The sequence below is a fragment of the Tabrizicola caldifontis genome (genome assembly GCF_004762095.1).
Taxonomy (GTDB): Bacteria; Pseudomonadota; Alphaproteobacteria; order Rhodobacterales; family Rhodobacteraceae; genus Tabrizicola; species Tabrizicola caldifontis.
This window is the reverse complement of the sequence record NZ_SIJH01000015.1, coordinates 1-112,409: the sequence shown is the minus strand read 5'-3', so window position 1 is coordinate 112,409 and position 112,409 is coordinate 1. Positions and strand designations below refer to the sequence as shown.

Here is a 112,409-nt window from a genome sequence, read left to right as displayed (position 1 = left end):
GCAAACAGCGCGCCAGAGATCACGCCGGGCAGGATCAACGGCATGATGACCTTGAAGAAGGTCGTGCGCGGGTTCGCCCCCAGCGAATGAGCCGCCCGGATGAGCGACTGGTCGAAGCCGGAAAGCGTCGCGGTGACGGTGATGATGACGAAGGGAATGCCAAGCACCGCATGGGCCATGATCACGCCCAGATGCGAATTGGCCAAGCAGCCTTTTTCCGACAGGAACATCCCGAAGATCGCGCCCATTGCGCTGTCAGGCGCCACGCAGGCCTTGGCGAAGAAGAAGCTCATCCCCACGGCGATGATGATGATCGGCACGATCATCGGACTGATCAGCAGTGCCATGATCAGCCGGCGATAGGGCATTTCCGGTCGCGACAGACCCAGCGCCGCGATCGTGCCCAGCGTGGTCGCCAGGATCGTGGCCCAGATCCCGATCCAGAACGAGTTCTTCGCCGCCCTGATCCAGGTCGCACGCTCCCAGGCCGTGCTCCACCATGCGGCGTCGCGGGGTGCGTCTGCCGTCGGATGGCCCAGGGTCAGAAGCGCGTCATACCACCGCAGCGAATAGCCTTCGGGGTCGAAGGTCAGCATCTTTTCGGTGAAGGTGAAATAGGGCTCGGCGTTGAACGACAGCGGCAGGATCACCAGGATCGGCGCAATCAGGAAAAGAAAGATCAGCGCGCAGATCACCAGGTAGGTGTAATACCAGACGCGTTCCAGCGGAGAGGCATAGGTGGGCAGGGCCATGGTCGTTTCCCTCAGCCGAATTTCAGCCGGTCGATGCCGATCAGCCGGTCATACAACCAGTAAAGCAACAGGATCGATACCAGAAGCATCGCCGCGATCGCCGCAGCCAGCGACCAGTTCGACTTGGACATGTGGAATGCGATGAGATTGCTGATCAGCTGCCCGTCCGCACCGCCGACCAGAGCCGGCGTGATGTAGTAGCCAACCGCCAGAATGAAGACCAGAAGCGAGCCCGCCGCGATTCCCGGCAGGGTCTGCGGCAGATAGACCCTGCGGAAGGTCGTCCAGCTGGTGGCACCCAGGCTGCGTGCGGCACGGGCATAGCTGGGCGGGATGACCCGCATCACCGAATAGAGCGGCAGGATCATGAACGGCAACAGAACATGGGTCATGGCGACCACCGTGCCGGTCATGTTGTACATCATCGCCAGCCTGCCGGAATTGTCGATCAGCCCCAGCGCCACCAGCACGTTGTTGACCACGCCCTGTTCCTGCAACAGCACGATCCACGAGGTCGTTCGCACCAGAAGCGAGGTCCAGAATGGCAGAAGCACCAGGATCATAAGAAGCGAGGACTTTGCCAGCGGCAGAGTGGCCAGCAGATGTGCGACAGGAAAGGCCAGAGCCAGGCAGATCAAGGTGATCAGCGCCGAAACCAGGAAAGTCTTGCCGAAGAGGTATAGGTAGATCCGTTCGTTTTCCGCCCCCCTTGCCCAGCCGGCATCAGTCAGCTTGTGGTCCGAGGCGACCAGGTAGAACTCCGGGGTGTAGACATGGCTGGCCGACTCCATCCCACGCCACAGCGCGGGCCGCCCCCAGGCCGGATCGACAGCCAGCAGCGCCTCCTTGTACGGCGGCTGAAGGTCGGCGGCGACGCGGGCGCCGCCCTTGAACAGGCTGATCGTACCCGGCACGGAATAATTGATGCGGGTTCCTGCCACACCGGTTGTCTTTTCGACCTGCATGCGGGCAAGGTCGGACACCAGGGCGGCAAAAGCCTCTTCCGGCGGGTTGGCGGGATCGAAGTCCGGGTTTTCGGCGAACCAGGCAACCAGTGCCGGAGCCGAAGAAGCAAATCCGTCATGCTCGAACGAGCGCTTCAGCATGTAGCCGATCGGAACGAGGAAGGTCAGAAGCACGAAAAGCAGCAGCGGCAGGACCAGAAGAAAAGCCCTGCGCCGTGCACGCGCCTGCGCCGCCTGAAGCGCAGCCTTCAGCGGACGCCCGTCCGCAGTCGTCAGAAGTTCGCCAGCCACTTCGGCCATGCCTGCCCTCGTCAGGTAGAGAACCGGGCGCGGCATGCACCGCGCCCGGCAGGTCGGATCAGCGGGTGAGCCAGGCCTGGAAGCGCTCGTTCAGTTCCGCGTCGTAGTCGACCCAGAAGTCTGCCGAGGTTTCCAGCGCGTTACCCATGTTTTCCGGCGCGGTCGGCAGGTGCGGCGCCATGACCGTCTTGCCATCCTTGAAGATCAGCTCTTCCTTCATCGAGGATCTGCGGGCCGGACCGTAGGAAATGTGCTGCGCCTGGGCGCGCAGCCCTTCGGTCGAGGTGGCGTAGCGGATGAAGTCCATCGCCAGATCCTTGTTCGGGGCCCCCTTCGGAACGACATACATCTCGTTCTCATAGATCTGGCCGTCCCAGACGATCTGGAAGGGTTTGCCCTCATTCACCACAGCGGCGAAGATCCGGCCGTTGTAGGCAGTGGTCATCGCCACCTCGCCGTCGGCCAGAAGCTGTGGCGCCTGGCTGCCGGCTTCCCACCAGACAACCTGGCTCTTGATCGTGTCGAGCTTGGCGAAGGCGCGGTCCACGCCCTCGGGGGTGCGCAGCAGATCATAGACTTCGGCCGCAGGCACGCCGTCGCCCAGCAGCGCGAATTCCAGAACCGCCTTGGCGCCCTTGCGCAGGCCGCGCTTGCCGGGGAACTTCTCCAGGTCGAAGAAATCGGCAGCCGTCTTCGGGCCTTCGGGGAACTTGGTCGTGTCGTAGGCGAACACGTTCGACCAGATGTCGGTCGAAACGCCGCACTCGGTGATCGCACCGGGCAGGAAATCCTCGGTCGCGGGGGTGCCGTCGGGCGCGGGCGGCAGGCTGGCCGCGTCGATCGGCTCCAGGATACCTTCGTCGCACAGGCGGATCGCGTCGGCATATTCGACCGAGGCAACATCGACCGTGACGTTGCCCGCCTCGACCATGGCCTTGATCGCGGGCGCGGGGTTGTCGCTGTCCACCATGATGGCGGCATGGCCGGTCGCTGCCGACCAGGGCTTCACGTGGGCTTCGTTCTGGGCCTCGCCATAGGCACCGCCCCAGGACATCACCGTCACGTCGGCCTGCGCCGCGAAGGCAAAGCCTGCGAGGGCTGTAGAGAGGATGAGGGTCTTCTTCATGTCTTGCTCCCTGTTTGTTTCACTGGCTACCGACCGGTTATTCCCGGCCCTTCATCAAGGGTCCAGCGCGCGGGCATCCTGCGGATGCCAGCCCACCTTGATCTTCTGGCCGGGTTCCAGACGGGTCTGGCCCAGCGTGTTGCGCATCTTCATCACGAAGTCGTCCGAGCCGGCGACTTTCAGAACGACGCGCAAGATGTCGCCCATGTAGATGACCTCGACCACCTCGGCATCCAGCGTATGGGCGCCAGGCGGCATCATCTCGGGTTTGAACTCCACCCGTTCCGGGCGGATCGAGACCAGCGTCTGCTGCCCCTTTTCCTTGATGTTTACCGCAGTTGCGTCGATCAGTTCGCCCGTCCGCAGCCGCACCAGCGCCTTGTCGCCCGAAAGCTCCTCGATCGTTCCCGGCAGCTTGTTGTTCTCGCCGATGAACTGGGCGACGAAGCTGTTCTCGGGACGTTCATAGAGTTCGGCCGGCGGTGCAAGCTGCTGGATCCTGCCGTCATTGAACACGGCCACTCGGTCGGACATCGTCAGCGCCTCGCCCTGGTCATGCGTGACGTAGACCACCGTGATGCCAAGGTTTTCATGCAGATGCTTGATCTCGAACTGCATGTGCTCGCGCAGCTGCTTGTCCAGCGCGCCCAGCGGTTCGTCCATCAGCACAAGCTTGGGGTCGAAGACCAGCGCCCGTGCCAGGGCGATGCGCTGCTGCTGTCCGCCCGACAGCTGCGCCGGGCGGCGGTTGGCATAGGCGCCCATCTGCACCATGTCGAGTGCCCGCTTGATCTTGCCTTCGCGTTCCGTCTTGCCCATGCCGCGCACTTCGAGCGGAAACGCAAGGTTTTCGGCCACCGTCATGTGGGGGAACAGCGCATAGTTCTGGAACACCATGCCGATCCCGCGCTTGTGCGGGGGCACCGAGTTGATGTTCACGCCGTCCAGCCGAATTTCGCCATGGGTTGCGGTCTCGAACCCGGCAAGCATCATCAGGCAGGTCGTCTTGCCAGACCCCGAGGGCCCGAGCATCGTCAGAAATTCGCCCTTGCCGATCGTGAGGTTCAAGTCCTTCACGACCAGCGTCACGCCGTCATAGCTTTTCTGGACATGCTCAAACAGGACGAAAGCGTCGTTGCGGGACTCAAGCGTCAACCGTGTCTCCCTGGTCTTCCGGGCGCTCTGCGCCTTCTATTGTTTCCCGACTAAAGCGAAAGGTCAGCCCCATTGCAACGCAGATTCAGCGGCCCGAGGGGCGATTCCGAAACTGCGGGAAATTCGGGCAGGAAAGCCGTCGATCGCCGGTCATTTGGACGCGAATCTGCTCGCTGACGGGAAAAATTCCGACATGATCAGACAAGAAAACGTCATGCACCGCCATCCACGGCAAGAAGTGCGCAGAAAGAAAAAGGACGCAGGGGGCATAGTCCCTTGCGTCCTTTGCTCTGCCTCCGGCTGGGTTGGTGCGGATGAAAAGACTCGAACTTTCACTCCGGTTAAGGAACAGCGACCTCAACGCTGCGCGTCTACCAATTCCGCCACATCCGCACATGCCCCATCGGGACGCCCGCTATCTAGCGGCAGTTGCGGGCGAAGAAAAGGGGGATTCGCATGTGCCGCGCCCCCCTTGGCTGGCCGCGCGCATTTGACCGCGCGGGCAGACCGGGCACCGTCACCCTTCAGAAGCTGGAAAAGATCAACAGCGGCAGACGCGCCGCCGTGATCGCGGCCTGGGCGCCGACTGCCAGGATCCCGGCCTCGTCCGACGCCGCTGCACTGGGCTCGGGCCGTGCCGCAGGCGTGCCGATCCCCGGATCAGGGACCTTCGGCGCCACAAACACCGGCGACCCGGCCGGAGCCACAGACGACGGTTCCGGCAGGACCACGGGATCTGGCGGAAAGGTCGCTCCCCCTGCCGATGCAAGATCGGCAGCCGGCGCGACCGGCTCCGGCTCGGGCGCAACCACGGCCTCTTCGACCACGAGGGCGGGCTCGGGGACAATGTCGAACACGGGCAGAGCGGCCTCCTGCACGTTCGGGGCGGGCATCGCAGGCTGCAGTTCCGCGGCACGGCCGTTGATCGTGTAGGCCGCCTTGCGGATCAGGGCGTCACGTCCGCCAATACCCGGCGCCACGACCATCTGCCCCTGTCCCATGGCATCCAGCGACAGCTGATACCAGTCCATGGCCAGATCGGGCCGCCGGGTTGCGCCGAAGCCCTGGCTCAGATGATGGCCCAGGTATTCCGAGTAACCCCGCTCACCCATCGCTGCCAGCAGCAGTGCCGAACCGATGGCGACATCCATTTCGTCACGCGCATATCCCATGCCGAGACAGACCCTGGCCGTGCCCACCAACTGCGCCGGCGTCATTCCCGAAGAAAGGACGAAGGTCTCGACGCCCTTAAGCACCTCATCCGCGGGCTTCAGCGAAACGGCGGCGACATGTTCCTTCAGCACTGGCCCGAAGGCCGCGCACTGTTGCGCGATCTGGTCAGAGGTGAAGCCGGCAATCTGCGCGGCAAGCTCGTCGCTTGTGGCCATGGCATAGCCCCGGGCCAGGCAGAACTGTTCGGCCAGCGCGAAATTTGCATCTTGCATGCCCTCGACCGTGGTCATCCCGCCGTTCGAGGCGGTCTTCAGGCTGATCGCGCCGCATTCCGCTGCCAGCGAGCCCTTTGCCGCCGCAGATCCCATGAACGAAGGCAGCTCTGGCGCCGCCTCGGCCACGAGGGCCCCGGGCTCGGGCTTTGTGGCGACCTCGACCGCCACCTCCTCTGCTGGTGGCGCCTCTGGCACAAGCTTCGGCAGGGCGGCAGCCGCGGCGGCGGCCACGCTGCCCTGCACCGGATCGCCCGGCGCCGCCGGCATGATCCCGCCCGGTGGCAGGCCCGCCATCTCGTCCTGCTGGGCAATCAGCACGGCCTTGAGGCCATGCATGCTGCCGGCAACTGCCTGCGCTACCAGCGGCCCCCCGGCCACGGCGCGATGATAGGCGGTGATCAGGATCGTGCGCTCGTGCTCGGTCAGCTCGCCGGTGGCCGGATATCCCAGGAAGGCCTGGTATTCCTTGATGGCAGCCCGCGACTTCGGCCCGATTGCGCCATCGGGGGTGCCTACAGGGTAGCCGAAATAGTTCAGCGCGACCTGCACCTCCTTGTTCGCGGCGCGCTGCTCGGCGCTGATCGAGGGCGCCTTTGCCTTGGCCGTTCCAGCCTTGGTCGATTTCGCTGACTTCATCTTGTTGTTCTCGTTCGTCACCGCGCTGCCAATGATGCCCCCGATGATCGCGCCGGCGATGAAATCGGCGCTGTCGGCGCGGGCCGGGGCCGAAACGGGCGACAACGGCGACATGGCCAACGAGGCCATCAGCGCAGAGGTTGCAATTGCCCTGATCTTCATAGCATGACTCCTGGAAATAAAGGGATTCTATGGCTGTGTTCGTAGCACGGCTTTGCCCTTGCGTAAGGCTGGAATCCGCGGCCGCATCGGGGATTGGAGCGCAGCTTGGTCGAATGGCGCCACATGCCGGGGCTTTCGCCCTACGAGGAAACCGTCGCCGCGATGGAGGCGCATGTCGCCGCAATGCACGAAGGTCGCGCAGGGGAATCGATCTGGCTGCTGGAACATCCGCCGCTCTACACTGCCGGAACATCGGCGCGTGCCGAGGATCTGGTCGATCCGCACCGCTTCCCAGTCCATTCTGTCGGGCGTGGCGGGCAATATACGTATCACGGGCCAGGCCAGCGGGTGATCTATGCCATGCTTGACGTAAAGGCCCGGGGCCAGGATGTCCGATGCTTCGTGCGAGAACTGGAACAATGGGTCATCGACACACTGGCCGAGTTCAACGTCAGAGGCGAAATCCGCCCCGGCAGGGTCGGCGTATGGGTTCAGCGTCCCGACAGGCCAGGCCCGGATGGGCGCCCGACCGAGGACAAGATCGCCGCCATTGGCATCAGGCTGCGCCGATGGATCAGCTTCCACGGCATCGCGATCAATGTGGAACCCGATCTGACGCACTTCGATGGAATCGTCCCCTGCGGCATCCGAGAGCATGGCGTCACCAGCCTTGTCGACCTTGGCCTGCCGGTCACGATGTCCGACCTCGACGCCGCCCTGATCGCCACTTTCCCGCGCCGGTTCCGGGGGGCGGCCTGCGGGACGTGATGCCGCATAACACAAGGTTGCTATTGCATATCAAGGCCTCGTGCCCCCATGTTCGACGTCGTGAGGCGTCTGCCGGCCTCCGCTGATCGTGAGGACAACATGAGCAAGTTCATCCTTCTGGCCATTGCCGCCGCCGCGCTTGCGGCCCCCGCCTTGGCGGGCGATCCGGCTGCGGGCGAGGAGGCGTTCAAGAAATGCAAGGCCTGCCATTCGGTCGTGGCCCCCGACGGAACCGAAATCCAGAAAGGCGGCCGCACCGGGCCGAACCTCTGGGGCGTGATCGGGCGTCGCGTCGCGTCCGACCCCGACTTCCGCTACGGCGAATCGATTGCCGCCCTGGGTGCGACCGGCGCGGTCTGGGACGCGGCGAGCTTTGCGGCCTATGCGGCCGACCCGGCGGGCTATCTGAAAGAGGCACTGGGCGATCCGGCCGCAAAATCGAAGATGTCCTTCAAGCTGCCCGCGGGTGGCGAGGATATCGCGGCCTACCTTCAGTCGGTTTCGCAGTAGGCGCTAGCGGAAAGGTCATGGGGCGCGGTCCGGCAGGGCCGCGCCCTTGCCATTTCAAGACGCATTTTCAGGCAAGATTTCTTCCCCCTGCGGCAAAGTCGGACATTGCGACATCGACCGGGCGCGGCTAAAGACGGAAGCACAAGGGAACCGGGCGGACCCAGGCTTTGGGGCCGTCAACCGGCAGGACAGAGAATACCAAAGCGGGAGAAGCCAATGGCGGACGCAGCCATTCACGGCCACGAACATGAACGACCTGGGTTCTTCACCCGGTGGTTCATGTCAACCAACCACAAGGACATCGGCATCCTCTACCTCTTCGCAGGTGGGATCGTCGGTCTGATTTCGGTCATCTTCACCGTCTACATGCGGATGGAGCTGATGGAGCCGGGCGTTCAATACATGTGCCAGGAAGGCATGCGCCTGGTGGCTGATGCGGGCGCGACCTGCACCCCGAACGGGCACGTCTGGAACGTGACCGTCACGGCGCACGGCATCCTGATGATGTTCTTCGTGGTCATTCCTGCGCTCTTCGGCGGCTTCGGCAACTATTTCATGCCGCTTCAGATCGGCGCGCCGGACATGGCCTTCCCGCGGATGAACAACCTGTCGTTCTGGCTGTACATCGCGGGCACCTCGCTGGCCGTGGCCTCGCTATTTGCCCCGGGCGGCGGCGGCGACCTTGGCACCGGTGCAGGTGTCGGCTGGGTGCTTTACCCGCCGCTCTCGACCACGGCCGAAGGCGGCTATGCGATGGACCTGGCGATCTTCGCCGTTCACCTGTCGGGCGCTTCGTCGATCCTGGGCGCGATCAACATGATCACGACCTTCCTGAACATGCGCGCGCCGGGCATGACCCTGCACAAGGTGCCGCTGTTCGCGTGGTCGATCTTCGTCACCGCGTGGCTGATCCTGCTGGCGCTGCCCGTGCTGGCCGGCGCGATCACCATGCTGCTGACCGACCGCAACTTCGGCACCACTTTCTTCACGCCCTCGGGCGGCGGTGACCCGGTGCTCTACCAGCACATCCTGTGGTTCTTCGGCCACCCGGAAGTCTACATCATCATCCTGCCGGCCTTCGGCATCATCAGCCAGGTCATCGCGACCTTCTCGAAAAAGCCGATCTTCGGCTATCTGCCGATGGTCTATGCGATGGTGGCAATCGGGGTGCTGGGCTTCGTCGTCTGGGCGCACCACATGTACACCGCCGGGATGAGCCTGACGCAGCAGTCCTACTTCATGCTCGCGACCATGGTCATCGCGGTGCCGACCGGCATCAAGATCTTCTCGTGGATCGCGACGATGTGGGGCGGCTCGGTGGAATTCAAGACGCCGATGCTCTGGGCCTTCGGCTTCCTGTTCCTCTTCACGGTTGGCGGAGTGACCGGGATCGTGCTGAGCCAGGCGCCGGTGGACCGCGCCTACCACGATACCTACTATGTCGTGGCGCACTTCCACTATGTGATGTCGCTGGGCGCCGTGTTCGGCATCTTCGCGGGCATCTACTACTGGATGGGCAAGATGTCGGGCCGGCAGTATCCGGAATGGGCAGGCAAGCTGCACTTCTGGATGATGTTCATCGGCTCGAACCTGACCTTCTTCCCGCAGCACTTCCTGGGCCGTCAGGGCATGCCGCGCCGTTACATCGACTATCCCGAGGCCTTCGCCTACTGGAACTGGTTCTCGTCGATCGGCGCATTCATCTCGTTCGCGTCCTTCGTGTTCTTCATCGGCATCGTGGTCTACACCCTGACCGCCGGGCGCCGCGTGACCGAGAAGAACTACTGGAACGAATACGCCGACACGCTGGAATGGACCCTGCCCTCGCCTCCGCCCGAACACACGTTCGAGCAGCTGCCGAAGCGAGAGGACTGGGACAAGTCCCACGCACACTGAGGCGGACAGCCTGACAAGGGGGCCCCGGGAAGAAAGACCCGGGGCCCTTTGCTTTCTTCACACCGGAGACGACGGATGCGCCTTGTTCTGATGTTCGTCTTCATCTTTGCCCTGGCCGCGGTCGGCTATGTCGCCGCCACCGGTCATTTCCTGGCCAAGGACGCAACGGACCTTTTGAAGGTCGGCAACATCTCTTCGCTCATAGCCACCGCCACGCCGCCCGAGGATCCCATGTCGCCTGGTTATCGCGGCGATCCGATGCAGGCCCTCTCGCTGCCATTCCAGGTCGTGCGGATCGCGACACCCCTCGGCCCGGCCGAGGCCTGGAAGGTGCCGGCTGCAGGGCGCGAACGGGGCCGGGCGATCTATGTTCATGGAATCGCCGGTGCGCGCGAGGATGGCTATCGGCACCTTTCCCTGTTGCACGAGGCCGGCTGGTCCGTCCTGCTGATCACCTACCGCAACGACCCTTCGGCGCCGGGCGGGGCGGACCACCGCTATGGCTTCGGCCTGACAGAGTGGCCGGACCTGGAGGCGGCGGTCGCGCACCTGTCGCCCGGACCGGACGGCCCCAGGGTTCTGGTGGTGGCTGAATCGATGGGCGGGGCGATACTCGGCCAGTTCCTGGCGCAAAGCCCGCTGGCCAACCGCGTATCGGCCGTGGCGCTGGACAGCCCGGCCCTCAGCTTCCGGGCGGTGATCGGGCAGCTGGCCTCTCAGAGCGGCAAACCTCTTCCCGGGCCGATGGCATGGGCTGCGGGCCTGATGCTGCCCTACATGTCGGAGCTGCCGCTTGAACGTGCCGAAGTCGCCGACACCATCGCGGCCTTCCCCGGCCCTCTGTTCATCGCCCACGGCAGCGGCGACAGAATCGTGCCGGTCGGCCCCTCGCAGGCTCTGGCCGCTGCACACCCGGGGAAGACGACAGCGTTGTGGACCGGCGCGGATCACCTGGGCTCGTACACGGCGGACCCGGCCGCCTATCGCAGCGCGTTCCTCGCCTTTCTGGAAACCCTGGAAGACTAGCCCCCTTCCAGGCTTGACGCTCTTTCCATTTCCGACGGCACGACTAATCTTGCGCCATGCCCTACGAATGGCTTTCCACCCCTGACACAGAGGCAAGGCTGCATGTCTGGCCGCACCGTTCGCTATCGCAGCGGGGGTTTGTCTGGTTTCTGGGACTTACCGCCGCGCTGATCGCCCTGCCACTTCTCGGCATTCTCGGCAGTCCGGTGGTCTGGGCACTGCTGCCCTTCCTTCTGGCCGCGATCTGGGCGATCTGGTTCGCGCTCCGCAAGAACGGCCGCGACCGCGACATCGTCGAAGATCTCAGCCTTACGCGCGACAGGGTGCACCTTGTCCGCCACGGGCCACGCGGGCAGCGCCGGGAATGGGATGCAAACACCTATTGGCTGCGCGTCACCCTGCACAAGACTGGTGGACCGGTGCCGAACTATCTGACGCTCAAGGGCGAAGGGCGCGAGGTCGAGCTGGGCGCCTTCCTGTCGGAAGAGGAACGCATCGCGCTGAAGGACGAACTCGCAGAGCGCCTTGCCCGTTTGCGCTGAAGCGCCCTAGCGTCAGATGCCCCGGCGACGGGTTCAGGGTGATCCGGCCAGGTTCTACCCCAGCCGCGCCTTCACCAAGCCGCCGACAGCACCGAAGTCCATCTGGCCGGTGTATTTCGCCTTTAGGGCGGCCATGACCTTGCCGACATCGCGGATGCTGGCCGCGCCGGTTTCCGCCACCGCCGCATCCACGGCCGCCGCGACCTCTGCCTCGGACAACTGCCGGGGCAGGAACTCCTGGATCACCGCGATCTCGGCAAGTTCCTTTTCTGCCAGCTCCAGCCGTCCGCCCTCTTCATAGGCCTTGGCTGATTCCTGACGCTGCTTCACCATCTTGCCCATGATCTGCAGGATCTCCGCCTCGCCGACTTCGCCGGCCTCGCCCTCGCCGCGGACGGCGATCTCGCGGTCCTTGATGGCGGCGTTGATCAGGCGCAGCGTGGACAGCCGGTCGGCATCCTTGGCCTTCATGGCCTCTTTCAAAGCCGCCTGCAAACGGTCGCGCAAGAGCATGGTTGCACCTTCCCCATGGTTCCCCAAGTCTGGCAACATACCCCTTACCGCCTGGAACCGCAACCGTGGCCTTGTTCTGCAAGGCATTGAATTATATTGATAATCCATTTCCCATCCGGTCTTGACCCAGACACCCGCAGCCCTTAGGTTCCGGCCAATTTGCCCTTAAGGAGAGTCGCCATGCCCGCCCCGCGCGATGCCACCGCCTGCCTGGCCCTGGCCGATGGCACGATCTTCTATGGCAGGGGCTTCGGCGCCACCGGGGAAACGGTCGCTGAACTGGTTTTCAACACCGCAATGACCGGCTACCAGGAAATCATGACTGATCCCTCCTACGCGGGCCAGGTCGTGACCTTCACCTTTCCCCACATCGGCAACGTCGGCGTCACGCCCGAGGACAACGAGACCGGCACCCCGGCCGCAGCCGGGATGGTGGTGAAATGGGATCCGACCGAACCCTCGAACTGGCGTGCGACCGGTGAACTTACCCAGTGGATGACGAAGATCGGCCGCATCGGGATCGGCGGTGTGGATACCCGGCGCCTGACGCGCGCGATCCGCCAGCAGGGCGCGCCGCATGTTGCGCTTGCCCATGACCCCGAGGGGCGGTTCGACATCGAGGATCTGGTGGCGAAGGCGCGGGGATGGAAGGGTCTTGTCGGCCTCGACCTGGCGAAAGAGGTTACCTGCGCGCAAAGCTATCGCTGGGACGAAATGCGCTGGGCGTGGCCGCAGGGCTATCAGCGGCGCGAAGGGCCGGGCCTGCGGGTTGTCGCGGTCGACTACGGCGCGAAACGCAACATCCTGCGCTGCCTTGCATCGGTCGGCTGCGAGGTCACCGTGCTGCCCGCCACCGCCACTGCCGAGGACGTTCTGGCACTGAACCCGGAGGGGGTGTTCCTGTCGAACGGCCCAGGTGACCCCGCTGCCACGGGAAGCTATGCCGTGCCGATGATCCAGGGGGTTCTGGAAAAGGATCTGCCGCTGTTCGGCATCTGCCTTGGCCATCAGATGCTGGCGCTTGCGCTGGGGGCAAAGACCCGCAAGATGAACCACGGCCATCACGGTGCCAACCACCCGGTCAAAGACCTTACCACCGGCAAGGTCGAAATCACCAGCATGAACCACGGGTTCACGGTCGATGCCGACACCCTGCCGAAGGGCGTCAGCCAGACGCATATCAGCCTGTTCGACGGCACGAATTGCGGCATCGCGGTGGATGGAAGGCCGGTGTTTTCAGTCCAGTATCACCCCGAGGCGTCGCCGGGCCCACAGGACAGCTTCTACCTTTTCGAGCGCTTCGCGAACGCCATGCAAAGCCGCAGGACCGGCTGAACGGCATTAACGGGCCGTTAACCCGTTTGCCGCAGGATGCCTTCCGCATGACGGGGGCCGGATGGGGCAGAGCGCGGTTCAGATGGACGGTCTGGTGGCACCGGCATCGCCGCGGCGCTCGATCGCGGCCCGGCTTCTTCGGGATGGCGTAGTCTCTGCCGACGACATTCTCGGCGCGCTGACCTGCAGGGGGCGGGAAGGTGCGCGTCTGCCCGATGTGCTGCGTGCGCGCGGACTGGTGGCAGAGCGCGACCTTCTCGAGGCCGAGGCAAAGACCTGGGGCATCGGCCTGCTTGACCCGTCGCGGCACCTGCCTGACCCGCGCCTGATCGACGCGATTGGCGCTGCCGACTGTCTACGATATGGCCTGGTGCCGTGGCGGCGGGTAGGCGATGTGACCGTCATCGCCCTTTCGCATCCAGAGGAGTTCCGTCGCCTTCGCCCGATGCTCGAGGCGAGCCTCGGCCCGGTCTGTGCCGCCCTGGCTTCCAGCCGGGCGGTGACGGCTGCGGTGCACGCGTGGCGCGGGCCACAACTGGCCCACTCGGCGGAAAACCGGGTGCCCGCCGCCGAAAGCTGCCGCGATTGGCCACGACTGCACCTGCTGGCCACCCTGGCCATCGCCATCGCAGTTGTCATGACGGCACCGATGGCGAGTGGCCTTGCCCTGCTCTGGCTTGCAGTCCTGTCGCTTGCCGGAAGTGTCGTGCTTAAGTTTGTCGCCATGATCGCCGCGCTTCGCCAGCCCCCGCAGCCCACGCTGTCAAACGGCAATGACATTGCGCCAATCGTCACGGTCATCGTGGCTCTTTACCGCGAAGGCGACATTGCCGGCCGCCTCATTCGCCGGCTCGCCCGTCTTGATTACCCCGAAGAGCTTCTGGATGTCATTCTCGCGGTCGAGGCCGGGGACAGCATGACGAAGGAAGCCCTGGACAAGGCCGAACTGCCCCCCTGGGTCCGCATCCTCATCGTTCCCGAGGGCACGGTGAAAACCAAGCCAAGGGCGTTGAATCATGCGCTGGTCTGCGCGCGGGGCACCATTGTCGGCGTCTACGATGCCGAAGATGCCCCCGCCCCAGACCAGATCCGCAAGGTGGTGGCCCACTTCCAGCGCTGTGGGCCCGACGTCGCCTGCCTGCAGGGTGTGCTTGATTATTACAACCCTTGCACCAACTGGCTTTCCCGTTGCTTCACCATCGAATACGCGGGCTGGTTCCGGCTGATCCTGCCCGGCATCGCGCGGCTTGGACTTGCCGTTCCGCTGGGCGGGACAACACTGTTCTTCCGCCGCGAAGTGCTGGAAAAGCTTGGCGGGTGGGATGCGCACAACGTGACCGAGGATGCGGATCTGGGCATCCGGCTTGCCCGCCACGGCTACCGGACCGAGCTGATCGATACCGTAACCGAGGAAGAAGCCAACTGCCGCGCCCTGCCCTGGATCAAACAGCGTTCGCGCTGGATCAAGGGCTACATGCTGACTTGGGCCGTCCACATACGTGACCCGCTGCTTCTATGGCGCCAACTCGGGCCACGCGCATTTCTCGGCTTTCAGATCATGTTCCTGGGGACCATTGCGCAGTTCCTGCTGGCGCCGCTGTTGTGGTCCTTCCTGTGCATCCCGTTCGGCATCCGGCACCCGCTGCTGGGCCTGCTGTCCCCGCCAGTGGTATGGGTGATGCTTGCCACCTTCATCCTGTCCGAAGTGGTGAACCTCAGTGTCGGCATCATCGGCCTCGGCCGCACGCGGCACCGGATCAGCGCCTGGTGGGTTCCGACACTGAAAGTCTACTTTCCCCTGGCTTCACTTGCGGCCTACAAGGCGCTGCTGGAACTGGTCACGCGCCCCTTCTACTGGGACAAGACCGCGCATGGCCTGTTCGACCATGCCGCAGGAAACCGGGGATAACGACATGGGCGCATTGGGTGGGGCTGCCTGCGGTCGAATGGCTGCACCGCCAAATTGGGCGTCAACGCATCTTCAGTTCACCGGCGTCCACCCGAAGACGGGTCTCGAAGGCCTGGCTGATGTGGGATTTCAGGGCCTGATAGGCAGCCTCGCCGTCGCCCGCCTCGATTGCCGCCACGATCCGGGCATGTTCCTCCAGCGCCACCTCGTCCCGCCCTTCCGCGGCAAACGAGGTATTGGCCATCAGCGCCATCGACCGGTGCACCAGGTCCAGCTGCTGCACCAGGAACCGGTTGTGGCTGGCAAGATGGATCTGCTTGTGGAACCTTTTGTTGGCCCGGCTCAATGCCTTCGGATCGCCCCCTAGAAGCGCGCGGTCGTCCTCCACCATGCTTTTCAGCACCCGCACCTCTTCCGGGGTCGCATGCCGGGCCGCCAGCCGGGCCGCCAAACCCTCCAGTTCGGTGCGCACGGCGTAAAGTTCGGCCAGCTGGTTGTGGTCCAGGCTGGCCACGATCAGGCTGCGCCCGTCGCGGGTCAGCATGGCCTGGGTCTCAAGCCGTTGCAGAGCCTCGCGCACCGGCGTGCGGCTGACACCCAGACGCTCGGCCAGTTCGCTTTCGACCAGGCGATCGCCGGGCTTGTAGATCCCCGCCTCGATCGCCTCCATGATCAATGTATAGGCGTCTTTCTGCACCGCTTCAGCCTTTCGCAACATCGCCGGACCCTAGCGCGCCGCCCGCCCCGCAATCAACCCTTCCCAAGGGCGCAGCTTGGCACTAGACCCGGCCCATGCCGGCTGCCGATTTCACTCATGTCACAACCTGGGTCTTCGACCTGGACAACACGCTTTATCCGCCGCACATGCGTCTGTTCGACCAGATCGAGGTGCGGATGACGAACTGGGTGATGCGCGCCCTGAACGTCGACCGGGCGCGGGCGGACCACCTGCGCGCCCACTACTGGCAAACCTACGGCACCACCCTGGCCGGCCTGATGACCGAGCACGGCATCGATCCAGGGCCCTATCTGACCGAAGTGCATGACATCGACTTTTCGGTTCTGTCCCCCGATCCCCGCCTGGCCGAGGCCATTGCGGCGCTGTCCGGACGGCGAATCGTCTACACCAACGCCTGTGCCCCCTATGCCGAAAAGGTTCTGCAAGCCCGCGGCCTGGCTGGCCTGTTCGATGCAATCTATGGGGTAGAGCATGCCGGCTTCCACCCCAAGCCCGATGCCCGGGCCTTCGCCGCGGTCTTCGACAAGGACGGACTGGTGCCGGACGCCGCCGCGATGTTCGAAGATGACCCCCGCAACCTCGCCGTTCCGCACAGCCTGGGGATGCGAACTGTCCATGTCGCCGCGGAACCCAGGCCGGCGCCGCATATCCACCACCACACCGACGACCTCGCCGCCTTTCTGGCCCGGCTGCAGGGGTGACGAAACGTCACAACCCCTGACCCTTTCCCAGCCCTGTCCTATCTTTTAGGCACCAACCAAGGAAAGGACGCCATGACCGCCCAAAGCTTCGAAACCCTCACACCCGCCCGTAGCCCGCTTTCGCGTTTTTTCCGTGCCTTGCCTGTCGTCGGACGAGTGATCCGCGAGATCGAACGCGAGATCGACACGATCTACTACCTGATCGTCATCCTGCTTACCGCGCTTGTCCTGGCGGTGCAGGCCTGGGGGCTGGCGGCGCTGGTCGTGACGGCGGTCAGTCTGGTCCCGGTGATCTTCGTGCTTCTGATCTGGATCACCCTGCCCTGACGCAGCCCTTGGGACAACCTGCCCTCTGGCCGCCAGCGCTGCCGCGACCTATGGTCCAATGCGGAGGCCCAAGATGCGCGAGACGACCGATATTCTGATTTCCGGCGGCGGTGTTGCCGGGCTGACCGCGGCATGTGCCCTTGGATCGGCGGGCTTTCGGGTCATCTGCGTTGATCCAGCGCCGCCCGTGACCTCGGATGAGGCAGACGGTGCCGACCTGCGCACCACAGCCTTCCTGCAACCATCGATCCCGGTGCTTCAGGGCGCAGGCCTCTGGCCGCGCCTTGAACCTCATGCCGCCGCCCTCCAGGTCATGCGTATCATCGACGCGGGGGGAGCCGAACCCATCGCGCGGCTGACAAGGGATTTCGACGCCCGCGACATTTCCGACCAGCCCTTCGGCTGGAACCTGCCGAATTGGCTGCTGCGGCGCGAAATGGTGGCACGACTGGAAGAGCTGGCGAATGTCAGCTTTTGCCCCGGCATCGGGTTTTCCCGGATGCTGGTCCGCGAAAGCGAGGCGCTGGTCACGCTGACTGACGGAACCCGGATCGCCGCCCATCTGGTGATTGGCGCGGATGGAAGGCAGTCGCCGGTGCGCGAAGCGCTAGGGATCGGGGCGAAGACCTGCCGTTACGGCCAGAAGGCCCTGGCCTTTGCGGTGGCCCATGACCTGCCGCATGGCAATGTCTCGACCGAAGTGCATCGCAAGGGCGGCCCGTTCACGCTGGTGCCGCTGCCCGATCGCGACGGCCGACCCGCCTCGGCCGTCGTCTGGATGGAGTCGGGCCCCGAGGTCGCCCTTCTGGTTGCCTTGCCGGTGTCGGACTTCGAAGCCGAGATGACGGCTCGCTCCTCCGGCATTCTGGGGCAGCTTCGGTTGATCAGCCGGCGGTCGGTCTGGCCGATCATCAGCCAGATTGCGGACCGGATGTCCGGCCAGCGCAGCGTGCTGCTGGCCGAGGCCGCCCATGTCGTTCCGCCCATAGGAGCGCAGGGCCTTAACATGAGCCTTGCCGACCTGGCCTGCCTGTTGTCCCTTGTCGAAAAGCACCGCGATGACCCGGGCGTGGCAGCGGTGACGGACGCCTATCATCGGCGCCGGCACTGGGAGGTAAGGGCCCGCGTGACCGGCATCGACCTTCTGAACCGTGCCTCGATGGCCGAGGCGCGGCCCTTGCGCGATCTGCGGGCAAGGGCGCTGGATCTGCTTTATTCGACAAAACCCGTGCGCCAGACCCTGATGCGCGCAGGCCTCGGCTTGGGTGCCGTCGGCGCCGGGACAGACCCCTCCTGAGGTTTCGTGCAATTGCGCAAATGAATGCTGCACCTCCACCAGGTGCGCTGAAGCCGTAGCTTGATGTGAACTGCGGCTCGCCTGCCACGCCGAAAGTGCTGGGAAAACCCCGATATCCGCGCGGCAAGAGGCACGGACCATCACATTGGGGGCGACCCGCGGCGATCAAGGCGTGATTTCCCTCTTGCGGTTTCAGAACCCATCCCTGCCGCACCGCCCCATGGTTGGGCAGGAAGAAACCAGCGAAGGATTACAACATGAAGCGCATCGTTCTTGCATCCGCCTTGGTCACAACAACGGCTTCGGCGCCCTCGCTCAGGAAGCTCCGGTCACCCTATCTTCGGAGATCACCTCGCAAATCCTGACCCTTGTTCCGAACGCAGATCTGTCTAACCTGACCAATACCCAATACGCCCAGATGGTCACCTTCTTTGGTGACAGCGGGAACCTGCGCACGCCTGCCGGTGCTGCTCAGGGCGTCTTTGTCATACTCGGCGCGCAGTAATCCGCAGGCCAGACAACAGAAACGCACAGGCCGGATGCTCCCTTCCGGCCTGTGTGTCGCTAAAGGACCGCGTCCACCGCCCGCTTCAACCGCGCGACCGTCGCGTCCACATCCTTCAGCTTGTCCAGACCGAAGAGACCCAGGCGGAAGGTCCTGAACTCCGGCCCCTCGCCCACCTGAAGGGGCACACCCGCGGCGATCTGCAGCCCCTCGGCCCGGAACTTCGCCCCGTTCTGGATGTCCGGGTCGGCAGTGTAGCTGACGACCACCCCTGGCGCCTGGAAGCCTTCGGCCGCGACCGACGCTACCCCCTTCTCCGCCAGCATGGCCCGGACCGCCCGCCCCAGTGCCCATTGTGCGGCCTTGGCGGCCTCGAAGCCCATCGCCTTGGTCTCGACCATCGCGTTGCGGAAGCCGACAATCGCGTCCGTCGGCATCGTCGCGTGATAGGCGTGCCCGCCCTTCTCGTAGGCCTCCATGATCGCGCGCCACTTCTTCAGGTCCAGCGCGAAGGAGTTCGACGTGGTCTCGGCCAGCCGCGCCTCGCCCGCCGGCGACAGCACCACGACACCTGCACTGGGAGAGGCCGACCACCCCTTCTGCGGGGCCGAGATCAGCACATCCACCCCCGTCGCGGCCATATCCACCCAGACAGCGCCGCTTGCGATGCAGTCCAGCACCATCAGCGCGCCCACCTCATGCGCGGCCGCCGCCATCTGCGCGATGTAGTCGTCGGGCAGGATGATGCCCGCGCTCGTCTCGACATGCGGGGCGAACACCGCCTCGGGGCGAACCTCGCGGATCTTCGCCACCACCTCTTCGATCGGCGGCGGGGCGTATGGCGCGCGCGCGTCATTCCCGGTCTGCCGCGCCATCACCACCGTCGTCTCGGCGGCGAACCCGCCCGCCTCGAAGATCTGCGTCCAGCGATAGCTGAACCAGCCGTTGCGGACGATCAGGACGCGCCCTTGGCCGAACTGCCGCGCCACGGCCTCCATCGCATAGGTGCCGCCGCCCGGCACCAGCGCCACGGCGGTTCCCTTGTAGACCTCCTTCAGCATGCCCGAGACATCGCGCATCACCTGCTGGAACCGCGCCGACATGTGATTGAGCGAGCGGTCGGTGAAGACGACCGAAAACTCCTCCAGCCCCTCGGGGTCGATGTGCGCGTGCAGTCCGGGCATCTCAGGTCCTTTCCGAAACCTTGTGGCGGGCGCGGGCCAGCCAGTCGGGGTTGATCTCCACCCCCCAGCCGGGGGCCTCTGTCACCGTGGCATGGCCGTCCTCGATCCGGTAGGGATCGTTCAGGAACAGGCCGTGCTGCCACGGATAGTAGTCCAGCCCCTCGATGGAAAACTCAAGGTATTTGCCAGGGTTCGGGATCGCGCGCAAAAGGTGCATCGTGCAAAGCGTCACGAGGCCCAGGTTCGCCGCATGGGGGGTGATCGGCAGGCCCGCCGCCTGACCCATCCGGCAGACCTCCAGCGTGCGATACATCCCGCCGAGGTAAAGGATGTCCGGTTGCAGGATGTCCACCGCCTTGTGCTCGATCGCCAGCTGCCAGGCGGTAAATTCGCAATCCTGTTCGCCGCCCGCGACATCGAGGTCCAGCGCGGCGCGGACCTCGGCCGTCTGGTCCACCTCCCAATAGGGACAGGGTTCCTCGAAATGGCCGATGCCGTGATCTTCCAGCATGCGGCCGACTTCAATGGCGCGGGCCGGGGAATAGCAGGAATTCCCATCAACCAGTTTCTCGACATCGTCGCCGAGTGCCTTGGAAACAATGGGAATTACCGCCTCGGTGCGCCCCGGCCATTCGTCCTCGTCGCGCCCCACTTCCGCGCCCACGCGCCACTTGAAGGCGGTGAAGCCATGCGCGTCGCGCAGACGCAGGAAACGCTCTGCCTCGGCCTCGGGCGTGATGTCGCGCTTCATCGACGACGCATAGGCCCGCACCCGGCCGGGCGTGCCGCCCAGCAGCTCCACCACCGGTTTGCCCAGGGCCTTGCCGCGCAGGTCCCAGACTGCGGTGTCCAGGCCCGCCTGCGCTCGGCGCAGGTAGCTGCCGGGGAACTTGTGCTCGCGCTCGAAGATCCGCCGCAGCGTGTCCTCCAGGTCCTCGACACGGGTGCCCAGCGCATGGGGCGCGACCTGGCGGTGGAAGATTTCCGCGGTGATGTCCGCCTGATAGGTCGAACACTGGCCCCAGCCGGTATCGCCCGTGTCGGCTGTGACCTTCACGAAGCAGACGTAGGGCGTGTCGAAGGTTTCCAGTTTCGCGATCCTCATGGCCCCTCCTGCGGCGGCTCGTCGTACGATTAAGGCATCCCCTCTAGACGAGGGGGCAGGCCCAACCCTAGATGCGGCGGATCACCCTTTCACGACCGTTTCCGCCAGAGCCGGGCACCGCCAGCGTCATTCCGCGCCAGCCCATTGGGCAAGGGACGCCTCGCTGCAACGCGCAAGGATCGCCTCGATCAACCGGCGGGCCGAGGGCGTTGGCTGCGATCCGGCACGGGTCACAAGGCTGAACGGGGCAACTGCAAGCCCGAGATCGACCGGCAGCGAAACGAAGGGAATCGACGGGTTCCCGGCAAAGCTGTCGACAACCGGCGTCGCCATCGGCGCGATGCAGTCGGTCTGCGTGATCAGGGCCAGCGTGAACAGGAAAGACGAGGTCGAAATGCGCCGTTGCGGCATCGGCAAGCGCAGTTCGGCAAGACGCGCCTTCACCGACTGGGTCAGCAGCGTTTCGTCGTCGCCCATAACCCAGTCGTGGCACATCAGGTCGGCTGGCTTGATCCGGGGCAGGACCAGAAGTGGATGGCCACGACGCACCACCAGCGACACTGGTTCGCCCGCGATCAGCCGCGCGTCAAGTTCACCGTCCTCGGGACCGGGCCGGGCCAGGGCAAAGTCCAGCCGGCCCGCACGAAGCTGGTCGCAAAGGGCGACAGACGTGGTCACCGTCACCTCTGACCGCAGGTGGGGATGGCTCTGCTGAAGTTCCTTCAGAGCCGGCAGCACAAGGTTCAGCGCCGGACCGGTCACCGCCCCGACGCGCACCACACCCGCACGGCCTGTCGCCGCCTCGGCCAGGTCGCGGGCGGCATCGGCGATCTCGATCTGGATGCGCCGCGCCCGCAACGCCAGTGCCGCACCGGCCGGGGTCAGGCGCAGGCCACGTCCCTGGCGTTCGTGCAGGGCAATGCCGAGATTCGCCTCCATCTCGGCCAGAAGGCGCGAAGCGGCGGGCTGCGCAATTCCCATGCGCGCCGCAGCCACACCCAGCGCGCCGCTGTCGGACAGTTCCACCAGCAACCGCAGATGCTGCTGACGCAGTTGCCGCAACTGGCTGGAAAGGCCTGCGATGGACGAATTCATGACGCAACCGTTATGTTTTCTTTCGATAACGTCATTTGACAGATATGCAACTTCCACGCAATCTGCGCTGCGTCCGTGAGCAGGGGCCTGTTCGGCATGCTCATAGCGGATGCAAACAAGGTATCATCGGGAGGAAACAGATGATCTTGACCCGCCGCGGCCTCATGGCCCTTGCAGGCTCCACTGCTGCGCTTTCGGCCCTGCCCGTCTTTGCCCAGGACAAGGGCACCATCGGCATCGCCATGCCGACCAAATCCTCGTCGCGCTGGATCTCGGACGGCGAGTCGATGGTGAAGGCCTTCCAGGAGGCCGGTTATGCCACCGACCTGCAATATGCCGAGGACGACATCCCGACGCAGCTGAACCAGATCGAGAACATGATCACCTCGGGCGTCAAGGCGCTGGTGATCGCTGCCATCGACGGCACCACCCTGTCGAACGCGCTGGAAAACGCCGCCGCCATGGGGATCAAGGTCATCGCCTACGACCGCCTGATCCGCGACAGCGCGAACGTGGACTATTACGCGACCTTCGACAATTTCAAGGTCGGCGTCCAGCAGGCCGAAAGTCTGGTGAAGGGCCTGAAGGAACGCTTCCCCGACGTGAAACCGTGGAACGTGGAACTGTTCGGCGGCAGCCCGGACGACAACAACGCCTTCTTCTTCTACAACGGCGCGATGTCGATCCTGCAGCCGATGATTGATGCGGGCGACATCGTGATCCCGTCGGGCCAGATGGGCATGGATGTGGTCGGCACCCTGCGCTGGGATGGCGCGGTGGCCCAGGCACGGATGGACAACCTTCTGACCTCGAATTACGGCGACAAGCAGCTGCACGGCGTGCTTTCGCCCTATGACGGGCTGTCGATCGGGATCCTGTCGTCGGTCAAGGGCGTGGGCTACGGCTCGGGCGATCTGCCGATGCCGATCGTCACCGGCCAGGACGCCGAAATCCCCAGTGTCAAGTCGATGATCGCGGGCGAGCAGTATTCGACGATCTTCAAGGACACCCGCGAACTGGCGAAAGTCACCGTGAAGATGGTCGATGCCGTGCTTGGCGGTGGCGAGCCCGAAATCAACGACACCTCGACCTACGACAACGGCGTCAAGGTCGTGCCGTCCTACCTGCTGGAGCCGGTCTCGGTGGACATCTCGAACTACGAGGAAGTCCTGATCGGTTCGGGTTACTATACGGCCGATCAGCTGAAATAGGCTGATCACAGGGTTGCCCGCCTGCGCTTGCTCTCACCGGCAGGCGGGCGACCCTTGCGGAGGGCACATGACCACACTTCTGGAAATGCGGGAGATCACCAAGGTCTTCCCCGGCGTGAAGGCGCTTGACCGGGTCAGCCTGACTGTAGAGGCGGGCGAGATCCACGCGATCTGCGGCGAGAACGGCGCGGGCAAATCCACCCTGATGAAGGTGCTGTCGGGTGTGTATCCGCACGGCAGTTTCGAGGGCGAGATCCTTTACGACGGCGCCCCTCTGCGCAACCGTTCGATCCGAGACAGCGAGGACAAGGGCATCATCATCATCCACCAGGAACTTGCGCTGATCCCGCTGCTGTCGATCGCCGAGAACCTGTTCATGGGCAACGAGGTCGCCTCGAGGGGCGTCATCTCCTGGCCCGCGGCCTTCAAGAGAACCGAGGAACTGCTGCGCCAGGTCGGGTTGAACGAACCCCCGGGCGCGATCGTCGGCAAGCTGGGCGTGGGCAAGCAGCAGCTGATCGAGATCGCAAAGGCGCTGTCGAAGAACGTCCGCCTGCTGATCCTGGACGAGCCCACCGCCGCGCTGCAGGAGGCCGACGCCGACCGGCTGCTTGACCTGATGCTGGAACTGAAGGCCCGCGGCGTGACCCAGATCATCATCAGCCACAAGCTGAACGAGATTTCCCGCGTCGCCGACCGGATCACCGTGATCCGCGACGGCACCACCGTCTCCACGCTGTCGAAGGATGAAATCTCCGAGGACCGCATCATCAAGGACATGGTGGGCCGCGACATGGCGCACCGCTACCCCGAACGCGAAAGCCACCCGGGCGAGGTGCTGTTCGAGGTGGAAAACTGGTCCTGCTGGCACCCTGAACAGGCCGGACGGCAGATGATCAAGGATGTCAGCCTGAACGTCCGCAAGGGCGAGATCGTGGGCATCGCCGGGCTGATGGGCACGGGGCGCACGGAACTTGCCATGTCGATCTTCGGTCGCAGCTACGGCAAGGGACATCAGGGAACCGTGCGGATGCATGGCAAGCCCGTCGATGTCTCGACCGTCAGCAAGGCCATCGCGGCCGGCATTTCCTATGTGACCGAGGACAGGAAGGCACTGGGCCTGATCCTGGACGAACCGATCGTCAAGAACATCAGCCTGGCGAACCTTGCCGGCGTGGCGCAACGCTGGGTGCTGGACAAGCGGCGCGAGATGCAGGTGGCCGAAAGCTACCGCAAGCAGCTGGCGATCCGTACCCCCGGGGTGCAGCAGAAGGTGGTGAATCTGTCCGGCGGCAACCAGCAGAAGGTGGTGCTGTCGAAATGGCTGTTCACCGACCCCGAACTTCTGATCCTGGACGAACCGACCCGCGGCATCGACGTGGGCGCGAAGTTCGAGATCTACACGATCATGAAGGACCTGGCCGATCAGGGCCGCGGCATCCTGATGATCTCAAGCGAGATGCCCGAGCTCCTGGGCATGTGCGACCGCATATATGTGATGAACGAGGGCCGGATCGTCGGTGAACTGGCGCGCGGCGAGGCAAGCCAGGAACGGATCATGGCACTGATCGTGACGGACAACGGCAAGACCACGGGAAAGGTGGCGTGAATGGCTGACGTGAAGACAAATCCTCTGGGCAGCCACCTGCGCGAGAACGGGATGCTTCTGGCGCTGGTGGCGATCGTGGTGCTGTTCTCGATCCTGGTGGCGATGCAGGGCAAGCCGATGTTCCTGCAGGCGCCGAACATCACCAACATCTTCCTGCAGAACGGCCATGTCATCATCCTGGCGCTGGGGATGCTCTTGATCATCGTCTCGGGCCACATCGACCTTTCGGTGGGCTCGGTCGCGGCCTTCACCGGGGCGGTCGCCGCCTGGCTGACGGTAACGCACAAGCTGCCGGTATATGCGGTCATCCCGCTGACGCTGATCGTCGGCGGGCTGATCGGGGCTGCACAGGGCTACTGGGTGGCCTACTGGCGCATCCCCAGCTTCATTGTCACGCTGGCGGGGATGCTGGTGTTCCGCGGGGCAACGCTGTGGCTCCTGGGCGGGCAGAACATCGGCCCCTTCCCACGCGAGTTCCAGGCCATGTCCTCGGGTTTCATCCCCGACCTGACCGGCCTGATGAAGCCGCACGGCCTGACGCTGATCATCACCGCGCTGGCCATCGGTGTCGTCATCTGGATCGGCCTCAGATCCCGCGCGCGGGATGCGGAATTCGGCATCACCCCGGAACCCGCCGGCCTGTTCTGGGGCCGAACGCTGATCATCGCGGCGGCAACCGCCTTTGTCGGCTGGCAGCTCGCCAGCTTCCGCGGGCTGCCGAACGTGCTGATCGTGCTGGCGGTTCTGACCGTCCTTTATGCCTTCTTCACCGAAAACACCGTTCAGGGGCGGCGCATCTATGCTGTAGGCGGCAACGAGAAGGCAGCCAAGCTGTCGGGTATCCGCACCGAACGGCTGGTGTTCTTCTGCTTCGTCAACATGGGGATGCTGGCGGCGCTTGCCGGCATGATGGTGACGGCACGGCTCAACAGCGCCACGCCCAAGGCCGGCACCGGCTTCGAACTCGATGCCATCGCCGCAGTGTTCATCGGCGGGGCCTCGATGGCCGGCGGCTCGGGCAAGATCGTTGGCGTTGTGATCGGAGCGCTTATCATGGGCGTGATGAACATGGGCATGTCGATCCTGGGCGTCGGCATCGACTATCAGCAGATGATCAAGGGGTTGGTGCTTCTGGCCGCCGTCATCTTCGACGTCTACAACAAGACCAAGTGAGGCCTGTCATGCATCTGTCCACCGTCCGGGGTGTCGGCGTCGTCGTCCGCGAGGGCACCGAGGCCAGGGTTCTGCGCAACACGGGCTCGGTCTACGAACTGGCACAGGCGGCCATCAAGGCAGGCCACGGGCTGGCAGCCGAGGTCGCCCGGCGCGACCTGGGGGAAGGCGTGGACCTGACCCGCGCCACATTCGATCTGCCCGTCAGCCACCCCGACCCGGCGCATCTTCACCTGACCGGGACGGGCCTGACCCATCTTGGCAGCGCCGCCGCACGCGATGCGATGCATGCCAAGCTGGACGGAGGGGAAAACCTGACCGACAGCATGAAGATGTTCCGCATGGGCCTGGAAGGCGGCCGCCCGGCGCCGGGTGAGGTGGGAGCACAGCCCGAATGGTTCTACAAGGGCAACGGCCATGCCGCAGTCGCCCCCGGCGCGGCGCTCGAAGCCCCGGGTTTCGCCGAAGATGGCGGCGAGGAACCGGAAATCGCCGGCATCTACCTGATCGGCCCGGATGGCACGCCGCACCGCATAGGCTGGGCGCTGGGCAACGAGTTTTCCGACCATGTGACCGAACGGGTCAACTATCTGTGGCTTGCGCATTCAAAGCTGCGCGTCGCGTCCTACGGCCCGGAAATCCTGGTGGGGGATCTGCCGGCCGACATCAGGGGCACCAGCCGCATCCTGCGGGGGGGACAAGTGATCTGGGAAAAGCCGTTCCTCTCGGGCGAGGCGAACATGTCGCATACCATCGCCAACCTGGAACACCACCACTTCAAGTATGGCATCTTCCGCCAGCCTGGCGATCTGCATGTGCATTTCTTCGGCACGGCCACGCTGTCCTTTGCCGACGGCATAAAGACGGAGCCAGGCGACACCTTTGAAATCGAGGCGGCCGATTTCGGCCAGCCCCTGCGCAACACCCTCAGCTTCGAACCCCGAATGAAGGGCGCCGTCCGCGTCCATCCGCTTTAAGGAACCGACCATGACCACGTTCAAACCCGCCCCCTGGCCGCGCAAGCTGCGTTCGCAGGAATGGTTCGCGGGCAGCTCCAAGGACGCCATCTACCACCGCAGCTGGATGAAGAACCAGGGCCTGCCGGCCGACCTGTTCGACGGCCGCCCGGTGATCGGCATCCTGAACACCTTCAGCGAGGCCAACCCCTGCAACGCACACCTGAACGACCTGGCCGAGCGGGTAAAGCACGGGGTTTACGAGGCCGGCGGCTTTCCGATCATCGTCCCGGTATTCTCGGTCAGTGAAAGCGCCTTCCGCCCCACCGCGATGATGTTCCGCAACCTGGCCGCCATGGCGGTCGAGGAGACGATCCGCGGCCAGATGATGGATGGCGTGGTCTGCCTTGTCGGCTGCGACAAGACCACGCCCAGCCTGCTGATGGGCGCGGCCTCGGTCGATCTGCCGACGATCATGGTCTCGGGCGGGCCGATGCTGAACGGATACTATCGCGGCGAGCGGGTCGGCTCTGGCACCCATCTGTGGAAATTCTCCGAAGCGGTGAAGGCCGGCGAGATGACGGCCGAGGAATTCGTCGAGGCCGAAGCCTCGATGTCGCGGTCGCCCGGATCGTGCAACACGATGGGTACTGCCAGCACCATGGCCAGCATGGCCGAGGCCCTGGGGATGACGCTGTCGGGCAACGCCGCAATCCCGGCGGTGGACAGCCGCCGCCGGGTCATGGCGCAACTGACCGGACGGCGCATCGTGCAGATGGTGAAGGACGACCTGCGCCCCTCCCACATTCTGACCCGCGAGGCCTTCCAGAATGCGATCCGCACCAATGCGGCCATCGGCGGCTCGACCAACGCGGTGATCCACCTTCTGGCCATCGCGGGCCGCTGCGGCATCGACCTGACGCTGAACGACTGGGACGCCTGGGGCAAGGATGTGCCGACCATCGTGAACCTCATGCCCTCGGGCAAGTATCTGATGGAAGAATTCTTCTATGCCGGCGGTCTTCCGGCGGTGATCAGGCGGCTGGGCGAGGCGGGGCTTCTGAACAAGGATGCGCTGACCGTCTCGGGCGGGCCGATCTGGGACGAGGTGAAGGATGCCCGCATCCACAACGACGATGTGATCCTGCCGGCGGAAAGGGCGCTGACGCAATCGGGCGGCATCGTGGTGCTGCGCGGCAACCTCGCCCCGGACGGGGCCGTCCTGAAGCCTTCGGCCGCCAGTCCTCATCTGATGAAGCACCGGGGCCGCGCGGTCGTCTTCGAGGACATCGACGACTACAAGGCGAAGATCGAGGATGAAAGCCTGGACATCGACGAGACCTGCGTCATGGTGCTGAAGAACTGCGGCCCCCGCGGCTATCCCGGCATGGCCGAGGTCGGCAACATGGGCCTGCCGCCCAAGGTGCTGCGCAAGGGGATCACCGACATGGTGCGCATTTCGGACGCGCGCATGTCGGGCACGGCCTATGGCACGGTCGTGCTGCACACCAGCCCCGAGGCCGCACGCGGAGGTCCGCTGGCCGTTGTCCGCAACGGCGACATGATCGAGCTGGACGTGGAAAACCGCCGCATCCATCTGGACATTTCCGACGAAGAGCTGAAGGCCCGCCTTGCCGCCTGGAAACCGCCCGTGGACCCCCCGTCCTCGGGCTATGCCAAGCTTTACCACGATCATGTGCAGGGCGCGGACAAGGGCGCGGACATGGACTTTCTGGTCGGGTGCCGCGGCAACGCCGTCGCGCGGGAGAGCCACTGATGCCGAAGATGAAGGTCGCTCTGGTCGGCATCGGCAAGATCGCGCTGGATCAACACGTCCCGGCGATCGCTGCCAGCCCCGACTGGGAACTTGCCGCCACCGTCAGCCGCAAGGGCAGCGTTCCGGGTGTGCCCGCCTTCACCGGCTTTGCGGCCTTCCTGGCCGAGCGGCCGGATGTGCAGGTGGTCTCGCTGTGCCTGCCCCCCGTTCCGCGCTTCGACTATGCCGAGGCCGCGCTTCTGGCCGGGCGGCATGTGATGCTCGAGAAACCCCCCGGCGCCACCCTGGCCGAGGTGCACGAACTTGAACGGCTCGCCCGCGACCGGGGCCTGACACTCTATGCCACCTGGCACAGCCGCATGGCCCATGCCGTCGCGCCGGCGAAGGCCTGGCTTGCCGACAAGGCGGTGCACGAGGCCCACATCACCTGGCGCGAGGACGTGCGCAAATGGCACCCCGGCCAGGATTGGGTGTTCGAGCCCGGCGGGATGGGCGTCTTCGATCCCGGCATCAACGCCCTTTCAATCCTGACCGAGATCCTGCCGCAGCCCATCCACCTGACAAAGGCTCGGCTGGAATTTCCTGCCAACCGCCAGACCCCGATCGCCGCGCAGCTTGCCTTCACCGGTAACGTGACCGCCGATTTCGACTGGCGGCAGGAAGGCCCGCAGACCTGGGACATCATCGTCCAGACCGACCGGGGCGAACTTGCACTGCGTATGGGCGGCAACGTGCTGGAGATCGACGGCAAACCGATGGCCGGAGAGAACTCGATCATGGGGGAATACCCCGCGCTTTACGCCCGCATGGCAGAACTGGTGCGCAAGGGCGAAAGCGAGGTTGACCTTGCCCCGATGGTCCATGTGGCCGATGCGCTTACGCTGGGCGAGCGGGTGACGACCGCCGCCTTCGAATTCTGAAAGGACACCTTCCATGCTGACCGGAAAACACCTGATCGCGGGCGACTGGGTCGGAAGCGACCAGACCTTTGCCTCTTCTCCCGCCCATGGCCCGGCGCATGACTTTGCCGTGGGAACACCAGCCCATGTCGATGCCGCCTGCCAGGCCGCCGAAGCCGCCTTCCTGCCCTACGCCGCCCGCTCGCGCGCCGATCGCGCGGCCTTCCTGAACCGCATCGCCGACGAGATCGAGGCGCGCGGCACCGCGATCACCGAGATCGGGACCCAGGAAACCGGCCTGCCCGCCGCCCGGCTGGAAGGTGAACGCGGCCGCACCACGATGCAGCTCCGCCTGTTTGCCAGCCATATCCTCAAGGACGACTGGCTGGACCGCCGCCACGACCCGGCCCTGCCCGACCGCCAGCCGCTACCGCGCCCCGACATCAAGATGATCCAGCGCCCGATCGGCCCGGTGGCGGTCTTTGGGGCATCGAACTTCCCGCTGGCCTTCTCGGTTGCTGGGGGGGACACTGCCTCGGCATTGGCGGCGGGCTGTCCGGTGGTGGTCAAGGGCCATTCCGCCCATCCCGGAACCGGAGAGATCGTGGCGCAGGCGATCCTGGCCGCCGTTCAGGCCTGCGGCATGCCGAAGGGGGTGTTCAGCCTGGTGCAGGGCGGCAAGCGCGACGTGGGCGAGGCGCTGGTCCAGCATCCCTTCATCAAGGCGGTGGGCTTCACCGGCAGCCTTGCCGGAGGACGGGCGCTTTTCAACCTTTGTGCCGCCCGGCCCGAGCCGATCCCGTTCTTCGGCGAACTTGGCAGCGTGAACCCGATGTTCCTCTTGCCTGCCGCGCTTGCCGCCAGGGGTGAGACGATCGCAAAGGGCTGGGCCGGGTCGCTGACGCTGGGCGCGGGCCAGTTCTGCACCAACCCGGGCATCGCGGTGGTGATCGACGGGCCTGACGCCGACGCCTTCGTGGCCACCGCGAAAGAGGCGGTGGGTGCAGTCGGCCCCCAGACGATGCTGACCGATGGCATCGCCCAGGCCTACCGTCAGGGCCGCGACCGGGTGGCCGCAGGCACCGGGGTCCGGGCCGTCCTGACCACGATGTGCGATCAGCGCGACGCCACGCCATACCTCTTCGAGGTTTCGGGCGCCGACTGGCTGGTAGATCACATGCTGGCGGAAGAGGTGTTCGGGCCCCTGGGCCTGATCGTCCGCGCCCGCCACGCCGCCGAGATGCAGGAAATCGCCCGCAGCCTGCAGGGCCAGCTGACCTGCACGCTACATCTCGACGAAGCCGACATGGACCTGGCGCGCACACTGATGCCGGTGCTGGAACGCAAGGCGGGACGCATCCTTGCGAACGGCTTCCCGACGGGGGTCGAGGTGGTCGATGCCCAGGTCCACGGCGGCCCCTACCCCGCCAGCACCAACTTTGGGCATACCTCGGTCGGAACGCTGTCGATCCGCCGCTGGCTGCGGCCGGTGGCTTACCAGAACATGCCCGACGCTCTGCTGCCGCAGGACTGGGCTCACTAGCCGGGAGGCACACCGTTGGCTGAGATAGAAAGCGTCGGGCAGGTTGAGGGACATGACATCCACGCCGTCACCCTGCGCGGCCCCGGTGGCCTGCGGGCGCGGCTGCTGACCTGGGGCGCCCGCCTCGCCGAGCTGTGGGTGCCCGACCGGCACGGCGCCTTCGCCGACATCGTGCTGGGCTGCGACCGGCCGGAAGACTGGCTGGTCCATGGCGCCTACATGGGCGCCACCTGCGGTCGCTACGCAAACCGGATCGCGCAGGGACGCTTCATGATCGACGGCCATGCGGTGCAGGTCGACCGCAACGAGGGGGAAAATCACCTGCACGGCGGCCGCGCAGGCCTCGACCTCAAGCATTGGCATATCGAAAGCCATTCGGAAACCCATGTCACCTTCACCACCACATCGCCCGATGGCGACATGGGCTATCCCGGTCGTCTTGATGTGCGCACGACCTACAGGATTGACGGCGGCCTCTGGATAGAGATGGAGGCCGAGACCGATGCCCCGACTGTGGTGAACCTGGTGAATCACGCCTATTTCAACCTCGCTGGGCAAGGCACGGGCGACGTGCTTGGCCAGGAATTGCGCGTTGAAGCGGAATATTATCTGCCGGTTGATGACCACCTCATTCCCACCGGAGAGGTGCTTTCCGTCACCGGAACACCCTTCGACTTCCGCCAGCTCCGCCCGATCGGCGCGGTGCTGCCCAGCCCCGGCGGGTTCGACCACAACCTTTGTCTTTCGACGCCAACCGGACCCGATGGCCTGCGCCCCTGTCTCGAAGCGACCGATCCGGCCTCGGGCCGGCGAATGCGGCTTTGGACCACCGAACCCGGCGTCCAGCTTTATACCGGCGCGCACTTCGCAGACACGCCCGGGAAATCTGGCGCGCGCTACCCGCGTTTTGCGGGCTTTGCGGCCGAAACCCAGCGTTTCCCCGACACGCCGAACCGCCCACACTTCCCCTCGGCGCGACTGGACCCCGTCCAGACCTGTCGCCACATCATGCGCTTCGACTTCACGCCGGCCCACTGATAGCCACCGCAGCCCGGCACATCCCGCAAGGACGCGGATTCCGCCACGGACCTGCAAGCCACAATACCCGAGCATCCGCCATCAAGGCGGCACACAGGCGCCGGCAGCGACAGAGCGCCGCCTGGCCGGTTCTGCCTGACCTGACCGCCCCTTGCTGCCACCTCCGCAACCGGGCGGCTTTGTGCTTGCATTCCTCAGCTTAAAAGCTTTATATATGACAAACCATCATTGAGGACCCGAGTCGCATGTCCCGTCCTTTCCACGCGCTGCTTTTCGTCACCCTTCTGGCCGGCCCTGCTCTGGCCAATCCCTTCACCGTGTCCCCCGTGCCGGTCACCGACTGGAAGGCCGTTTATGGCACGGTCGAGGCGCGCGACCGGATCCCGGCCCGCGCGCGGCTGGGGGGAACCCTGGTCGAGCTGTCGGTCGCCGAAGGTGACGAAGTCACCGCCGGACAGGAACTGGCCCGCATCGTCGATGACAAGCTCGACTTCCAGCTGCAGGCCATCGCCGCCCAGCGCGAGGCCGTGTCGGCCCAGCTGGCCAATGCCGAGACCGACCTGAAGCGGGGCGAGGATCTTCTGGCCCAGGGTGTCACCACCACCCAGCGGGTTGAAGCGCTGCGAACCCAGGTAGATGTGCTGAAGGGTCAGATCGCAGCTCTGGATGCCCAGGCCGAAGTCGTCACCCAGCAGTCGCGCGAGGGCGTAGTGCTGGCCCCGGTGGCGGGCCGGGTGCTGGATGTGCCAGTGACCAAGGGCGCTGTCATCATGCCCGGCGAGGTTGTCGCGGTCGTCGGCGGCGGCGGCACCTTCCTGCGCATCTCGGTGCCCGAACGCCATGCCGCCGCCCTGGATGCGGGCGACACGATCCGGCTTGCCGGTGCCGAGGGGGACCAGACCGGCACTCTGGCCAGGGTCTATCCGCTGATCGAGGGCGGCCGCGTCACGGCCGATGTTGAAATCGAGGGCCTGTCCGATGCCTTCGTCGGCGCACGGCTTCTTGTCCGCCTCCCGGTGGCGGAACGCACTGCCCTCATGGTGCCGAAGGACAGCATCGTGACACGCGCAGGCCTTGATTTCGTCGCCCTGCAAACCCCTGACGGCGTGGCCCTGCGGTCGATCGTGCCCGGCGAGGTTCACGAGATCGACGGCGTGGCGATGGTCGAGGTGATCACGGGCCTCGTCGCAGGTGACATCGTGGTTCCTGCCACCGAGGTGGCCCATGACTGAGCGCGCGAAACACCCTCTGGGCATCGCCGGGGGCCTGACGAAAGCCTTCATCAATTCGGCGCTGACCCCCCTCTTCATCCTTGCCGCCCTTGCCGCCGGGATTGTTGCGCTGGTCTCGCTTCCACGCGAGGAAGAGCCGCAGATCTCTGTTCCGCTGGTGGACATTCATGTGCAGGCCCAAGGCCTGAAGGCGGCGGATGCGGTCAAGCTGGTGACCGAACCGCTCGAAGTTCTGGTCAAGGGGATCAACGACGTCGAACACGTCTATTCCTCGACCCGCGACGACGGCGCCATGGTGACCGCGCGCTTCATGGTCGGCACCAGGTCGGAAGACGCGATCCTGCGCGTCCATGACAAGATCCGCGCCAACATGGACACGATTCCGGTCGGCATCCCCGAACCGCTGATCGTCGGCCGCGGCATCGACGACGTGGCGATCCTGACCCTGACCCTTTCTTCGGAAACGGCAACAGCGAACGATCTGACCCGCATTGCCCGCACACTTCAGACCGAAGTCGCCAAGACCGAAAACGTTGGTCTGACCTATCTGGTGGGCGACGCCCAGGACGCAATCCGCATCGAACCCGACCCTGACCGTCTGGCGCTTTATGGCGTCACGCTGCAGCAGCTGGCCGGAAAGGTGGCCCAGGCCAACCGCACGCTGAACACCGGAAAGCTGCGCGATAAGGGCCAGATGGTGGATCTCGTTGCGGGTGAGACGCTGACTGCGCCGGCCGAGGTGGCAAACCTGCTGCTTACCACCCGCGACGGGCGGCCGGTCTATGTCTCGGACGTGGCCAGGGTGCGGTATGTCGAAAACACGAAGGATGCCATCGTCTCGCATCTGGCAAAGGCCGAGGAAGGCAGTGTGACGACCGGTCCGGCGGTGACACTGGCCATCGCCAAGCGCGCCGGGTCCAATGCAGTTGTCGTTGCCGAAGAGGTGCTGCATCGCGTCCACTCGCTGGAAGACAAGCTGATCCCCGACGGGGTGCACGTCACGATCACCCGCGACTACGGCGAGACGGCGAACGAGAAGGCCAACGAACTGCTGTTCCACCTGGGCCTCGCCACGGTGTCGATCATCGCGCTGGTCCTGTTCGCGATCGGCTGGCGCGAGTCGATGGTGGTTGCCATCGTGATCCCGGTCACGATCCTGCTGACGCTCTTTGCCGCCTGGATCATGGGCTACACGCTGAATCGGGTGTCGCTGTTCGCGCTGATCTTCTCGATCGGGATCCTGGTCGATGACGCGATCGTGGTGATCGAAAACATCGACCGCCACTGGGGCATGGATCGCCGCAAACCCCGCCTGCAAGCTGCCATCGAGGCGGTGGCCGAGGTCGGCAACCCAACGATCGTCGCCACGCTGACCGTGGTCGCGGCGCTGCTGCCGATGCTCTTCGTCTCCGGCCTGATGGGCCCCTACATGTCGCCGATCCCGGCCAATGCCTCGGCCGCGATGATCTTTTCCTTCTTCGTCGCGGTCATCATCACGCCCTGGCTGATGGTCAAGATCGCCGGCCGCACCGACATGAAGGAGCACGCCCAGGACGACATCCACGGCGGCCACCACGGCGGCTGGCTGGCAACGGCCTATACGGCGGTGGCCCGGCCGGTGCTGAAGTCGAAGGGCGGTAGCCTGGCCTTCCTTCTGGTCACGGCCGCCTTGTCCTTCGGCTCTCTGGCTGCGCTGTACACCCGCGACGTGACGGTGAAACTGCTGCCCTTCGACAACAAGTCCGAGCTTTCCGTGGTCATCGACCTGCCGGAAGGCTCCTCGGTCGAGGCGACGGACCGCGTGGCCCGCGATGTGGCCGACGTGGTGTTGGGCCTGCCGGAAGTGACCAGCGTTCAGACCTATGCCGGCACGCCCGCGCCCTTCAACTTCAACGGCCTGGTCCGCCACTACTACCTGCGGTCAGAGCCGCAACTGGGTGAGGTGGCGATCAACCTGACGCCAAAGACCGAACGCGACCGCGCCAGCCACGACATCGCGCTGGACCTGCGGCAGCGGCTGGCCAGCCTGCCCGTTCCCGAAGGCACAAGCCTGAAGGTCGTGGAACCCCCGCCGGGTCCGCCGGTGATCTCGACCCTGCTGGCCGAGGTCTATGGTCCCGATGCCGAAACCCGCCGTGAAGCCGCCCGGCTGATCCGCCAGGCCTTCGAATCGGTTCCCTTCATCGTTGATGTCGACGACAGCTTCGGGGAACAGACCCGCCGCCTGCGCGCGACGATCTCGACCGACGACCTGGATTTCTACAGGGTCCAGGAACAGGATGTGTTCGACACGCTCGTCTTGTTGAACAGCGGGCAGACCGTGGGCTATTCGCACCGCGGCGAAGGCCGCCTGCCGATCCCTCTGGTCGTGGGGCGCGACAAGTCGGACCGGGTTCTGGACGAACGCTTCCTGACCACGCCCATTCCGGCGAACGCCCTTCCCGGTGCGCGCGGGGTGGTCGAACTGGGCGACGTGGTCCGCGTCAGCGAAGAGGCCGCCAGCTACCCGATCTTCCGCCACAACGGCCGCAATGCAGAAATGGTGACGGCCGAACTGGCCGGCGATTTCGAGGCGCCGCTCTACGGCATGCTGGCCGTGGCCGACCAGATCGAGAAGATGGACTGGCCCGAAGGGATGAAACCCGAAATCGCCCTGCATGGCCAGCCCGAGGACGAAAGCAAGGTCACGCTTCTGTGGGACGGCGAATGGGAGGTGACCTTCATCACCTTCCGCGACATGGGGGCCGCCTTCGGCGTGGCGCTTCTGGGCATCTACATCCTGGTCGTGGCGCAGTTCGGTTCGTTCAAGCTGCCGCTGGTGATCCTGACACCGATCCCGCTGACCTTCCTGGGCATCATGTTCGGCCACTGGCTGTTCGGCGCGCCCTTCTCGGCCACCTCGATGATCGGCTTCATCGCGCTGGCGGGGATCATTGTGCGGAACTCGATCCTGCTGGTAGACTTCATCCGCCACGCCACACCCGAGGGCCAGCGACCTGTCGTCGCCACCCTGATCGAGGCCGGCGCGATCCGCTTCAAGCCGATCCTGCTGACCGCCATCGCCGCAATGATCGGCGCGGTGGTGATCCTGGCCGACCCGATCTTCCAGGGCCTCGCCATATCGCTACTGTTCGGTCTGCTGACATCCACGCTGCTGACCGTCCTTGTCATCCCGGCCATCTACCGCGTGTTCCGCACATGACCGGCACCCCCCGCCATATCGGAAGAGGAGACTGAAATGGCACATGTCGTCGTTCTTGGCGCCGGACTTGGCGGTGCCATCATGGCCTACGAACTGAAGGACCAGCTTCGGCCGGAAGACAGGATCACTGTCATCACCAAGGATCCGAAGTATCACTTCGTGCCGTCGAACCCCTGGATCGCCGTCGGCTGGCGCGACCGGGAGGACATCACCGTGGACCTCGCCCCCACGATGGCAAAGAAGGGGATCCACTTCATCCCGGTGGCGGCCGAAAAACTGTTGCCCGACGAAAACCGCATCGTGCTGGTGGATGGCGAATCCGTGTCCTACGACTACCTCGTGATCGCGACGGGGCCGGAGCTGGCCTTCGACGAGATCGAGGGGCTGGGGCCGCATGGGGGCTTCACCCAGTCGGTCTGCCACATCGACCATGCCGAGGCGGCGAAATCCGTCTACGAGAAGCTTCTCGCGAACCCCGGGCCGGTGATCATCGGGGCGGCGCAGGGGGCCAGCTGCTTCGGCCCGGCCTATGAATTCCTGTTCATCCTGGAAACGGCGCTGCGCCGGGCCAAGGTGCGCGACCGTGTGCCGATGACCTTCGTCACGCCCGAGCCCTATATCGGCCACCTTGGTCTGGATGGGGTGGGCGACACCAAGGGGCTTCTGGAATCAGCCATGCGCGAGAAGCACATCAAGTGGATGACCAACACCCGGATCAAGCGGGTCGAGGAAGGCCACATGTTCGTTGAGGAAATCAACGAGGACGGTACGGTGAAGGCAGAGAAGGACCTGCCTTTCGCCTTCTCGATGATGCTGCCCGCCTTCCGCGGCATCAAGGCCGTCTCGGGGATCGAGGGCCTGTCGAACCCGCGCGGGTTCACCATCGTGGACAAGCACCAGCAGAACCCGAAGTACCGCAATATCTTCGCGGTGGGCGTCTGCGTGGCGATCCCGCCGATGGGTCCGACGCCCGTGCCCTGCGGCGTGCCCAAGACCGGCTTCATGATCGAAAGCATGGTGACGGCGACCGCCCACAACATCGGCAACCTCGTGCGCGGCAAGGAGCCCGACAGCGTCGGCACCTGGAATGCCGTCTGCCTTGCCGATTTCGGCGACGGGGGCATCGCCTTCGTCGCCCAGCCCCAGATCCCGCCGCGCAACGTCAACTGGTCGTCGTCGGGCAAATGGGTTCATCTTGCAAAGGCAGGGTTCGAGAAATACTTCATCCGCAAGCTGCGGAAGGGAACCTCTGAACCCTTCTATGAAAGCCTGGCACTGAAGGTGCTGGGCATCGACAAACTCAAGGAAACCACGAAAGGATGAGGTCTGACATGACACTTGATGCTGCTGTTCTGCGTTTCGCCGGGGTGATGGTCCTGCTCAGCGTCGTGCTGACGGTCTACGTCTCGCCGTATTTCGTCTGGTTCACTGTCTTCATCGGCCTGAACCTGATCCAGTCTTCCTTCACCGGCTTCTGCCCGGCCGCCGCGGTGTTCCGCGCCATGGGCGTGAAGAAGGGCTGCGCTTTCGAATAGGTGGGGGTGATGGCAGAGATACTGGAAGGCTTCGGCGGCACGCCGGAACAGGCCAGCCGTGCGGTTGCGCTGCTGAAATCGCTGTCGCACGAAGGGCGATTGCAGATTCTCTGCCTGCTGATCGAGAATGAGATGAGCGTGACCCAGCTGGCCGAAGCCTTGGGAACGAACCCGGTAAACGTCTCGCAGCAGCTTATGCGGCTGCGGGCCGAAGGGATCGTCCAGACTCGGCGCGAGGGCAAGTCGGTCATCTACAGCCTCGCGCGCGAAGAGGTGGCAGCCATTGTCGCCGCACTGCGCGACACTTTCTGCATGCGGCACTGACAGCGAACCACATGTTGCTGAAACCGCCACTCCTCGTCGGGGCCAGCCCCGGCGAGGGACAGCAGGCGGTTCCGAAGGGGAGTTCAGCAGGCCTAGGCCGATCGCCTGCCGCCAGGGGTCATCCTGCCCGATCGGCCAGCGGAACCACAGCGGTGCCATCGGTGATCAGATCGCTGGGATGCAGTATCACGCGGTCCCCTGCGGCAAGGCCGGTCAGGACCTGGGCATAGGTGTCGTTGCGTTCACCCAGCGTGATCCGCACAAGACGGGCCCTGCCGTCCCGCACCACGTAGGCCGCCCAGTCCGGCCCGTCGCGGAAAAGTGCCCCGACCGGGATCGACAGCACATCATCGCCCCGCCAGATCGTGATCCGCGCCACGATGCGGAAGCCATGGCCCAGCGCCCTCCATTGGGCCGGATCCCCCTCAAGCGCCAGGATCACCTCGACCCGCTGCTCGTCGATGCCTAGTGCCGAGACACGCGTACGCGCCGTGGGCTCGATCCGTTCCACCCGGGCCGAGAGTGGCGGCCCGCCCCAGCCGGTGATCTCGGCCCTGGCCCCCTCGGTCACCCGCACCGCATCGCGCGACAGAAGCTCGACCCGCACCTCCAACCCTGCCGGATCGCCGATCTCCAGCAGGGGGGTGCCCGGCTGGACAACCTGCTCGCTTTCCGTCAGCACCCGCAGCACCTGGCCAGAGACCGGAGCCACGATTTCCACGCAGCAGGTATCATTTGCTCCGCCGCCGTCTGTCCGCAGCACCGCCAGCGCGCTTTCAAGTTCCTTTTCGCGCACCGCAAGGTTCGCCTTTGCACTCGCAACCGCAGCCTCTGCCGTCTTCTGCTCGCGGATTGCGCTATCGTAGGCCCGTTGCGAGATCGCGCCACGATTGAACAGCGCAATCGCCCGGTTCGCCTCGCTGGTGGTGAACTCCAGCGTCGCCTCTGCCTGGGCCAGTTGGGCACGGGCCAGATCGGTCGCGGCCTGTGCGGCGGCGGCCGTTGCCTCGGCCACGGCGCGCGAACGGCTGTCCAGCAGCACGGGCGCCGCCGGGCCGATCACCGCGACCACCGTTTCGTTCGCCACGACCGGATCACCCGGATGCAACCCGATCCGTTGCAACTTGCCGGCAATGGTGGCCGAAATGGTGAAGACATCGCGGATCCTTGCCTGCCCTTCCTCTTCGACGTGAACCTCGATGGTCCGCGGGGCGACCTCGGCAAGATCAACCTCGACCGGGCGGGGCAGGAAGGTCCAGACCAGAAGCCCGGCAAAGGCCAACACGACAATGGCATAGATCAGACGGCGCATGTCATTCCCTGTTCATTCCCTGGTCTTCAGGACCTCGACCATGTCGAGATTGTTGATGCGGTTCCGGACCGCGAGGGCCGAAACGACCGCGGCGAGGCAGACCACCAGGCTTGCGGTGCCCAAGACCTCGCGCCCGATGACGAAGGGCACACGGTAGAGGTCAGATGAAAAGGCCGCCACCATTCCCAGCCCGATCAGATAGCCGATGGCCCAGCCCAGCGGCTGTGCCAGAAGCACGATCACCAGCAGTTCCCCGAACAGGATGCCCGACACCTCGCCCCTGGTGAAGCCCAGAACACGCAGGCTTGCCAGTTCCCGCCCCTGTTCGGACAGCGCGATGCGGGCGAAATTGTAGATGACGCCGACCGCGATGATCGAGGCAAGGGCCACGTAAACGGTGACCATGACGATGATGTTCTCGGCGATCGTGTCGCGGAAGCGTTGCACCGTGCGGCCCAGGACGATCACGAACGAAGTTTCGGGCGTGGCCTTGGCCGCGGTGAAGAACTCGGTGTCCTGCAGGGGATCGATGCGCAGGTTCACGCCAGAAATCAGCGCGCCTTCCCCCATCACCCAGTTCAGTGCACTGATCTCCATCGCCGCGCCAAGCCCCACATAGCCCAGCGACAGCCCGCTGACCGGGAGTGTCACCGTGCGGCGGCGGCCTTCCAGAAATTCGACCGTCACCAGGTCGCCGGGACGCACGTCCAGCGCCTCGGCCAGGGCCTCGGACAGGATCAACCCGGCCTCGGGCATGGTCATCGGGCGTTCCTGCGGCGACAGCACCCGCGACAGGTCGGTAACCGCAGGCCGCCCGGTGATCGCCAGCTTGCGCGACTGGTTACGGTGACTGATCCTTGCGGCCACGCTGCGGAAGGGCTCGGCCACCATCACACCGGGCATCTGGCGCGCGGCAAACAGCGCACGTTCCGGTTCGGCGCCGGCAAAGGCCACCATCACGTCCTGCCGTTCCGCCCGGAAGAAGGTCAGGTCGATCATCCGGTCGATCGACCCGAAGGACCACAGCGACGCCACCAGAATGGCCACCGCCATTGCCACGCCCAGGATGCCGGATGCGGTGCGCAAAGGCCAGCGGATCAGGTGTCGCACCGTCATCACCGAAGTCTGGCGCAAGGCCACCATCCGCAGCGCGCGCCCCATCCGCGACCGGTAGTCTGGCGGGGCGGGCGGCGTCATCGCCACCGCAGGCGGCAGGGCCAGAACCGAGCGGACCGCGAACAGCGCCCCCGCCACCGCCGCCCCCGCGGTGATCAGCGCGGCAAGCCCGTAGATCTGCGGATCGCGGGCAAAGACGAGGAAGGGAAAGGAGAAGAACCGCGCATACATCTGCGCCAGTTCGCTTCCCAGCCACGCCCCGGCCGCAAAGCCGATACCTATGCCGACGACCGCGATGGCCAGAACGAATTCGACGTAATGCTGCGCGATCGCCCTGCCGGAATAGCCGATCGCCTTCAGAAGCCCGATCTGCTCCCGCTCCAGCGTAACCAGGCGCGACAGCGTCATGTTCACCAGCATCGCCGCGACCAGCAGGAAGATCGGCGGCAGCACCTTGACCATGGCGCTCATCTGTTTCAGTTCGGCGTCCAGAAAGGCATGCGAGATCTGATCCTTCCGCGCCGTTGCCCCCGCCCCGCCATATGGCGCGGTCAGCCGGTCGAGCGTCTCGATCACCCGGTCCTGATCGACGCCGGGGGCCAGCTTCAGAACCAGGTTGGAGAAGGCGCCCTTCAGGTCATAGGCGGCCTCGAGGCTGGGACGCGGCAGCCAGGCGATGCCAAAGCGGCTGGGGTCAGGCATCATTTCGCCCGGGCCCAGCGCATAGATGAACTCGGGCGACAGGGCGATGCCGGTCACGCGAAGCTCGCGCCGCTGTCCGTTCATCACTACCGCGAAAGTCGCCCCCGGGGTCAGCCGGTGCGCGACGGCAAAGCCCTCTGACACCACGGCTTCGTGCGGGGATTGCGGGTCGGGCAGCCGGCCCTGCCGCAGATGCAGCCGGTTCAGCGCCCCCTCGTCCCCCTCGGGCAGCGACACCAGCATGATTGCCCCCGGTTCCACCATGCCCGGCATGTCAAGGAGGCCCAGCTTGACGATCCGCGCCTCGGCGGCCAGCACGCCGTCGATCTCTTCGACCTCGGCCATGAGCGCCCTGGGTGCCCGTGTCACGTCGGCAAAGACATCGGCAAACCGGTAATCCTCGTAATACCGCGCGCGGGTTTCATAAAGCGAGGCATAGGCCCCGTTGCCCAGGATGAGCGTCGCCACCCCGGCCGCCAACACCAGCGCAATGGCCAAGGCCTGTGGCCATAGCCGCACCAGGTCGCGCAGAACCTTGCGCCGAAGGGGGGCGATCACCATGACACCTCTGCCGGGCGCTTCTTGGCGGCATTGACTGTCTCCTCGACGATGCGCCCGTCGGCAAATCGCACCACACGGTCGCCGATTTCGCGGATGGCAACGTTGTGGGTAATGACCAGCGTCGTGGCGCCAACAGTGCGGTTCACCTCGCTCAGGGCCTCGAGCACCTTTATGCCGGTCGCACTGTCCAGGGCACCCGTGGGTTCGTCGCACAGAAGAACCTCGGGATTCTTGGCGATGGCGCGGGCGATGGCCACCCGCTGCTGCTCGCCCCCCGATAGTTGCGCGGGGAAATTGTCGCGCCGGTCTGCCAACCCTACCAGCGCCAGCGCGTCGTCGGGCGACATGGGGCGACGGGCAATCTCGGTCACCAGGGCTACGTTTTCCCGCGCGGTCAGGCTGGGAACAAGATTGTAGAACTGGAAGACGAAGCCGACATGATCGCGCCGGTATTGGGTGAGTTCACGCTCGTTCATCACGGTCAACTGGTGTTCCTGGAACCAGGCCTCGCCACCCGAGGCCATGTCCAGCCCGCCCACGATGTTCAGGAAGGTCGACTTGCCAGACCCCGACGGTCCGAGGATGATGACGAACTCGCCCTTCCGCGCCGCGAAGTCCACCCCGCGCAGGGCATGCACCTCCTGCGCGCCGCTGCGGTAGACCTTGGTCAGGCCGCGCGTGCGAAAGACGGTCTCGTCTGGGCTGGTCATCGTGTCGCCACTCCTTTGTTTGATACTCTAGCAGGATTGCGCGACCTTTTGGTGATCTGGATCAAGGGCCCCGCTGCATTGCCACAAAAAGGCAGCCCGACCGTGGCCTGCCGTCGCCAGGCGCGGCCTTTTTCCTGCGCCAAGCGGTGATACCCCATGTGACGGCCTTTTCGCCCTTCCGCACCCGGGAACGACGGACGTCCTTTCCGCGTAGCCTTCGGGTTGATCCAGCCCATCCTTCAAGATTCCATCCAAGCGCCCCATTTTCGCCGTCATCCACAACCAACGATCCAACAGTGGATTGGTGCGTTCGTGTGGACGATGCCGGCAAGTTTGCAGGGCCCTCGATCTTTCGCCCGGCAGCCGGAAACGCTGACAGGGGCATCGAACGGGAATTCTTGCTGGAAGGAAGGGCGAGATGGCTCAGCAAACGGCTATCGAGGCTCCGGCCGAAGAACTTGAAGATCTGGTCGATGAACTGCAGCCCGGGACCAAGCTGCTGAAGGGCCAGTATACGATCACCCGCTTCCTAAACAGCGGCGGGTTCGGGATCACCTACCTTGCCAAGGACAGCCTGGATCGCGACGTGGTGATCAAGGAATGCTTCCCATCGTCCTTCTGCCGCCGTTCGCAGACCATGGTGACCGCACGCTCGCGCGCCCATTCGGCCGAGCTGCGGTCGGTCGTGCAGCTCTTTGTGCGCGAGGCGCGCAACCTGGCCAAGATCGTGCATCCGAACATCGTCGCCGTGCACCAGGTGTTCGAGGACAACGGCACCGCCTACATGGCCATCGACTATGTCGACGGGCTGGACCTTCAGCAGATCATCGACGGCCAGGGCACCATGCCCGGCCCGGATGGGATCGTTCGGATCACGGAAAAGCTGCTGGAAGCGGTTGGTTTCATCCACGCCAACGACATGCTGCACCGCGACATCTCGCCCGACAACGTCCTGATCGACCGCGCGGGTGAGCCGATCCTGATCGACTTCGGCGCTGCGCGGGAACAGGCCAGCCAGAAAAGCCGCGCCATGTCGGCACTGCGGGTGGTCAAGGACGGCTACTCGCCGCAGGAATTCTACATCGCCGGTTCTGAACAGGGCCCCTGGAGCGATCTTTATGCCCTGGGCGCCACCCTTTATCACCTGATCTCCGGCCAGGCTCCGGTCAACGGGCAGGCGCGCCTGGCCGCCCTGGCAGAGGACCGCCCCGATCCCTATCTGCCGCTCGAGGGTCGCTTTCCGGGCTATCCGCCGGGCTTCCTGCGCGCCATCGACACTGCGCTGAACACCCTTCCGAAGCAGCGCCTGCAATCGGCGCAGGAATGGCTGTCCTTCTTCAAGTCGGGCCCGGCGGCGGCACGAACGCTGCGTCCGGTTGATCCCGTCGCGGCTGCCGTGCATCAGATGGTTCAGTCCTCCCTCAGGGATCCCGCAAAGGCCGCGGATGCGCCGGCCACGGCATCGCCTGCTGCGGACAAGCCGACCCCAACAGCACCAGAGGCGACGCCCCCGCTGACAGCCGCACAGACGCAACCGCAGGCAGAGGCCACCTCCGAGAAGGGCGGCGGCGTCGGACTGGTCCAGGTAGCTGCGGGGATTGTTGTCGTCCTGGCCCTGGTGGGCGGCGGGATGGTGCTGCTGCGCGGCACCGAGGCACCGCCCGCGTCCGAACCGACCCTTGCCTCGGCTACCCCAACCGCTCCTGCGCCCGCTGCCTCTGCCCCGCCCGAGACGGCACCCGCAGCTGCACCAGCACCGGCGACCGAGGGCAAGCCGATTCCCGAAGTTGCACCGGTGTCAGATGAAACCGCCGCGGCGGCAGCACCAGAGACACCCAAGGCCGAAGACCCTGTCGCCACGGCCCAAACCTTGGTGCCTGCCGCGCCTGTTGCCGTAACGGGAACGGACCTTGCAGTCGAGGCACAGCAGGCAGCACCTGAACCGACAGCCGCAGCGCCGGAAACGGCAGGCGCTGCACCGGAAAGGGCAGACGCTGCGCCGGAACCGGCCGTCCCGACAACCGAGCTTCTGGAAAACCAGATCAGCTTTGCGGCCTGGGATGTGGAAATGCCCTTCATCGAAGGCAACCGACTTGTCGCCAATCGCCGGGTCGCCGTCATCGAACGGCTTCTGCCGACTGCCGACCTCGCCGAGGCCGGTACATGGCTGGCTCCGGGCCTGGTGATCCATTCCGTCAACGGCACGGATGTCCAGCAAAGCGGCAGCATTGCGGCGGCCATCCTGAATGCGCTGAACGTCGACCCCGACGGGCGGGCACGCGTGGTGGTGGAATATTCGCTGGCGTCCGGGCAGGATCGGCAGACCGGGTTGCTTACAGTCAAGGCCAAGCGGATCGTCAGCCTTGCCAACGGGTTGACCGTCTCGATCGCTAGCACCGATGGCGAATGGCGCACCGTGGTGGACAGCGTGCCACAGGCATCGCCGGCCGCCCTGCAACCTGGCGACGTTCTGTTCCGCGACAAGACGACTGGCACCGCCCTGGACGGACCACAGTCACTGGAAACGATCATGAATGATCTGGTCGGGCTCGGCGCGCGCGAGACGGAGTTCTCGATCATTCGCAACAACCGCGTGACAGTCGCCGCGATGCAGCTTGTCGCGCGGTAAGGAGGCACCAGATGGCACAGGCAGCGACAAGACCGCGCGGCGAGCGCCGGCACGAACGATCGCCGGCTCCTGACGACCCCTCGCGGGAACAGGGCACACCCTATGCGCCGGGTCACGAGCTGGACATCCTGATCGACCTGCTCGACCAGGCCGTCGCCAGGCGGGAGACATGGAGCGCCGGCACTCCGGACTCCTGAGCGCAGGTACCGGAAGTGGTTTCCAATCCCGCCGCGGCGACGCGGCCGGGTCGATGCAATGCCCGCTGGGCTGCCTATGGCGCCCGGGCAGAGGAGCGGATGGATGACGATGACGGCTAGGACATTGTGGATCGGCTGCGCAGCGGCGCTGCTGTCCGGTGGAGCGGTTCAGGCGCAAGAGGCCTGCACGACCTACACGATCGCCCCCGGCGACAACCTGCGCCGCATCGCCCGCAAGGCCTATGGCGACCCCGACCTCTTCCGCGTGATCTATGAAGCCAATATTGCCGTCATCGGTGCCAAGGCAGACCTGATCGCCGTGGGTTCACGGCTGGTCATTCCCTGCGATCCGAACGCCCCGGTGGAGATGGGTGCGGCTGGCCCAGGCGGGTCTGCCGTAGTCGGCGATGCCATGAACCCCGCCGCAGACCAGACGGAAGTCGTGACCGCGCTTCCGGCCGAAAGATCTGTCGAGAACACCGAAGCCGAGCCGCCCGTGACCTCAGCCGCGGCACCTGCGGCCGATGCCGGCGCGCCCGTGCCGCAAACGGCCCCGCCCGTGCGCATCGTTACCGGGAACGGCTATGCCCCCTTCGCCGACAAGACCCTGCCTGGCGGCGGCATGTTCACCCAGCTTGTGGAAATGGCGATTTTTCGCGCCGATCCCGCCATCACCTACAACCTGACCTTCATCAGCGACTGGCAGGCGCATATCGACGCGCTGCTGCCGTCGCAAGCCTATGATCTCAGCTTCCCCTGGCTCAAGCCCGACTGCGAAGGGACGACGATCCTTTCTCCGGGTGATCAGGCGCGGTGCGACAATTTCGTCTTCTCAGCGCCCTATTACGAAATTGTCGATGGCTTCTTTGCGCGCAGCGACAGCGATCTGGTGGATGCAACCAGCTATGCGGCCTTCGAGGGAAAGCGCATCTGCCGCCCCGAAGGCTTCACCACCGGGGTTCTGGATGCTGTCGGCCTGTCGGTCCCCGTGGTCGAACTGATGCGCCCGATCGAGGCGGTGGACTGTTTCGAAGCCCTCGAGGCGGGCAAGGTCGATCTGGTTTCGATCGACGTCGAAGTGGGCGATTCCACCATTGCGAGGTTGGGTCTTTCGAAACGGTTCGCCCAGAACCCGCATCTCTTCACGCTGCAAAGCCTGCATGTCATCGCGCACAAGTCCAACCCAGCCGCAGTTGCCATGATCGGCGTGATGGACGAAGGGCTGATCGAGATGTACGAGTCGGGCGAGTGGTACGACATTGTATCGACCGCGCTCAGCCAGAACGCGCAGCTTCAGCAATAGGCCGGGCGTGATCGGCACAGATGCTGCCCTTTCCGCCCGCACGGCAGGCCCAGCGCGCAAGATCGCGGGATTTGTTTCCTGAACGATCAGAAGTTGGCCGCGCCCATGCGTTGGATGCGCGGGTCAAATGCAACCCCAAGACAGCTATGCGGCGCCCTTTTCACACCGCAACTCACCCCGAAGGCGAATTGCTCGTTTGAATCCACCGAATTGCCTTAATCGTGCCACTTCAGGAAGGCTTGCTAGCACCATTCATGGATTGTTTCGGAAACGTCACCGCGAACACCAAGGCACCAGTCGTCAGAAGGACGTGACAAAGATGAAGACTGCATCTCACAATTACCGGTCGACTGCGCTGGCTGCGGTCCTGATCCTGGCCCCTGCGATTGCCTCGGCCCAGCAGGCCTGCACGACTTATACGGTCAAGGATGGGGATACCCTCGGCTCGATCGCCCAGGCCGCTTACGGTTCCTATGACTACCAGATGATCTTCAACGCCAACCGCGACGCACTTGCGCAGAATCCGAACAGTCTGCCGGCCGGGCTGCAACTGATCCTGCCCTGCGAGGACGGGCGTCTGACGCCGGATTCGGAACTGAGCGCGGTCATCGAACGCGAAAGCGCGCGGCAGGAAGCAAACCGGAAGAAAAGCAATGTCTATGAACCGCCGCTGAAGTTCGTCACTTCGAACGACTGGGCGCCATTCACCGACGAATCCCTGACCGGCGGCGGCATCTTCGTACGGATGGCAACCACCGCCATGCAGCGCGGCGGGAACGACCGCGACTATACCGTGGCCTATGTAGACCACTGGATGTCGCACATCGAGACACTCTTGCCATCGGGTGCCTTCGACGTGTCGATCGCCTGGGAAGCGCCAGACTGTTCGAAGCTTGACATGCTTGGCGAATTCTCGGTTCGCATGTGCACCGAATTCGACTTCTCGCTGCCGATCTACGAGACCGCCTATGCGTTCAATACGCTGGCCGACAGCAAGTATGCCAACGCCCGCAGCTTCAGCGACTATGCCGGCGCAAGGATCTGCCGTCCCGACGCATGGCCGATCAGCGATCTCGAGGTGCAGGGCCTGGTCGAACCGCTGGTGTCCTACGTTCACCCCAAGTCGCCCCTCGACTGTGCGCGGATGCTGCTGGACGGCGAGGTCGACCTCTACTCGATCGAGGCAGAAACCTCGGCTTCGAACTTCAAGGAACTGAATGCCGGCGACCGCGTGTCCACCAACCCGGCGCTGGCAACCTTCATCAGCTATCACTTCATCACTGCGAAAAGCAATCCGCGCGGCCGCGTCTATATTGCCATGCTGAACCGCGGCATCACCGAAATGCGCGAATCCGGCGAATGGTACGATATCCTGGCCACCGGCCTGGCTGAATACAACAAGCTCAGCCAGTAGCGCCTTTTGCGGCCCGACTTCCGGCCCTCGCGCTGCAAGGCGTGGGGGCCTTTGCCTTTAGGCCAGGGCAGACAGAGATGACCGTACCCCCGGCCCCTGCGACAGGGTTGCCAGCACCTGCGTTGCAGCCTGCCCAGCCGACCATGGCGCCACCAGGTGCCGGCGCCCTGGCTGACCGCTGCGAATAATCTTGGAACATTCATTCCATATGTTATGCTCGCAGTTCAGTCAGCCCGAGCCAGCCATGACCGACAGCCCGCCTGCCACCATCCCCGCACTGCTGGACCGGATGGCGCGGATGTCCGGCAACTTGCCGCGCCGCCTGCAACAATGTGCGGATCATATTGCCGCTCATCCCGACAGCATTGCGCTATCGACCGTCGCGCAGGTTGCGGCGGCGGCAGGTGTGCCGCCATCTGCCGTGATGCGGTTCTGCCAACTGCTCGGCTTCTCGGGTTATGCGGAAATGCAGCGCCTCTTTCGCGCTGCCCTGATTGGCCCGGCACCGGATTATGCCACCCGTCTGTCCAGATTGAAGGCCGGGGGCGCCGACCGCCCCTCCGCCCTTGTGGCCGAATTTGTCGAGGCGGGACGACAGTCAATGGAACGTCTGGCGCAGGATCTAGACGAAACAAAGCTGGATCAATGCGTTACTCTGCTTTCCGGGGCTGACGCGATCCACCTGGCCGGCTTCCGCCGGTCCTTTCCCGTTGCCGCCTATCTTGCCTATGTCTTTGACAAGCTTGGGGTTCCGACGGTTCTGCATGACAGGGTGGCGGGGCTTGGGCAGCTTTCGGCGCTGCGGCCGGGCGATGCGCTTCTGGCCATCACCTTCGCCCCCTATTCCGAAGAAACCCTGACCATTGCACGCGAGGCCCGCGCGCGGGGGCTGCCAGTGGTCATCCTGACCGATCCGCCCGCGACCAGGCTTGCCCCGACGGCCGATGCCATCCTGACCGTGACCGAGGTCGATTTCGGTGCCTTCCGCTCGCTCTCGGCGGCCATCGCCCTGGCCCTTGCGCTTGCCCTGGCCGTGGCCGCCCGGCGCGAAGTTTAGGGCTTCCCCGCTTCATCAGAATGGAATATTCATTCCATTATCCCGACTCAGGCCCGGAACCCGCCATGCCTCAGCCTGCAAAGACCCTTGATGTCATCACGATCGGCCGGTCCTCGGTCGATCTTTACGGCGCGCAGATCGGCGGCCGGCTGGAGGACATGGGCTCGTTCCAGAAATACATCGGCGGCAGCCCCACCAACATGGCTGCCGGCACCGCGCGCCTGGGCCTTAAATCCGCCCTCATAACGCGGGTCGGAGACGAACATATGGGCCGTTTCATCCGGGAAGAGCTTGCCCGCGAAGGCGTGGACGTGCGCGGCGTCAAGACCGACCCTGAACGGCTGACCGCGCTTGTCCTTCTGGGTATCCGCGACGACAGGCAGTTTCCGCTGATCTTCTATCGGGAGAACTGCGCCGACATGGCGCTTTGCGAGGACGACATCGACGAAGCCTTCATCGCCGAGGCGCGTTCGGTCGTGGCCACCGGAACCCACCTCAGCCACCCGCGCACCGAAGCTGCCGTTCTGAAGGCCCTTGCCCTTGCACGGAAGCACGGGGCGCAAACCGCGCTGGACATCGACTACAGGCCGAACCTCTGGGGCCTGGCTGGCCATGGCGACGGCGAAAGCCGGTTTATCGAAAGCGCTCAGGTCACGGCAAAGCTGCAATCCACCCTTCACCTGTTCGACCTGATCGTCGGCACCGAAGAGGAATTCCACATCGCCGGTGGCAGCACCGACACGATCGCCGCGCTGCGCGCCGTTCGGGCCGTCAGTGCGGCGACCCTAGTTTGCAAGCGCGGCCCAATGGGCGCAGTCGCCTTCACCGGTGCCATCCCCGACAGCCTGGACGACGGCGAAACCGGCCCCGGCTTTCCGATAGAGGTGTTCAACGTCCTTGGCGCGGGGGACGGGTTCATGTCGGGCCTGCTGAAAGGCTGGCTGGACGGCGAGCCCTGGCCAGTCGCCCTGAAATACGCCAATGCCTGCGGCGCCTTCGCCGTTTCCCGCCACGGCTGCACCCCGGCCTACCCAAGCTGGCAGGAGTTGCAGTTCTTCCTGCACCGCGGGATCGTCACGCCAGCACTTCGCAAGGACGCCGAACTGGAACAGATCCACTGGTCCACCAACCGGCACGGCGACTGGCCCACGATGCGGGTCTTTGCCTTTGATCATCGCCTGCAACTTGAGACGATGGAAGGCGCAACGCCCGCCAGAATCGGTCAGTTTAAGGAACTTTGCCTGCAAGCAGCCCTGGCCACAGCCAATGGACAGCCAGGCTACGGCATCCTGTGCGACAGCCGCCTGGGGCGCGACGCCCTGTATCGTGCAGCAGGAACCGGCCTTTGGATCGGCCGGCCCGTGGAATGGCCAGGATCACGCCCACTGACGCTAGAGCCCGAGCTTGGCCCGGATTTCGGCGGCCTGCAGGAATGGCCGCTGGCCCATGTGGTCAAGGTGCTGTGCTTCTATCACCCCGAGGACGACGCCGCGACGAAGGCCGCGCAGGAAGAGACCGTCCGCCGCCTTTTCCACGCGGCGCGCCGCAATCGGCTTGAGCTGCTGTTGGAAATCATCCCCTCGAAGGTCGGCCCCGTCACTGACGACACCTCGGCCAGGGTGATCCAGCGCTTCTACGACCTTGGCATCTACCCCGACTGGTGGAAGCTGGAGCCCTTCACCACCGACGCCGCCTGGGAACAGGCCTGTTCGGCGATCACCCGCAACGACCCGCACACCCGTGGCGTTGTGGTCCTTGGGCTGGACGCCCCAGAGACGGAACTGGCCGCCGCGCTGACGCTTGCCGCCCGGCAGCCCCTGGTGAAGGGTTTCGCCATCGGTCGCACGATCTTTGGCGATGCGGCCCGCGGCTGGCTGAAGGGCGAGATGACGGATGCCCAGGCCGTCGCGATGATGACCGAACGCTACAGGCGCCTGTGCTCTGTCTGGGACGCGGCGCGCGAGGGAGGAACGCAATGACCACGATCCGTCTGACTGCCGCCCAAGCCATGGTGCGCTGGCTTTCGGCCCAGAAGGCCGAGGACGGCTCGCGCTTCATCGAGGGCGTGTGGGCGATTTTCGGCCACGGCAATGTCGCCGGCCTGGGCGAGGCACTGCACGCCCACCGCGATGCCCTGCCCACCTGGCGCGGCCACAATGAACAGACGATGGCCCATGTCGCTGTCGCCTATGCCAAGGCGCAGGGTCGGCGGAAGGCGATGGCCGTCACTTCGTCCATCGGGCCGGGCGCCACCAACATGGTCACGGCGGCCGCCGTCGCCCACGTGAACCGCCTGCCCGTCCTGTTCATCCCCGGCGACGTCTTTGCCAGCCGTGCGCCCGATCCGGTGCTGCAACAGATCGAGGATTTCGATGACGCGACCGTTTCGGCCAACGACTGCTTCCGCCCCGTGGTGCGCTATTTCGACCGGATCAGCCGGCCGGAACACATCCTGACTGCGCTGCCCCGCGCGCTGCGGGTAATGACCGACCCGGCGAACTGCGGCCCCGTCTGCCTGGCCTTCTGCCAGGACACCCAGGCCGAGGCATACGACTATCCGGCCGAGTTCTTCGAGCCCCGCGTATGGCACATCCGTCGCCCCGAACCCGACCAACGCGAGCTTGAGGCTGCCGTCGCCGCGATCCGTGCTGCCACCACCCCGCTGATCGTGGCCGGCGGCGGCGTAATATATTCGGGTGCCGAACAGACACTGATTGACTTCGCGCGCGCCCACAACATCCCCATCGTCGAAACTCAGGCCGGAAAGGGCTCTGTGGACTGGGAGGAGCGGCTCAACTTCGGTTCTCCTGGCGTGACAGGCACCGGTTGCGGCAACGAACTTGCGGCCGGGGCCGATCTGGTGATCGGTGTCGGCACGCGCTTCCAGGACTTCACGACCGGCAGCTGGACGGTGTTCTCGCGCCCCGGCCGCAAGCTTCTGTCGATCAACATCCACGGCTACGACGCGCACAAGCGCGCGGCCCAACCCCTTGTCGGCGATGCGAAGGTGACGCTGGAAAAGCTGTCCGCGGCGCTGGGTGACCATCGCTTCCCCGACCCCGACTTCGCCCTGCGCGCCCGCTGGTTCCAGACCACCGACACCTTGACCGCCGCACCGACGAGCAATGCACTTCCCTCCGACGCGCAAGTGGTGGGCGCGGTCCAGCGCACCACAGGAAAGGATGCCATCGTCATGTCCGCCTCGGGCTCGATGCCGGGCGTCCTGCATGTCCTATGGAAGGCGTCCCGTGGCGGCTATCATATGGAATACGGCTTTTCCTGCATGGGCTACGAAATCGCCGGCGCAATGGGCATCAAGATGGCCCGGCCCGATCGCCATGTCGTCTGCATGATTGGTGACGGCAGCTACATGATGGCCAATTCTGAACTTGCGACCGCCGTGATGATGGGCATTCCCTTCACCGTGGTCCTGACAGACAATCGCGGCTTCGGCTGCATCAACCGGCTGCAGAAGGCCACAGGCGGGGCGCCCTTCAACAACCTGTTGCAGGATGCCTATCATGTGAACCCTGCCGAAATCGACTTTGCCGCCCATGCGCGCGCCATGGGGGCAAACGTTGTGAAGGCGGGCTCAATCACCGAGCTTGAGGCCGCCATGAAGGACGCGAAGACTGCCACCATCCCCACGGTGATCGTCATCGACACCGACCCCGCCCCCGGCACCGGCGCCGGCGGCACCTGGTGGGAAGTGGCGGTGCCCGAAGTCTCGGACCGGGCAGAAGTGAACGAGGCCCGCAAGGGCTATGAAGCGGCCCGCAAGGCCCAATGGCTGTTGAACTGAAGGCACCCGCGATGAGCGTCAAGATCGGCATCTCTCCCATCTGCTGGCAGAACGACGACCTGCCGGACCTGACTGCCGCCTACACGATGGAGCAGGCGCTCCGCGAGGCGCGCGAGATCGGTTATACCGGCGTCGAACGCGGCCGCCGCATGCCTGCGGACACAGAAGGCCTGCGGTCCTACCTGAACGCCAACGGGCTTTACCTCTGTGGGGGCTGGTGTTCCGGCAACCTGCTGGTCAACGACGTGAAGACCGAGATCGAGGCCGTGCGCGCCCAGGTGGAACAGTTCGTGGCCCTGGGCGCCCCCTGCATCGTCTATGCGGAATGTTCGAACACCGTTCAGGGCGACATCGCGGTTCCGGTCAATAACCGCCCGAAATTCGCCGCCGAAGACGTGCAGGCCTATGGCGCGAAGCTTTCCGAACTGGCGAAATGGATGGCGGATCAGGGCATGACGCTTGCCTATCACCATCACATGGGCTCGTTCATCGAATCCGAGGATGACGTGAACGCGCTCATGGAAGGTTCCGCACCCGAAGTGAAGCTGCTGTTCGACACCGGCCACCTTCTGTTCGGCGGGGCCGATGTCCTGCGCGTTCTCGACCGCTGGGCCGACCGGGTACACCATGTGCATTTCAAGGATATCCGTCCCGACGTCGTCCGGGACGTGCGGCTGAACAACCGCAGCTTCCTCGACGCCGTGATCGCCGGTGCCTTTACCGTGCCGGGCGACGGCTGCATCGACTTTCAGGCCGTGACCGACAGGCTGAAGGCAATGAATTATGCCGGCTGGATCGTTGTCGAGGCCGAACAGGATCCGGCCAAGGCGCCACCCTACGAGTATTCGAAACTTGGCTACGACCACATTCTGAAGGTCTGCGCCAAGGCAGGCCTGACGATCGACCACAGCCGCCCTTCCTGAAGGATCAGGACCATGCCCCACCTCCTCCGCCATCCGACCGGCACCCGCGGCAAGGTGCATGAGATCACTCCCGAAAACGCCGGCTGGGGCTATGTGGGCTTTACGCTCTACCGGCTGGAACCGGGCGACATGGCCGAAGAGGCGACGGGGGACCGCGAGGTCATCCTCGTCATCGTCGAGGGCAAGGCCAGGGTCCAAGCCGCCGGTCAGGACTGGGGCGAGATGGGCGACCGGATGGATGTGTTCGAAAAGACCCCGCCGCATTGCCTTTACGTCCCGAACGGGCAAAGCTGGAAGGCCGTGGCCACCACGCCTTGCACCATCGGCGTCTGCAAGGCGCCGGGCAGGGGGGGGCACAGGGCGCAGCGCCTTGGCCCCGAGGGGATCACGCTGACCCCCCGCGGCAAGGGGACCAATACCCGCTATGTCAACAACATCGCCATGGAAAGCCGCGAGGTCGCCGACAGCCTGCTGGTGACCGAAGTCTTCACCCCTGACGGCCATTGGTCGAGCTACCCCAGCCACAGGCATGACGAGGACGCCTTCCCCCGCATGACCTACCTGGAGGAAACCTATTACCACCGCCTGAACCCCGCCCAGGGTTTCGGCATCCAGCGAGTCTATACCGAAGACGGCACGCTGGACGAGACGATGGCGGTGAAGAACCATGATGTCGTGCTTGTGCCGAAGGGCCACCACCCTTGCGGTGCGCCCTACGGCTACGAGATGTATTACCTCAACGTCATGGCCGGCCCCCTGCGCAAGTGGCGCTTCCAGAACGATCCCGACCACGACTGGATTGCGCAAAGGGACGCCTGATCCCATCACGCCACGGCCCAGGCCGCCAGAAGCACTGTGGGCCTCTGGCTGCGGTCAAGCCGCTCCCGGCCGTCCAGCCCTTGCCGAAAAGACCCTGACCGCCGGATTACCCGCTGCAAGGCGATGCTTCCCGATCAAAGCGATCCGGCGCAGTCGCCGATCCTCTGCCTTGCCGGATGCCACCATCCAGAATCGAAGTAGATAAGCCATGACCAGAGACCTCCCCAGGGTTTTTCCGCATGCACAGGATGACCGCTAAAGTTGTGCCGAATATGACCTGGGCGGGACAGTGCCATGCAGTTTCATGGCAATCCTGTGAACTGGTTTGCGGCTGTAAACGGTTGTCGTCGCAGCCGTTGTTTGCGGCATCCCCCGCGACAACCGCTGACTCTGCTGCCTGCGGACCAGTCCGACCATCAGGATATTGCCGTATGGGCGGCCAGCCCCGCTTCTGCAAAAGCAGCCGAATGCCGTGGCCTCAGGCCACCCTCTGCGGCACCCGCCCCTCGAACCAGCGGAACAGCGTCACGATCACCCCGGTGATGCCAAGATACACGACCGCAAGCAGCAGAAGCGGCTCATAGGTGATCAGTGTCTCCGACCGAACCCGGCTGGCGACGGCGTAGATATCGACCACCGTGATCATCGCCACCAGTGGCGTCGCCTTCAGCTGCAACACCGTCTCGCCGCCCAGGGTCGGCAGCACGCGGTGCAGCGCCTGCGGCAGCCAGATGCGGCGAAAGATGGTCAAACGCGGCATTCCCATCGCCCGCGCGGCCTCAAGCTGGCCGTGCGGAACCGCCTTGAAGGCGCCGCGCATCACCTCGCCCTCATAACCCGCGACCGACAGCGACAGACCGACCACGGCATAATACCAGGCATCACGCAGGATCGGCCATGCCCAGCTGTCGCGGATGCCGGGGATGCCGGGGAACAGGCTTCCGATCCCGTAATACAGCAGAAACAGCTGCAGAAGCAGCGGCGTACCCCGGATCACCGAACAGAACACCCGCGCCGGCACCGCCAGATACCAGGGTCCCACCGCCTGCGCCAGGCCCAGCGGGATCGCCAGCGCCATGCCGATCGCCATGGTCAGCACCAGCAGGATCAGCGTGTTGCCGATCCCCCGCACGATCAGTGCCTGATACTTCGGATTGCCCAGCCACTCCCACCGGCCATAGGCCACGACCAGCCCGGCCATCACCGCCAGGATCGCCAGCATCACCAGCCGCCGGGGGATCAACAGCGACCGGATCATCCCTGCACCGGCCTCTGCCCACGCCGCGCGCGCCGTTCCAGCACCGAGAAGATCAGAGTAGAGGCAAGCGAGACCGCCAGATACAGCACGCCGGCCGCCGCGTAGAAGGTGAAGAAGGCCTTGGTGGTCGATGCGGCCTGCCGGGTCGCCTGCGTCAGTTCCGCAAACCCGACTACAGCCAGAAGTGCGGTGTCCTTGGTCGCAATCAGCCACAGGTTCGCCAACCCCGGCAGGGCCAGCGCCAGCATCAGGGGCAGCGTCACCCGTCGCGCCAGCATCACCGGCGGCATGCCCATGGCGCGAGCGGCCTCGATCTGCCCCGCCGGCACCGACAGGATCGCTCCTCGCAGCACCTCGGTCGCATAGGCCCCCTGCACCACGCCCAGGACCAGGATCCCCGCCGCAACACCGGAGATCTGCACCTTCTCGCGCCCCAAGGCGACCAGGATCTGGTTCAGCGCATCAGTGACCGCGAAATACAGGATCAGGATCAGGATCAGCTCCGGCACGGCCCGGACCACCGTAGTATAGACCGCCAGCAGATCCTTCGTCACCGGCCCGCCATAGATCTTGCCATAGGCGCCCAGGACCCCGATCCCAAGGCCCAGCGCGAAGGCCCCCGCCGCGATCAGCACCGAATGCCAGAGGCCCCAGAGAAGCACCGCCCCCCAGCCCGGCGGGTTCAGCGCCAGAAGCTCCAGCGTCGAGGACAGCAGCGCCCCGCTCATCGCCCGCCCGCCCCCGAGCTTGCTTCTTGCAAATGGTCCACGGGGATGCGGGGGTGGGAAACCCCCGCCGCCCGAGCCGGTTGCGCGCCTGCGCGCAGAGGCGAGACACAAGGCTTGCCCCGCCACGCGCTCAATGCCGCTGGCCGGCCGCCCCGCGCGCCGCGGGGGCCGGCAGCCCCCCCTCCCTCTCCCTCCCTCACGCAGGGGGAGGGAAGCGCCGCACCCGTTTGCCGGCGCATCCGACCGGTCGGCGCGCCTCCCTTCCCCCGCGTGGGGAAAGGATGGGGGTGGGGGATCCGTCGCGGCATCAGCCGCACGCCCGCGCCTGCCTCATTCGCCGTAGATCGACGAGGCGAAATACTGCGCCGTGATCTTGTCGTAGGTCCCGTCCTCGCGGATCTTGGCGATACCGGCGTTGAACTTCGCCTTCAGTTCGTCCTCGCCCTTGCGCAAGCCCACGCCCACGCCAAGACCCAGAACCTCTGGGTCGTCGGCCACCGCGCCCACGATCTCGCAGCAGGCCGCCCCGATGTCCGAGGCAATGAAGGCATCAAGCGCGATGCTGTCGGCCTGTGTCGCATCTATCCGGCCCGCCGCAAGATCCTGGTTCGCCTCGTCCTGGGTCTGATAGACCTTGATCTCGGCCGCCGAGCCGGCGAAGTGCTTGTTCACATAGGCCTCGTGGATCGTGGCCACCTGGACGCCGATGACCTTTCCGGCAAGCCCCTCGGGCGTCGGCGTGATGCCCGATCCCTTGGCGGCCGCGATCACCGTGGGCGTGTTGTAATACTTGTCGCTGAAGTCGATGGTCTTCATCCGCTCTTCAGTGATCGACATCGAGGCCATGATCGCATCGATCTGGCCCGAGGTCAGCGAAGGGATGATCCCGTCCCAGGCCACCGGCGTGATGACGCAGTTCATCTCGGCAGCGGCACAGACCGCATTGATGATCTCGACCTCCCAGCCGACCCAGTTGCCGGAGGCATCGGGGCTTGCGAAGGGCGGATAGGGTTCGGCCGCGATGCCGACCTTCACGTCCTGCGCGGCGACTGGGGCGGCCATCAGCAGCAGCGCAGCGGCGAGGGTTCTGATCTTCATTGATGTCTCCTTGCTGGTTGGTTCCGCCGTCTCATGCGACGGATTTGAGAAACTGTTTCAGCCGCTCGGATCTGGGCGCCCCGAACAGCGCATCGGGCGGCCCTTCCTCCTCGATCCGGCCGTTGTGCAGATAGATCACATGGTCGGCGACCTCGCGGGCGAATTTCATCTCGTGCGTGACTAGGATCATCGTCCGGCCCTCGTCGGCCAGCCCCCGGATCACCTGCAGGACCTCGCCCACAAGCTCGGGGTCCAGGGCGCTGGTCGGCTCGTCGAACAGCATCGCCTTGGGCTCCATGCACAGCGCCCGCGCTATGGCGGCGCGCTGCTGCTGGCCGCCCGACATGAAGGCGGGATAGGCCGCCTCCTTCTCGGCCAGCCCGACCCGCGCCAGAAGCTTGCGGGCACGCTCCACTGCCTCCTCCTTCGGGGTCTTCAGAACATGCACCGGCACCTCGATCAGGTTCTCCAGAACGGTGCGGTGGGTCCACAGGTTGAAGGACTGGAACACCATCCCCAGCGACTGGCGGATCCGCTCGATCTGCCGCCGGTCGGCGGGGCTTCCGTCCGCCCGCATCGCCACCGGCTCCCCGGCGACGGTGATCCGGCCCGACGACGGCGTTTCCAGAAAGTTGATGCAGCGCAGCATCGTGGACTTGCCCGAACCCGAGCCGCCAATGATCGCCACCACGTCACCCTCGCGCGCAGTCAGCGACACGCCCTTCAGCACCTCATGCGCGCCAAAGCTCTTGTGCAGGTCCTCGACCCGGATCGCCTCGGGCCTTGCCGATGTCTCTGCCATGCGCCCCCCTGTTATTGTTATCTGAGCGTGCAATTCGGCCTCGTGCAAGTCTTTCCTGCGTGAATGCTGGCCCGGCATGGCGCCTTGAAGGGTGGGCGCCTGTCGTCTAATCAGGGGGGATCACGGGGGACCCATGCGCATCCTGATCACCAACGACGACGGCATCAACGCACCCGGCCTTGAGGTCTTGACCGCAATTGCCACAGAAATCGCCGGGCCAGGGGGCGAGGTCTGGACCGTTGCCCCCGCCTTCGAGCAATCGGGCGTCGCGCATTGCATCAGCTACACCCATCCGATGATGATCGCCGAGCTTGGCCCCCGCCGCTTTGCCGCTGAAGGCAGCCCGGCCGACTGCGTGCTGGCCGCGATCTATGACGTGCTGGACGGGGCGAAGCCCGACCTCGTGCTTTCGGGCGTGAACCGCGGCAACAACGCGGCCGAGAACGTGCTTTACTCCGGCACCATCGGCGGGGCGATGGAAGCCGCGCTGCAAGGGGTTCCTGCCATTGCGCTGTCGCAGTTCTTCGGACCGGAGAACGTGGTGCTGGCCGATCCGTTCGAAAGCGCCCGCGTCCACGGTGCCGCGGTGATCCGTGCGTTGCTGGACAAGGGGGTCTGGACGCAGGACGACTACCGCGTGTTCTACAACATCAACTTTCCGCCCCTTCCCGCCAGCGCGACGCGCGGAACCAGGGTCGCCCCCCAGGGGTTCCGCCGCGACACTTCGTTTTCGGTGGAACCTCATCTTTCGCCATCGGGCCGCAAGTTCCTGTGGATCAAGGGGGGCCACCAGCACACGCCCACGCTGCCCGGCTCGGACGCGGCGGTGAATCTTGACGGCTGGATTTCGGTCACGCCGATGCGCGCCGACCTGACCGCGCATGACCTGCTGGCCGATCTGGAACGGCGGCTTGCCTCATGACAGGGACGGAGGACGACAACCCCTCCGAAACGCTTGCAGAACGCAAGATGCGCTTCCTCTTTGCCCTCCGATCACGCGGCGTGACCGACACCCGCGTGCTGACCGCGATGGAAATGGTTGACCGCGGTCTTTTCGTCCGCGGCATCTTTGCCGGGCGCGCCTACGAGGACATGCCCCTTCCCATCGCCTGCGGTCAGACGATCAGCCAGCCTTCGGTGGTGGGACTGATGACCCAGGCGCTGAACGTCACTCCCCGCGACACCGTGCTGGAGGTCGGCACCGGCTCGGGCTACCAGGCCGCGATCCTGGCGCAGCTCGCCCGCAGGGTCTATACGGTTGACCGCTACCGTCGTCTGGTACGCGAGGCGACCGATCTGTTCCGTCAGCTGGACATCACCAACATCACCGCCATCGCGGCCGACGGCTCGTTCGGTCTGCCGGAGCAGGCGCCCTTCGACCGCATCCTCGTGACCGCCGCCGCCGAAGACCCGCCCGGCCCGCTTTTGGAACAGCTCAAGCCCGGCGGCATCATGGTTCTGCCCGTAGGCCAGTCGGATACGGTGCAAAGCCTGATCAAGGTCACCCGCACCTCACGCGGGTTTGATTACGAGGAACTCCGCCCGGTGCGCTTTGTGCCACTGGTAGAGGGGCTGGGGTCCGAGTAGTATGGCAGACCAGCCGGGCAAACCCGGAAGCAGTCGAGCAATGAGGCGGGACGGAATGCGCACCATCGGCAGAACCCTGCGGACGACACTCGTGCTGGGGGCCAGCGCGCTTGCGCTTTCGGCCTGCGTGAACACCGGCGAGATGGACTGGGATCTGCGGGGGAACGGCGGCAGCACCGCAGACGCCGCACGTCAGGCCACGGCACGGGCGCCGACCCCGGACTCCAATGGCATCCTTTCCTACCCCGACTACCAGCTTGCCAAGGCCCGGCGCGGTGAAACCGTGGTGTCCATGGCCGGTCGTCTGGGCCTGAACGCAACCGAACTTGCCCAGACCAACGCGTTGCGGCCAACCGATCCGCTGCGCGAGGGCGAGCTGCTGTTGCTGCCCCGCCGCGTCGCCGCCACACCCCAGCCCGCGACCATAGGCGGCAGCGCACCCGTCAGCGGCGGCGTTGACATCTCGGCCATCGCAACCACAGCGCTGGACTCGGTCGGCCCGGCCACGCCAGCACCATCGGCCTCGAAACCGATCCCGAACCAGCCTGCAACCCACCGCGTCGCGCGGGGCGAAACCGCCTTCACCATCGCGCGCACCTACAATGTCTCGGCCAAGGCGCTGGCCGACTGGAACCAGCTGGGCCCCGACATGGCCGTGCGCGAGGGCCAAACCCTGATCATCCCCATCGCCACCGGGCCCGCCCCGAACCCCGAACCTGTGCCCACTCCGCCCGGCGCCGGCAGCCCGACGCCCGAGCCGCCCTCGGCTGCCAAGCCCCTGCCGGACGAAAAGACCACCCCTGCGGCGGCAAAACCCAAGGAGACGCCGCCCTCGCCCGACCTTGGCGCACAGGCCACTGCGGCCTCGGCCTCGAAATTCGGCATGCCTGTGCAGGGCAAGATCATCCGCGGCTACGACAAGCGCACGAACCAGGGCATCGACATCGCCGCCCCCGCCGGAACCCCTGTTGTGGCCGCAGCCGCCGGCACCGTCGCCGCCGTTACCCGCGACACCGATCAGGTGCCGATCGTGGTGATACGGCACGATGGCGGACTGCTTACCGTTTATGCCGGCCTTGACGCGCTGAAGGTGAAAAAGGGCGATACGGTCAGCCGCGGGCAGGCCATCGGCGTGGTGCGCAAGGCTGATCCTGCCTTCCTGCATTTCGAGATCAGGAAGGGCGTGGACAGCATCGACCCGATGACGTACCTGCGATAGTCCGGCGCGAAACGCTCGTCGATGAGTTCGTAACTTATCTCGGCGCGGTCACACGAGGCGGCCGCACGACGAACAGACGAAGCCGCAAGAAGGGGATCTGCGCCGGAATGCCTGGCGGGGATCAGACCGCGACCCGCACGCCTTCACGCGCCGCGAGGTCACAGAAGAACTGCCATGCCACCCGGCCAGACCTTGCGCCCCGCGTGGCCTGCCATTCCACCGCCTCGGCGTGCAGCCTTTCCTCCGGCACGCGCACCCCATGGGCGGCGCAGTAGCCGCGGATCATCTCCAGGTATTCGTCCTGGCTGCAGGGATGGAAACCCAGCCACAGGCCGAAGCGGTCGCTGAGGGAAACCTTCTCTTCCACCGCCTCCGAAGGGTTGATCGCGGTGGAGCGTTCGTTCTCGATCATGTCGCGGGGCATCAGGTGGCGGCGGTTCGAGGTCGCGTAGAACAAAACGTTCTCCGGCCGCCCCTCGATCCCGCCGTCAAGTACCGCCTTCAGGCTCTTGTAGTGCTGATCATCATGACTGAAGGACAGGTCGTCGCAGAACAGCAGGAACTGGTATGGCGCTTCGCGCAGATGCGCCAGAAGCCGCTGGACGCTGGGCAGATCCTCGCGGCTCAGTTCCACAATCTTCAGGTCGTGCCCTTCCGAACGCACCTTCGCATGCACGGCCTTCACGAGGCTTGACTTGCCCATCCCCCGCGCACCCCAGAGCAGCGCATTGTTCGCAGGCAATCCGGCGGCGAAATGCCGGGTGTTTTCCAGCAGGGTATCGCGCGACCGGTTGACACCCACAAGCAAAGACAGATCCACCCGTGCGACGCGCTTCACAGGCTCCAGACGGTCGGGGCCTGTATGCCAGACGAAGGCCTCGGCGGCGAAATCCGGCGCGGGCATCGGCGCCGGCGCCAGCCGCTCCAACGCGGCGGCAATCCGTTCCAGTGCGTCAGTCACGCCTGCTTCTCCGTCTCGTCTGCCTCGTCCTCGTCCCACAGACCCTCGGCGCGCAGTTCCGCCTCACGCTTCTTCTCGATGCGGCGGATCATGAAGATAGACACCTCATAGAGCGGGTAGACCGCGAAGAACAGGATCAGCTGGCTCATCACATCGGGGGGGGTGACCAGCGCGGCCACAACGAGGATCAGCACGATCGCATATTTCCGCATCCCCGCCAGCCCTGCGGAAGTAGCCAGCCCCGCCTTGCCCATCAGCGTCAGAAGCACCGGCAGCTGGAAACACAGACCGAAGGCGATGATCAGCTTCAGGCTGATGTCCAGCGTCTCGTTCACCTTGCCCTGGAAGACGATCTCGATCCCCTCGCTCGGCACAGCCACCGGCACATCGGCCTGGGTGTCGATGACCAGCGGTGCCAGCACCGACAGAAGCGAGGCGCTGTCCGCGAACCCCAGGAAGAACCGCATCGCGATGGGCGTGACCACATAATGCGCAAAAGTCGCGCCCAGCAGGAACAACGCGGGCGAGGCGATCAGGAACGGCAGGAATGCCTGCTTCTCGCTGCGGTAAAGCCCTGGTGCGACGAACCGCCACAGCTGGTAGGCAATGACCGGAAAGCTGACCATCAGCCCGGCCACGACCGAGATGTGGACCAGCGTGAAGAAATACTCCTGTGGGGCGGTGTATTGCATCACCGGGTTCGGGTTGCCCAGATCGCGCATCGCCTGCTCGATCGGGCGCAGCAGGAAATCAAGGATCGGGTCGGCCACGATGAAACAGGCCAGCATCGCCACGATGAACGCCGAAACCGACCAGATCAGCCGGTTGCGCAGTTCCGCCAGATGCTCGACCAGCGGGGCCGAGCTGTCGTCAATCTCGTCCTTCGCGCTCATGCGCCCTCACCCGTGCCGCTTTCGGCCTTCTTGCGCACCCGGCCGCCCCGCTTTGGCGTCGGCGGCTCGGCTGCTGCGGAAACCGGGGCCTCGCGCGCCGCGCGGATGGCCGCCGCCTTTTCTGCCGCCGCCGCCTTCTTCGCCGCCACCGTCTCGGCCAAGGCTGCCGTCGCAGATCCCGGCGCCGCCGCAGCAGCAGCCGAAGCGACAGCGGCCGCAGCGGCCGGCATCGGTGGTGGGGTCAGCGGTGCGGTGCCGGTCGCTGCCGGCTTCGCCGCAGGCTTCAGCGGATCCCACTTCTCGAACTTGTCCGCAGCCGACTTGACCGCGTCCAGCCCCATTGACTTGGGATTGGCGACCTTCTTCAGATCCGCCGCCACCTCCTTGACGCCGGTCTCCTTTGCTGCCTCTTCCATCGCCCGACTGAACTCGCGCCCCATGGCCCGCACCTTGGCCATGAAACGGCCGAACTGCTGGAACATACCGGGCAAGTCCTTCGGACCGATGAAGATCAGCGCAACGATCCCGATGACCAGAAGCTCGGACCAGCTGAAATCCATGGGCTATCCCCCGAAAAGGCCCGAAGCTCAGGCCTTGTCCTTCTCGGCCGGCGTCACGTCCTTGGCCGCTTCCGCCTTGGCATCCTCGATTTCCTTGGTGCCGTCGGCCACACCCTTCTTGAAGGCCGTGATCCCCTTGCCGACCTCGCCCATCAGGCTGGACACCTTGCCCTTGCCGAACAGAACCAGCAGCACGACCGCAATCAGCAGAAGGCCGGGAAGGCCGATGTTGTTGAGCATGTGAACCCCCTCCATGCAGGCCCCGAAGCCGGGGCGGATTCCGTCACTGCCCCCAATTACGCCCCCGATCCCGCCGCTTCCAAGACCCAAGCCGCTTGCGCCCCGCAGTCAACTGACAGTATTTTGTCAGTAAGTCGGACCGATACCCCGGCGAAATGGCCCATGAAACGCGACGCCCGCCTTTACGACATCGTCCAGGCCCTGCGTGACGGGCGGCTGCATACGGCGGCCGAACTGGCGCAGCGGCTTGGCGTGTCCACCCGAACGATCTGGCGCGACATGGAGATGCTGGCCGCCACCGGCCTGCCGGTCACCGGCGAACGCGGCCTGGGCTATATCCTGCGCTCGCCCCTGATGCTGCCGCCCACCATGCTTACGCCAGAGGAACTCGAGGCGCTGGTCGAGGGGCTTCGCCACGTCGGCCAGGACGGCAACCCCCGCGCAAAGGCGGCGCGCAGTCTTCTCTACAAGGTCGCCACGCTGCTGCCGCAGTCGGGGATCGAGACCGAGGGCTGAACATGGACAGCAATCCCACCGGCCCATGTCCAGCCTGCAGCCCTGGGTGCCTCCCCCTCGTTGGTGAGGGATGGGTGTGGGGGCATCCCGCCGGTGCGACTGCGGCGAACGCGGCGACGGCCCGGCCGGAGCTTGCCGGGCCACATGTGGATATAGAACAGACACAACGCAGCAAGGGCGCGCAGAGGGAAGGACGACACAGGAAGGAGGGCTTGCACCCTGTCCAGGCCACTGGAACGACACCGCATTCCCGGCTGATGCGTCAAACACCGAACACGAAGCACCGATCGCGCCGGATCATCAGCCAAAGAACGGTTCCCGGTTTGGGCAGGAATACCCCCGGGACGCTGGCCGTCAGCCGCGCCCCCTCGAAATCCATCGCGAAGTCGACCAGGCTCTCGCGCCCCAGATAGCGGCTTCTGATGACTGTGCCCCGCGCCGCCGTGCCATCCTGCGGCGTCGGATTCGGCCCCTTGCCGCCGCGGTCGAAGTCGATGCGCAGGTGCTGCGGGCGGATCACGATCTCGACCTCGGCCCCGTCCCTGTGCCCCGGCGTGAGGAAGGCGCCAAAGGGCGTCTCGGTCAGCGCACCCTTCGATACACCGCGGATGACATTGATATCACTGAAGAAAGCCGCCGCCGCCTTGTCCACCGGCGCATTGTAGACATTGTAGGGCGCCCCCTTCTGCACGATCTGCCCTGCCCGCATCAACGCGATTTCGTCGGCCATCCGCATCGCCTCATCGGGTTCGTGCGTGACCAGCAGAACCGCCGTCTGTTCCTCTTTCAGCAGGTCCAGTGTCCGGTCGCGGATGCCGTCGCGCAGCCGGTTGTCCAGGCCCGAAAACGGCTCGTCCATCAGCATCACACGGGGGCGCGGCGCAAGCGCACGTGCCAGCGCCACCCGCTGCTGTTCGCCGCCGGAAAGCTGGTGCGGATGCTTCTGACCAAAGCCGGAAAGATTGACCTTTTCCAGCAGTTCACCCACCCGCCGCGCCTTTTCGGCCTTGTCGATCCGCAGCCCGAACCCGACATTTTCGGCCACCGTCAGATGCGGAAACAGCGCAAAGTCCTGGAACATCAGACCGACCGATCGAGCCTCGGGCGGCACATGCACTCCAGCCCCCTCGACCAGACGACCGTCGATCCTGACTTCGCCGCTGTCGGCCCGCTCGACACCCGCGATGATCCGCAGCGTGGTCGATTTGCCGCATCCCGACGGGCCCAGCAGGCAGGTCACCTGCCCGGCAGCCACGGTCAGCGAAACATCTTCGACCACGGGTCTTCCACCGAAGGCACGGGTCAGATGCGAAACTTCCAGGCGAAGGGGGGCTTTGTCCGGCATGTAGTCCAAGAATTTTCGTCAGATTTTCATATCAGCGCCCTGCCCCCACCACAAGCGACAGCAAACCCGCCGCGCCCTGGCCGCCGGCTACAGCTGCATCCACATGGGGGGGGGGGGCGACCGCACATGGCTTGCACCCGAGGCAAGCGAACACTTCGACCACCCGCCCTGATCAAGACAAGACCCGGATCGGCAGCGCGCAGCGTGGCCGGCCTCGACCGCAACCGGCTACAGCGTCGTGTTGGTCGCCCCGCCATCCAGCAGGATGTTCTGCCCCACAATGAAACCGGCGTGCTGAGAGCACAGAAAGGCACAGGCCGCCCCGAATTCGGCCGGAGTGCCATAGCGCCCGACCGGAATGGTGGCCGCCCGTTCGGCAATTGCCTGCTCCATGCTGATCCCCCGCGCCTTGGCCACCGCCGCATCCAGCGCAACCGCGCGGTCAGTGGCGTGGATGCCCGGCAGCAGATTGTTGATCGTGACGCCGCTGCCTGCCACCTGACGTGACGTGCCTGCAACGAAACCGGTCAGTCCCGCCCTGGCCGAGTTCGACAGGCCCAGAACCGCCACCGGTGCCTTGACCGAGACGCTGGTGATGTTCACCACACGCCCCCAGCCCCGGTCCATCATCCCCGGCAACACCGCCTGCATCAACGCGATCGGCGTCAGCATGTTGGCGTCGAGCGCACGGATGAAATCCTCGCGCCCCCAGTCCGACCACTTGCCCGGCGGCGGTCCGCCCGCATTCGTCACCAGAATGTCGAACGGCCCCTCGGCCAGCACCGCCGCCCGGCCACCTTCCGTGGTGATGTCACCCGCAACGGCGACAACATTCACCTGATGGCGCGCCCGGATCTCTGCCGCTGCTGCGTCCAGCGCCTCCACGCCCCGCGCGTTCATCACCAGATCCACTCCGGCCTCGGCCAAAGCCTCGGCACAGCCCCGCCCCAAGCCCCTGGACGATGCACAAACCAGCGCCCGCTTTCCCCTGATCCCCAGATCCATGACCGATCCTCCCTGCCTTGCGGACCCTAGCATCCGCCGGGACAAGGACAAGAACCCCAAGCCGATTTGCTCCTTCCTAAATACTCTCGGCGCGATTGGCGGGCTAAGCGCCCCCAACGCCCGAGAAGGAGGCGAAGCCCGACGACGAAGCAAAAGCCTTGCGGCCATGGCCGCTCCGGTCAAAGGCCCCCCGGCAGCTTCCTTGCGGGACGGGCGCACAACCCCTATACGGGCGCCCATGTCGAACCGTGCCCCCCTTCCGCCCGAAATCGCCCGCCGCCGGACCTTTGCGATCATCTCGCACCCCGACGCCGGCAAGACGACGCTGACCGAAAAGTTCCTGCTGTTCGGTGGGGCGATCCAGATGGCAGGCCAGGTCCGCGCCAAGGGCGATGCGCGGCGCACGCGGTCGGATTTCATGAAGCTGGAACAGGAGCGCGGAATCTCCGTCTCGGCCTCGGCCATGTCGTTCGACTACCGCGATTTCCGCTTCAATCTGGTCGATACCCCCGGCCACAGCGACTTTTCCGAAGACACCTACCGCACGCTGACCGCCGTTGACGCCGCAATCATGGTGATCGACGGGGCCAAGGGCGTGGAATCCCAGACCCGCAAGCTGTTCGAGGTCTGCCGGCTGCGCGACCTGCCCATCCTGACCTTCTGCAACAAGATGGACCGCGAAAGCCGCGACACCTTCGCCATCATCGACGAGATCCAGGATAACCTGGCCATCGACGTGACCCCGGCCTCCTGGCCGATCGGCATGGGACGCGACTTCATCGGCGCCTACGACCTCCTCCACGACCGGCTGGAGATCATGGACCGCGCCGACCGCAACCGGGTAGCGGAATCGATCAAGATCAGCGGGGTGGACGACCCCAAGCTTGCCGAACACATCCCCGCCGACCTGCTGGCGAAGTTCCACGAGGAACTGGAAATGGCGCGCGAGCTTTTGCCCGCCTTCGACCGCGCGGCCTTCCTCAACGGCTCGCTGACCCCGATCTGGTTCGGCTCGGCCATCAACTCCTTCGGGGTGAAGGAACTGATGGACGGCATCGGCGAATACGGGCCCGAGCCTCAGCCGCAGAAGGCCGCCGAACGCCAGATCGACCCGTCCGAGCCCGCCGTCACCGGCTTCGTCTTCAAGGTCCAGGCGAACATGGACCCGAAACACCGCGACCGGGTGGCCTTCGTCCGCCTCGCCTCGGGGCATTTCGAACGCGGCATGAAGCTGTTCCATGTGCGCTCGAAGAAGCCCATGTCGATCACCAACCCGGTCCTGTTCCTGGCCGCCGACCGAGAACTGGCCGAGGAAGCCTGGGCCGGCGACATCATCGGCATCCCGAACCACGGGCAACTGCGCATCGGCGATGCGCTGACGGAAGGCGAATCCCTCCGCTTCACCGGCATCCCGAGCTTTGCGCCGGAACTCCTGCAAACGATCCGCGCGACCGATCCGATGAAGGCCAAGCACCTGGAGAAGGCGCTGATGCAGTTCGCCGAGGAAGGCGCGGCCAAGGTGTTCAAGCCGATGATCGGCTCGGGCTATATCGTCGGCGTCGTGGGGGCCTTGCAATTCGACGTGCTGGCATCCCGGATCGAGCAGGAATACTCGCTGCCCGTCCGGTTCGAGGGGTCGAACTTCACCTCGGCCCGCTGGATTTCCGGCGACAAGGCGGCAATCGAAAAGCTGGTCAACGTCAACAAGGGCCATATCGCGCATGACAGCGACGGGGACCTGGTGTTCCTGACGCGCCTGCAATGGGACATCGACCGCGTGCTGCGCGACTATCCGGGGGTGAAGCTGACTGCGACCAAGGAGATGATGGTCTAGCCCACCGGACTTGAAACCTGCGCCATGATTGCGGCCCGCCAGCCATGATCGGGTGACAGCTTGGACAGCGCCACCTTGCGGGCGCGGGCCGGTATGGTCGCGCAGCCCTCGGCCACGATTATCAGCAAATACTCGCCCACAGGAAACCTCTGCCCTATCCGCACCACGGCAAGCTGACCGGGATCCAGAGGTGGTGTATGGCCCGGGAAGTCGCCGGACGGGCCTTCGACGCGGAACCGGAGCCGCCCGCAGCCGCTGTCTGGCGCGACGATCAGGATTCCATAGCTGCCAAAGTCAGAGGTGGAGGCCGAACGAAACTTCGGCGCGGCAACCCTGCAGGTCGCAGCCGTTCGGATCGGAAGACAAGGGCATGGAAAACACCGCCAGCAGGGCGGCAATTCGAAGCAAGGTTCTCGTAATGTGCCTGACACAAAAAAGGAGTCGCAGAACGCAGTTCAGATGTAGTCTGGTCGGCGAATTTTCAAAAAATCCACAGACCGGGCCGTCTGACCAGAGGGGCCCCGTTTGCCTTGACCCTTGGACAAGTTTCGGCTAAGGGCATCCGGTGGCCACAGGGGTCACGACGCCGGGGCGCCCGGAAACTTGCGTCCCAGAACTCATGCGGCCCGATGCCGCATTCACAGGACGCACATGACCAAATTCTCCGACCTCGCGCTTGACCCGCGCGTGCTTCAGGCCATCAGCGAAGCTGGCTACGAAACCCCCACGCCCATTCAGGCCCAGGCCATCCCCGAGGCGCTGAAAGGGCGCGATGTTCTTGGCATCGCCCAGACCGGCACCGGCAAGACGGCAAGTTTCACCCTGCCGATGATCACGCTGCTGGGCCAGGGCCGCGCCCGCGCCCGGATGCCGCGCAGCCTGGTCCTTGCACCTACGCGCGAACTGGCCGCCCAGGTCGCCGAAAACTTCGACATCTACGCCAAGCACACCAAGCTGACCAAGGCGCTCCTGATTGGCGGCGTTGCCTTTGGCGAACAGGACAAGCTGATCGACCGTGGCGTCGATGTGCTGATCGCCACCCCCGGCCGCCTCTTGGACCATTTCGAGCGTGGCAAGCTTCTTCTGACCGGCGTGCAGATCATGGTGGTGGATGAAGCCGACCGGATGCTTGACATGGGCTTCATTCCCGATATCGAGCGCATCTTCCAGCTTACCCCCTTCACCCGCCAGACCCTGTTCTTCAGCGCCACCATGGCGCCCGAGATCGAGCGGATCACCAACACCTTCCTGACCAATCCGGCCCGGATCGAGGTGGCGCGTCAGGCGACGACCTCGACCACGATCACGCAAAGCCTGATCGAGGTGACACCGGCGCGGAAGGATCGCGCCTTTGCCGACAAGCGGGCCGTGCTGCGCGCGCTGATCAAGGCAGAAGGCGATTCCTGCACCAATGCGATCATCTTCTGTAATCGCAAGATGGATGTGGATGTGGTGGCCAAGTCGCTGAAGGCGCATGGCTTCAACGCAGCACCCATCCATGGCGACCTTGACCAGTCGCAGCGGATGAAGACGCTTGACGCCTTCCGCGACGGCACGCTGCACCTGCTGGTCGCCTCGGACGTGGCGGCGCGCGGGCTCGACATTCCGGCGGTCAGCCATGTGTTCAACTTCGACGTGCCATCGCACCCCGAAGACTATGTCCACCGCATCGGTCGTACCGGACGGGCCGGACGTCTGGGCAAGGCCTTCACGATCGCCGTGCCCTCGGACGAGAAATACATCAAGGCCATCGAAAGCCTGATCAAGGCCGAAATTCCGCGCGGGCCACTGCCCGAAGGCTTCACCCCCAGCGCAGACGATGGCCGGCCGGACCGCCCGCGCGAGGATCGCGGCTCCCGCGGCCGCGACCGCGGCACCCGCGGCCGGGAACGGGAACGCCCGGTGAAACCGCATGACGAGGTGGCGCCGATGGAACCGCTTGTCGCCGCACCGAAGCCCGAGGCAGTCGAGGCAGTCGAGCCGGCCGAGCCCCGCCGAGCAGAACGCCGCGAGGACCGGCGCGAACCGCGCGGCGACCGGCGCCGGGAGGACCGGCCCGAACGCAGGGAAGACCGCCGCGAGCCGCGCGAGGATCGGCGCGACTACCGCCGCGACCGCGACCTTGGGCCTGCCGTCGTCGGCATGGGCGACCATGTGCCAGACTTCATCCTTCGCAGCTTTGCGCTGAAGCCCGCACCCGCCGAAGAGACAGACGACACGGCAACGGGCACCCAGGGCTGAGGGCAGGCGCACAGGCCCCCTTACCTCGTCGGTTTCGACTTCCTGCCGGCTGGAAGCCCGCAAGGAGTGACGGTGTCCTCGACAATCGGTCTGGCGGCTGACTACTCGGCCATCAGCCGGCTGATGACCACGGTCACTTCTGGCTTCTTCCCGATCTCTTCCATTGCAACCTGGCGCACCAGCCTGCGGATTTCCTCTTCCAGCTTGGCGTCATCCTTCAATAGCTTCCGGCCCGCCCGATCGGTGAAATGGGCAAGGTCCGCTTCCATCGTCTCGGCAAGCGGCCGGTTGCCCCGCCCGGTGGCCGGCAGCCCCATCAGCTCGACCCAGGGTTCGCCCATCGGCTCGTCGGTTTCGTCCAGAATCACCGTCACCAGAACATGACCGTTCAGGGCCATGCGGATGCGGTCACGCACCACACCGTCCAGGGCCCCGATCAGCGCGTTGCCGTCCAGATAGACCCGGCCGGTCTCGACGTATTCTGCCACTACCGGCACGTCACCGGTCAGGTCCAGCATCGTTCCGTTCACCGCCACTGCCGCAGCAATGCCGCTTTCGGTGGCAATGCGCACATGCTCGACCAGATGACGATGTTCGCCGTGCATCGGGATCAGCATGTCGGGCAGGATCAGCCTGTGGACATGTTCCAGATCCGGCCGGTTGGCATGGCCAGAAACATGATACCGCCCGCCCTGGTCATCGACCACGATCACGCCTTTCTCGGAAAACGCATTCCAGACCCGCAGCACGTCGCGTTCATTGCCGGGGATGGTCTTGGACGAAAACAGGAAGGTGTCGCCCTCCTTCATCTCGAGCCCCAGATACTTGCCGCGCGACAGCTGGGCGCTGGCCGCCCGGCGTTCGCCCTGGCTGCCGGTGACCAGAAGCATCAGGTTCCGCCGCGGGATCTCGGCCGCCTCTTCCGGGGTGACGGTCCTTGGAAAGCCCGAAAGAACCCCGGCCTCCTCTGCCGCCGTCAGCATCCGCTTCATCGACCGACCCAACACACAGATCGTGCGGTCGGCGGTGCGGGCGGCCTCGGCAAGGGTCTTCAGCCGCGCGACGTTCGAGCCGAAGGTCGTCGCCACCACCATGCCCGAGGCATTGCGGATCAGCTCGGTCAGAGGTTCGGCCAGGGTGGATTCCGACCGGCCGGGATGGGTGGAAAAGACATTGGTGGAATCGCAGGTCATCGCCTTGACCGGGCGCTCTGCCACGATCTCGGCCAGACGTGCGTCGTCCCAGGGTTCGCCCACCACCGGGCTATGGTCTATCTTGAAGTCGGCCGAATGGAAGACGCGTCCCGCTGGCGTGTCGATCACCAGGGCCGAGCTTTCCGGAATCGAATGCGACACGGGCACGAACTGCACCCTGAAGGGCCCCGCCTCGACTGCCGCCGGCCGCGCATCAACGGTCACGATCTGGTCGATGGGAAGGCCGGCCTCTTCAAATTTCAGCCGCCCTATGGTCGCTGTGAAGCGGCGCGCATAGACCTTCTTCTGCAACCGGGGCCAATGGTGACCCAAGGCGCCGATATGATCCTCGTGCGCATGGGTGATGAAGATCGCCTCAAGCCGGTCCAGCTTGTCGTGCAGCCACGAGATATCGGGCATGATCAGATCGACACCGGGCGACGTGTCCATGTCGGGGAAGGCCACGCCCAGATCGACAAGGATCAACCGTTCCCTGCCGATCGGACCGTAGCCATACACGTAGCAATTCATGCCGATCTCCCCGGCACCGCCAAGGGGAAGATAGATCAGCCGGTTTGCAGTCATTGGGTATCCTTGTTGTAGGCATTGATCAGGACAAGGCCATGGATGGTCAGGTCGTCCTCGATCGCATCAAACAGGTCGGTTCCTTGCGCGAACAGGGAAGCGAGACCACCTGTCGCAATCACTTTCATCGGCCTCTCGCGCTCGCGCCGCACCTCACGCACGATGCCCTCGACCAGGCCCACATAGCCCCAATACACGCCAGATTGCATGCAGGCCACCGTATTCGTGCCGATGGCCCGGGCCGGCTTCGCGACATCAATATGGGGGAGGGCTGCTGCGGCCATGTGCAGGGCCTCGAGCGACAGGTTCACGCCGGGGGCGATCACTCCGCCGACATAGGCGCCGTCGGTGTCCACCACGTCGAAGGTGGTGGCGGTGCCGAAATCCACCACGATCAGGTCGCCGCCGTGCCGGTCGTGGCCTGCAACCGTGTTCACCAGCCGGTCGGGGCCGACCGTCGTGCCCTGATCGACACGCGGCGCCACCGGCAGCTTGCAGTCGGGCTTGCCGACCACCAGCGGGCGGCAGTTGAAATAGCGGTCGCAGAGGACGCGCAAGTTGAAGACCACGCGCGGCACGGTCGACGAAATGATCGCTTCCGTAATGGTAGCCTTTGTTCCGGTCATGGTCATCAGCGAACAGAGCCAGACATAGTATTCGTCCGCCGTCCGCTTGTGATCGGTGGCGATCCGCCAGGTGGCGATGAAGCGCGCGCCGTCCCAGATCGAGAAGACAGTGTTGGTGTTGCCGCAGTCGATGGCAAGAAGCATGGGGGGCGTCTTTCGCTTTGGCAGCGGATCGGGGGTTTCACACCCCCGGTCCGCCGTAGAGTATCTTGCAAGGAGCAAGCCCAAGGTCGTTCAAAAGAACACCTCCGCCGCGGGGATGGCAACAGGGCCATCCTTCATCCGCAGGATCAGGTTGCCGTTTTCATCAATGGTCTCGAACCGCCCTTCGCGCGTCTCTGACCCGGTACGGGCACGGATCGTTTCGCCAAGGCGGGCGGCATGTGCCAGCCATGCGGTGCGAAGCGGGGCGAAACCCTGCGTCTGCAGGGTCTCTTCCCAGGCGGCAAAGGCGGGGGCGAGCGCATCAAGCAGGGTTTCCGGCAGGATTCGCAGGCCTGTCTCCTGCAAGAGCGAAACCGGCGGCACCGCGCCGGGTTCGACCATACTTGGGTCTGGGGCGGCGATCAGGTTCACGCCGATCCCGATGCAGAGCACGGGATCACGGCTGCCAAGGCCCTGGCTTTCCAGCAGGATGCCAGCGATCTTTCCCCCGTTGCACAGCACGTCATTCGGCCACTTCAGCGCGAAGCTGCCCGGAAGGCCTGTCAACCGCACCAATGCATCTCGCAGGGCCAACGCGGCAACGAAAGACCGCAATGCCACGGTCTCGGCGCGTTCTGCCGGTTTCAGCACCAGTGAGCCGTGAAAATTGCCCCGCGGGCTTGCCCAGGGGCGCGCCCTGCGGCCGCGACCGGCCGTCTGGATTCCGGCGAGGATCCAGGTCGGGCGCGACAGTCCAGGGGCGCGACGGAAGCCCTCGGCATTGGTGCTGTCGATTTCGGGCAGGACGATGCGCCCTGCCCCGCCTTCAGCGGACAAGCGCTTCGGCGGCCAGCGCCGCCGGACCCTCGATCCCGAACAGATTGATGACGCCCAGAAGCATGATCGCGGCCACGGCGACCAGCATGGCCCATTGCACCGGGGCCATGCGGCTGTCCACCGGATCCTGTTCGGCACCGAAGTACATGTAATAGACAAGGCGCAGGTAGTAGAAGGCCCCGATCACGCTTGCGATGGCGCCGGCCACGGCCAGCCAGACCATGCCCGCATCGACGGCCGCCTTCAGCACATAGAACTTGCCGAAAAAGCCCACCATCGGCGGAACGCCGGCAAGCGAGAACAGCAACACCAGCATCGCCAGGGCCTTCAACGGCTCTTTCTTCGCGAACTGGTTCAGGCCGGCGATATCCGAAACGGGGCGTCCGTCGCGTTCCATCGACAGGATGAAGGCGAAGGTGCCCACGTTCATCGTGACGTAGATCGCCATGTAGATCAGCGTGGCCTGCACGCCATAGGCCGTGCCGACCGCGAGGCCGATCAACGCATAACCCATATGGGCGATCGAGGAATAGGCCATAAGCCGCTTGATGTCGCGCTGGCCAATCGCCGCCACGGCGCCAAGGAACATCGACGCGACTGCAAGGCCCGCAAGCACCTGGCCCCACTGCGTCGGGATGCTGCCGAAGGCGTCCTGCGCCAGGCGAGCGATCAGCGCCATGGCTGCCACCTTCGGCGCGGTTGCGAAGAAGGCGGTGACTGGCGTGGGCGAGCCTTCATAGACGTCGGGCGTCCACATGTGGAAGGGCACGGCACTGACCTTGAAGGCCAAGCCTGACAGCATGAAAACCAGCCCGAAGAGCAAGCCCAGGGGCACGCCGTCCTTCACCGTGGACAGGATACCCGCGAACTGCGTGGTGCCGGCATAGCCATAGACCAGCGAGGCACCGTAAAGCAGAAGGCCCGAGGAGAGGGCGCCCAGAGTGAAGTATTTCAGGCCCGCTTCCGACGATTTCACGCTGTCACGCCGCATCGCAGCCACGACATAGAGCGACAGCGACTGCAGCTCGAGCCCCATGTAGAGCGTGATCAGGTCGGCGGATGAGACCATGACCATCATCCCCACCACCGCCAAGGTAACGAGTATCGGGTATTCGAAGCGCAGAAGATCGCGGCGGGTCATGTAGTCCTGGCTCATCACCAGCACTGCCGCCGCCGAAAGCAGGATCGTGACCTTGGCGAACCGGGCAAAGGGATCGTCGATGAACAGCCCGTTGAACACCGTGCGCTCGCCGGTGCCGGCGAAACCGATATAGAGGGCCAGCGCCACGAACAGCCCGGCCGTCGCCCATACCAGCGTCGGGGCCAGCCGGTCCCTGGTGGAATAGACCGCCACCATCAGCGCGGCCATCGCATAGCCCGACAGAAGGATCTCGGGCAGAAGGATGCGGAAATCTGCAGAGGTCATGTCGGGCTTCCTAGTGCATGGCCAGCGCCGCCGGATCGGCAGGCAGCGCGGCGTGATAGTCGGAGACGAGGGCGGCGACCGAGGGGCCGATGATGTCGGTCACAAGGCTAGGATACACGCCCAGGATCAGGGTCATGGCGATCAGGGGGGCGAAGATCGCCTTCTCGCGGCGGTCCATGTCGGTGATCGACTTCAGCGCCTCCTTGATCAGGTCGCCGAAGACGACCCGGCGGTAAAGCCACAGCGCATAGGCTGCCGACAGGATCACCCCCGTGGTGGCCACCGCCGCGACCCAGGTGTTGACCTGAAAGACGCCGACCAGGGTCAGGAACTCGCCGATGAAGCCCGAGGTGCCGGGCAGGCCCACGTTCGCCATGGTGAAGAACATGAAGACCAGCGCATAGGCCGGCATCCGGTTCACGAGCCCGCCGTAGGCGTCAATCTCTCGGGTGTGCATCCGGTCGTAGATCACGCCCACGCAAAGGAACAGGGCTCCCGAGATGAAGCCGTGGCTCAGCATCTGGAAGATCGCTCCATCCACGCCCTGCTGGTTCGCGGCGAAGATGCCCATGGTCACATAGCCCATGTGCGCGACCGAGGAATAGGCGATCAGCTTCTTCATGTCGGTCTGCGCCAGCGCCACCAGCGAGGTGTAGACGATGGCGATGGCCGAAAGCCACAGCACCAGCGGCGCCATCACGTCCGACCCCACCGGGAACATCGGCAGGCTGAAGCGCAGGAAGCCGTAGCCGCCCATCTTCAGAAGGATCGCGGCCAGCACCACCGATCCGGCGGTCGGCGCCTGAACGTGGGCATCCGGCAACCAGGTGTGCACCGGCCACATCGGCATCTTCACCGCGAAGCTGGCGAAGAAGGCCAGGAACAGCAGGGTCTGCAACCCGCCCACGACATGAATGCCGAGCAGGCTGAACGTCTCCGACCCGAAGTTGTGGGTCAGAAGTTTCACGATGTCAGTCGTGCCTGCGTCCATGTACATCGCGATCATCGCGACCAGCATCAGGACCGAGCCGAGGAACGTGTAGAGGAAGAACTTGAAGGCCGCGTAGATCCGGTCCTTGCCGCCCCAGATCCCGATGATCAGGAACATCGGGATCAGGCCCGCCTCGAAGAACAGGTAGAACAGCACCAGGTCCAGCGCCATGAAGACGCCCAGCATCAGCGTCTCAAGCACCAGGAAGGCGATCATGTATTCCTTCACCCGGTGCTCGACGTTCCAGCACGACCAGATGGTGATCGGCATCAGGAACGTGGTCAGCATGACGAAAAGGATCGAGATGCCGTCCACCCCCATCTTGTAGGTCAGGCCCAGAATCCACTGGCGTTCCTCGACGAACTGGAAGCCGGTGTTCGACGGGTCGAAGCGCAGCAGCACGAACAGCGAGATCACGAAGGTCGCGCTGGTGGTGAAAAGCGCAAGCCACTTGGCCCCGTTCCGTGCCGCCACGTCGTCGCCACGCAGGAACAGTGCAAGGATCAATGCCGCGACCAGCGGCAGGAAGGTGATGATCGAGAGAAGCTGGTTTTCCATGATCCCGCGCCCTTACTTCGCGCCGCCGAACAGCGTCATCCAGGTGACAAGGATCACGATCCCCAGCACCATCGCGAAGGCGTAGTGGAACAGATAGCCGGACTGAGCACGGCCTGCGAGGCGGGTGAAGAAGGGAATGATCCCCATGGCCACCCCGTTGATGGTGCCGTCGATGACCGCACCGTCGCCCCTTCTCCACAGGAAGCTACCCAGCCATTTCGCCGGTCGAACGAACACCCAGTCGTAAAGTTCGTCGAAATACCACTTGTTCAACAGGAACAGGTACAGCGGGCGCTGCTGGGCGGCCAGACGGCCTGGCAGGTCTGGACGGCGAATGTAGAACAGCCAGGCCACGGCAAAGCCGATCAACATGGCAACAAAGGGCGAGACCTTGACCCAAGCGGGCACAAGGTGCGCCGCATTGATCATGGTGGTCGGCGCATGTTCGGCCTTGGCGACCTTGGCTGCATCCAGCCGGCTGTCGACGAGCGCCTGTTCCTCCGGTGTGAAGGGCAGCATGAGCAGCGCCCCTTTCGGCGCCGCAGCAATGCCGTGCGCTGCTGCGCCATGGTCGGTTGCGGGCATGGTACCGCCTTCGGTGTCTGCGGCGGCCGCATCGCCATGGGCTTCGGCCGGGGCTTCCGCCCCATGGGCGGCAGTGTCGCCATGCGCGGCAACTTCCATTCCGAACCAGTTCCGCAGCGCAGTCTCGTCGCCGAAGAAGACCTTGTACCAGATCATGCCCGAGAAGACCGCCCCCAGTGCCAGAACCCCAAGCGGGATCAGCATGACCAGCGGGCTTTCGTGCGGCTCGTGGTGGTGGTCGTCGTGACCATGGGTCTCATGCACCGCGCCGTTGTGGTGGTCCTGGGCATGACCATGCGCGCGGCTTTCACCGTAGAAGGTCATGAACATCAGCCGCCAGGAATAGAAGCTGGTGAAGCAGGCGGCGATGACCAGCAGCCAGAAGGCATAGGACGAGCCGACATAGGCCGATTCAATGACCGCATCCTTCGACAGGAAGCCGGCAAAGCCGTAATGGGTCAGCGGGATGCCAACGCCAGTAATCGCCAGCGTCCCGATCATCATCGCCCAGAAGGTCAGCGGGATCTTCTTCCGAAGGCCGCCATAATTGCGCATGTCCTGTTCGTGGTGCGTGGCATGGATCACCGACCCGGCACCCAGGAACAGCATCGCCTTGAAGAAGGCATGGGTGAACAGGTGGAACATCGCCACCGGATAGACCCCCACGCCTGCGGCCACGAACATGTAGCCCAGCTGCGAGCAGGTCGAATAGGCGATCACGCGCTTGATGTCGTTCTGCACCAAACCCACGGTCGCCGCGAAGAAGGCGGTCGTCGCCCCCAGCACGGTAATGAAGGCTGTCGCCTGCGGCGCGTATTCGTAAAGCGGCGACATCCGGCAGACCAGGAAGACCCCTGCCGTCACCATGGTCGCGGCGTGAATCAGCGCGGAAACCGGCGTCGGGCCTTCCATCGCGTCGGGCAGCCAGGTGTGCAGGATCAGCTGCGCCGATTTCCCCATCGCCCCGATGAACAGCAGGACGCCCACCAGGTTCGCCGCGTTCCACTCTGACCACAGGAAGGTCAGGTTGGTCTCTGCCAGTGACGGAGCGGCAGCGAACACGTCGTCGAAGCGGATCGAGTCGGTCAGGAAGAACAGCGCCATGATTCCCAGCGCAAAGCCGAAGTCGCCGACCCGGTTGACCACGAAGGCCTTGATCGCAGCGGCATTGGCACTGGGCTTGCGATAGTAGAAGCCGATCAGCAGGTAGGAGGCGACGCCCACGCCCTCCCAGCCGAAGAACATCTGCACAAGGTTGTCCGCCGTCACCAGCGTCAGCATGGCGAAGGTGAAGAACGACAGATAGGCAAAGAAGCGGGCCTTGTAATGCTCGCCCTCGTGCCAGTTCTCGTCATGCGCCATGTAGCCGAACGAGTAGAGATGGACGAGCGCAGAAACCGAGTTCACCACGACCAGCATGATCGCGGTAAGCCGGTCAAGACGGATGGCCCATTCGCTGCCCAGCGTGCCGCTTTCGATCCAGCGGAGGATGACGATACGCTGAGTCTCGCCGTCGAAGGTCAGGAAGATCCACCAGGACAGTGCGGCGGCCAGGAACACCAGCGAGGTGGTGATGACCTGCCCGGCCTTTTCGCCGATGAGGCGCCAGCCGAAGCCGCAGATGATGGCCCCGATCAGGGGAGCGAAGAGGATGATCGTTGCCATGTCCTTAGCCCTTCATCACGTTCACGTCTTCCACCTCGATGGTGCCGCGGTTGCGGAAGAAGACGACAAGGATCGCAAGGCCGATGGCGGCCTCGGCGGCGGCGACGGTCAGGACGAACATGGTGAAGACCTGCCCTACCAGATCGCCGGAATAGGAGGAGAAGGCGACAAGGTTGATGTTGACCGCCAGAAGCATCAGTTCGATCGACATCAGGATGACGATCACGTTCTTCCGGTTCAGGAAGATCCCGAAGATCCCGATCACGAACAGGGCCGCGGCCACTGTCAGGTAATGTTCAAGTCCCACCATCTCTCGTTCCCTCCGGGTCTGAAGCCCGTTGTCGTTCCGTCGTTCGTTGCGTCAGGCCTGCCCGGCCAGATCGCAGGCGCAGTGGGTCAGCGGGATTCTGACCCGGCTGGCCCGGTATCCGCTGGCCCGCAGGCTGGCCTGAATGTCGCCCAGCGTCTGCGCTTCCTCATCCCACATCGCGCCGCGCATGATGGCCGCGGCGCCGGCCAGGGTGCCCTCGGCCGCACCCGGATTCACGCGCAAGGCGCGCCCCGACCGGCAGCTTGCCAGCACCATCTCGCCCGCAGCGTCGCGGTCGGATGCCGTCCAGAACAGCACCCAATCCCCGCGCGCCCCCTGATCCTGCAGCTCGACGACGCGGCCAGCTTCGTCCTCGCAGACAGGCAGACCTTGCAGGTCGGGCGTCCGCGCTCCGGCGGGCGCGACCAGCGCTGCGGTCAGAACAAGGGGAGCAGCAGCGTTCATCACAACCCCTGCCCCGGTTTGACGTCCTTCAGCTCCATCGCCTTGGCCGGGTCGCGCCACATCTGGGCCAGAACGTTCTGCCGCTTAATGTCCTTGCGGTGCCGCAGCGTCAGCAGGATCGCCCCGATCATCGCCACCAGAAGGATCAGGCCGGCCAGCTGGAACAGCAGGAAATAGCGGTCGTAAAGGATAAGGCCCAGCGCACGGGTATTCTCTACCTCGGTGGCAGAAGGCGCGACGGCCTTGCGCAGCGCCTCGGCCTGGTCCGCGACCTGCCAGACGCCGACGCCGATTGCCACCTGCATCAGCAGGACAACACCGATCAGCAAGCCCAGCGGCATGTAGCGCGCAAGTTCGCCCTTCAGCGCGGCGAAGTCGATGTCCAGCATCATCACGACGAACAGGAAAAGAACCGCCACCGCGCCGACGTAGACGATTACCAGAAGCATCGCCACGAACTCGGCCCCAAGCAGCACGAACAGGCCCGACGTCGAAAGGAAGGCAAGGATCAGCCACAGCACCGAATGCACCGGATTGCGGCTCAGCGTGACCATCAGGCCGGCCGTCACCGTCGTCGCGGCAAAGGCGTAAAAGGCGAAATCGAAGACGGTCATGCGTCTTTCTCCTCAGGTTCGTCAGTCTCGGCAAAGACGGCTTGCGCAATCTCAAGCGCCTTCTGCATGGCGGGCAGGCCGCCGAACATCGACATCTGCCAGATCACTTCCGCGATCTCGCGCTTGGTGGCCCCGGCGGCAAGGGCGTTGCGGATCGTCATCCGCAACTGCGGCTCGCCCGCCGGGCCAAGCACGGTCAGGGCAGCGATGGTTATCAGAAACCGGGTGCGGGCATCCAGCCCTTCCGGGTTGAAGGTCTTTCCGAACCACATCTCCAGAAGCTCTCTGGGCATGGCGGGAAAGAACTTTTCAAACGACTTCGGGTCGAAGTTCTCCATGCCCGGCATGAAGGCCTGGGCCATCTTCTGGCCCTGCTCCATCCAGGCAGCGAACATCTTGGCGAAATCGTCGGTCATCACCCAAGGGCCTCAGCGGTACGGGGCGTCGATTTCCAGGTTTCGGGCGATCTCGGCTTCCCAGCGCTCGCCGTTCGCAAGGAGTTTTTCCTTGGTGTAGAACAGCTCTTCGCGGGTCTCGGTCGAGAATTCGAAGTTCGGGCCTTCGACGATGGCATCGACGGGGCAGGCTTCCTGGCAGAAGCCGCAGTAGATGCACTTGGTCATGTCGATGTCATAGCGCGTGGTGCGGCGGCTACCGTCTTCGCGCGGTTCGGCGTCGATGGTGATGGCCTGCGCCGGGCAGACGGCTTCGCACAGCTTGCAGGCAATGCAGCGTTCCTCGCCGTTCGGGTAGCGGCGCAGCGCATGTTCGCCGCGGAAGCGGGGCGACAGCGGCCCCTTTTCGTGCGGGTAGTTCACGGTGGCCTTGGGGGCGAAGAAATACTTCAGGCCCAGGGCGAAGCCCTTGATGAAGTCGGTCAGAAGGAAATAGCGGGTCGCGCGATTCCAGTCGATGTTCGCCATCGTCAGCCTCCAATCGTCCAGCGGGCCCAGAAGCCGCCGAGCACTTCGAACTTCGCGAGGAAGGCCACGATCACCACCCAAGCCAGCGACATTGGCAGGAACACCTTCCAGCCGATCCGCATCAGCTGGTCATAGCGGTAGCGGGGCACGATCGCCTTCACCATGGCGAACATGAAGAAGAAGAACCACATCTTCGCCACCATCCACCACCAGCCATCGGCAAGGCCCGGGATGGGCGAGAGCCAGCCGCCAAAGAACAGAAGGCTGATCAGCGCGCACATCAGGAAGATGGCGATGTATTCGCCGGCCATGAACAGCAGATACGGCGTCGAAGAATATTCGACCATGAAGCCTGCCACGAGTTCCGATTCCGCTTCCGGCAGGTCGAAGGGCGGACGGTTGGTTTCCGCCAGCGCCGAGATGAAGAACAGGAACACCATCGGCAGGTGCGGCAGCCAGTACCAACCGAACAGGCCATAGCCGGTATCCTGGGCCGCGACGATGGCGCTGAAGTTCATGGCCCCGGTCGAGATGATGACACCAATGATGATGAGGCCCAGCGAGACCTCGTAGGAAATCATCTGCGCCGCAGAGCGGAGACTGCCGAGGAAGGCGTATTTCGAGTTCGAGGCCCAGCCGCCCATGATGACGCCATAGACCTCTAGCGACGACACGGCAAAGACGAACAGGATCGCAACGTTGATGTTGGCCAGCACCCAGCCGTCATCGAACGGGATCACCGCCCAGCCCAGCATCGCCAGGACAAAGGACAGCATCGGCGCCAGGAAGAACACCGGGCGGTCCACCCCGGCGGGAATCACGATCTCCTTCACCACATATTTCAGTGCGTCGGCTACCGACTGCAGCAATCCGAAGGGCCCCACCACGTTGGGGCCGCGACGCATCTGCACGGCGGCCCAGACCTTGCGGTCGGCATAGACCAGGAACAGCAGGCTGATCATCACGAATGCCACGATCAGAAGGCTTTGTGCCGCAATCAGCACCGCCGTTCCGAACCCCGTGGAAAGAAACTCCGACATTTCAGCCCCTCATCCTCAAACCGTCGGTATTCCAAGCTCTGCGCATTCTGCCACCGCCACCGCCGCGTCGATGGTCCGCAGGCCCTGCGGCTGCCCGGGCGAGATGAGATAGACCGCATCCCCGACCCATGACCGCCCTTCCCTTCTGACTATGGTTCGCACCTGCCGCGCGAACCCGTATCCCCGATCCAGCGCATATTGCGCCGCCGCACAGCGGCCATAGGCCTCGACCTCTGCCCTGCCTGCCGGGCCACGCATGGCGACGGTCAGACTGACCAGGTCGTCGGTCAAGGGGGTCGCCTGAACCCCCTCATAGACCGGCTGGCCGCGTCCCTCTGACACCTCCGCCGCGGGCGCGCAAGCCCCCAGCGCCGCAGTCGCGGTGCCGAGGGTGGCGATCAGGGTCAGCGGGTGCTGCATGGCTTACTCCGCCGCCATCGGCGCAGCCGCCCGTGCCTTGGCCATCGCCGAGAGTTCCGCCATGACCGAGGAGGCCCGCGCGATAGGGTTCGTCAGGTAGAAGTCGCGGATCGCATTGCGGAACGTGGCCTTGGCCATGGGTTTCAGTTCAAGCGGCTGCCAGGCGTTCTCGGCCACCTCGTCTATCCGCCCCAGAAGCGGGTGCGCCGTGATCAGCGCACTACGCAACTGCGCCAGGCTGTCCCAAGGCAGCGTCGCCCCCAGCTCCGCCGAGAGCGCCCGCAGGATGGCCCAGTTCTCCTTTGCCTCGCCCGGGGCAAAGCCGGCGCGGAACGCAAGCTGCGGCCGCCCCTCGGTGTTGACGAACAGGCCGTTCTCCTCCGTCCAGGCCGCGCCCGGCAGGATGATGTCCGCCCGGTTCGCACCACGGTCGCCGTGGCTGCCCTGATAGATGACGAAGGGCGCATTGGTCCCGTCGCGGGTGATTTCCACCTCGTCGGCGCCGAGGTTGTAGATCACCTCGGCCCCGTTCACCGCCATCGAAAGCCCGCCATCCGTCACCGCGCCCACATCCATCGCGCCCACGCGCGACGCCGCCGTATGCAGGATCAGAAGCTTCGACTTGGAATTCTCGGCCAGCTTCATCGCATGGGCCAGAACCGCCTCGCCATCGGCCTCGTTGATCGCGCCCTGGCCGACGATGACCAGGCTGGGCTTGGCCTTCGTCTCGTCGGCGAACGCCTGCGATGCCAGCCTTTCCAACGCAGCGCGGTCAGTACCGATGTGGTCGTAGTCATAGGTCAGATCGGCCGCTTCACCGACCAGCCTGACAGTCGCGCCGGCCAGCCAGGCCTTGCGGATTCGGGCATTCAGAACGGCGGCTTCCACGCGCGGGTTCGTTCCGATCAGCCAGATCGCCCTTGCGCCGTCGATATCCTCGATCTTCGCGGTACCGACATAGCCCGAACGGTTGCCGGCGGGCAGCTTCGCGCCGTCGGTGCGGCATTCGACGCGCCCACCCAAACCCTCGATCAGCTGCTTCAGCGAATAGATCGCCTCGACCGGGGCCAGATCGCCAACCAGCGCGGCGACCTTCTTGCCTTTCATCGCCTCGGCCGCCTTGGCCAGGGCCTCGGCCCATGTCGCCTTCCGCAGCTTGCCGTTTTCGCGAACGTAAGGCACGTCCAGCCGCTGGCGGCGCAGCCCGTCCCAGACGAAGCGGGTCTTGTCACTGATCCATTCCTCGTTCACGCCGTCATGGTTGCGCGGCAGGATACGCATGACCTCGCGGCCCTTGGTGTCGACCCGAATGTTGGACCCCAGCGCGTCCATCACGTCCACGGTCTCGGTCTTGGTCAGCTCCCAGGGCCGGGCGGTGAAGGCATAGGGCTTGGAGGTCAGCGCGCCGACCGGGCAAAGGTCGATGATGTTGCCCTGCAGGTTCGAATCCAGCGTCATGTTCAGATAGCTGGTGATCTCGGCATCTTCGCCGCGGCCGGTCTGGCCCATCTGGGTGATGCCGGCAACCTCGGTGGTGAAGCGCACGCAGCGGGTGCAACTGATGCAGCGGGTCATCGCCGTCTTGACCAGCGGGCCCAGATCCAGATCCTCTGACGCCCTCTTGGGTTCCCGATAGCGGCTGAAGTCCACGCCATAGGCCATGGCCTGATCCTGCAGGTCGCACTCGCCGCCCTGGTCGCAGATAGGGCAGTCAAGCGGGTGATTGATGAGCAGGAACTCCATCACCCCTTCCCGCGCCTTCTTCACCATTGGCGACTTGGTCTTGACCACCGGCGCCTCGCCGTTCGGACCCGGCCGCAGATCGCGCACCTGCATCGCGCAGCTGGCTGCGGGCTTCGGCGGGCCGCCCACCACCTCGACCAGGCACATCCGGCAGTTGCCCGCGATCGACAGGCGTTCATGGTAGCAAAAGCGCGGGATCTCCACCCCTGCGACCTCGGCCGCCTGGATGATGGTCATCGCGCCATCGACCTCGACCTCGATCCCGTCGATGTTGATTTTCCTGAGATTGGTCATGGCCTTGCTCCGCCGTCCCTTCTGTGCACCCGCAGTCTCCTTGCGGCAGCAGTTCGTTCTGTTCGTCCCCGGCGCAGGCATGGCAGCCGTGGCCATTCCATGATGCCGGGATAAATCCATTGCGCCCCCGGCCCAGCCGCGACGACACCGGGGCTGGCGCCCCACGGGCATTCGGGCATGACGGGGGCCATGGTCATCATTTCGTCGACCTCAGAAGCTGGCCGACCAGGCTGCCCTTGGCGATCTCTTCTTCGCCGATGGCGCAATAGACGTCGGTCTTGCCCGGCTCGGCCCCACGCTCCTTCAGGATCGCGGCCGCCAGCGCCTTGCCGCGCGCCTTTTCCTCCTTCGAGGTCACGAAGGCGCGGATTTCCTTGGCGGAATAGCCCTTCTTCAGCGCATAGTCGCGCAGCTTGGCCAGTTCGTTCAGCGCGCGCAACTTTCGCGGCTCGATGGTCGGGCAGTTGTCGGCGATGGCATCACCGATGAAACCCTGAAGCAGGGTTTCGTTGATGTAGGGTTCTTCGTTGATCGGCACCAGCGCCAGCGCCGGCGTTGCGGCGAGGGTGGCGCAAAGGGTCAGAATCCTGAACGGGCGCATGAGTGTCTCCTTGGCTGCTCGTGCCGCAGAGATGGAGGCGACGCCCCCTGATATGCCATGACAGACCGCTTTTCTCAGCGGTTTGTGATCCGTGAAGACCGCGCCAGTCATGCAAAGCCCCCCGGATAGACCCATTCCCCCGTCACGCGATCGTAGCGGTCATAGATCGTGGACCGCACACCCCGCGGTCCGCACTGGGCATCTGCAAACTTCCGCGCGACGGCCCCTTCCCACATGGCGAAGGGCTGGCCGTTCTTCGTGACGCGCACCGGGCCGCTTGCGGCAACCGGCACCGTCTGCGGTGCCGTCGCCACGCAGGCAGCCTGAGCCATCATCAGCGAAAGGGCCAGCGCCATCCGCATCACTCCGCCGCAACGGCCGAGATGCGCCCGGTCTTGCGGGCCTTGATGCGGTCCTCGATTTCGTCGCGGAAGGCGCGGATCAGGCCCTGGATCGGCCAGGCCGCCGCATCGCCAAGGGCGCAGATCGTGTGCCCCTCGACCTGCTTGGTCACCGACAGAAGCATGTCGATCTCCTCGATCTCCGCCTCGCCGCGCACCAGCCGGTCCATGACCCGCATCATCCAGCCCGTGCCTTCCCGGCATGGGGTGCACTGGCCGCAGGATTCATGCTTGTAGAACTTCGACAGGCGCCAGATCGCCTTGATGACATCGGTGGACTGGTCCATGACGATCACTGCCGCCGTCCCGAGGCCGGACCGCTGCTCGCGCAGCCAGTCGAAATCCATGATCGCATCGTCGCATTGCGACTGGGTCAGCAGCGGAACCGACGAGCCGCCCGGAATGACCGCCTTCAGGTTCTTCCACCCACCGCGCACGCCGCCGCAGTGTTCCTCCAGAAGCTGCTTCAGGGGAATCGACATCGCCTCTTCGACGACGCAGGGATAGTTCACATGTCCCGAGATGGCGAACAGCTTAGTGCCGGCATTGTTCGGCCGCCCAAAGCCCGCAAACCATTCCGGCCCCCGGCGCAGGATCGTGGGCACGACTGCGATGCTTTCCACGTTGTTCACCGTGGTCGGGCAGCCATAAAGACCGGACCCGGCCGGGAAGGGCGGCTTCATCCGGGGCATGCCCTTCTTGCCTTCCAGGCTTTCGAGCAGTGCCGTTTCCTCGCCGCAGATGTAGGCCCCGGCGCCATGGTGCAGGTAAAGGTCGAAATCCCAGCCCGACTTGGCCGCGTTCTTGCCCAGGAGGCCCGCGTCATAGCATTCGTCGATCGCGGCCTGCAGCACCTCGCGCTCGCGGATGTATTCGCCGCGGATGTAGATATAGCAGGTGTGTGCCCCCATCGCGAAGGACGCGATCAGCGCCCCCTCGATCAGCGTGTGGGGGTCATGCCGCATGATTTCGCGGTCCTTGCAGGTGCCGGGCTCCGACTCGTCGGCATTGATCACCAGGTAGGAGGGCCGTCCGTCCGACTGCTTGGGCATGAAGGACCATTTCAATCCCGTCGGGAAACCAGCCCCCCCGCGCCCGCGCAGGCCGGATGCCTTGACCTGCTCGATGATCGTGTCGCGGCCGCGCTTGATGATTTCGGCAGTGCCGTCCCAATGGCCGCGCTTCATAGCGCCCTTCAGGCTGCGGTCGTGCATCCCGTAAAGGTTTGTGAAGATACGGTCCTGATCGCGTAGCATTGCAGCCTTCCTAACCCCGGCGTCCCCGCCAGATCTGATACGTCACCACAAGGGCCCATAGAAACGCGGCCAGTGCGGCAAAATCGAACAGGAAGACGTAGCGCGTCTCCCACCCCAAGCGGCCGCCCAGCCATTGCACCCCCATCCACAGAAGCATCGTCACCGCCAGCACGATGCCGACCAGCCGCGCCTGGGCTGCCCGCTTTAGGTCCTGGGGATCGGGGCGATTCATTGGTGGCCCTAGTAATTGTTGGTCTTCGCGCGTTCGCGAAAGGCTTCCAGCCCCTCGCTCACGATGATCTTCGCCTGCACCACCCAGCGGTCTCGGACGATGCGGCCCTTGAAATTCTCCATTTCGGCATCGACCAGAACGATATCATCATCGCTCCAGCCTGCGATCTGGTCGAAGTGATAGAAACCAAGGGAATTCAGCAGCTTTTCCAGTGCGGGACCGATTCCCTCGATCTCCTTCAGGTCGTCAGCCCTGCCATTGCGCGGCGCTTGCAGCCGTTGCGGCCCGACGGGCGCGGCGGCAGCAGCCAAGGGGGCTGCGGGCGCGGTCACCGGCTGCATCGACGCGACGGCGGCTGATGCTTCGGGGGCCGGCACGATCTTGCGAACGCGCGGGCCGGGCTGGGCAGGGGCGGTTGCGCCCCAGGGCATGCCCAGGATCAACCCTACAAGAACGGCAAGGACACCGCCAAGGAAGGCTGCCGGAAACAGATCGAACTTGCCGACGACAACCAGGGCACCAAAGGCCACAAGGCCTGCCGCCGCTCCGATCGCCCACCCCCCGAGATTCGGGGCATTCAAATTCTCAGCCTTGCGCATCTGCCGTCCCTCTCTGTGGTGCCCGTTGCGGGCTGTGTCAGTCTTCTCGTCCTTCCCTTACACCTTCGCTGCGCGGTGGGCGTCCTCGACCGAACCGCCCGCAGCCAGAACCTTCGCCTGCGCCACCCAGTTATCGCGGGTGACTCGGCCCTTGAACCCTTCCAGATTGGCATCGACCCAGGCCACTTCGGCCGGCGTCCAGGCAGCGATCTGGTCGAAATGCCAGAAGCCAAGTTTCTGACACAGCGCCTGCAATTTCGGCCCGACACCGCTGATCATTGTCAGGTCATCGCCCTTGCCATCGCGCGGCTCGGCAAGCGTCGCAGGCTTTACCCCTGCGGCCGCAGGGGTATCCGGGGCCGCAGCACCAGCCGGCGCCTTGGCCTTTGCAGCAGGCCTAGCCGCCTTGGCAGACTTGCCGAGCCACGGCATCGAAAGCGGCACTTCCGTTCCGTCGATCCGCTTCACCGTGTCGCCGATATCCACCGCCAGCTGCACACTGGCGTTGTATTGTGTCCGGCCGCTCTCGAACTCGGTCAGGCTGGTCAGCCCCGCCGCGGGTTCCGCCGCATAGCGCCCGATCTGCGAACCGGGCACCGGAACCTCTCCGACCGAGAAACGCGCGATCAGCTCGCGCAGTTTCCCGGCGGTGAGATCCTCGTAGTAATCCTTGCCGATCTGGGCCATGGGTGCATTGGCACAGGCACCCAGGCATTCGACCTCTTCCCAACTGAACTTGCCGTCCGCACTCAGCGTGTGGGGTGTCGGCGCGATCAGTTCCTTGCAGACCGCGATCAGATCCTCGGCACCGCAGATCATGCAGCTCGTGGTGCCACAGATCTGGATGTGGGCCACGCTGCCCACCGGCTGCAACTGGAACATGAAGTAGAACGTCGCCACCTCAAGCGCCCGGATGTAGGGCATGCCCAGCATGTCCGCGACATATTCGATGGCAGGACGGGAAAGCCAGCCTTCCTGCTCCTGCGCGCGCCACAGAAGCGGAATGATCGCCGATGCCTGCCGGCCCTCGGGGTATTTGGTGATCTGGCCTTTTGCCCATTCCAGATTCGCCGGGGTGAAGGCGAAGCTTTCGGGCTGGGTATGGTGAAGGCGGCGCAGCATGGCTCAGAAATATCCCCTGGCGAAGGTCAGGACCACGGCGGCCACGGCGCCCGAGACGGCGCCCATGACCAGCTTGTGGCCGTAGCGTGAACCGATCACCCCGGCGAGGCCCGAGGCCGCGCCCAGGATCAGGGCCCACAGATTGATCGTCACGTCCGGCATCAGCGGTCGATCTCGCCGAAAACGATGTCCAGCGTCCCGATGATCGCGCTGACATCGGCCAGCTGGTGGCCGCGGCACAGCCAGTCCAGCGATTGCAGATGCGGATAGCCCGGCGCACGGATCTTGGCGCGATAGGGACGGTTGGTGCCGTCGGCGACAAGATATACCCCGAACTCGCCCTTCGGCGCCTCGACTGCGGCATAGACCTCACCGGCGGGGACGTGGAAGCCCTCGGTGTAAAGCTTGAAGTGATGGATGAGGGCCTCCATCGAGGTCTTCATGTCGCCCCGCTTCGGGGGCGTGATCTTGCCGCGGGCCAGCACGTCGGTCTGTGCGGCCGGCTCGCGCAGCTTGGCGATGGCCTGACGGATGATCTTCGTCGACTCGCGCATTTCCGCCATGCGGCAGAGATAGCGGTCATAGCAGTCGCCGTTCTTGCCGACGGGGATCTTGAAGTCGAACTCGTCGTAGCATTCGTAGGGCTGGGCGCGGCGCAGGTCCCAGGCCAGACCCGAACCGCGCACCATCACACCGGAATAGCCCCACTGCTGGATGTCCTTTTCCGTGACCACGCCGATATCGGCATTGCGCTGCTTGAAGATGCGGTTTTCCGTCAGCAGGCCGTCGATGTCGTCCAGCACCTTGGGGAAGGCCTCGGCCCAGGCCTCGATGTCGTCGATCAACTGCGGCGGCAGATCCTGATGCACTCCGCCTGGGCGGAAATAGGCCGCGTGCAACCGGGCGCCGCAGGCGCGTTCGTAGAAAACCATCAGCTTCTCGCGTTCCTCGAAGCCCCAGAGCGGCGGGGTCAGCGCGCCTACGTCCATCGCCTGGGTGGTCACATTCAGAAGATGGTTCAGGATGCGCCCGATCTCGGAATAGAGAACCCGGATCAGACTTGCGCGGCGCGGCACCACCGTGCCGGTCAGCCGCTCGATCGCCAGGCACCAGGCATGTTCCTGGTTCATCGGCGCCACATAGTCCAGCCGGTCGAAATAGGGCAGGTTCTGCAGATAGGTGCGGCTTTCCATCAGCTTTTCGGTGCCGCGGTGCAGCAGACCGATATGCGGGTCGCAGCGTTCGACGATCTCGCCGTCCAGCTCCAGCACCAGCCGCAGCACGCCGTGCGCCGCCGGGTGCTGGGGTCCGAAGTTGATGTTGAAGTTGCGGATGCGCTGCTCGCCGGTCTCGAAATCGGTCGAGCCATCGTCATAGACCGTCTTGCGGATATCGCCGTCCATCAAACCGTCTCCTCTGCCCCGGTCCCGGCCTTCGCCATGGCCTTCGGCACGAATTTATCCCAGCGCACCAGAGCGCGCTGATGCCGCCCCTCGCCGATCATGTCCACCCCGTCATGGGCGCGAACCCTGAACCACACGAACCTGCCCTCGACGGCCGTCACTTCGGTCTCGACCTTCACCGTCAGGCCAGGAGGCGTGGGCGCAACGTGACTGACATCGACATACGTTCCCAGCGAGCCCTCGCCCTCTTCGTAATGGGGGGCAAGCTGCTCGATGCAGGCCCATTCCATCAGGCCCACCATGTAGCCCGTGGCAAAGACGCCCGGCATCGCCCGGAAAAACGCCGACTCCGGGTAAAGGGCCGGCACCGTGTGGCCGGCACCGATCCGGTGGCGGAACTCTGCCCGGTCGCCGATGGCAAGGCCCGGTTTCATTTCGCCTCGGCCTTCTGGTCGCCGGGAAGGATGTATTCAGCCCCTTCCCAGGGCGACATGAAATCGAACTGCCGGTATTCCTGAACCAGCTTCACGGGCTCGTAGACGACACGTTTCAGCGCCTCGTCATAGCGAACCTCGGTGTAGCCCGTGGTCGGAAAGTCCTTGCGCAGCGGATAGCCGCGGAAGCCGTAGTCGGTCAGGATGCGGCGCAAGTCGGGGTGGCCCGAGAAGAGGATGCCGAACATGTCGAACACCTCGCGCTCGAACCAGTTGGCGCTGGGGTGCAGTTCGGTGATCGAAGGTACCATCCCGTCTTCGCGCACTGCCACCTTCAACCGGATGCGGTGGTTCCGATACATTGACAGGAAATGATAGACCACATCGAACCGCTGAACCCGTTCGGGGTGATCGACGGCAGTGATGTCGACCAGCGTCGAGAACCGGCAAGCCGGATCGTCGCGCAGGAACTCCACCAGCGATTCCAGATTGGCCAGGTTCGCAACGACGGTAAGCTCGCCATGAGCGATGGTATGGGACATCACCGCCTCGGGCTGCTTCAGCTCGATGATCCCGGCCAGTTCCTGAAGGGCTTCGTTCATGATTACCTCACCAGGGTGCCGGTGCGGCGGATCTTCCGCTGCAACTGAAGAATGCCGTAAAGCAGCGCCTCTGCCGTGGGCGGGCAGCCCGGCACATAGACATCCACGGGGACGATCCGGTCGCAGCCGCGCACCACCGAATAGCTGTAGTGGTAGTAGCCGCCCCCGTTGGCGCAGGAGCCCATGCTGATGACGTAGCGCGGCTCTGGCATCTGGTCATAGACCTTGCGCAGCGCCGGCGCCATCTTGTTGGTCAGCGTGCCCGCCACAATCATCAGGTCCGACTGCCGCGGGCTGGCGCGCGGCGCGGTGCCGAAGCGTTCCAGGTCATAGCGCGGCATCGAGGTATGCATCATCTCGACCGCGCAGCACGCGAGGCCGAAGGTCATCCAGTGCAGCGACCCGATCCGCGCCCAGTTGATGATGTCCTCGGTCGAGGTCAGGATGAAGCCCTTGTCCGACAGCTCGCGGTTCAGCGCCTGGACGGCGACCTCGTGGTCAGCGGCGGCGGTGTTGGCTCCGGTCATCACTCCCATTCCAGCGCCCCCTTCTTCCATTCATAGGCGAAACCGACGGTCAGCACGGCCAGGAACAGCATCATCGACCAGAAGGCCGCCATGGAAAGTTCGCCGAAGGCGACTGCCCAGGGGAACAGGAAGGCCACTTCCAGGTCGAAGATGATGAACAGGATCGACACCAGGTAGAACCGCACGTCGAACTTCATCCGCGCGTCGTCGAAGGCGTTGAAGCCGCATTCGTAGGCACTGACCTTTTCGGGATCCGGGTTACGGACGGCCAGGACCGCCGCGGCAAGGATCAGGACCAGACCCAGGCCAACGGCAATACCCAGAAGAATGAGTATGGGAAGATACTCTCGGAGAAGCAGATCCACGAGGGGCTCCTTGATGCTGGCGACACGCGAGCAGCGCGGACTCTGATGGCCCGCTTCGTCTCACGGTCCGTTTACTCCGCCCCCCCGGCGGGGTCAACCGAACCCGGTGGGGATTCCGGCCTTTGCAGATGCAGAAATTTCCGGAAGCCATAGCATTATTCTCGGAAATTCTGCAACGCATCCGCCGCCTTGTCGGGCCCGCGCGGCAAGGCTGAGGCCGCGCAGGGGGCCAGCTCCCGACCCTCAGCGCAAGAGCGGGCCGCCCTTGTCGCGGACTTGCCTTGTCGCGGACTTGGGCTACCGGACGACGATTTCGCCGATGCGCCCTGCACCTGCCCATTGCTGCCGCGGCCGCGACGCCCCTGACAGCCGCCACCGGGCCATGGCCCCCGCTGCAATCGAATCGCGCATCGCCAACGGAAAGCCGCGCCACGGTCAGATCCTGTCCGACACCTCCTGCGGGCCGCCGGCCAACCGGCTGGAGCGCCGGGGGTTCCACCCCCGGACCCCCAGTGTATTTGAGAAGAAGCAAATCCAATTGCTCCTTGCAAAATATTCCCCGGGGGGGTGGGGTCAGAATGCCTCCAATCGACGCGGAGGAGGCGAATGCCGATGACGAGCCGAAGGAGTTGCGGCGCAAGCCGCGCGTTTGAATGGCGGCGGGTCACCGGGTGGAAGGCCTGCCCTCTGATCCATTCCCTCCTTCCAGACAAGCCGCGCGTGTCGGGTGGATGCGCAGGGTACTCGGCGGCATCTCCCGGGTTTTGAGAACCGGCGCGTCGTGGCGCGATCTGTCGCAGCGCAATGCTCTCCGCACAACCATCCATAAACGCTTCAAGCGGTGGGCCATTGCGGGGGTCTGGGTTCAGGCCTTTGAAACGCTGGCCGATAGACACCCCGACAGCATGCAGGTCATCGCCGACTCGATCATCCGTGCCCATCAATCATCCGTGCCCATCAATGGGCCGCAGCCCCCAAGAAGGGACGAGGCCCGCCCCTCGGTCTGACGACGGCGAGGCCCTCCGACAAGACAGCGGTTGCAGACCTGATCGCCGCACGCAGAGGGCGCGGTCGCATCCCCGTCTAGCGTAACCGAAAGGTGCGACGGCCGGTCGATCCCGGTCTTTGCCGCCAGCGTAACCTCGTCGACCGCTTCTTCAACAAGCCCAAGCACTTCGGCAAGATAGCCAAACGTCACGAAAAGTCAGGGCGAAACGACCTCGCCGCCGTCCTCGTGGCCTGCGCAAGGCTCTGGGCCCGATATCATGAGGCTGCATCCTAGTCCGCGGCCGGAGCAGCCAGGGTATCAAGCCGCTCGGCCCGTGCCGCGCGCGCCACCTCTTCGCCGATGATGCGGGCGATCTGGGCCACATCGTCAGGCGTAAAGGTCAAGGGCAGGCGCATGTCGATCAGGCCGGCCAGTACACGGTCGGTCTGCGGCAAGGTCTCGGGCGCGGCATAGCGCCAGTGGGCATAACGGCTGGTGAAGCCCTTCGGATCGGCTGCGCCGAACCATTTCAATTCGACCCCCCGGGCCGCCGCACCCGCGACAAAGGCGGCCACCCGCGCCGGATCCCAGCCCGGCAGCAGAAACTGGAAGGACGAGCCGACATAATCCTCATGCTGCGGTCGCGGGATCAGCCTGATCTCCGCCACGCCGGCAAGGCCCTTTTCCATCCCCTGGTAGAGCACCCGCCACCGTGCCCGTCGATCGTCCAGCAGCGCAATCTGCGGTCGCAGGATCGCCGCACGCAGGTTGTCCATCCGGCTTGAGACGTTGGGAACCTCGAGCTTCAGCGACTCGAACACCTCGGGCGGGGGTGCGGCGCGGTGACGAGCGTAAAGCATGTAGGAGCCCGACAGCAGCACCGCCCGCGCGGCAAGCTCGGCATCGTCCGTGACAAGCAGGCCGCCCTCGCCAGAATTCATGTGCTTGTAGGTCTGCGTCGAATAGCATCCGATCGCGCCGTGCCGCCCTGAGGGCACGCCGCGCCACTTCGCTCCCATCGTGTGCGCGCAATCCTCGATCACCCGCACACCCAACCGATCGCAAAGTGCCACCAGCGAATCCATGTCGCAGACATGGCCGCGCATGTGCGACAGAAGCAGGATCCTTGCGCCACTGGCCTTCGCCTGCGCCTCCAGATGTCCAAGATCGATGGTCAGATTCTCGGTCACCTCCACGAAGACGGGCCGCGCGCCGAGACTGGCAATCGCACCCGGCACCGGGGCAAGCGTGAAGGCATTTGACAGCACCGGATCCCCCGGTTTCACCTGACATGCCCGCAACGCACAGGCCATCGCCGCCCCGCCGGAAGCCAGCGCCAGACAATAGCGCGCGCCGACATAGGCCGCGAAGTCCTGTTCCAGTGCTGCCGTCTCGGCCACCTCGCCGGCCACCGTGTTGTAGCGGTGCAGCCGCCCATGCCGCAGCACCGCCAAGGCCGCTTCGATCCCCGCCTCGGGGATCGGCTCCTGCTGCGTGAAGCTTCCGCTGAACCGCTCGCTCATGCCTTCTCTGCCCGTTTCAACAGTGCAAACAACACGGTCGTCGCCGCCATGAACCCAGCCGCTACCCAATAGGCAACATCGGTCGAGCGCCAGGCCCGTTCTTCAGCCCAGAAATGCCCGAAAAGGAAGGCGAAGAACACCGTGCCGAACAGCATTGCCACATTGGTCACCGCCGAGATGCCGCCCTGCAGCTCGCCTTGCGCATCCTCGGGCACGCGTTTCGTCAGCATCGCCGTCATCAGGGGATGCACGAACCCTTCCGGTCCGTGCAGGATCATGAGCGCAAAGACGCCAAGGACCGTTCCGACGAAACCGTAGCCCAGCACCACCAGCGTCGCGCAGACCAGCCCGAACATGGCCACCCGCCATTCGCCGAACCGCGCCGCAGCCGGGCCGGTGAGAAACCCCTGAAAGCCCCCCGCGATCAATCCGAAGATCGCCAGAGTCAAGCCCACCATCGCCTCGGACCAACCGAACTTGGCGATGCCCCAGAAGGTCCAGATTGCCGGGTAGACGGCGGTCGAAAAGAAGAACAGCCCCATGACCAGCACCATCGGCAGCACGCCGGGGTAGCTGGCAAAAACCCGGAATGCACCGAAGGGGTTGGCGCGCCACAGTTCGAACTTCCGCCGGTTGGCCGGGGCAAGCGACTCTGGCAGAACCAGCAGGCCATAGACGAAATTCAAGAGCGAGATCCCCGCCGCCACCCAGAACGGCACCCGCGGCCCGAACTCGCCCAGAAGGCCCCCGATCGCAGGTCCGATGACAAACCCCACCCCGAAAGCCGCCCCCATGTAGCCATAGACGCGCGCCCGGTCCTCGGGCGCGGTCACGTCGGCGATGAAGGCCGACGCGATGATCCAGCTGGCACCGCAGATGCCGGCAATGATCCGGCCCGCGAACAGCCAGGCCAGTGACGGCGCCAGCGCCATCAGGATGAAGTCCATCCCCAGCCCGAAGATCGCTAGCAGCAGAAGCGGCCGGCGCCCGAACCGGTCGGCCAGGTTGCCCATGAAGGGCGCAAAGACGAACTGCGACAGGCTGAAGGCCGCGAACATCCAACCGCCGATCACCGCGGCTCGGTCGATCGTGACATGGCCCACGTCCTCGATCAGCTTGGGCACCACCGGCATGATGATCCCGAAACCCACCATGTCCAGAAACACGGTGATCAGCACGAAGGTCACCGCATGGCGGCTGACCTGCGGACCCGGGGGTGCTTCTGCGGCAAGGCTCATGGCCGCGGACGGTATGGGGGCCCACGCAAACTGTCAAACGGGACAAGCGGCCCAGCCAGAGGGCGGACGCCGACGCATCCTGTCCCTTCCGGCCATGTCCCGCCAGAGGTTTTGAATATTCGAAATGCTCTGGCGCCGCTCTTTCCCCGGACGCTACCCCAGCAGACGCTCGGCCAGTCCCGGCAGATCCTCGTAACGGTCCAGAAGCGCCGCCGGGGCGAACCGCCCCACCCCCGCGCCTTCCGGCCCGAAGGTCACCAAGGCCACCGGCACCCCAGCCGCGACGCCGGTCTTGGCGTCGGTCTCGGTATCCCCGACCAGCATCGAGCGCCCGACCACACCCCCGGCCCGCTCGACGGCGGCGCGATAGGGCAGCGGGTCGGGCTTGCGCACCGGAAAGGTGTCCGCGCCGACCAGAGCCCCGAATGCCTCCCGCACCCCAAGCGCGCGCAAGAGCTGCTCGGCCAGGGCCTCGGGCTTGTTGGTGCAGACCGACACCGCAAAGCCCGCCCCCTTCAGCGCCTCGACCGCCGCCATCGCGCCGGGATAAAGCTGCGTATGCACCGCGATCCCTTTCGCATAGGCATCCAGAAGCGCGGGATAGGCCGCCTCGACATCGGCCTCGGACCACGCCATTCCCAACCGCGAAAAACCCAGCCGCAGCATCGCCCGGCCGCCGTGAAAGGCTGTCAGCGCGTCCTGCGGCCCCAGAACCGGGGCGGGCAGGCTGGCATTGGCCGCCGCCAGAAGATCGGCCGAAGTGTCGGCCAGCGTTCCGTCCAGATCGAAAACCACGCAGCGCATTGCAGCATCCTGTAACCTGACGTGAGGCCCCGCCCCCTTGTCTCCCTGTCGGCGGGGGGTAAAACGGGCGCAACGACAAGGGAAGGGGCAGAATGCAGGTATCCGTCATCGTATTGGCCGCCGGTCAGGGCACGCGAATGAACTCCGACCTGCCCAAGGTGCTGCACCGCATGGCCGGCGCGCCGCTGCTGCACCATGCGCTGGCCACGGCCCAGGCGCTGGAGCCAGAGCGCCTTGTCGTGGTCACCGGCCACGGCGGCGAAGCGGTCGTGGCTGCAGCGCGCGACTGGTCAGAGGCGGTCGAAACCGTCGTCCAGGATCCCCAGCTGGGCACGGCCCATGCCGTGGCCCAGGCGGCCCCCCGGCTGGCCGACGCCACAGGCGAAGCCATCGTTCTGTACGGCGATACCCCCCTGATACGCGAGGAAACCCTGCGCACCATGCTGGCCGCCCGGTCGCGCCATGCCGTCGTCGTGCTGGGCTTTCACGCAAGGGATCCGGGGCGCTACGGGCGCCTGATCACCGAAGGTGACGAAGTGCTGGCTATCCGCGAATTCAAGGACGCCAGCCTTGAGGAACGCGCCATAACCCTTTGCAATTCTGGCGTGATCTGCGCAAATGTGCATCTGCTTCTTTCGCTGGTCGCCGAGGTGCGGAACGACAATGCCGCAAAGGAATACTATCTGACCGATGTGGTCGAACTGGCCCGCCGCCGCGGCCTGTCGGCGGGTGTGGTCATCTGCGACGAATCCGAAACGCTCGGGGTCAACACCCGCGCGCAGCTGGCCGAGGCCGAGGCCGCCTTCCAGGCGCGCGCGCGCACCGCTGCGCTGGACAACGGTGTTACCCTGACCGCGCCGGATACCGTGTTCTTCGCGCTGGACACCTGGGTCGGTCGCGATGCGGTGATCGGCCCGAACGTGATCTTCGGTCTCGGCGTCACAGTGGAATCCGGCGCTGAGATCAAGGGCTTCTGCCATCTCGAAGGCTGCCACATCAGCCGCGGCGCCAGCGTCGGCCCCTTCGCCCGCCTCCGCCCCGGCGCGGAACTGGCCGAGGACGTGCACGTCGGCAATTTCGTGGAAATCAAGAACGCCATCCTGGAAGAGGGCGTGAAGGTCGGCCACCTGACCTATCTCGGCGATGCCCATGTCGGCGAACACACCAACATCGGCGCGGGCACCGTCACCTGCAATTACGACGGGGTGATGAAGCATCGCACCACCATCGGCAAGCGCGCCTTCATCGGCTCGGACACCATGCTGGTCGCGCCGGTGAAGGTGGGCGACGGGGCGCTGACCGCCTCTGGCTCGGTCATCACCGAGGACGTGCCGCCCGAGGCGGTTGCCATCGGCCGCGCCCGACAGGTCACAAAACCCGGCCTTGCCACCCGGATGTTCGAAAAGTTGAAGGCCATCAAGGCTGCGAAGGCGAAAGGTCATTAGAAATGTGCGGTATTGTAGGTGTCTTGGGTAACCATGAGGCAGCCCCCCTGCTGGTCGAGGCCCTGAAACGGCTGGAATACCGGGGCTATGACAGCGCCGGCATCGCCACGGTGAATGCCGGCAGGCTCGACCGTCGCCGGGCGGTGGGCAAGCTGGTGAACCTGTCCGATCTACTTGTTCATCACCCTCTGCCAGGCAAGGCAGGCATCGGCCACACCCGCTGGGCCACCCATGGCGCGGCCACTGTCGCCAATGCCCATCCGCACCGTGCCGGGTCGGTCGCCGTGGTCCACAACGGCATCATCGAGAACTTCCGCACCCTGCGCGAGGAGCTTGCCGCTGACGGCTATGCCCAGGAATCGGACACCGATACCGAGACCGTCGCGCTGCTGGCCCGGCGCGCGATCGACCGCGGCGCAACACCGGTCGAAGCCGCGCGCAGCACCCTGAAACGGCTGGAAGGAGCCTTCGCGCTGTGCTTCCTCTTTGAAGGCGAGGAGAACCTGCTGATCGCCGCCCGGCGCGGCAGCCCGCTTGCCATAGGCCATGGCGAGGGCGAGATGTTCGTCGGCTCCGACGCCATTGCACTTGCCCCGCTGACGGACCGGATCACCTATCTGGAGGAAGGCGACTGGGCGGTGATCACCCGTGACGGTGCGCAGATCTTCGACGCTGCCGACCGGCTGGCGAACCGCGCAGAGACCCGTGTCCGGCTGGACAGCACCCGGATCGAAAAGTGCGGCCACAAGCATTTCATGGCCAAGGAGATCGCCGAACAGCCCGTGGTCATCGCCGACGCGCTGAAGGGCTACACCTCGGCACGCGGCACGCTGGAAATGCCGCAAGATCTGGATTTCACCGGCATAGACCGCGTGACCCTGGTTGCCTGCGGCACGGCCTCCTACGCCTGTCACGTCGCCAAATACTGGTTCGAGCAGCTCGCCGGCCTTCCCGCCGACATCGATATCGCCAGCGAATTCCGCTACCGCGATCCGGTCCTGTCCCCTGCCTCGATGGCCGTCTTCGTCAGCCAGTCGGGCGAGACCGCAGACACCCTTGCGGCACTGCGCCATGTGAAAGAGAAGGTCGCAAGGGTCGTCGCGGTGGTCAACGTCCCCACCTCCTCGATCGCGCGCGAAAGCGATCTCGCGCTGCCGATCCACGCCGGAGTTGAGGTCGGCGTAGCCTCGACCAAGGCCTTCACCTGCCAGCTGACCGTGCTTGCACTGATGGCGCTGAAGGCGGCGCAGGATCGTGGCCGGATAGACGCCACCACGCTGAATGACCGGCTCGAAGCCCTGCGCGCCGTGCCCGGCCTGATGAACGCCGCCTTTGGCCTTTCCGAACCGATCGCCCGCATCGCCGAGGATCTGGCCCGCGCACAGGACGTCCTGTTCCTTGGCCGTGGGCCGATGTTCCCGCTGGCCCTGGAAGGCGCCCTGAAACTTAAGGAAATCAGCTATATCCACGCTGAAGGCTACGCCTCGGGCGAGCTGAAGCACGGCCCCATCGCCCTGATCGATGCCGCCGTGCCGGTGATCGTTCTGGCCCCCAAGGATGCGCTGTTCGACAAGACGGTGTCGAACATGCAGGAGGTGATGGCCCGCAACGGCAAGGTGCTGCTGTTGTCGGATGCCGAAGGAATCAGAACCGCCGGCCACGGCACCTGGAAGACCCTCACTCTGCCCACGGTCGATCCGCTCTGGGCGCCGATCCTCTATGCGGTGCCGGCCCAGCTTCTGGCCTACCATACCGCCGTCGCCAAGGGCACCGACGTGGACCAGCCGCGCAATCTGGCGAAATCCGTGACAGTCGAATAGCACCCCCGGTCCGGCATCGCCCACGGAACACGCCCCGGCCTGATCCGGCCAGGTCTCCGGTCCGTATTCCTGCAAAACCGGAGTCCGCCATGCAGCGCAGAACCCTGCTTCTTTCCCTTGCCACCCTGCCCTTAGCGGCCTGCGCCTCTGCCCCGGCCATCCCCAGCGAACCCGGCCCGCCGATCACCCTTGTCTCCGCCTTCCGCGGACGCACGACCGGACGCGGGCATTTCCGCGTGTGGCTGACCGGCGACGAACGCCGCTTCACCGCACGGCTGAATGGCAGCGTCACCGGGCCGAGCGGTGCGCGGACCCTGACCGTGGTCGAAGATTTCGTTTACGACGACGGCCAGCAGGACCGCCTGACATGGATCTTCCGCGAAACCGGGCCCGGCCGCTGGACCGGCAAGCGCGAAGACACCGTGGGCGAGGCCGCCGTCATCGAGGAAGACGGCCGTATACGCCTGAGCTACACCGCCGATTTCCGATCGCCCTCGGGTATCACCCGGCTGGGCTTTCAGGATATCATCTATTCCCGTCCCGACGGGACGGTGGTCAACGATGCCGTGGTCAGCCGGGCCGGCATCCCGGTTGCCTCGGTCCGCTTCGTGATCCGGCGCTGACTTGCCGCCGGGCACGCGGACTGGCAGGTAGGGGCTGACCGCGCAGGATACGCCCCGGGATACGCCAGATGACACCACTTGCCGAACTTCAGGCACTTGCCGACCCGGCCCGGGCAGCCGAAATGCTGGCCTATCACAAGGCACCTCGGCCCTACCTGGGTGTCTCGGCAGCTGCGATCGCAACCCTGGCCGATCGCTGGCGCTCCGAGCGTACGCTTGAAGACCGCATTGCACTTGCCGCCGACCTCTGGCGCACCAACATCCACGAGGCCCGCATCGCCGCCGCAAGGCTTCTGACCCAGGCCCGCATCCGACCGGATGAGGCCTCCTGGGCGCTGATCGTTTCGTGGGTGCCCGATTTCGACGCCTGGGCCATTGCCGATCACGCCAGCATTGCCGGGCAGAAGCGGCTGGTGGCCGACCCCTCGCGGCTTGATGTGGTCGAGGCCTGGATTGTCAGCCCCCACATGTGGACCCGCCGCGCGGCGCTTGTGATGACGCTGCCCTGGACCAGACAGAACTTTCCGAAAGCGGCCGACCTTGCAATCCGCGACCGCGTGCTTGGCTGGTGCGCCAGCCTTGCGGAAGATCCCGACTGGTTCATCCAGAAGGCCGTGGCCTGGTGGCTGCGCGATCTGTCGAAACATGATGCCGGGCGCACGCGTAGCTTCCTTGCCGACCATGGCGCCCGGCTGAAATCCTTTGCCCGGAAAGAGGCCGCGCGTCACCTGACGGACTGAGGCCCGCCTGCATTTGCTCCTTGCGGAAATACTTCGGCGGTCCGGGGGCTGCCCCCCGGTGGCCAGGGTCGGGCACGACGCCGATCAGAGCGCGAAGATCGTCACCTCGGGCAAGCTGGTCAGCGGCAGGCCCAGCGCCTGATAGGCAGCCAGCGACAGAAGCGCCGCGCCCGTGCCCGGCCGCAGCTCGACCGCTATGCTCTTGCCGTCTGCCGTCGTGATCCGGCCCTGCGTCACCTCCTTGACCAGCGCGGTGGACAGCCACAGTCCCTGCTCGGCTGGCGGGCCCAGCGCGACCACAACCCTGCCCAGCTGCCTTTCGCCGCCCGTTGCCCGGGCGGACAGGGCCGCAGCCTTTTCCTCGGGCGTGGTCCGGTCCAGTGCCGCCGCGCTGACGGCCCGCGCGCCCAGCACCGTGGTGGCTACGGCAGGGGCGATTTCGGTCGCTGGCTGTGCCTCGGAAGGTCCGGTCACCGGGCCGGGGCGGGCATCCGCAGCCTCTTGCCGAAACAGGGCGCAGCCCGACAGCACAATGGCCAGAACCGGGAAAAGGGCAAGGTATCTCATGGTTAAGAGCCTAGCCCGCCGCATCCCGCCCTGCAATTGTCGTTCGCGCACTTGTGTGGCCCGTCAAGCTGACCTAGCTTTCCGGCATGACCTTCCCGGCGCCACCCCTTGTCGATCCCTTTGCCCGGCCGATCAGCTATCTTCGGGTCTCGGTCACCGACCGCTGCGATTTCCGCTGCACCTACTGCATGTCGGAAAACATGACCTTCCTGCCCAAGGCCGAACTGCTGAGCCTCGAGGAGCTGGACCGCCTCTGCTCGGCCTTCGTCCGTCTCGGCGTGCAGAAACTGCGTATCACCGGGGGCGAGCCGCTGGTGCGCAAGGGCATCCTGACCTTCTTCGAGGCAATGGCACGGCATCTGGGTACGGGCGCACTGAAGGAACTGACGCTGACCACCAACGGCAGCCAGCTTGCCCGCTTTGCCCGGCCCCTTGCCGACCTTGGGGTTCGCCGTGTCAATGTCTCGCTCGACACGCTGGACCCCGACAAGTTCGCCCGGATCACCCGCTGGGGCCGCCTGCCCCAGGTGCTGGAGGGGATCGAGGCGGCCAAGACTGCCGGCCTGCGCGTCAAGATCAACGCCGTCGCGCTTAAGGGCTTCAACGAGGATGAACTTTTCCCTCTTCTTGACTGGTGCGCGACCGAAGGCCATGACCTGACCTTCATCGAGGTCATGCCGATGGGCGAGGACATGTCCCCCCTTCGCCTTGACCAGTACTGGCCGCTCAAGGACCTCCGCGCCCGGCTGGCCGAACGGTTCAGCCTGACCGATCTAGCCGAACGCAGCGGCGGCCCCGCCCGATATGTGCGCGTTGAGGAAACCGGCCAGAAGGTCGGCTTCATCACGCCGCTCACCCACAATTTCTGCGAAAGCTGCAACCGCGTTCGTCTGACCTGCACGGGGCAGCTCTACATGTGCCTCGGCCAGGAGGACATGGCTGACCTGCGCGCACCCCTGCGCGCCAGCACCGATGATGCACTGGTAGAACAGGCCATCCGCGCGGCCATCGCCCGCAAGCCCAGGGGCCACGACTTCGACTATTCCCGCCAGAAGGTCACCGGTCAGATCACCCGCCACATGAGCCATACCGGCGGCTGACCGGCCCTGCTGTTTCGACCGCGCCGCCCTACGGGATCACAGCCGAAGAGCAGCGCCGAAATCATCAACCAGCCGTCAGACCAGCGCCCGCTGTTCCGCCACGTCCAGCAGCGCCTCAAGCAGTGCCAGTTCCACCACGCGGCCGGTCCCCAGACCGATGCCCTCGATCTCGTCGCTGCCGCGCGTCTCGCGGAGGGAACAGCGCCAGTGCCCGTCCGGCTCGGTCGCCTTGCCGGTAAGCTGGATCGACCACCCCGGCAGGCACAGGTCCACTGCATGCAGAAGCTGCCCGATCAGGTCACCCCTGCCCGGCGCAGGTTCCGGCATCTTCGGAAACACCCGACGTAGCAGAACGGCAGCGCGGTCGAATTCTTCCACCCCCAAGGCCGAGGCACCCTGCAACCGCCGCCTCAATTGCCGAATTTCGCTCTTGCTCATCCTGCGCCCTCTTTCCTCATTTCCCGAACATAGGACATGCCGGCCGGCATGCCCACCTTGATCCGTATCAAGACGCGCGGCGAAATACGGGCGCATGCTCTCACCTGAATTCCTGTCACCTGGTTGGAGCGCACGATGCCGCAAAAGTCCGTCAACGTCATGTGGTTCGAGGACCTCACGCGCGGCGATGTCGCAATGGTCGGGGGCAAGAACAGTTCACTGGGCGAAATGGTCCGGCAACTGGGCAAGAAGGGAATCCGGGTTCCCGGCGGCTTTGCCACCACTGCGGATGCCTATCGCGCCTATCTGAAGGCAAACGATCTGGAAGACCGGATCGGTGCCGTGGTGGCGCGCTGGCAGGATCACCGCATCACGCTGCAGGAAGCCGGCCAGCAGATCCGCGCGATGGTCCTTCAAGGCGACTGGCCGAAGGACATCCGGGATGACATCATCGAAAGCTATCGTGAGCTCTCGCGTCGGGCCGGCACGAGGGATCTGCCTGTTGCCGTCCGATCTTCCGCCACGGCCGAGGATCTGCCGGATGCCAGCTTCGCCGGACAGCAGGAAACCTACCTGAACGTCCGGGGCGAGGCAGAAGTTCTGGCGGCCTGCCGGCGCTGCTATGCCTCGCTTTTCACCGACAGGGCGATGACCTACCGGCAGTTGAAGGGCTTCGATCACACCAAGGTCGCCCTTTCCGTGGGTGTCCAGCGCATGGTTCGCGCCGATACCGGCGGGTCGGGGGTGATGTTCTCGATCGACACCGAAAGCGGTTTCGACAAGGTGGCGCTGATCACCGCTGCCTGGGGCCTTGGCGAAAACGTGGTACAGGGCGCGGTCAACCCCGACGAATACGTGGTGTACAAGCCTTTCCTTGCAAACAGGAAACTGAAACCGATCCTGAAGAAGTCGCTGGGCGAGAAGGCGATCAAGATGGTCTATGCCGGCGGGCAGGGCGCGGCGACGAAGAATGTTCCGACCTCGAAGGCCGAACGCGCCGCCTTCGTCCTGTCCGACGCCGAAATCCTCGACCTTGCCCGCATGGCCGCCACAATCGAGGCGCATTACGGCCTGCCGATGGACATGGAATGGGCCCGCGACGGCGAGACGGGGGAACTCTTCATCGTCCAGGCACGGCCCGAAACGGTTCAGTCGCGCGCTGCTGCCGGCGAAATCCGGTCTTACACGGTGAAGAAGGCCGGAAGACCGCTGGTCACCGGTCTTTCCGTAGGTTCGGCCGTTGCAACGGGCCGCGTCTCGATCCTCGAAAGCGCGAAGGACATCGACAAGTTCATCGACGGCTCGATCCTTGTCACCGGCACGACCGACCCTGACTGGGTGCCGATCATGAAACGCGCCTCGGCCATCGTCACCGACCACGGGGGGCGCACCAGCCACGCCGCCATCGTCAGCCGCGAGCTGGGGTTGCCTGCCATCGTCGGCACCGGCAATGCGACCCATGTCCTGCATGACGAGCAGGAAGTCACCGTCTCCTGCACCGGCGGCGATGAAGGCGTGGTCCACGAAGGCATCGCCGAATTCACCTCCGAAATCCTGCGGCTGGACGATCTGCCAAAGACAAGAACTCAGGTCATGCTGAACATGGCCAACCCTTCCGCCGCCTTCCGCTGGTGGCGGCTACCGGCCGATGGCGTGGGCCTTGCACGGATGGAATTCGTGATCATGAACGCACTAAAGGTGCATCCCATGGCGCTGGTCCATTTCGACAGCCTGAAGGACGAAACGGCCAAGGCCCGGATCGCGGAACTGACCAGGGGCTTTGCCGACAAGACCGAATACTTTGTTGACGGCCTCGCGCGGGGTCTGTCGCAAATTGCCGCCGTGGCCTACCCGCGGCCCGTCATCGTGCGGATGAGCGATTTCAAGACCAACGAATATGCCGACCTTCTTGGCGGGGCAGAGTTCGAGCCGAAGGAGGAAAACCCGATGATCGGGTTCCGCGGAGCGTCCCGCTATTACTCGCCGCGGTATGAGGCGGGCTTCGCGCTGGAATGCAAGGCGATCCACCGGCTGCGGAAGGACATGGGTTTCGACAATGTCGTCGTGATGATCCCCTTCTGCCGCAGCCCGGATGAAGCCGACCGCGTGCTCGCCAGCATGGCCCGCCACGGACTGAAACGTGGCAAGGACGGGCTTCAGGTCTATGTCATGGGCGAAATTCCGGCCAACGTCATTCTGGCCGAGGCCTTCGCCAGCCGCTTCGACGGGTTCTCGATCGGCTCGAACGACCTGACCCAGCTTACCCTCGGCATCGACCGCGACTCCGAGGCGTTGGCGGAGCTGTTCGACGAATCGAACCCCGCAGTCCTGTGGATGATCGAAAGCCTGATCACCCGTGCTCACAAGGCCGGGGCCAAGGTCGGTCTCTGCGGCCAGGCGCCATCTAACAACCCGGCCTTCGCCAAGCTGCTGGTCGATGCCGGAATCGATTCGATCTCTGTCACACCGGATAGCTTCATCGCGGTGAAACGCAACGTGGCGGATGCGGAAAGCGGCCCACACAAGACAAAGAAAGGGAAGAAACGCTGACTGCAAGGTCACTTCGCCCGGCCCATTCCTGTCTGCCCAAACATCCCAGCCGCAGGCTCACACGAGCCGGTTGAGCGCCTTGCCATCAGAGGCGAGACAACACAGGCTTGCGCCTGGAAGGGCGCTCTATCTGGTTCGTCAGGCATCCTGCGACGCGACCGGGTCAAGGCACTTCCCCTCCCCCTCGTGGGAGGGGACGGGAGTGGGGGGGCGAACCGTCGCCCCACCATCAAGATCGCCACGCCGCTCCGGGTCCGTTTCGCTGGACAAGGTTAACGCCCCGCAATCCACCCGCGCATAGAGACGGAAGCAAGACGCAAGGAAGACGGAAAATAGACGGCGTCTTCCCCGACCTTCAGCCGATTAATCCCACGTTCCCAATATCATGCCGCAATGCAGCGTCCAGATGTGCGCTGCGTTGCGGCACGCAAGCGTAACGCCGCCTTGACCGTGCGCGGTGCCCCCCTCACTTGGTCAGGATCAGCTTCCCTGCCCGGGTGATCCGCAGAGTGTAGACCTGTCCGTCCAGCACGATCCGCGCGAGGCTCCCGCCTTCGGTCAGCGCCCGGGCATCATGCACTGGCGTGGCATCCTTCGTCAGCCAGAGATCGACCCGGGCGTTCATTTCGCCGTCTCCATCCGCGCGATCAGTGCCTCCAGTGCGGTGCCGGGAAAGACGCCCCGTGCCGCGGAAAGGATCAGGTCCGGGACATCGCCCGAAAGGGCCGCGCCGGTCTTGTGCATGGCGAACTCCATCTGCTGAACGACACCGGGCGGACCCGTGAGGGTTGGCTAGGCTTTCATGCTTAACCTGAGTAAAAGAGTCATAAATGTCAATCCCACATTCCACTGGCCCCCAGCGCCGCAGCCGCTATCTTGCCGGCCAGGACAAGACCCATGACGCAAGACCCTGCCGGATCGCTGCTTTCGATGCCCCCGCCCCGTGTTCCGGCACAGGAGCTTGCCGCCCTTGCCGAAACCCATTGGGGCATGAACGGAATACTGCATCCCCTGACATCCGAGCGGGATCAGAACCATCGCCTTGAAACGCGCGGTGGCAGTTTCACCCTGAAACTTGCCAATCCGTCAGAGCCCCTTGATCTGACAGAGTTCCAGACACTTGCCCTTGTCCACACCGCGCGCGAGGCCCCCGACCTGCCGACGCCGCGGGTCATTCCGGCCTGCGATGGGCGCCTTGTAATCCCCACCGCGCACGGCGCCCTGCGGCTTCTGACGTGGTTGCCCGGCACTCCGCTCGCGCATGTTCCACGCATCCCCGCGCTCTCGGCCGCGATCGGCCGGGCCCTTGGCAGGCTCGACACGGCCCTTGCCGGGTTCACCCACCCGGCCGCCGATCACCACCTTCTTTGGGATATCCGCAACGCGGCCGACCTCGCACCACTTCTGCCAGCGCTCTCCGACGACCTGCGCCCGCGGATCGAGACCTTCCTGGACCGCTTTCGCGCCCAGGTTGCCCCGGCCCTGGCGCGGTTGCCGCGTCAGGTCATCCACGGCGATTTCAATCCTCACAACCTGCTTGCCGACCCGGCCGATCCAACCCGGCTTGCCGGCATCCTGGACTTCGGCGACATGACGCTGTCGCACCGCATCTGCGATCTTGCCGTCGCAGCCTCATACCTGATCGAGCCTTCGGATCCGCTATCGCTGCTTGTTCCGCTGACCGCCGCCTACCGGGCATCTGCCCCGCTGGGCGAGGAAGAACTCCGTCTCCTTCCTGACCTGATCACCGCGCGGCTGGCCACGACGCTTGCCATCACCGCCTGGCGTGCCATGCGCTACCCCGAAAATGCTGCCTACATCCTGCGCAATGTCCCGGCTTCGCGTGCAGGGTTCGAGGCATTGGCATCGCGGGACAGCCGGGCCATTGCCGACCACCTGCAAACTGCCTGCGAAAGAGCTGCCCCATGATCCGCCAGACCACGATGCTGAACGCCTACACCCCCGGCGCAGGGAAGCTTTCGCCGCAGGATCAGGCGCTTGCCGATCGCCGGGCAAGGCTTCTGGGCCCAGCGTACCGGCTGTTCTATGAAACCCCCGTGCATCCGATCCGGGGAGAAGGGGTCTGGCTGCATGATGCTGACGGTACCGCCTATCTGGATTGCTACAACAACGTCGCATCCGTCGGGCACTGCCACCCGCGCGTGGTAGAGGCGCTGGCGAAGCAGGCCGCCACCCTGGCCACCCACACGCGCTATCTGCATGAAGCTATCCTGGACTATGCGGAACGCCTGCTCGCCCTCTTCCCGCCCGAATTGTGCCACGTCATGTTCACCTGCACCGGGTCCGAGGCAAATGACCTGGCGCTGCGTATCGCCCGCGCCGCGACCGGCGGAACCGGGGTCATCGTCACCGACAATGCCTACCATGGCGTTACGCTGGCCACCGCCGAGATGTCGATGTCCATTGGCCCCGCAGTAGCCCCTGGCCCGACGGTCTTTCCGATCCCGGCACCCTGCGCCGCCAATTATCCGCAGGGCATCGCCCAGGGTTTCGCGCAGGCCGTCGGCGCGGCCTGCGACAAGATGCAGGCACAGGGGATCCGGCCGGCCCTTCTGATCGTTGACACGATCTTCTCTTCCGATGGCGTATACCCCGATCCGGCGGGCTTCCTTGCCCCTGCCGCTGCTGCGGTCCGTGCAAGGGGCGGCCTTTTCCTGGCAGATGAGGTACAGCCTGGCTTCGGCCGCACCGGCAGCCATTTCTGGGGCTTCCAGCGCCACGGCATCACGCCCGACATGGTGTCCATGGGCAAGCCCATGGGCAACGGATATCCCTTGGCGGGTCTTGTGCTGAAGCCTGAAATCGTTGCCGAGTTCGGTGCAAGGGCGCGCTATTTCAACACCTTCGGTGGCAACGCCGTCGCTGCGGCCGTCGGGCTGGCCGTGCTTGACGTGATCAGGGACGAAAACCTGCAACAGAATGCGGCCAGCGTAGGCGCCGCTTTTGCCGAAGGCTTGCGCAGCCTTGCACAACGTCACGAAGCCCTTGGCGAGACCCGCGCCGCCGGCCTGTTCCTCGGCCAGACCATCCTGACCGACGGCCGGCCCGACCCGGCGCGCACCGCGCGCCTTGTGAACGCCCTGCGCGAGAACCGTATCCTGATCAGCTCGACCGGGTCCCTTGGCGACAGCCTGAAGATCCGCCCGCCGCTGCCGTTCGGCCTGTCCAACGTGGATCAGGTTCTGAGCACGCTCGACCGGCTCCTGCCGACCCTCTAGGCCGCGCCGGGGGGAAATCCGCGCCCGGCATGGACGTGATAGGCCTTTGTCACAATCTGCCACTTGCCCTGCGTATCGGGCCGGTCTTTCACCATCACCAGGTAATCGGTAAAGTCTGTCCCGAAACAGGTGTCCGTCAGCTTGGCCACCGCGACCGTGCCGGTCACCTCGATCGACAGAAGCTCCGCGATGATCGGCGAGCCTTCGGGTGCCGTTTCCTCGCTCTTCACCCAGTCGATGAACTCTTCCAGCGGGAAGAACTCGTAGGTCTCGGCGAAATGGCCGACCTGAAGAGCGCCGGGATGGAACGCCCGCCGCAGCTTCGCCTCATCGCCCCAGCACATTCCTTCCAGATAGTCGACCACGACCGCGCGCACAGCGTCATGTTCCCCGCCCCAAGCCATCCGAGCCTCCGCCGAGTCGTGCCCCGCGAAGGTTAGCACGCCACGCAACCACCCGAACGAAGATTCTGTCGACAGCCTGCGCCCGGCCGCGCCACCGCCCGGGGATCAGCCCAGCGCGTATCCCGCGCCGCGCACCGTGCGAACCGGGTCGGACCCGCCATACTGCATCAGGCTTTTCCGCAGCCGGCCCACATGCACGTCCACCGTGCGGGTGTCGACGTATATGTCACGGCCCCAGACCAGATCCAGCAGCTGCTCGCGGCTGAACACCCGGCCCGGGCGCTCCATCAACGTGACAAGAAGCTTGAACTCGGTCGGACCCAGTTTCAGCACCTTGTCGCCCCGATAGACTCGGTGGCTCTCGGGGTCCAGCCTGATATCCTCATGCTCCAGCACGACGCCTGCCGTCGAGGGCCGCACCCGCCGCAACTGCGCCCGCGCCCGTGCCATGAGTTCCAGCACCGAATAGGGCTTGATCACATAATCGTCTGCCCCGGTTTCAAGGCCCCGGATGCGGTCGACCTCCTCGGCGCGTGCCGACAGCATGATGATCGGGATCGATCGTGTTTCGGGCCGCATCTTCAGCCGTCGGCAGACCTCGATGCCCGAGACCTTGGGCATCATCCAATCAAGGATGATGATGTCCGGCTCTTCCTCGTCGACCAGCATCATGGCGTCCTCGCCGTTGTCGGCCTGAGTGACGGCAAAGCCTTCCGCTTCCAGGTTGTAGGCCAGAACGGTGCGCTGCGCCGGCTCGTCCTCGACCAGAAGCACCTTGGGCTGTCCGCTGCGTGCCATGCTTACCCCCGTATCGGAACACCGGTGGAATCGACCTTGGGTCGCGCGTCTTCCGGCAGTGCGCCGGTGACCAGATAGATCACCTGTTCGGCAACTGCGGTGGCGTGGTCACCCACCCGCTCAATGTTCTTGGCGATGAAGTGAAGATGCATGCAGGGCCCGATGTTGCGCGGGTCCTCCATCATGTGCGTCAGGAATTCCCGAAAGATCGAGTTGTACATCTGATCGATCTCGCGGTCGCGCAGTCGCACGTCCTCGGCCAGCCTGAGATCGCGGCGGATGTAGGCATCCAGGGCATCGGTCAGCATCTGCACCACGGCCTTGGCCAGCCTGCGGATCGCGCCGGTCGCGCCAGGAACCTGCTGCATCTGCGACAGGATCGAGGTGCGCTTGGCCAGGTTCTTGGCATAATCCCCTGCCCGCTCCAGTGCGGCGGCGATCTTCATCACCGTCAGCACCGTCCGCAGGTCGCCCGCAGTCGGTGCGCGCAGCGCGATCAGGCGCGCGCATTCGGTGTTTATCTGGTCCTCCAGGGCGTCGATGGCGGCATCCCCCGCGCATACCCGTGCGGCCAGATCCTCGTCGCGGGTATCCAGCGCCTCGGCCGCTTCCAGCAGCGCGGCCTCGACCAATCCCCCCATACGCATTACCAGCGCCTGGGCCGAATCCAGATCGCGGTCGAAAGAGGTGACGATATGGGCTGTGTTCATATGTTCGGCTCCTTACCCGATGCGGCCGGTGATGTAGGCTTCGGTCCTTGGGTCTTTCGGGTTGGTGAAGATCTGTGCTGTATCGCCGTATTCCACCAGGTTTCCGAGGTGGAAGAAGGCGGTCTTCTGGCTGA

107 protein-coding genes, 1 tRNA gene and 1 pseudogene (1 of these 109 running past the window's edge) are annotated in these 112,409 nt (G+C 65.0%); 47 read left to right on the top strand and 62 right to left on the bottom strand.

The genetic code is table 11. The features are described 5' to 3' along the window. From EYB42_RS13910 to EYB42_RS13885, 6 genes are all read right to left on the bottom strand, one after another. Positions 1 to 752, bottom strand: the 5' portion of a protein-coding gene (locus EYB42_RS13910; protein WP_135450729.1) for an ABC transporter permease. Its footprint begins 220 nt before the window's first position; only the first 752 of its 972 coding nucleotides appear in the window; the start codon lies at positions 750 to 752; its stop codon lies beyond the left edge, outside the window. Between the two features lie 11 nt (positions 753 to 763). Beyond that, positions 764 to 2,053 (bottom strand): ABC transporter permease, encoded by a 1,290-nt coding sequence (locus EYB42_RS13905; protein WP_240784170.1) that lies wholly within the window; start codon positions 2,051 to 2,053, stop codon positions 764 to 766. 22 nt (positions 2,054 to 2,075) lie between these two features. After that, complete coding sequence (locus EYB42_RS13900; protein WP_135450728.1) at positions 2,076 to 3,143, bottom strand: ABC transporter substrate-binding protein; 1,068 nt, start codon at positions 3,141 to 3,143, stop codon at positions 2,076 to 2,078. A 54-nt stretch (positions 3,144 to 3,197) separates the two neighbouring features. After that, positions 3,198 to 4,298, bottom strand: a complete 1,101-nt coding sequence (locus EYB42_RS13895; protein ID WP_135450727.1) for an ABC transporter ATP-binding protein — start codon at positions 4,296 to 4,298, stop codon at positions 3,198 to 3,200. A gap of 306 nt (positions 4,299 to 4,604) precedes the next feature. After that, a tRNA-Leu gene (locus EYB42_RS13890) sits at positions 4,605 to 4,691 on the bottom strand. A 131-nt stretch (positions 4,692 to 4,822) separates the two neighbouring features. Then, on the bottom strand, positions 4,823 to 6,544 hold the full coding sequence (locus EYB42_RS13885) for a peptidoglycan-binding domain-containing protein (RefSeq protein WP_135450726.1): 1,722 nt from the start codon (positions 6,542 to 6,544) through the stop codon (positions 4,823 to 4,825). A gap of 105 nt (positions 6,545 to 6,649) precedes the next feature. Between EYB42_RS13885 and lipB the strand changes: the two genes are divergently transcribed. The 5 genes from lipB to EYB42_RS13860 all read left to right on the top strand — a co-directional run bounded on the left by lipB (position 6,650) and on the right by EYB42_RS13860 (position 11,286). Further along, positions 6,650 to 7,312 carry a lipoyl(octanoyl) transferase LipB gene (lipB, locus tag EYB42_RS13880; protein WP_167851028.1) on the top strand — a complete coding sequence of 221 codons (663 nt, stop codon included), beginning with the start codon at positions 6,650 to 6,652 and terminating at the stop codon, positions 7,310 to 7,312. Positions 7,313 to 7,411: 99 nt separating this feature from the next. Beyond that, a complete protein-coding gene (locus tag EYB42_RS13875; RefSeq protein ID WP_135450725.1) occupies positions 7,412 to 7,822 on the top strand; it encodes a c-type cytochrome in 411 nt (136 codons plus the stop codon). 216 nt (positions 7,823 to 8,038) lie between these two features. After that, positions 8,039 to 9,718: a cytochrome c oxidase subunit I gene (gene ctaD / locus EYB42_RS13870; protein ID WP_135450724.1), complete on the top strand. Its 1,680-nt coding sequence runs from the start codon at positions 8,039 to 8,041 to the stop codon at positions 9,716 to 9,718. Positions 9,719 to 9,793: 75 nt separating this feature from the next. After that, on the top strand, positions 9,794 to 10,744 hold the full coding sequence (locus EYB42_RS13865) for an alpha/beta hydrolase (RefSeq protein ID WP_135450723.1): 951 nt from the start codon (positions 9,794 to 9,796) through the stop codon (positions 10,742 to 10,744). Positions 10,745 to 10,800: 56 nt separating this feature from the next. Further along, positions 10,801 to 11,286, top strand: a complete 486-nt coding sequence (locus EYB42_RS13860; protein WP_135450722.1) for a DUF2244 domain-containing protein — start codon at positions 10,801 to 10,803, stop codon at positions 11,284 to 11,286. Positions 11,287 to 11,340: 54 nt separating this feature from the next. Here the strand turns inward: EYB42_RS13860 and EYB42_RS13855 are convergent, their stop codons facing one another. Further along, positions 11,341 to 11,799, bottom strand: coding sequence for a GatB/YqeY domain-containing protein (locus tag EYB42_RS13855; RefSeq protein ID WP_135450721.1), 459 nt, complete (start codon positions 11,797 to 11,799; stop codon positions 11,341 to 11,343). A 180-nt stretch (positions 11,800 to 11,979) separates the two neighbouring features. On the opposite strand from EYB42_RS13855, the gene carA reads away from it, so the two are divergent. Together carA and EYB42_RS13845 are read left to right on the top strand one after the other, a co-directional pair. Next, positions 11,980 to 13,134: a glutamine-hydrolyzing carbamoyl-phosphate synthase small subunit gene (gene carA / locus EYB42_RS13850; protein WP_135450720.1), complete on the top strand. Its 1,155-nt coding sequence runs from the start codon at positions 11,980 to 11,982 to the stop codon at positions 13,132 to 13,134. Between the two features lie 94 nt (positions 13,135 to 13,228). Further along, a complete protein-coding gene (locus EYB42_RS13845) occupies positions 13,229 to 15,043 on the top strand; it encodes a glycosyltransferase family 2 protein (RefSeq protein ID WP_240784168.1) in 1,815 nt (604 codons plus the stop codon). 61 nt (positions 15,044 to 15,104) lie between these two features. On the opposite strand, the gene EYB42_RS13840 is transcribed toward EYB42_RS13845, so the two are convergent. Next, on the bottom strand, positions 15,105 to 15,740 hold the full coding sequence (locus EYB42_RS13840; protein ID WP_135450740.1) for a GntR family transcriptional regulator: 636 nt from the start codon (positions 15,738 to 15,740) through the stop codon (positions 15,105 to 15,107). Between the two features lie 95 nt (positions 15,741 to 15,835). Between EYB42_RS13840 and EYB42_RS13835 the strand changes: the two genes are divergently transcribed. From EYB42_RS13835 to EYB42_RS13820, 4 genes are all read left to right on the top strand, one after another. Next, the gene (locus EYB42_RS13835) at positions 15,836 to 16,483 is read left to right on the top strand and encodes a pyrimidine 5'-nucleotidase (protein ID WP_135450719.1); all 648 of its coding nucleotides are present in this window, start codon (positions 15,836 to 15,838) and stop codon (positions 16,481 to 16,483) included. Between the two features lie 72 nt (positions 16,484 to 16,555). Beyond that, entirely contained in the window at positions 16,556 to 16,810 is a 255-nt protein-coding gene (locus EYB42_RS13830; RefSeq protein WP_135450718.1) for a hypothetical protein, read from the top strand. Between the two features lie 73 nt (positions 16,811 to 16,883). Beyond that, the gene (locus tag EYB42_RS13825) at positions 16,884 to 18,107 is read left to right on the top strand and encodes a UbiH/UbiF family hydroxylase (RefSeq protein WP_135450717.1); all 1,224 of its coding nucleotides are present in this window, start codon (positions 16,884 to 16,886) and stop codon (positions 18,105 to 18,107) included. 145 nt (positions 18,108 to 18,252) lie between these two features. Then, positions 18,253 to 18,612, top strand: a complete 360-nt coding sequence (locus EYB42_RS13820; RefSeq protein ID WP_167851027.1) for a hypothetical protein — start codon at positions 18,253 to 18,255, stop codon at positions 18,610 to 18,612. Positions 18,613 to 18,671: 59 nt separating this feature from the next. Here EYB42_RS13820 and EYB42_RS13815 read toward each other — a convergent pair whose 3' ends face one another. From EYB42_RS13815 to EYB42_RS13805, 3 genes are all read right to left on the bottom strand, one after another. Further along, positions 18,672 to 19,796 (bottom strand): aminotransferase class V-fold PLP-dependent enzyme, encoded by a 1,125-nt coding sequence (locus EYB42_RS13815; protein ID WP_135450715.1) that lies wholly within the window; start codon positions 19,794 to 19,796, stop codon positions 18,672 to 18,674. 1 nt (position 19,797) lies between these two features. Further along, the gene (locus tag EYB42_RS13810; protein WP_135450714.1) at positions 19,798 to 20,901 is read right to left on the bottom strand and encodes a mandelate racemase/muconate lactonizing enzyme family protein; all 1,104 of its coding nucleotides are present in this window, start codon (positions 20,899 to 20,901) and stop codon (positions 19,798 to 19,800) included. A gap of 126 nt (positions 20,902 to 21,027) precedes the next feature. Next, the gene (locus EYB42_RS13805; RefSeq protein WP_135450713.1) at positions 21,028 to 21,996 is read right to left on the bottom strand and encodes a LysR family transcriptional regulator; all 969 of its coding nucleotides are present in this window, start codon (positions 21,994 to 21,996) and stop codon (positions 21,028 to 21,030) included. A gap of 164 nt (positions 21,997 to 22,160) precedes the next feature. Here EYB42_RS13805 and chvE point away from each other — a divergent pair, with 164 nt between their 5' ends. The 13 genes from chvE (at position 22,161) to EYB42_RS13740 (ending at position 38,495) form a co-directional block, all read left to right on the top strand. Further along, positions 22,161 to 23,207, top strand: a complete 1,047-nt coding sequence (chvE, locus tag EYB42_RS13800; RefSeq protein ID WP_240784172.1) for a multiple monosaccharide ABC transporter substrate-binding protein — start codon at positions 22,161 to 22,163, stop codon at positions 23,205 to 23,207. A 67-nt stretch (positions 23,208 to 23,274) separates the two neighbouring features. Further along, entirely contained in the window at positions 23,275 to 24,816 is a 1,542-nt protein-coding gene (gene mmsA, locus EYB42_RS13795) for a multiple monosaccharide ABC transporter ATP-binding protein (protein ID WP_135450711.1), read from the top strand. Further along, the gene (gene mmsB, locus EYB42_RS13790; protein WP_135450710.1) at positions 24,817 to 25,989 is read left to right on the top strand and encodes a multiple monosaccharide ABC transporter permease; all 1,173 of its coding nucleotides are present in this window, start codon (positions 24,817 to 24,819) and stop codon (positions 25,987 to 25,989) included. An 8-nt stretch (positions 25,990 to 25,997) separates the two neighbouring features. After that, positions 25,998 to 26,966 carry an AraD1 family protein gene (araD1, locus tag EYB42_RS13785; RefSeq protein WP_135450709.1) on the top strand — a complete coding sequence of 323 codons (969 nt, stop codon included), beginning with the start codon at positions 25,998 to 26,000 and terminating at the stop codon, positions 26,964 to 26,966. A 10-nt stretch (positions 26,967 to 26,976) separates the two neighbouring features. Continuing rightward, the gene (gene araD / locus EYB42_RS13780; protein WP_135450708.1) at positions 26,977 to 28,722 is read left to right on the top strand and encodes an L-arabinonate dehydratase; all 1,746 of its coding nucleotides are present in this window, start codon (positions 26,977 to 26,979) and stop codon (positions 28,720 to 28,722) included. Positions 28,723 to 28,730: 8 nt separating this feature from the next. Continuing rightward, positions 28,731 to 29,642 (top strand): Gfo/Idh/MocA family protein, encoded by a 912-nt coding sequence (locus EYB42_RS13775; protein ID WP_135450739.1) that lies wholly within the window; start codon positions 28,731 to 28,733, stop codon positions 29,640 to 29,642. A 13-nt stretch (positions 29,643 to 29,655) separates the two neighbouring features. Beyond that, on the top strand, positions 29,656 to 31,164 hold the full coding sequence (locus tag EYB42_RS13770) for an aldehyde dehydrogenase (NADP(+)) (RefSeq protein ID WP_135450707.1): 1,509 nt from the start codon (positions 29,656 to 29,658) through the stop codon (positions 31,162 to 31,164). 15 nt (positions 31,165 to 31,179) lie between these two features. Beyond that, the gene (locus EYB42_RS13765) at positions 31,180 to 32,202 is read left to right on the top strand and encodes an aldose epimerase family protein (protein ID WP_135450706.1); all 1,023 of its coding nucleotides are present in this window, start codon (positions 31,180 to 31,182) and stop codon (positions 32,200 to 32,202) included. Between the two features lie 245 nt (positions 32,203 to 32,447). Further along, on the top strand, positions 32,448 to 33,434 hold the full coding sequence (locus tag EYB42_RS13760; protein ID WP_135450705.1) for an efflux RND transporter periplasmic adaptor subunit: 987 nt from the start codon (positions 32,448 to 32,450) through the stop codon (positions 33,432 to 33,434). After that, a complete protein-coding gene (locus EYB42_RS13755; RefSeq protein ID WP_135450704.1) occupies positions 33,427 to 36,636 on the top strand; it encodes an efflux RND transporter permease subunit in 3,210 nt (1,069 codons plus the stop codon). Before EYB42_RS13760 ends, EYB42_RS13755 begins: the two co-directional genes overlap by 8 nt. Before the next feature lie 36 nt (positions 36,637 to 36,672). Beyond that, the gene (locus tag EYB42_RS13750) at positions 36,673 to 37,959 is read left to right on the top strand and encodes an NAD(P)/FAD-dependent oxidoreductase (protein ID WP_135450703.1); all 1,287 of its coding nucleotides are present in this window, start codon (positions 36,673 to 36,675) and stop codon (positions 37,957 to 37,959) included. An 8-nt stretch (positions 37,960 to 37,967) separates the two neighbouring features. Then, on the top strand, positions 37,968 to 38,171 hold the full coding sequence (locus EYB42_RS13745) for a YgaP family membrane protein (RefSeq protein ID WP_135450702.1): 204 nt from the start codon (positions 37,968 to 37,970) through the stop codon (positions 38,169 to 38,171). 9 nt (positions 38,172 to 38,180) lie between these two features. Next, positions 38,181 to 38,495: an ArsR/SmtB family transcription factor gene (locus EYB42_RS13740; protein ID WP_135450701.1), complete on the top strand. Its 315-nt coding sequence runs from the start codon at positions 38,181 to 38,183 to the stop codon at positions 38,493 to 38,495. Positions 38,496 to 38,613: 118 nt separating this feature from the next. Here the strand turns inward: EYB42_RS13740 and EYB42_RS13735 are convergent, their stop codons facing one another. The 3 genes from EYB42_RS13735 to EYB42_RS13725 are packed head-to-tail and all read right to left on the bottom strand — an operon-like array spanning position 38,614 to position 42,896. Continuing rightward, positions 38,614 to 39,807 carry an efflux RND transporter periplasmic adaptor subunit gene (locus EYB42_RS13735; protein ID WP_135450700.1) on the bottom strand — a complete coding sequence of 398 codons (1,194 nt, stop codon included), beginning with the start codon at positions 39,805 to 39,807 and terminating at the stop codon, positions 38,614 to 38,616. Positions 39,808 to 39,819: 12 nt separating this feature from the next. Continuing rightward, positions 39,820 to 42,186 carry an ABC transporter permease gene (locus EYB42_RS13730; protein WP_205909993.1) on the bottom strand — a complete coding sequence of 789 codons (2,367 nt, stop codon included), beginning with the start codon at positions 42,184 to 42,186 and terminating at the stop codon, positions 39,820 to 39,822. Next, positions 42,180 to 42,896, bottom strand: coding sequence for an ABC transporter ATP-binding protein (locus EYB42_RS13725; protein WP_135450699.1), 717 nt, complete (start codon positions 42,894 to 42,896; stop codon positions 42,180 to 42,182). The genes EYB42_RS13730 and EYB42_RS13725 overlap by 7 nt, the downstream gene beginning before the upstream one ends. Positions 42,897 to 43,314: 418 nt before the next feature. On the opposite strand from EYB42_RS13725, the gene EYB42_RS13720 reads away from it, so the two are divergent. The 8 genes from EYB42_RS13720 (at position 43,315) to iolB (ending at position 55,040) form a co-directional block, all read left to right on the top strand. Beyond that, positions 43,315 to 45,525: a serine/threonine-protein kinase gene (locus EYB42_RS13720; RefSeq protein ID WP_135450698.1), complete on the top strand. Its 2,211-nt coding sequence runs from the start codon at positions 43,315 to 43,317 to the stop codon at positions 45,523 to 45,525. Positions 45,526 to 45,825: 300 nt separating this feature from the next. Beyond that, positions 45,826 to 47,025: a transporter substrate-binding domain-containing protein gene (locus EYB42_RS13710; RefSeq protein ID WP_167851026.1), complete on the top strand. Its 1,200-nt coding sequence runs from the start codon at positions 45,826 to 45,828 to the stop codon at positions 47,023 to 47,025. Between the two features lie 319 nt (positions 47,026 to 47,344). Then, positions 47,345 to 48,439: a LysM peptidoglycan-binding domain-containing protein gene (locus EYB42_RS13705; RefSeq protein WP_135450695.1), complete on the top strand. Its 1,095-nt coding sequence runs from the start codon at positions 47,345 to 47,347 to the stop codon at positions 48,437 to 48,439. Between the two features lie 244 nt (positions 48,440 to 48,683). Then, the gene (locus tag EYB42_RS13700) at positions 48,684 to 49,496 is read left to right on the top strand and encodes a MurR/RpiR family transcriptional regulator (RefSeq protein ID WP_135450694.1); all 813 of its coding nucleotides are present in this window, start codon (positions 48,684 to 48,686) and stop codon (positions 49,494 to 49,496) included. A 65-nt stretch (positions 49,497 to 49,561) separates the two neighbouring features. Continuing rightward, a complete protein-coding gene (locus EYB42_RS13695) occupies positions 49,562 to 51,475 on the top strand; it encodes a bifunctional 5-dehydro-2-deoxygluconokinase/5-dehydro-2-deoxyphosphogluconate aldolase (RefSeq protein WP_135450693.1) in 1,914 nt (637 codons plus the stop codon). Next, positions 51,472 to 53,298: a 3D-(3,5/4)-trihydroxycyclohexane-1,2-dione acylhydrolase (decyclizing) gene (gene iolD / locus EYB42_RS13690; protein WP_135450692.1), complete on the top strand. Its 1,827-nt coding sequence runs from the start codon at positions 51,472 to 51,474 to the stop codon at positions 53,296 to 53,298. Before EYB42_RS13695 ends, iolD begins: the two co-directional genes overlap by 4 nt. Before the next feature lie 11 nt (positions 53,299 to 53,309). Continuing rightward, the gene (gene iolE / locus EYB42_RS13685) at positions 53,310 to 54,221 is read left to right on the top strand and encodes a myo-inosose-2 dehydratase (RefSeq protein ID WP_135450691.1); all 912 of its coding nucleotides are present in this window, start codon (positions 53,310 to 53,312) and stop codon (positions 54,219 to 54,221) included. Positions 54,222 to 54,233: 12 nt separating this feature from the next. Next, positions 54,234 to 55,040 (top strand): 5-deoxy-glucuronate isomerase, encoded by an 807-nt coding sequence (gene iolB / locus EYB42_RS13680; protein WP_135450690.1) that lies wholly within the window; start codon positions 54,234 to 54,236, stop codon positions 55,038 to 55,040. Positions 55,041 to 55,518: 478 nt separating this feature from the next. Here the strand turns inward: iolB and EYB42_RS13675 are convergent, their stop codons facing one another. The 4 genes from EYB42_RS13675 to EYB42_RS13660 all read right to left on the bottom strand — a co-directional run bounded on the left by EYB42_RS13675 (position 55,519) and on the right by EYB42_RS13660 (position 58,926). After that, the gene (locus EYB42_RS13675) at positions 55,519 to 56,298 is read right to left on the bottom strand and encodes an ABC transporter permease (RefSeq protein WP_135450689.1); all 780 of its coding nucleotides are present in this window, start codon (positions 56,296 to 56,298) and stop codon (positions 55,519 to 55,521) included. Continuing rightward, positions 56,295 to 57,026 (bottom strand): ABC transporter permease, encoded by a 732-nt coding sequence (locus EYB42_RS13670; RefSeq protein WP_135450688.1) that lies wholly within the window; start codon positions 57,024 to 57,026, stop codon positions 56,295 to 56,297. The genes EYB42_RS13675 and EYB42_RS13670 overlap by 4 nt, the downstream gene beginning before the upstream one ends. 330 nt (positions 57,027 to 57,356) lie before the next feature. Continuing rightward, positions 57,357 to 58,124 carry a transporter substrate-binding domain-containing protein gene (locus EYB42_RS13665; protein ID WP_135450687.1) on the bottom strand — a complete coding sequence of 256 codons (768 nt, stop codon included), beginning with the start codon at positions 58,122 to 58,124 and terminating at the stop codon, positions 57,357 to 57,359. Between the two features lie 31 nt (positions 58,125 to 58,155). Continuing rightward, on the bottom strand, positions 58,156 to 58,926 hold the full coding sequence (locus EYB42_RS13660) for an ABC transporter ATP-binding protein (RefSeq protein ID WP_135450686.1): 771 nt from the start codon (positions 58,924 to 58,926) through the stop codon (positions 58,156 to 58,158). A 133-nt stretch (positions 58,927 to 59,059) separates the two neighbouring features. On the opposite strand from EYB42_RS13660, the gene surE reads away from it, so the two are divergent. The 3 genes from surE to EYB42_RS13645 are packed head-to-tail and all read left to right on the top strand — an operon-like array spanning position 59,060 to position 61,732. Continuing rightward, positions 59,060 to 59,848 carry a 5'/3'-nucleotidase SurE gene (gene surE, locus EYB42_RS13655; RefSeq protein ID WP_135450685.1) on the top strand — a complete coding sequence of 263 codons (789 nt, stop codon included), beginning with the start codon at positions 59,060 to 59,062 and terminating at the stop codon, positions 59,846 to 59,848. Further along, positions 59,845 to 60,513, top strand: a complete 669-nt coding sequence (locus EYB42_RS13650; protein WP_135450684.1) for a protein-L-isoaspartate(D-aspartate) O-methyltransferase — start codon at positions 59,845 to 59,847, stop codon at positions 60,511 to 60,513. Before surE ends, EYB42_RS13650 begins: the two co-directional genes overlap by 4 nt. A 55-nt stretch (positions 60,514 to 60,568) precedes the next feature. Then, positions 60,569 to 61,732, top strand: coding sequence for a peptidoglycan DD-metalloendopeptidase family protein (locus EYB42_RS13645; protein ID WP_135450683.1), 1,164 nt, complete (start codon positions 60,569 to 60,571; stop codon positions 61,730 to 61,732). A gap of 121 nt (positions 61,733 to 61,853) precedes the next feature. On the opposite strand, the gene EYB42_RS13640 is transcribed toward EYB42_RS13645, so the two are convergent. Genes EYB42_RS13640 through EYB42_RS13625 form a run of 4 tightly spaced genes read right to left on the bottom strand, consistent with a single transcriptional unit; the run spans position 61,854 to position 64,386 of the window. Next, positions 61,854 to 62,693, bottom strand: coding sequence for an ATP-binding protein (locus EYB42_RS13640; RefSeq protein ID WP_240784166.1), 840 nt, complete (start codon positions 62,691 to 62,693; stop codon positions 61,854 to 61,856). Further along, positions 62,690 to 63,586 carry a twin-arginine translocase subunit TatC gene (gene tatC, locus EYB42_RS13635; protein ID WP_135450682.1) on the bottom strand — a complete coding sequence of 299 codons (897 nt, stop codon included), beginning with the start codon at positions 63,584 to 63,586 and terminating at the stop codon, positions 62,690 to 62,692. The genes EYB42_RS13640 and tatC overlap by 4 nt, the downstream gene beginning before the upstream one ends. Next, positions 63,583 to 64,146: a Sec-independent protein translocase protein TatB gene (gene tatB / locus EYB42_RS13630; RefSeq protein ID WP_135450681.1), complete on the bottom strand. Its 564-nt coding sequence runs from the start codon at positions 64,144 to 64,146 to the stop codon at positions 63,583 to 63,585. Before tatB ends, tatC begins: the two co-directional genes overlap by 4 nt. A 27-nt stretch (positions 64,147 to 64,173) precedes the next feature. Beyond that, a complete protein-coding gene (locus tag EYB42_RS13625) occupies positions 64,174 to 64,386 on the bottom strand; it encodes a twin-arginine translocase TatA/TatE family subunit (RefSeq protein WP_135450680.1) in 213 nt (70 codons plus the stop codon). Positions 64,387 to 64,548: 162 nt separating this feature from the next. Between EYB42_RS13625 and EYB42_RS13620 the strand changes: the two genes are divergently transcribed. Next, positions 64,549 to 64,902: a helix-turn-helix transcriptional regulator gene (locus tag EYB42_RS13620; protein WP_135450679.1), complete on the top strand. Its 354-nt coding sequence runs from the start codon at positions 64,549 to 64,551 to the stop codon at positions 64,900 to 64,902. A 262-nt stretch (positions 64,903 to 65,164) separates the two neighbouring features. Here the strand turns inward: EYB42_RS13620 and EYB42_RS13615 are convergent, their stop codons facing one another. Together EYB42_RS13615 and EYB42_RS13610 are read right to left on the bottom strand one after the other, a co-directional pair. Continuing rightward, positions 65,165 to 66,247, bottom strand: a complete 1,083-nt coding sequence (locus EYB42_RS13615) for an ABC transporter ATP-binding protein (protein WP_135450678.1) — start codon at positions 66,245 to 66,247, stop codon at positions 65,165 to 65,167. 228 nt (positions 66,248 to 66,475) lie between these two features. Then, complete coding sequence (locus tag EYB42_RS13610) at positions 66,476 to 67,252, bottom strand: SDR family oxidoreductase (protein WP_135450677.1); 777 nt, start codon at positions 67,250 to 67,252, stop codon at positions 66,476 to 66,478. A 238-nt stretch (positions 67,253 to 67,490) separates the two neighbouring features. Here EYB42_RS13610 and EYB42_RS13605 point away from each other — a divergent pair, with 238 nt between their 5' ends. Beyond that, positions 67,491 to 69,086, top strand: coding sequence for a peptide chain release factor 3 (locus EYB42_RS13605; protein WP_135450676.1), 1,596 nt, complete (start codon positions 67,491 to 67,493; stop codon positions 69,084 to 69,086). Here the strand turns inward: EYB42_RS13605 and EYB42_RS17395 are convergent. Beyond that, a complete protein-coding gene (locus EYB42_RS17395; RefSeq protein WP_167851025.1) occupies positions 69,083 to 69,226 on the bottom strand; it encodes a hypothetical protein in 144 nt (47 codons plus the stop codon). The two genes, EYB42_RS13605 and EYB42_RS17395, sit on opposite strands and share 4 nt — an antisense overlap. Positions 69,227 to 69,737: 511 nt before the next feature. Between EYB42_RS17395 and EYB42_RS13600 the strand changes: the two genes are divergently transcribed. Beyond that, complete coding sequence (locus tag EYB42_RS13600) at positions 69,738 to 71,327, top strand: DEAD/DEAH box helicase (RefSeq protein WP_135450675.1); 1,590 nt, start codon at positions 69,738 to 69,740, stop codon at positions 71,325 to 71,327. 101 nt (positions 71,328 to 71,428) lie between these two features. Here EYB42_RS13600 and EYB42_RS13595 read toward each other — a convergent pair whose 3' ends face one another. From EYB42_RS13595 to EYB42_RS13475, 26 genes are all read right to left on the bottom strand, one after another. After that, complete coding sequence (locus EYB42_RS13595) at positions 71,429 to 73,105, bottom strand: ribonuclease J (protein ID WP_135450674.1); 1,677 nt, start codon at positions 73,103 to 73,105, stop codon at positions 71,429 to 71,431. Next, positions 73,102 to 73,875: a type III pantothenate kinase gene (locus EYB42_RS13590; protein ID WP_135450673.1), complete on the bottom strand. Its 774-nt coding sequence runs from the start codon at positions 73,873 to 73,875 to the stop codon at positions 73,102 to 73,104. The genes EYB42_RS13595 and EYB42_RS13590 overlap by 4 nt, the downstream gene beginning before the upstream one ends. A 90-nt stretch (positions 73,876 to 73,965) precedes the next feature. After that, complete coding sequence (locus EYB42_RS13585; RefSeq protein ID WP_135450672.1) at positions 73,966 to 74,712, bottom strand: biotin--[acetyl-CoA-carboxylase] ligase; 747 nt, start codon at positions 74,710 to 74,712, stop codon at positions 73,966 to 73,968. Beyond that, a complete protein-coding gene (nuoN, locus tag EYB42_RS13580) occupies positions 74,702 to 76,138 on the bottom strand; it encodes an NADH-quinone oxidoreductase subunit NuoN (protein WP_135450671.1) in 1,437 nt (478 codons plus the stop codon). The genes EYB42_RS13585 and nuoN overlap by 11 nt, the downstream gene beginning before the upstream one ends. A gap of 10 nt (positions 76,139 to 76,148) precedes the next feature. Next, entirely contained in the window at positions 76,149 to 77,687 is a 1,539-nt protein-coding gene (locus EYB42_RS13575) for an NADH-quinone oxidoreductase subunit M (protein ID WP_135450670.1), read from the bottom strand. 12 nt (positions 77,688 to 77,699) lie between these two features. Next, positions 77,700 to 79,937 carry an NADH-quinone oxidoreductase subunit L gene (gene nuoL, locus EYB42_RS13570; protein ID WP_135450669.1) on the bottom strand — a complete coding sequence of 746 codons (2,238 nt, stop codon included), beginning with the start codon at positions 79,935 to 79,937 and terminating at the stop codon, positions 77,700 to 77,702. Between the two features lie 4 nt (positions 79,938 to 79,941). Further along, entirely contained in the window at positions 79,942 to 80,247 is a 306-nt protein-coding gene (gene nuoK / locus EYB42_RS13565; RefSeq protein WP_135450668.1) for an NADH-quinone oxidoreductase subunit NuoK, read from the bottom strand. 51 nt (positions 80,248 to 80,298) lie between these two features. After that, positions 80,299 to 80,712 carry a hypothetical protein gene (locus EYB42_RS13560; protein ID WP_135450667.1) on the bottom strand — a complete coding sequence of 138 codons (414 nt, stop codon included), beginning with the start codon at positions 80,710 to 80,712 and terminating at the stop codon, positions 80,299 to 80,301. Then, positions 80,712 to 81,326 carry an NADH-quinone oxidoreductase subunit J gene (locus EYB42_RS13555; protein ID WP_135450666.1) on the bottom strand — a complete coding sequence of 205 codons (615 nt, stop codon included), beginning with the start codon at positions 81,324 to 81,326 and terminating at the stop codon, positions 80,712 to 80,714. Before EYB42_RS13555 ends, EYB42_RS13560 begins: the two co-directional genes overlap by 1 nt. Further along, entirely contained in the window at positions 81,323 to 81,742 is a 420-nt protein-coding gene (locus EYB42_RS13550; protein WP_135450665.1) for a carboxymuconolactone decarboxylase family protein, read from the bottom strand. Before EYB42_RS13550 ends, EYB42_RS13555 begins: the two co-directional genes overlap by 4 nt. A gap of 12 nt (positions 81,743 to 81,754) precedes the next feature. Beyond that, positions 81,755 to 82,249 (bottom strand): NADH-quinone oxidoreductase subunit NuoI, encoded by a 495-nt coding sequence (gene nuoI / locus EYB42_RS13545; protein ID WP_135450664.1) that lies wholly within the window; start codon positions 82,247 to 82,249, stop codon positions 81,755 to 81,757. A gap of 2 nt (positions 82,250 to 82,251) precedes the next feature. After that, positions 82,252 to 83,289 carry an NADH-quinone oxidoreductase subunit NuoH gene (gene nuoH / locus EYB42_RS13540; RefSeq protein ID WP_135450663.1) on the bottom strand — a complete coding sequence of 346 codons (1,038 nt, stop codon included), beginning with the start codon at positions 83,287 to 83,289 and terminating at the stop codon, positions 82,252 to 82,254. A 15-nt stretch (positions 83,290 to 83,304) separates the two neighbouring features. After that, a complete protein-coding gene (locus EYB42_RS13535; RefSeq protein ID WP_135450662.1) occupies positions 83,305 to 83,709 on the bottom strand; it encodes a hypothetical protein in 405 nt (134 codons plus the stop codon). A 3-nt stretch (positions 83,710 to 83,712) separates the two neighbouring features. Then, positions 83,713 to 85,746 carry an NADH-quinone oxidoreductase subunit NuoG gene (gene nuoG, locus EYB42_RS13530; protein WP_135450661.1) on the bottom strand — a complete coding sequence of 678 codons (2,034 nt, stop codon included), beginning with the start codon at positions 85,744 to 85,746 and terminating at the stop codon, positions 83,713 to 83,715. Positions 85,747 to 85,942: 196 nt separating this feature from the next. Beyond that, the gene (locus EYB42_RS13525) at positions 85,943 to 86,347 is read right to left on the bottom strand and encodes a DUF5333 domain-containing protein (protein WP_135450660.1); all 405 of its coding nucleotides are present in this window, start codon (positions 86,345 to 86,347) and stop codon (positions 85,943 to 85,945) included. 107 nt (positions 86,348 to 86,454) lie between these two features. Continuing rightward, a complete protein-coding gene (locus EYB42_RS13520) occupies positions 86,455 to 86,703 on the bottom strand; it encodes a hypothetical protein (protein ID WP_135450659.1) in 249 nt (82 codons plus the stop codon). 5 nt (positions 86,704 to 86,708) lie between these two features. Continuing rightward, positions 86,709 to 88,004, bottom strand: a complete 1,296-nt coding sequence (gene nuoF, locus EYB42_RS13515) for an NADH-quinone oxidoreductase subunit NuoF (protein ID WP_135450658.1) — start codon at positions 88,002 to 88,004, stop codon at positions 86,709 to 86,711. A 10-nt stretch (positions 88,005 to 88,014) separates the two neighbouring features. After that, positions 88,015 to 88,236, bottom strand: a complete 222-nt coding sequence (locus EYB42_RS13510; RefSeq protein WP_135450657.1) for a DUF5337 domain-containing protein — start codon at positions 88,234 to 88,236, stop codon at positions 88,015 to 88,017. Between the two features lie 8 nt (positions 88,237 to 88,244). Next, complete coding sequence (locus EYB42_RS13505; RefSeq protein ID WP_135450656.1) at positions 88,245 to 88,835, bottom strand: hypothetical protein; 591 nt, start codon at positions 88,833 to 88,835, stop codon at positions 88,245 to 88,247. 57 nt (positions 88,836 to 88,892) lie between these two features. Beyond that, entirely contained in the window at positions 88,893 to 89,957 is a 1,065-nt protein-coding gene (gene nuoE / locus EYB42_RS13500; RefSeq protein ID WP_135450655.1) for an NADH-quinone oxidoreductase subunit NuoE, read from the bottom strand. A 3-nt stretch (positions 89,958 to 89,960) separates the two neighbouring features. Then, positions 89,961 to 90,110, bottom strand: coding sequence for a hypothetical protein (locus tag EYB42_RS17390; protein WP_167851024.1), 150 nt, complete (start codon positions 90,108 to 90,110; stop codon positions 89,961 to 89,963). Positions 90,111 to 90,118: 8 nt separating this feature from the next. Further along, positions 90,119 to 91,360, bottom strand: a complete 1,242-nt coding sequence (locus EYB42_RS13495) for an NADH-quinone oxidoreductase subunit D (protein ID WP_205909992.1) — start codon at positions 91,358 to 91,360, stop codon at positions 90,119 to 90,121. Next, positions 91,360 to 91,794 (bottom strand): thioesterase family protein, encoded by a 435-nt coding sequence (locus EYB42_RS13490; protein ID WP_135450653.1) that lies wholly within the window; start codon positions 91,792 to 91,794, stop codon positions 91,360 to 91,362. Before EYB42_RS13490 ends, EYB42_RS13495 begins: the two co-directional genes overlap by 1 nt. Then, positions 91,791 to 92,396: an NADH-quinone oxidoreductase subunit C gene (locus EYB42_RS13485; RefSeq protein WP_135450652.1), complete on the bottom strand. Its 606-nt coding sequence runs from the start codon at positions 92,394 to 92,396 to the stop codon at positions 91,791 to 91,793. Before EYB42_RS13485 ends, EYB42_RS13490 begins: the two co-directional genes overlap by 4 nt. 2 nt (positions 92,397 to 92,398) lie before the next feature. Further along, on the bottom strand, positions 92,399 to 92,932 hold the full coding sequence (locus tag EYB42_RS13480) for a NuoB/complex I 20 kDa subunit family protein (RefSeq protein ID WP_200833970.1): 534 nt from the start codon (positions 92,930 to 92,932) through the stop codon (positions 92,399 to 92,401). After that, positions 92,923 to 93,288, bottom strand: coding sequence for an NADH-quinone oxidoreductase subunit A (locus EYB42_RS13475; protein ID WP_135450650.1), 366 nt, complete (start codon positions 93,286 to 93,288; stop codon positions 92,923 to 92,925). The genes EYB42_RS13480 and EYB42_RS13475 overlap by 10 nt, the downstream gene beginning before the upstream one ends. A gap of 653 nt (positions 93,289 to 93,941) precedes the next feature. Between EYB42_RS13475 and EYB42_RS17835 the strand changes: the two genes are divergently transcribed. Further along, complete coding sequence (locus EYB42_RS17835; RefSeq protein ID WP_135450649.1) at positions 93,942 to 94,295, top strand: transposase; 354 nt, start codon at positions 93,942 to 93,944, stop codon at positions 94,293 to 94,295. A gap of 271 nt (positions 94,296 to 94,566) precedes the next feature. Here the strand turns inward: EYB42_RS17835 and EYB42_RS13465 are convergent, their stop codons facing one another. The 3 genes from EYB42_RS13465 to EYB42_RS13455 all read right to left on the bottom strand — a co-directional run bounded on the left by EYB42_RS13465 (position 94,567) and on the right by EYB42_RS13455 (position 97,841). Beyond that, the gene (locus EYB42_RS13465; RefSeq protein WP_135450648.1) at positions 94,567 to 95,799 is read right to left on the bottom strand and encodes a DegT/DnrJ/EryC1/StrS family aminotransferase; all 1,233 of its coding nucleotides are present in this window, start codon (positions 95,797 to 95,799) and stop codon (positions 94,567 to 94,569) included. Then, positions 95,796 to 97,037, bottom strand: a complete 1,242-nt coding sequence (locus EYB42_RS13460; RefSeq protein ID WP_135450647.1) for a TCR/Tet family MFS transporter — start codon at positions 97,035 to 97,037, stop codon at positions 95,796 to 95,798. Before EYB42_RS13460 ends, EYB42_RS13465 begins: the two co-directional genes overlap by 4 nt. A 153-nt stretch (positions 97,038 to 97,190) precedes the next feature. Next, entirely contained in the window at positions 97,191 to 97,841 is a 651-nt protein-coding gene (locus tag EYB42_RS13455; protein WP_135450646.1) for an HAD-IA family hydrolase, read from the bottom strand. Positions 97,842 to 97,933: 92 nt separating this feature from the next. On the opposite strand from EYB42_RS13455, the gene glmU reads away from it, so the two are divergent. The 4 genes from glmU to EYB42_RS13435 all read left to right on the top strand — a co-directional run bounded on the left by glmU (position 97,934) and on the right by EYB42_RS13435 (position 102,469). Next, positions 97,934 to 99,286, top strand: a complete 1,353-nt coding sequence (gene glmU, locus EYB42_RS13450) for a bifunctional UDP-N-acetylglucosamine diphosphorylase/glucosamine-1-phosphate N-acetyltransferase GlmU (RefSeq protein WP_135450645.1) — start codon at positions 97,934 to 97,936, stop codon at positions 99,284 to 99,286. A 2-nt stretch (positions 99,287 to 99,288) separates the two neighbouring features. Continuing rightward, entirely contained in the window at positions 99,289 to 101,106 is a 1,818-nt protein-coding gene (glmS, locus tag EYB42_RS13445) for a glutamine--fructose-6-phosphate transaminase (isomerizing) (RefSeq protein ID WP_135450644.1), read from the top strand. 89 nt (positions 101,107 to 101,195) lie between these two features. Beyond that, positions 101,196 to 101,729, top strand: coding sequence for a DUF3833 family protein (locus EYB42_RS13440; protein WP_135450643.1), 534 nt, complete (start codon positions 101,196 to 101,198; stop codon positions 101,727 to 101,729). 68 nt (positions 101,730 to 101,797) lie between these two features. Continuing rightward, entirely contained in the window at positions 101,798 to 102,469 is a 672-nt protein-coding gene (locus EYB42_RS13435) for a DNA alkylation repair protein (protein ID WP_135450642.1), read from the top strand. Between the two features lie 84 nt (positions 102,470 to 102,553). Here the strand turns inward: EYB42_RS13435 and EYB42_RS13430 are convergent, their stop codons facing one another. Then, complete coding sequence (locus EYB42_RS13430) at positions 102,554 to 103,036, bottom strand: D-galactarate dehydratase (protein ID WP_135450641.1); 483 nt, start codon at positions 103,034 to 103,036, stop codon at positions 102,554 to 102,556. Positions 103,037 to 103,122: 86 nt separating this feature from the next. Between EYB42_RS13430 and moaA the strand changes: the two genes are divergently transcribed. Then, entirely contained in the window at positions 103,123 to 104,136 is a 1,014-nt protein-coding gene (gene moaA, locus EYB42_RS13425) for a GTP 3',8-cyclase MoaA (protein ID WP_135450640.1), read from the top strand. 75 nt (positions 104,137 to 104,211) lie between these two features. Here moaA and EYB42_RS13420 read toward each other — a convergent pair whose 3' ends face one another. After that, positions 104,212 to 104,574 (bottom strand): hypothetical protein, encoded by a 363-nt coding sequence (locus EYB42_RS13420; RefSeq protein WP_135450639.1) that lies wholly within the window; start codon positions 104,572 to 104,574, stop codon positions 104,212 to 104,214. A 135-nt stretch (positions 104,575 to 104,709) separates the two neighbouring features. Between EYB42_RS13420 and ppsA the strand changes: the two genes are divergently transcribed. After that, the gene (ppsA, locus tag EYB42_RS13415) at positions 104,710 to 107,124 is read left to right on the top strand and encodes a phosphoenolpyruvate synthase (protein WP_135450638.1); all 2,415 of its coding nucleotides are present in this window, start codon (positions 104,710 to 104,712) and stop codon (positions 107,122 to 107,124) included. 466 nt (positions 107,125 to 107,590) lie between these two features. Here ppsA and hemP read toward each other — a convergent pair whose 3' ends face one another. Continuing rightward, positions 107,591 to 107,749, bottom strand: coding sequence for a hemin uptake protein HemP (hemP, locus tag EYB42_RS13410; protein WP_135450637.1), 159 nt, complete (start codon positions 107,747 to 107,749; stop codon positions 107,591 to 107,593). Then, complete coding sequence (locus EYB42_RS17735) at positions 107,746 to 107,868, bottom strand: hypothetical protein (RefSeq protein ID WP_256371628.1); 123 nt, start codon at positions 107,866 to 107,868, stop codon at positions 107,746 to 107,748. Before EYB42_RS17735 ends, hemP begins: the two co-directional genes overlap by 4 nt. A 153-nt stretch (positions 107,869 to 108,021) precedes the next feature. On the opposite strand from EYB42_RS17735, the gene EYB42_RS13405 reads away from it, so the two are divergent. Beyond that, on the top strand, positions 108,022 to 109,053 hold the full coding sequence (locus EYB42_RS13405) for a phosphotransferase (protein ID WP_135450636.1): 1,032 nt from the start codon (positions 108,022 to 108,024) through the stop codon (positions 109,051 to 109,053). Continuing rightward, on the top strand, positions 109,053 to 110,363 hold the full coding sequence (locus tag EYB42_RS13400) for an aspartate aminotransferase family protein (protein ID WP_167851030.1): 1,311 nt from the start codon (positions 109,053 to 109,055) through the stop codon (positions 110,361 to 110,363). Before EYB42_RS13405 ends, EYB42_RS13400 begins: the two co-directional genes overlap by 1 nt. Here the strand turns inward: EYB42_RS13400 and EYB42_RS13395 are convergent. The 4 genes and pseudogenes from EYB42_RS13395 to EYB42_RS13380 all read right to left on the bottom strand — a co-directional run. Continuing rightward, entirely contained in the window at positions 110,360 to 110,767 is a 408-nt protein-coding gene (locus EYB42_RS13395) for a nuclear transport factor 2 family protein (RefSeq protein ID WP_135450634.1), read from the bottom strand. The genes EYB42_RS13400 and EYB42_RS13395 overlap by 4 nt on opposite strands. A 105-nt stretch (positions 110,768 to 110,872) precedes the next feature. Next, positions 110,873 to 111,565, bottom strand: a complete 693-nt coding sequence (gene phoB, locus EYB42_RS13390) for a phosphate regulon transcriptional regulator PhoB (protein WP_135450633.1) — start codon at positions 111,563 to 111,565, stop codon at positions 110,873 to 110,875. Between the two features lie 2 nt (positions 111,566 to 111,567). Beyond that, on the bottom strand, positions 111,568 to 112,275 hold the full coding sequence (gene phoU / locus EYB42_RS13385; RefSeq protein WP_135450632.1) for a phosphate signaling complex protein PhoU: 708 nt from the start codon (positions 112,273 to 112,275) through the stop codon (positions 111,568 to 111,570). Positions 112,276 to 112,287: 12 nt separating this feature from the next. Beyond that, a pseudogene (locus tag EYB42_RS13380) lies at positions 112,288 to 112,409 on the bottom strand (phosphate ABC transporter ATP-binding protein); the annotation flags it as partial.

What these genes read in the sequence shown, in the direction of transcription:
- EYB42_RS13460 (WP_135450647.1), bottom strand. Translation starts at nt 97,037, where the DNA reads ATGAGCCTTGCCGCAGAAGCACCCCCGGGTCCGCAGGTCAGCCGCCAT.
- EYB42_RS13550 (WP_135450665.1), bottom strand. Translation starts at nt 81,742, where the DNA reads ATGACCGACGATTTCGCCAAGATGTTCGCTGCCTGGATGGAGCAGGGC.
- EYB42_RS13465 (WP_135450648.1), bottom strand. Translation starts at nt 95,799, where the DNA reads ATGAGCGAGCGGTTCAGCGGAAGCTTCACGCAGCAGGAGCCGATCCCC.
- EYB42_RS13770 (WP_135450707.1), top strand. Translation starts at nt 29,656, where the DNA reads ATGCTGACCGGAAAACACCTGATCGCGGGCGACTGGGTCGGAAGCGAC.
- EYB42_RS13665 (WP_135450687.1), bottom strand. Translation starts at nt 58,124, where the DNA reads ATGAAGATCAGAACCCTCGCCGCTGCGCTGCTGCTGATGGCCGCCCCA.
- EYB42_RS13825 (WP_135450717.1), top strand. Translation starts at nt 16,884, where the DNA reads ATGCGCGAGACGACCGATATTCTGATTTCCGGCGGCGGTGTTGCCGGG.
- EYB42_RS13725 (WP_135450699.1), bottom strand. Translation starts at nt 42,896, where the DNA reads ATGACCAGCCCAGACGAGACCGTCTTTCGCACGCGCGGCCTGACCAAG.
- EYB42_RS13555 (WP_135450666.1), bottom strand. Translation starts at nt 81,326, where the DNA reads ATGACCGTCTTCGATTTCGCCTTTTACGCCTTTGCCGCGACGACGGTG.
- ctaD (WP_135450724.1), top strand. Translation starts at nt 8,039, where the DNA reads ATGGCGGACGCAGCCATTCACGGCCACGAACATGAACGACCTGGGTTC.
- EYB42_RS13405 (WP_135450636.1), top strand. Translation starts at nt 108,022, where the DNA reads ATGACGCAAGACCCTGCCGGATCGCTGCTTTCGATGCCCCCGCCCCGT.
- glmS (WP_135450644.1), top strand. Translation starts at nt 99,289, where the DNA reads ATGTGCGGTATTGTAGGTGTCTTGGGTAACCATGAGGCAGCCCCCCTG.
- EYB42_RS13455 (WP_135450646.1), bottom strand. Translation starts at nt 97,841, where the DNA reads ATGCGCTGCGTGGTTTTCGATCTGGACGGAACGCTGGCCGACACTTCG.
- mmsA (WP_135450711.1), top strand. Translation starts at nt 23,275, where the DNA reads ATGACCACACTTCTGGAAATGCGGGAGATCACCAAGGTCTTCCCCGGC.
- EYB42_RS13695 (WP_135450693.1), top strand. Translation starts at nt 49,562, where the DNA reads ATGCCTCAGCCTGCAAAGACCCTTGATGTCATCACGATCGGCCGGTCC.
- EYB42_RS17735 (WP_256371628.1), bottom strand. Translation starts at nt 107,868, where the DNA reads ATGCACAAGACCGGCGCGGCCCTTTCGGGCGATGTCCCGGACCTGATC.
- EYB42_RS13750 (WP_135450703.1), top strand. Translation starts at nt 36,673, where the DNA reads ATGGCACATGTCGTCGTTCTTGGCGCCGGACTTGGCGGTGCCATCATG.
- phoB (WP_135450633.1), bottom strand. Translation starts at nt 111,565, where the DNA reads ATGGCACGCAGCGGACAGCCCAAGGTGCTTCTGGTCGAGGACGAGCCG.
- EYB42_RS13525 (WP_135450660.1), bottom strand. Translation starts at nt 86,347, where the DNA reads ATGCGCCCGTTCAGGATTCTGACCCTTTGCGCCACCCTCGCCGCAACG.
- EYB42_RS13905 (WP_240784170.1), bottom strand. Translation starts at nt 2,053, where the DNA reads ATGCCGCGCCCGGTTCTCTACCTGACGAGGGCAGGCATGGCCGAAGTG.
- EYB42_RS13395 (WP_135450634.1), bottom strand. Translation starts at nt 110,767, where the DNA reads ATGGCTTGGGGCGGGGAACATGACGCTGTGCGCGCGGTCGTGGTCGAC.
- EYB42_RS13760 (WP_135450705.1), top strand. Translation starts at nt 32,448, where the DNA reads ATGTCCCGTCCTTTCCACGCGCTGCTTTTCGTCACCCTTCTGGCCGGC.
- EYB42_RS13855 (WP_135450721.1), bottom strand. Translation starts at nt 11,799, where the DNA reads ATGCTCTTGCGCGACCGTTTGCAGGCGGCTTTGAAAGAGGCCATGAAG.
- EYB42_RS13495 (WP_205909992.1), bottom strand. Translation starts at nt 91,360, where the DNA reads ATGGACGGCGATATCCGCAAGACGGTCTATGACGATGGCTCGACCGAT.
- EYB42_RS13490 (WP_135450653.1), bottom strand. Translation starts at nt 91,794, where the DNA reads ATGAAACCGGGCCTTGCCATCGGCGACCGGGCAGAGTTCCGCCACCGG.
- EYB42_RS13700 (WP_135450694.1), top strand. Translation starts at nt 48,684, where the DNA reads ATGACCGACAGCCCGCCTGCCACCATCCCCGCACTGCTGGACCGGATG.
- EYB42_RS13480 (WP_200833970.1), bottom strand. Translation starts at nt 92,932, where the DNA reads ATGGGAGTGATGACCGGAGCCAACACCGCCGCCGCTGACCACGAGGTC.
- glmU (WP_135450645.1), top strand. Translation starts at nt 97,934, where the DNA reads ATGCAGGTATCCGTCATCGTATTGGCCGCCGGTCAGGGCACGCGAATG.
- phoU (WP_135450632.1), bottom strand. Translation starts at nt 112,275, where the DNA reads ATGAACACAGCCCATATCGTCACCTCTTTCGACCGCGATCTGGATTCG.
- EYB42_RS13485 (WP_135450652.1), bottom strand. Translation starts at nt 92,396, where the DNA reads ATGAACGAAGCCCTTCAGGAACTGGCCGGGATCATCGAGCTGAAGCAG.
- ppsA (WP_135450638.1), top strand. Translation starts at nt 104,710, where the DNA reads ATGCCGCAAAAGTCCGTCAACGTCATGTGGTTCGAGGACCTCACGCGC.
- EYB42_RS13830 (WP_135450718.1), top strand. Translation starts at nt 16,556, where the DNA reads ATGACCGCCCAAAGCTTCGAAACCCTCACACCCGCCCGTAGCCCGCTT.
- EYB42_RS13575 (WP_135450670.1), bottom strand. Translation starts at nt 77,687, where the DNA reads ATGGAAAACCAGCTTCTCTCGATCATCACCTTCCTGCCGCTGGTCGCG.
- EYB42_RS13810 (WP_135450714.1), bottom strand. Translation starts at nt 20,901, where the DNA reads ATGAGGATCGCGAAACTGGAAACCTTCGACACGCCCTACGTCTGCTTC.
- EYB42_RS13510 (WP_135450657.1), bottom strand. Translation starts at nt 88,236, where the DNA reads ATGAATCGCCCCGATCCCCAGGACCTAAAGCGGGCAGCCCAGGCGCGG.
- EYB42_RS13430 (WP_135450641.1), bottom strand. Translation starts at nt 103,036, where the DNA reads ATGAGATACCTTGCCCTTTTCCCGGTTCTGGCCATTGTGCTGTCGGGC.
- tatC (WP_135450682.1), bottom strand. Translation starts at nt 63,586, where the DNA reads ATGAGCGCGAAGGACGAGATTGACGACAGCTCGGCCCCGCTGGTCGAG.
- iolD (WP_135450692.1), top strand. Translation starts at nt 51,472, where the DNA reads ATGACCACGATCCGTCTGACTGCCGCCCAAGCCATGGTGCGCTGGCTT.
- EYB42_RS13660 (WP_135450686.1), bottom strand. Translation starts at nt 58,926, where the DNA reads ATGGCAGAGACATCGGCAAGGCCCGAGGCGATCCGGGTCGAGGACCTG.
- EYB42_RS17835 (WP_135450649.1), top strand. Translation starts at nt 93,942, where the DNA reads ATGGCGGCGGGTCACCGGGTGGAAGGCCTGCCCTCTGATCCATTCCCT.
- EYB42_RS13440 (WP_135450643.1), top strand. Translation starts at nt 101,196, where the DNA reads ATGCAGCGCAGAACCCTGCTTCTTTCCCTTGCCACCCTGCCCTTAGCG.
- iolB (WP_135450690.1), top strand. Translation starts at nt 54,234, where the DNA reads ATGCCCCACCTCCTCCGCCATCCGACCGGCACCCGCGGCAAGGTGCAT.
- nuoK (WP_135450668.1), bottom strand. Translation starts at nt 80,247, where the DNA reads ATGGTGGGACTTGAACATTACCTGACAGTGGCCGCGGCCCTGTTCGTG.
- EYB42_RS13755 (WP_135450704.1), top strand. Translation starts at nt 33,427, where the DNA reads ATGACTGAGCGCGCGAAACACCCTCTGGGCATCGCCGGGGGCCTGACG.
- EYB42_RS13420 (WP_135450639.1), bottom strand. Translation starts at nt 104,574, where the DNA reads ATGAGCAAGAGCGAAATTCGGCAATTGAGGCGGCGGTTGCAGGGTGCC.
- EYB42_RS13620 (WP_135450679.1), top strand. Translation starts at nt 64,549, where the DNA reads ATGAAACGCGACGCCCGCCTTTACGACATCGTCCAGGCCCTGCGTGAC.
- EYB42_RS13605 (WP_135450676.1), top strand. Translation starts at nt 67,491, where the DNA reads ATGTCGAACCGTGCCCCCCTTCCGCCCGAAATCGCCCGCCGCCGGACC.
- EYB42_RS13435 (WP_135450642.1), top strand. Translation starts at nt 101,798, where the DNA reads ATGACACCACTTGCCGAACTTCAGGCACTTGCCGACCCGGCCCGGGCA.
- EYB42_RS13720 (WP_135450698.1), top strand. Translation starts at nt 43,315, where the DNA reads ATGGCTCAGCAAACGGCTATCGAGGCTCCGGCCGAAGAACTTGAAGAT.
- EYB42_RS13900 (WP_135450728.1), bottom strand. Translation starts at nt 3,143, where the DNA reads ATGAAGAAGACCCTCATCCTCTCTACAGCCCTCGCAGGCTTTGCCTTC.
- EYB42_RS13875 (WP_135450725.1), top strand. Translation starts at nt 7,412, where the DNA reads ATGAGCAAGTTCATCCTTCTGGCCATTGCCGCCGCCGCGCTTGCGGCC.
- nuoE (WP_135450655.1), bottom strand. Translation starts at nt 89,957, where the DNA reads ATGCTGCGCCGCCTTCACCATACCCAGCCCGAAAGCTTCGCCTTCACC.
- EYB42_RS13645 (WP_135450683.1), top strand. Translation starts at nt 60,569, where the DNA reads ATGCGCACCATCGGCAGAACCCTGCGGACGACACTCGTGCTGGGGGCC.
- EYB42_RS13775 (WP_135450739.1), top strand. Translation starts at nt 28,731, where the DNA reads ATGAAGGTCGCTCTGGTCGGCATCGGCAAGATCGCGCTGGATCAACAC.
- EYB42_RS13590 (WP_135450673.1), bottom strand. Translation starts at nt 73,875, where the DNA reads ATGCTTCTTGCCATCGACTGCGGCAACACCAACACTGTCTTCTCGATC.
- EYB42_RS13865 (WP_135450723.1), top strand. Translation starts at nt 9,794, where the DNA reads ATGCGCCTTGTTCTGATGTTCGTCTTCATCTTTGCCCTGGCCGCGGTC.
- EYB42_RS13560 (WP_135450667.1), bottom strand. Translation starts at nt 80,712, where the DNA reads ATGAACGCTGCTGCTCCCCTTGTTCTGACCGCAGCGCTGGTCGCGCCC.
- EYB42_RS13730 (WP_205909993.1), bottom strand. Translation starts at nt 42,186, where the DNA reads ATGGTGATCGCCCCCCTTCGGCGCAAGGTTCTGCGCGACCTGGTGCGG.
- EYB42_RS13710 (WP_167851026.1), top strand. Translation starts at nt 45,826, where the DNA reads ATGACGATGACGGCTAGGACATTGTGGATCGGCTGCGCAGCGGCGCTG.
- mmsB (WP_135450710.1), top strand. Translation starts at nt 24,817, where the DNA reads ATGGCTGACGTGAAGACAAATCCTCTGGGCAGCCACCTGCGCGAGAAC.
- EYB42_RS13860 (WP_135450722.1), top strand. Translation starts at nt 10,801, where the DNA reads ATGCCCTACGAATGGCTTTCCACCCCTGACACAGAGGCAAGGCTGCAT.
- EYB42_RS13885 (WP_135450726.1), bottom strand. Translation starts at nt 6,544, where the DNA reads ATGAAGATCAGGGCAATTGCAACCTCTGCGCTGATGGCCTCGTTGGCC.
- araD (WP_135450708.1), top strand. Translation starts at nt 26,977, where the DNA reads ATGACCACGTTCAAACCCGCCCCCTGGCCGCGCAAGCTGCGTTCGCAG.
- EYB42_RS13745 (WP_135450702.1), top strand. Translation starts at nt 37,968, where the DNA reads ATGACACTTGATGCTGCTGTTCTGCGTTTCGCCGGGGTGATGGTCCTG.
- nuoL (WP_135450669.1), bottom strand. Translation starts at nt 79,937, where the DNA reads ATGGCAACGATCATCCTCTTCGCTCCCCTGATCGGGGCCATCATCTGC.
- nuoF (WP_135450658.1), bottom strand. Translation starts at nt 88,004, where the DNA reads ATGCTACGCGATCAGGACCGTATCTTCACAAACCTTTACGGGATGCAC.
- carA (WP_135450720.1), top strand. Translation starts at nt 11,980, where the DNA reads ATGCCCGCCCCGCGCGATGCCACCGCCTGCCTGGCCCTGGCCGATGGC.
- EYB42_RS13650 (WP_135450684.1), top strand. Translation starts at nt 59,845, where the DNA reads ATGACAGGGACGGAGGACGACAACCCCTCCGAAACGCTTGCAGAACGC.
- EYB42_RS13520 (WP_135450659.1), bottom strand. Translation starts at nt 86,703, where the DNA reads ATGGCGCTGGCCCTTTCGCTGATGATGGCTCAGGCTGCCTGCGTGGCG.
- EYB42_RS13615 (WP_135450678.1), bottom strand. Translation starts at nt 66,247, where the DNA reads ATGCCGGACAAAGCCCCCCTTCGCCTGGAAGTTTCGCATCTGACCCGT.
- EYB42_RS13705 (WP_135450695.1), top strand. Translation starts at nt 47,345, where the DNA reads ATGAAGACTGCATCTCACAATTACCGGTCGACTGCGCTGGCTGCGGTC.
- EYB42_RS13535 (WP_135450662.1), bottom strand. Translation starts at nt 83,709, where the DNA reads ATGCAGCACCCGCTGACCCTGATCGCCACCCTCGGCACCGCGACTGCG.
- EYB42_RS13835 (WP_135450719.1), top strand. Translation starts at nt 15,836, where the DNA reads ATGCCGGCTGCCGATTTCACTCATGTCACAACCTGGGTCTTCGACCTG.
- tatB (WP_135450681.1), bottom strand. Translation starts at nt 64,146, where the DNA reads ATGGATTTCAGCTGGTCCGAGCTTCTGGTCATCGGGATCGTTGCGCTG.
- EYB42_RS13610 (WP_135450677.1), bottom strand. Translation starts at nt 67,252, where the DNA reads ATGGATCTGGGGATCAGGGGAAAGCGGGCGCTGGTTTGTGCATCGTCC.
- EYB42_RS13815 (WP_135450715.1), bottom strand. Translation starts at nt 19,796, where the DNA reads ATGCCCGGACTGCACGCGCACATCGACCCCGAGGGGCTGGAGGAGTTT.
- iolE (WP_135450691.1), top strand. Translation starts at nt 53,310, where the DNA reads ATGAGCGTCAAGATCGGCATCTCTCCCATCTGCTGGCAGAACGACGAC.
- EYB42_RS13505 (WP_135450656.1), bottom strand. Translation starts at nt 88,835, where the DNA reads ATGCGCAAGGCTGAGAATTTGAATGCCCCGAATCTCGGGGGGTGGGCG.
- EYB42_RS13600 (WP_135450675.1), top strand. Translation starts at nt 69,738, where the DNA reads ATGACCAAATTCTCCGACCTCGCGCTTGACCCGCGCGTGCTTCAGGCC.
- araD1 (WP_135450709.1), top strand. Translation starts at nt 25,998, where the DNA reads ATGCATCTGTCCACCGTCCGGGGTGTCGGCGTCGTCGTCCGCGAGGGC.
- nuoG (WP_135450661.1), bottom strand. Translation starts at nt 85,746, where the DNA reads ATGACCAATCTCAGGAAAATCAACATCGACGGGATCGAGGTCGAGGTC.
- surE (WP_135450685.1), top strand. Translation starts at nt 59,060, where the DNA reads ATGCGCATCCTGATCACCAACGACGACGGCATCAACGCACCCGGCCTT.
- EYB42_RS13740 (WP_135450701.1), top strand. Translation starts at nt 38,181, where the DNA reads ATGGCAGAGATACTGGAAGGCTTCGGCGGCACGCCGGAACAGGCCAGC.
- EYB42_RS13805 (WP_135450713.1), bottom strand. Translation starts at nt 21,996, where the DNA reads ATGAATTCGTCCATCGCAGGCCTTTCCAGCCAGTTGCGGCAACTGCGT.
- moaA (WP_135450640.1), top strand. Translation starts at nt 103,123, where the DNA reads ATGACCTTCCCGGCGCCACCCCTTGTCGATCCCTTTGCCCGGCCGATC.
- hemP (WP_135450637.1), bottom strand. Translation starts at nt 107,749, where the DNA reads ATGAACGCCCGGGTCGATCTCTGGCTGACGAAGGATGCCACGCCAGTG.
- EYB42_RS13595 (WP_135450674.1), bottom strand. Translation starts at nt 73,105, where the DNA reads ATGACTGCAAACCGGCTGATCTATCTTCCCCTTGGCGGTGCCGGGGAG.
- EYB42_RS13625 (WP_135450680.1), bottom strand. Translation starts at nt 64,386, where the DNA reads ATGCTCAACAACATCGGCCTTCCCGGCCTTCTGCTGATTGCGGTCGTG.
- chvE (WP_240784172.1), top strand. Translation starts at nt 22,161, where the DNA reads ATGGCCCTTGCAGGCTCCACTGCTGCGCTTTCGGCCCTGCCCGTCTTT.
- nuoI (WP_135450664.1), bottom strand. Translation starts at nt 82,249, where the DNA reads ATGGCGAACATCGACTGGAATCGCGCGACCCGCTATTTCCTTCTGACC.
- nuoN (WP_135450671.1), bottom strand. Translation starts at nt 76,138, where the DNA reads ATGACCTCTGCAGATTTCCGCATCCTTCTGCCCGAGATCCTTCTGTCG.
- EYB42_RS13735 (WP_135450700.1), bottom strand. Translation starts at nt 39,807, where the DNA reads ATGCGCCGTCTGATCTATGCCATTGTCGTGTTGGCCTTTGCCGGGCTT.
- EYB42_RS13670 (WP_135450688.1), bottom strand. Translation starts at nt 57,026, where the DNA reads ATGAGCGGGGCGCTGCTGTCCTCGACGCTGGAGCTTCTGGCGCTGAAC.
- EYB42_RS13675 (WP_135450689.1), bottom strand. Translation starts at nt 56,298, where the DNA reads ATGATCCGGTCGCTGTTGATCCCCCGGCGGCTGGTGATGCTGGCGATC.
- nuoH (WP_135450663.1), bottom strand. Translation starts at nt 83,289, where the DNA reads ATGTCGGAGTTTCTTTCCACGGGGTTCGGAACGGCGGTGCTGATTGCG.